This is a genomic window from Enterobacter sp. Ap-867, assembly GCF_011752855.1.
GTDB lineage: Bacteria > Pseudomonadota > Gammaproteobacteria > Enterobacterales > Enterobacteriaceae > Cedecea.
In genome coordinates this window covers 1-115343 of sequence record NZ_VWWS01000001.1, presented here as the reverse complement: position 1 = coordinate 115343, position 115343 = coordinate 1, and the positions used below count along the sequence as shown (strand labels likewise).

Sequence of the window (115343 nt, the reverse complement as noted above, 5' to 3'; positions counted from 1 at the left end):
GGAAGCGCGACAGGTTGGTCTCCGGGTGCTGCATCACGGCTGCTTTGTAGGCGGCGGTGAGATCCCACGCCGAACAGCCCACGCCAATCGTCTTAAAAGCTTCACTGATGCCATACTCGGTGATCTGCGCGCTTTTACGCAGGAAGGCTATCTCCCACGGGCTTTTGACCATCCGTAGCTCATTAAAGATTGCCGTGGAGTCCACCAGCCGTAGATTCGGGATCACCTTATCCAGCGTCTGCTTGCCGCCGTTGCTCATCGCATTCAGCTCGATAGCGATGTTTTTATCCAGCACGCCCGCATCCGCCAATGTGGACTTGAGCAGCGTGAAAACGGCCTCCACCGGCGGGCCAATCGGCCGCTCTTTCACCACCCGCTGCGGGTTAAAAGGCTCATCGACATCCACCCAAACCGGGAAGGTCTTCAGCTCATAGTTCGCCAGATCAAACTTCAGGCCAGCCGCCTCAAACTCATTCATCACGATCAACGAAGGCAGCTTCTCATCCCGGAAAATGACCGCCAGCGCCGCGCCGGTGTGGCGGAAGGTGTACATAAAGAAACTGGCAAACCCGGTGACATGGCAAAAGTTGTCCGGGGTGGTCACCACCAGAGCCTCAATATTGTGCCGGGCCATGATCGCCCGGGCTTTGGTCGTGACCGCCTGGAGATGATCTGCTTTATTCATGGTGCTCGTTACCTCAGTCTTGTTTAACTTTTGCCGGAGTCGGATCGCCAGATGTTTTAGCAGATCACTCGGGATTTATATAGCGGGCTTGAAACCCGGACATGAAGTCGATTTTTAACCAAAGATATTTGGTGATATTTTAGCCATACAGTATATGTGCTACTGTATGCGTTATTAACACATACAAAAGCACAGTTCTTGAGGAGGAGCCATGCCTGCATCAGCAAGTATACGAGTGAAAAAAACCGTCACCGTCACACTGGAGCCAGATCTGATTCAGGAAGCCAAAGCGGCAGGAATCAACTTGTCACAAACGTTGCGTAAAGCGCTAAAAGCCGAAATCAAGGAGATTGAAGCCGCTCGCTGGAAGAAAGAAAACGAAGCCGCAATCGACTATCTGAACCAGCTCACGGAAGAAAACGGCCTTTTATCCGACACCTACAGGACGTTCTAATCATGCAATTCACCGTCTACAAAAATACGGGAAAGCCAACGGCTTACCCGTATTTATTGAATGTTCAGAGCAACATCATTGGGCGTAGAAACACCCGAGTCGTCATTCCTTTATTCCCTGCTGAAAACTATAAAGGGCCACGCACGGACAAACTCACCCCATCCATTCATCTGGCCGGTGAAGATTTTATTGTGATGACTCATGAACTCGCGAGCATCCCTGAACGGGTCCTGGGCGCAGAACACTGCAGCGCGGCTGAACATGAAAATACAATAAAAGCGGCGCTTAACTTCCTTTTCTATGGCATCGAGTAGCCTGCTCCTCTTTCGGAAACCGAATTCGTTTTAAAGCGAGGCCTGATTGATGATAACGCGCGACAAAACAAGCAGCGACTGGGTTGATATCAACCGCGATGAAGAGAGCGGTATAGAGAGCATTAACGCCCATTTCTCCGGCCACGCTTATGACGCGCACGATCATGATGAAGTGCTTGTCGGCGTTACGCAGCAGGGGCTCCAGCGCTTTAACTGCCACCGCACCACGCACACCAGCCATCCGGGAAGAGCCATTCTGATTGAACCCGGCGCGGTGCACGACGGCCACGCTCCCGAAGCCGAAGGCTTTACTTACGCGATGCTCTACCTGCCGCAAGCCTGGGTGGGCGATCACATGCAGCGCCGCGGGCTGGGCAACATCGCCACGCTGGAAGCCGCTTTCCATAACACCCTGGCGGACGACCCGCAGCTAAGCATTGCTATTCAGCAGGCGTTTTTTGCCGTTCACCATCGCGAAGGGCGACTCGCGTGCGACCAGACGCTCGACCACCTTATCGCCCTGCTTTCCCGTCACATCAGCCTCAGGCAGCCTTCCACCTCAAACGATGCGCTTCGGCAAATGCATGAAGTCCGGAATTATCTTCACGATCGTATGCATCTGGACATCGGCCTCGACGAACTCGCGTTGCACTCCGGCATCGACAGGTTCCGGCTCAACCGCCAGTTTAAGCAGGCATTTGGCCAGTCACCTCACGCTTACCTGGTGCGACTCCGCCTGCGCACCGCCCGTACGCTGCTGGCGCAGGGGAAAGAGCCAGCGCTGGTCGCCTCACAAACCGGATTTGCCGACCAAAGCCATATGGGACGCTGGTTCCAGCGTGCCTATCGCCTCTCCCCCGTCGCTTACCAGCGCCGCTGCACAAACGTTCTATACTGACCGCCCTGTTATCTTCGATGATGCTTTCTCAGAAAGATGAACGGAGAAGCAGGACAGATGTTTGATACCAAAATTGCCTTTATCGTACGCGACGATTTACCTGCCTGGCAGCGCCTGAACGTGGTGGCGTTTCTCGGCACCGGCGTGGCAGCCGCCTCCCCGGAAATCATGGGCGCGCCCTACATAGATGCGAAAGGCCGCGAATACGGCAATTTGTCCGGCCAGCCGATGCTGATTTTCGAATCCGATCTCGCAGGGCTGCAAACTGCTCACCACAAAGGCCTCGAGCGCGAGCTAACCCTGATCCCTTACGTACACGCCATGTTTTCCACCGGGCAAGACGAAGCCAACCGGGAAGTGTTCAAAGCGGAAGATGCCGACAGCATGAACCTGGTCGGCCTGGCAATGCGTGGCCCGAAGAAGGTGGTGGATAAGGTGATAAAGGGGATGAAGCTGCATAAGTAGCGTCGGGACTTTTGGCAGGTCAGTTTCTTCAGCGGAACCGACCTGTTTTTACGATCAATCACAGTGGGAGTGAATATCACCCTCTTCGGCCGCACCAGTGTTCAAGGCTGGATAGCGCGAAGGCCAAATCTCTTCTGGCTGTTTGCCCAACGCTTCGGCGATAAGCCGCTCGCCCTTCGGCCAGTGCCGGGTTAAGGCATTCGCCAGCGTCGATGACGCCAGCCCGGAATCTCTGGATAACGCCGCCAGCGACGTGCCTTTCTTCCTGATGCCAGCGATGATATCCGCCGGATGCCAGTCCTGTGCTTTCATACAACCTCCTTTCATGTTGACTATAAGTCACATCATAGCACATAAATTAACGTATGTGACTAATAGTCCGTGGACTCATAAGCATCAAAACAAGATGCTGATCACATGAAAACATCCAATTCAATCCAGGCCCTGCTGGGACAACGTGTTAAGCAACTGAGATTGCAAAAAGGTCTCTCTCAAGAAGCCCTTGCAGAAAGGTGCGGCTTGGATCGTACTTATGTCAGTGGAATTGAACGCGGCGTTAGAAACCCCACTCTGGAAGTGCTCCACATCATTGCCAATGGTTTAAACATCGATCTTGCCAGCCTGTTTGTATTTTCCGATCCTATCTAATCTTTAAATCTCAGATCTCATAACAGTAAAACAATTCACAAATGTGACTCATAGTCCGTGGTCTGATAAGCAACGAAGGATAATGCTTATCCGCATGGAAAATACTAAAAAAATTACAGTTCAATTTGGGCAACGGGTCAGAAAACTTCGCTTAGAGGCGGGGTTATCTCAGGAAGCCTTTGCAGATAAATGCGGCTTAGATCGTACTTATATCAGTGGAATCGAACGCGGAGTCAGGAATCCGACTTTGGAGGTGATTGCGGTGATTGCTGAAGGCTTAGATACTAGTTTATGGAATTTATTTAATTTATAAAACATGCATTATAAAAAATAAGAGTTGGTTCGATGAGTTAAAAAAGATATTTATAATAAACACAGAAACATATATACCTAGGCTTTATTAACATATCTTTCATAAATTTTCAATTTATTAAAACAATATAAACAACTACTGTATATGGTAGTTTTTTTAAATAAAAAAAGTGTATTCTATGATTATCTAATAATAAAAAACCCTTCACTTTGGGAGTTCTTACGGCATATTAATTATATCCTCCAAACATATAGCTATGTGTAAACCCATGTTTACTGTACAGCATAGTATTTCAGTTTTGGAGGTCATCGAAGTCAAACGGACAGTATAATACGTTTATCGTGAAGTCACTATATCGCCTTCCAGTTAAAAAAACTGAAGGGGGAAATATAATGGGATGGAATTAGCCAGTCTTAAAAAGATCAATGGTTTGAAGCACGAGTAAGAGAAAGCACTGACTGCCAGCGTGTAATTCAGCGCCAATGGCGATGTCAAAAGCGTTGAATCAGAACTTTTTCATCATTTTTATGCACAGAGCGCTGCTCTGTAGTCGATGCTTTCGGGCTTTCAATGTGATGGACAATGTTAACCGCGAAACACTGGCGATGAATATCGAACTGAATATCCCGACTCAACATGTCATACAGGTCCTAGACTAAGATTTCTCAAACCGCGGCTACTTATTTAATATACGGATAGACAACGGACCAGAATTGGTTTCGCAGGATCTGACACAATGGGAAGAAGTGCATAGTGTATTACAGGGATTTATTAAGTCAGGCAAGCTGATGCTATATCCCTTTATAGAACGTCTTAACCGAATGTACCGAACAGAAACCATAAATCTTTATCTATTGAGGGAACTGAAGAAGTCCATAAAATAATGGAGCGCTGACTGGTTAAATATAACAGCGAACCACCTAACCTAATGAACATCTTAATAATCTGAAGCTGAATGAGTACCGGCTGATAGCGAAAAACGGAAATATCACAAAATGTGTGGAGTTTAAACCAGTGCATTTACAAGAGGGCTATGCAGACAAAAACTGGACAGCAATGAATCAATTGCTTACAGGATACGATATTCACAAAAAACACCATCTCTATAATCTTCACTTATAGATAAAATCACATGCAAAGAGTAAAACATTATTTTTAATACACAAGTATTACGTGACCATTATAGAAATAATCAAAAAATATGATCATTTAAAAACCAATCGGTTACATTAACATAAACTTCATGAGGATAATATAAATGGAGCATCAGAAATTAGTTGAAAAACTGCTTCAGCAAGACGAAAACTTATGTTTAGAGTTCAAATCCTACTGGTATTGGACAAATGAAAAAAAATCTTTAATGCAGAAAGGATGGGATGAATTTTTAAAAGATTTTATTTCAATGTTCAATACCTATGATAAAAACGAGTCACCTCGACACTTTATTTTTGGATTTGATGAAAAAACAGGAGAAAAAAACAATTTCACCAAAAGTATTGATGGTAATGAGATAGGAGAACTACAGGATTTAGATGAATTAAAGTCAGATTTAACTTCTCGTTTAGAAAGTACATGTAGCTATTCATCAAATGACATTGATATTGCAGATTTTTTTGAATTTGATGTTATCAATATTGACGAAAAAAAAATATTGTTATTAACCTTACATCATGCTTCATTTTACCTCACTCTTAAAAGAGATCTATCAGGTGGAATGAAAGAGAATGCTATTCCTGTACGCATTATGAAGCAAAATTCGCCAAGTAACTCTATACTAGATGGCAATAGAATTAATGATTTGAAGGATGTTGTAGAAAAAAACAGTAAAAATATTCAAAAGAGAGAAAAACGGAGTATTAGAAAAATTGTCGAAGCATTCCAAACCAAACATTTCCCTTCAGCTAAAGTTTGCTTAATAAAAGAATCCAGAGCCAAATCTGGAATATATTATGAACTATTTGAAATAAATTCAGAATTTACCAAAAATCAAATATTTGTTTATATTACATCTTTTACCAGTCAGGAAAAAACAATTAACAATATTTGCTCTGATTACTCAACAACCTTACAAAATGCATCTAATATTTTCCTTTTGGCGGATAAAGAAAATAGAGTTGGTGGTACTATTGATCTAAATAGAATTGAGAAACTATTTAAAGATAAGATATCAAATAATAAAGACATCATAAAGGTTGAATATTTAGAAAACTTTTCAAGTAGAAAAATATACAAAGAAGAATTGTTGGAGGAGATTTTTTCTGTTGAAAAACCATCCTCTCATAATTCATACATTTCTCCAGACGTAAGAAAACCCAATGGAGAAAAAGTTCAGTCAAGTTTATTTTTTGATGATTGGATAAAAAATGATGAAAGTCCTATTTTAGTAATTAAAGGTACTGGTGGAGTTGGTAAAACAACTGTTGCCAGACAGTTCATTTATAAAATACAAAAAAAAAATGTGACTTCAAAGCCTGATGAAAATGACACAAAATATTTATTTATAAACTCACATGGAATTATCAATGAATTAATGTCATCAGGAAAAATAAGTGATTTATATGATTTTTATCAAGTATTAGCTGAAATATACAAAACAAAAAAAAGACTTAATAAGCATACATTTAGTCTCTCTGCTGACAATGGAAATTTGGTCATTGTCTTGGATGGTATTGATGAAGTTATTGCAAAGAAGGGTAGCGATTTCGATGTCATAAAGTTCATGGACTCTATTACCACTGAATATTTGGGCAGTGTTGGAAAAACAAAAATTATAATTACGTGTCGTGATAGTTTTTGGGGTGATGATTTAATCAAATCAAATAACATCAGTGAAATTGAAATTCTTCCATTTAATAAGGAACTAACTGAACAGTACTTTACAAGGATATTTAACGATAAGAACAAACAGAATAAAGCGATCAATATGGCTAGCGATTATGAAATTAATGGTAGCTACGTACCTTACATACTTGATATGATCAGAGAAATCATCATCTCCAATGAAGAAGGTTTAAATACAGCAAGTTTCGATAGCAAACTGTTGAAGTCAGATAAAAACAAGCATGATTTCTTAATTGGAAAAGTTTGTGAGCGTGAAATTAAAAAATTAGACAACACTAATATTGATGAGCAATTATACTTATTTATGAGCATGGCCCTACGCTATTCCGGGACATTAAATCAATCACAATTAAAAGAATTGTTATCTAAAAGCCACTCTCAAAAAAACCTAACCAAGTTTAATGCACACCCTTTATTAAAAGAACTGGATGATGTATTAAGCTTTAGATATGATTTTTTTGAAGAGTATTTTAAGGAATTGAAATTATGTATTTTTCTTGAGCTTGATGAGGTTAAACTATCAAACCTAGATAATTACTTGGTTGACATCCTTAAGGATTACATTAATTATGATAATGACTTTGTTGAAAACTTAAGAAAACGTATAAATAACACAGAAAAACTCAATGAAAATTTATTTCTTCTATTAATAGATCTAGTTAACATAAATAGAAACAAAGACTCCAACATTATTATTGATAATAAACAGTCAATAATCTCTTCCTTTTTCATTTTATTATTGTTAATTAATGAGCAAAGCAAAGAAAAAAGAACGGAGTTATTAAAGGAAATATTTACGAAAGATGACTGCATTGAGAATCTTTCTTTAATCAATTTACACAGTATCAACAAAAAAATAAATTTCGATTTTAAAAATTTAAAGTTCAATAATTGTCATTTTGAAAATTTCGAAAATTTTTTTGAATGTGACTTTGATGAAGAAACTCATTTCAGAAATAGTACTTTTTTACCTAAGTTAAGAAAAAACTCTCAGATATCATCAAGTCTTCTAGTGAATAACATTGATAAATCAACTTGCAAATACGATGGATTACAAAGTTATTTCGATGAAATAAAAGAAAAAGGTGTAAAGGAAAGTGATTTAAATGATAAATTTGTGAGAGATGTTGTACGTTTCTTTTGGAAAGGTATGGGTTTTAAAATCCTACCTAAACAAAGCGTACATAATAAATTCAAAAAAAACCATGCATTATTAGAAAAATTAGTATCTATATCTTTCTTAAAGGAAAAAAAAGTCACAACATCGAGAGAACGTAAAGAGCCGCATTACTATATTGCAGATGAGTTTGACGGAATCAGAAAAATAATGGAAGAGAATCAAACATGTATAGAGTTTGAAAGAGTCAAAAAAATCATGGGAAGTTAAATTAAAAATCATACTCACAAAATATTTTTAATTACTGCAATAATTAGAGGTGACCACTCTGGTGGTCACCAAATTAATCAATGAAATATATTTCATGATATCTTTATTACTCACGTAGCAACCTTGTTCCAAAAATAATCTCCTATAATTTATTTTTTAGTAAGCAATTTAATTAACAAGCCAAGCCACACTTTACCATTTAAGTAATTTGTGACATATAAAACTGATAGGTATGCCTATTATTTTATCTGCAAATTAATATTATCTATTTGACCATTCAGCCCCAACACTTGTTCCCGGATAGTTCACTGGGATTACCTATCGAGACATAGACATCTTTATGAGTATAACAACTTAGGAAGCAAAATTAGTGCAAGGGTGTCGAAATGACGTGATTTTGACAAAAATAAGAGCCATATGGCACCTTACAAAATCTACTAATGGTTAAATCACTGCCAGTTTTTATATATTACTGACACAGATGTTTCATGAATTACATTATTGTATAGAACTAACCTGTTTCAGACCTCCTCCACCAGAATTGCCCTTATTCAGAACCTGTAAGCCCGCAGTTACGCGGGCTTACAGGTTCTTTACTGCTTTTACGTGCAGGCTATTGCCAGACGTTAAATCATTCCCACTCAATCGTCGCCGGCGGCTTGCCGGAGATATCGTAAACCACGCGGGAGATGCCGTTCACTTCGTTGATGATGCGGTTGGACACGCGGCCGAGGAAGTCATACGGCAGGTGCGCCCAGTGCGCGGTCATGAAGTCGATGGTTTCTACCGCACGGAGGGAAACAACCCAGTCGTACTTGCGGCCATCGCCCATTACGCCCACGGAACGGACCGGCAGGAACACGGTGAACGCCTGGCTCACTTTGTTGTACAGGTCGGCTTTGTGCAGCTCTTCGATGAAGATAGCGTCGGCGCGGCGCAGCAGGTCGCAGTACTCTTTCTTCACTTCGCCCAGCACGCGAACGCCGAGGCCTGGGCCCGGGAACGGGTGGCGGTAAAGCATGTCGTACGGCAGTCCCAGCTCGAGACCGATCTTACGCACTTCGTCTTTGAACAGCTCGCGCAGTGGCTCAACCAGGCCCATCTTCATCTCTTTCGGCAGGCCGCCCACGTTGTGGTGAGATTTGATGACGTGTGCTTTGCCGGTCGCGGAGGCCGCAGACTCGATAACGTCAGGGTAAATGGTGCCCTGCGCCAGCCATTTAACGTCTTCCAGCTTCAGTGCTTCTTCGTCGAACACTTCCACGAACACGCGGCCGATTATCTTACGCTTGGCTTCCGGGTCGTTCTCGCCCGCCAGCGCGGTCAGGAAGCGGTTTTCGCCTTCAACGTGAACGATGTTCAGGCCGAAGTGGTCGCCGAACATGTCCATCACCTGCTGGGCTTCGTTCAGGCGCAGCAGGCCGTTGTCCACGAACACGCAGGTCAGGTTTTTGCCGATGGCACGGTGCAGCAGCATCGCGGTCACGGAGGAGTCAACGCCGCCGGACAGGCCGAGGATAACTTTGTCGTCACCCACCTGCTCGCGGATGCGAACGATAGCATCTTCGATGATTTTTGCCGGGGTCCACAGCGCTTCACAGCCGCAGATTTCCAGCACAAAACGCTCCAGCAGACGCTGGCCCTGACGGGTGTGGGTCACTTCCGGGTGGAACTGCACGCCGTAGAAGCGTTTTTCTTCGTTGGCCATAATGGCGAACGGACAGGTTTCGGTGCTGGCAACGGTCACGAAGTCAGACGGGATGGCGGTGACTTTGTCGCCGTGGCTCATCCAGACGTCCAGCAGCGGCTGGCCGGCTGCGCTCAGGGAGTCTTCGATGCCGCGAACCAGCGCACTGTCGGTTTTCACTTCAACCTGCGCGTAGCCGAATTCACGCTCGGTAGAGCTTTCAACGTGGCCGCCCAGCTGCATGGCCATGGTCTGCATGCCGTAGCAAACGCCGAACACCGGCACGCCGGCTTCGAACACGTACTCAGGCGCACGCGGGCTGTTTGCTTCGGTGGTGCTTTCCGGGCCGCCGGAAAGGATGATGCCGCTTGGGTTGAACTCACGAATTTGAGCTTCGGTAACATCCCAGGCCCACAGCTCGCAGTAAACGCCGAGCTCACGGACGCGGCGCGCCACTAGCTGAGTGTACTGAGAACCGAAGTCGAGGATCAGAATGCGATGTTTATGAATGTTTTCCGTCATTGACGTTAATTCCGAGGCAAGTGATACAAAACAAAAACACCCGGCATAAAGCCGGGTGCATAAAGATTAAGAACCCATACGGTAGTTCGGGGACTCTTTGGTGATCGTCACGTCGTGAACGTGGCTTTCCTGGATGCCCGCGCCGCTGATACGTACGAATTCTGCTTTGGTGCGCAGCAAGTCGATAGTACCACAGCCGGTCAGGCCCATGCAGGAACGCAGGCCACCCATCTGCTGATGAACGATCTCTTTCAGACGGCCTTTGTACGCTACGCGACCTTCGATACCTTCCGGCACCAGTTTGTCTGCAGCGTTGTCGGTCTGGAAGTAACGGTCAGAAGAGCCTTTGGACATCGCGCCCAGAGAACCCATGCCGCGGTAAGATTTGAACGCACGGCCCTGGTACAGTTCGATTTCGCCCGGAGATTCTTCGGTACCTGCCAGCATACCGCCAACCATGACAGCAGCTGCACCAGCGGCGATGGCTTTCGCGATGTCACCGGAGAAGCGGATACCGCCGTCAGCGATAACCGGAATACCGGTGCCTTCCAGCGCTTCAACCGCGTCAGCCACGGCGGTGATCTGCGGTACACCTACGCCGGTAACAATACGAGTGGTACAGATGGAGCCAGGACCGATCCCAACCTTCACCGCGCTGCAGCCAGCTTCGGCCAGGGCGCGAGCACCAGCGGCGGTTGCTACGTTACCGCCGATGATTTGCAGGTCAGGATATTTAGCACGGGTTTCACGAATACGTTGCAGAACGCCTTCGGAGTGGCCGTGAGAGGAGTCAATCAGCAGAATATCAACGCCAGCAGCGACCAGCGCGTCAACGCGCTCTTCGTTGCCTGCGCCTGCGCCAACCGCAGCCCCAACGCGCAGACGGCCCTGCTCATCTTTACAGGCGTTAGGTTTACGCTCTGCTTTCTGGAAGTCTTTTACGGTGATCATGCCGCGCAGGTGGAAGCCAGCGTCTACAACCAGCGCTTTCTCAACGCGTTTTTCGTGCATTTTAGACAGCACGACGTCGCGCGCTTCGCCCTCTTTCACGGTAACCAGACGCTCTTTCGGGGTCATGTACACGCTAACTGGCTGGGCCAGGTCGGTCACAAAGCGCACGTCACGACCGGTGATGATACCCACCAGCTCGTTGTCTTCGGTGACGACCGGGTAGCCGGCAAAGCCGTTACGCTCGGTTAATTCTTTCACTTCACGCAGGGTGGTGGTTGGCAGCACGGTTTGCGGGTCAGTAACCACGCCACTTTCGTGTTTCTTCACGCGCTTAACTTCTTCAGCCTGGCGCTCAATGGACATGTTTTTGTGAATGAAACCAAGGCCACCTTCCTGCGCCAGAGCGATAGCCAGACGCGCTTCCGTCACGGTATCCATCGCTGCGGACAGCATAGGGATATTCAGACGAATAGTTTTGGTCAGCTGAGTGCTGAGGTCGGCCGTGTTCGGCAGAACGGTGGAATGAGCGGGAACGAGGAGAACGTCGTCAAACGTCAGTGCTTCTTTAGCGATACGTAGCATGGCAATATCTCAACCTGGGGGTGAATGAGAACAGATAAAATATTGCCGCGGCATTATACAGAGCGTAAGCGATTGCATCCACACTTTTTTCGCAAAACTCCTTGCTAATAGCGAAACGGAAGGTACTATCGACCTAATAACCTGCTGATTTAGAATTTGATCCAGCTCACATGTCGACACAAAATTCCCCCTCAATTTTTACCGTTTCTCGCCTGAATCAGACGGTGCGTTTGCTGCTTGAGCAGGAAATGGGGCAGGTCTGGATCAGCGGTGAAATCTCTAACTTAAGCCAGCCTTCATCGGGCCACTGGTACTTCACGCTAAAGGACGATACCGCCCAGGTGCGCTGCGCGATGTTCCGCAACAGCAACCGCCGCGTGACCTTCCGCCCGCAGCACGGCCAGCAGGTGTTAGTGCGCGCTAACATCACGCTTTACGAACCGCGCGGCGACTACCAGATCATTGTCGAAAGCATGCAGCCCGCCGGTGAAGGGCTGTTGCAGCAGCAGTACGAGCAGTTGAAACAGAAGCTGAGCGCCGAAGGGCTTTTCGACCCGTTGCACAAGCAGCCCCTGCCCGCTCCGGCTCGCCAGGTCGGCGTGATTACCTCTAAAACTGGTGCGGCCCTGCATGACGTGCTGCATGTATTACAGCGCCGCGATCCGTCGCTGCCGGTCATCATCTACCCGACCGCCGTTCAGGGCGCAGACGCCCCGCTGCAGATTGTGCGCGCCATTGAGTTAGCCAACCTGCGCAACGAATGTGACGTGCTGATTGTCGGGCGCGGCGGCGGCTCGCTGGAAGACCTGTGGAGCTTTAACGATGAGCGGGTTGCACGGGCAATTTTCGCAAGCAAGATCCCCGTCGTTAGTGCCGTAGGGCATGAAACTGACGTCACGATCGCCGATTTTGTCGCTGATTTACGTGCGCCGACGCCGTCCGCCGCAGCAGAAATCGTCAGCCGTAATCAGACGGAGTTACTGCGCCAAATCCAGTCCCAGCAGCAGCGTATGGAAATGGCGATGGACTATTACCTCGCCCAGCGCTCACGGCGGTTTACCCAGCTACACCACCGCCTGCAGCAGCAGCATCCTCAGCTACGTTTAGCCCGCCAGCAAACCACGCTTGAGCGCCTGCGCCAGCGTCTGACCGTGGCAATGGACGGCAAAATGCGCCGGGCGAGTCAGCAGCAGCTGCGCCTTAGCCAGCGCCTGAACCAGCAGCAGCCTCAGCCCCGCATTCACCGCGCCCAGTCTCGCTTACAGCAGCTGGAATACCGCCTGTCGCAGTTAGTAAGCGCTCAGCTTAGCCAGACGAAACAACGCTTTGGCACCGCGCTCGCCCAGCTGGAAGCCGTCAGCCCGCTGGCGACGCTCGCGCGCGGCTACAGCGTGACCACCGCCGAAGACGGCAAAGTGCTGAAGAAAACCAAACAGGTGAAGTCTGGGGACACGCTAACCACGCGTCTGGATGACGGCTGGGTCGAAAGTCAGGTGACAGGCATTAAGCCGGTGAAAGCGCCGCGGAAACGTAAGCCCGCAGCGAAAGACAAATAAGCCACTCAGAGTGCGGCGGGCACAAACTCTACGCGCTTTTTAGAAATCAGCCCGTGGCCGTTCTGGCAGAAATAATCCACCGCCCCACACGCTTTCAGCACCTGCAGCGGCTTGTGACAGTCCGGGCAAAGCGCTTCCAGGCGGAAGTCCTTCCCGCAGGCATCGCAGTGCGCCCCATCGTCCGTTTGTTTCAGTTCGTTGTTACACGCCGGGCAATTCAGTTCCATGTGGTATCTCCATAAAGTAAAACGGGAGCTTAATGCTCCCGTCCGAATTACTTACTTTTCTTGATGTGCTTGATGAGACGCTTACGCTTACGCATCTGGTTCGGCGTCAGGGTGTTACGTTTCCCGGCGAACGGGTTCTCCCCTTCCTTGAACTGAATGCGGATTGGCGTCCCCATCACGTCCAGCGATTTGCGGAAGTAGTTCATCAGATAACGCTTGTAGGAATCCGGCAGATCTTTTACCTGGTTGCCGTGAATCACCACGATTGGCGGGTTATAGCCACCGGCGTGCGCGTATTTCAGCTTAACGCGACGGCCACGCACCAGCGGTGGCTGATGGTCTTCTGCCGCCATGTTCATGATGCGGGTCAGCAGCGCGGTGCTTACGCGACGCGTGGAGCTGTCGTAGGCTTCACGCACGGATTCGAACAGGTTACCTACGCCGCTGCCGTGCAAAGCGGAGATGAAGTGCACGCGGGCGAAGTCGATAAAGCCCAGACGGTAGTCCAGCGTCTCTTTCACCTGCTCGCGAACTTCGTTGCTCAGACCATCCCACTTGTTGACCACGATTACCAGTGAGCGCCCACTATTCAGGATGAAGCCCAGCAACGAGAGATCCTGATCGGAAATGCCTTCGCGGGCATCGATAACCAGCAGCACAACGTTCGCATCTTCGATCGCTTGCAGAGTTTTGATTACCGAGAATTTTTCTACCGTGTCAGTAATTTTCCCGCGCTTACGCACGCCCGCAGTATCAATCAGCACGAATTCACGCTCGTCACGCTCCATCGGGATATAGATGCTGTCGCGGGTGGTGCCCGGCATGTCATAAACGACAACGCGTTCTTCGCCGAGGATACGGTTAGTTAGCGTAGACTTACCTACGTTAGGACGGCCAACGATAGCGAGCTTGATAGGCAGATCCTGAGGATTGAAGGCTTCTTCCTCCTCTTCTTCCTCAAACTCTTCGTCATCGGACACAATGCCGTTTTTGGCGTTAAACGCGGCCCAGTAGGCTTCGTCTTCGTCCATCTCTGCCGGCTGTTCGCGCGGGTCGATATCGTCCATCCACGGCACCAGAACGTGTTCCAGCAGGCTGGTCACACCGCGGCCATGGGAAGCCGCAATCGGGTGGATTTCGCCGAGGCCCAGAGAGTAGAAGTCAATCACCGCCTGGTCCGGGTCAAGACCGTCGGTCTTGTTCGCTACCAGGAAAGTTGGCTTCTGGCGGGAGCGCAGGTGCTGAGCGATGGCTTCATCGGCAGGCATCAGGCCCGCACGTGCATCCACCATGAACAGCACAACATCCGCCTCTTCAATCGCCAGCAGCGACTGCTCGGCCATGCGCGTTTCCACACCGTCTTCCGTGCCATCGATACCGCCGGTATCAATACAGATAAACTCGCGGCCTTCGACTTCCGCACGACCGTACTTGCGATCGCGAGTCAGCCCCGGAAAATCCGCAACCAGCGCATCGCGGGTACGCGTTAAGCGGTTAAACAGGGTCGATTTACCGACGTTAGGGCGCCCAACAAGCGCGACCACAGGTACCATTATAAAAGCCTCATTACTCAAAATTTATTAATAAAACAGCGTCAATTTTCGGCTGTTTTTAAAAAGCCAAAACGGCTCCCGAACTACGGGAACCGTTTCAAACGTGACGATTATCCGACAAGTTTAGCGTTTGATGGCGTACAGCGTGCCGTCTTTTGCCTGGATAAGCAGTTTGTCGCTGGCAACCACTGGCGTCGTCTGGAAGCCGGAGCTGTCCACTTTCTGCTGGGCAACAAAGCGCCCATCATCGTTGTTGATCCAGTGCATGTAGCCTTCGCTGTCGCCAACGACCAGGTAGCCATTGTACAGCACTGGCGCGGTCAGGTTGCGGTGCAGCAGATCGCTTTGCGTCCACAGCGTTACGCCGCCGTCTACGTTCAGCGCAACAACGCGGTCATTCTGATCCACCAGGTAAATGCGGTTCCCGTCCACGATGAAGTCGTTCACCGAGCCCATCTCACGTTTCCACATGATCTGGCCGGAACGCAGATCCAGCGCCGTCAGGTTGCCGTTGTAAGCCAGAGCATAAACCACGCCATTCACGATAACCGGCGTAGTATCCACGTCGCTCAGGCGGTCAATTTCTGTCGCGCCAGTCGCCTGGGAGATACGCTGCTGCCAGATAAGCTGGCCCTGCTGCATCAGCACGGCGCTTACGCGGCCGTTATCTCCGCCGACAATAGCGGCACCAAAGGCGGTGGCCGGAGCCGATTCACCGCGCAGAGACAGCGCAGGCATATCGAGGTTAACGCTCCATTTTACCGCGCCGTCAGCTTCGTTCAGCGCCTGCAGCATACCGTTGCTGGTATGAATCAGCACCACGCCGTCGCTCACAACCGGGCGAGACAGCGCTTCGCCAGCCACTTTTGCCTGCCAGGCGATGCTGCCGTCGGAGGTGTTCAGGGCGAAGACTTTCGCTTTTTCGGTGCCAACATAAACGTGGCCGCCGTCAACGGTCAGGCCGCCGGACAGCAGAGCAGGAATATTGCTGGAGAAGAAGCCGGTTTTCTCAGAAAGATCGACCTTCCACTCTTCTTTGCCGTCATCCGCATTCAGCGCTTTCACGATACCGCGACGGTCAGCAGCATAAATGGTGCTGCCCTGCCACGCCGGATGCAGGTTAGAGTAGAAATCACCGATTCCATCACCCACGGAAGTGCTCCACGCTTTTGCCGGAGTGAACTGATTTTCCACCGTTGGCAGCGGGGACATTTTAACCACATCTTCTTCGCCGCTGAACAGGGAGCAGCCGCTGAGCAGCGTCAAGGAGAGCAGCCCAGGCACAAATAGTTTACGCAATTGCATCGGGTCCCTCTTAGCTGGACAAATTATTGATTTTCATCTGCATCATTTCACGCAGGGCCGGAGAAGCATTGGTCTGTGAACCTTTGCTCCACGCATCACGAGCGCCCTGCTTATCCCCTTTACTGAGCAGCGCTTCGCCGCGCAGGTCGGCAACCATCGCTACCCAGCCTTCGCCTTTTACGCTATCCAGGGTTTTCAGCGCGGCATCAGCCTGTTTCTGCTGAATCTGAATGCGAGCCAGACGCAGATTGATCAGCGCCTGCATGTTCGCATCTTTGGTGCTGCTAAGGCCGTTTTGCAGCTGCGTTGCCGCTTTATCCAGCTCGTTTTTATCCACGAACTGCTGCGCCAGCTCTAACGCCGCCAGCGCGCCGTAGGTGTTTTTGTTGTCAGCGGCAAATTTCTCGACCGCTTCCAGCGTTTGCGGCTGGTCTGCTTTCACCGCGCTGGTCACATTCTGGTAAGCCAGGGAGGCTTCACGCATGGAGTCGTCCTGGTGGCCGTTCCAGTAACGCCAGCCCACCAGAGCGCCGATACCCAGCACAACCCCGACTACCAGCGCTTTGCCGTTTTCCGCAAAGAAGCGTTTAACCGCTTCCATCTGATCGTTTTCGTTCTCGTAAACTTCCACGCAGTCCTTCTCCTTAACGAATAATCACCGGGTAATTAACCCAGTAACGCCTGCAGATGGGCGGCAACGTCGGCTTGCGCGACGTTTTGTTGCTCACCTGTGCGTAAATCCTTAACCACGACTTCGCCTTTAGCGACTTCATCTTCGCCCAGCACCAGTGCAACGCGAGCGCCCCACTTGTCGGCACGAACGAACTGCTTCTTGAAGTTACCGCCGCCGTAGTTAGTCATCAATTTCAGGGCCGGCACCTGGTCACGTAGCTTTTCAGCCAGCAGCATTGCCGCGCCCTGCGTTCCCTGACCTGAAGATATCAGGTACATATCGACAACGGATTCTGCTTTAAATTCAGGATTAATCGCCTGAACCAGTAAAACAAGGCGTTCGAGGCCCATGGCAAAGCCAACCGCTGGCGCCGCGCGCCCGCCAAGCTGCTCCACCAGACCATCGTAGCGGCCACCGGCACACACGGTACCCTGAGAGCCCAGGCTATTGGTCACCCACTCAAACACGGTGCGGTTGTAGTAATCCAGGCCGCGAACCAGACGCTGGTTAACGGTGTAAACAATGCCTGCCGCATCCAGGAACTGGCACAGACCGGCGAAATGCTCGCGGGACTCTTCATCCAGGTAATCGCCCAGCTGAGGCGCGTCGTTCAGCAGAGCCTGAACGTCCTGATTTTTGGAGTCCAGCACGCGCAGCGGGTTGCTGTACATGCGGCGTTTGCAGTCTTCGTCCAGCTTCTCTTTATGCTGTTCCAGGAAAGCAACCAGCGCATCACGGTAGTTAGCGCGCGCTTCCAGAGAACCGATGGAGTTCAGCTCCAGGCTGACGTGCTGGTCAATACCCAGCGCGCGCCACCAGCGAGCGGTCAGCATGATAAGCTCGGCGTCGATATCCGGACCGTTCAGGCCAAACACTTCCACACCCAGCTGATTAAACTGGCGGTAACGCCCTTTCTGAGGCCGTTCGTGGCGGAACATCGGCCCGATGTACCACAAACGCTGTTCCTGATTGTACAGAAGACCATGTTCGATACCGGCACGCACGCAGCCCGCGGTGCCCTCAGGACGCAGGGTCAGGCTGTCGCCGTTGCGATCCTCAAAGGTATACATCTCTTTTTCAACCACGTCGGTGACTTCACCGATAGCGCGTTTGAATAACGGGGTCTGCTCTACAATCGGCAAACGGATTTCGCTGTAACCGTAGCTCGCGAGCACCTGCTTAAGAATGCCTTCAATACGCTGCCAGATGGCGGTTTCGCCCGGCAGGTAATCGTTCATGCCGCGAATGGCTTGAATATTTTTTGCCACGTTTGTTCTCTGCTTTATATACAAAAAATGAACCCGAAATCAGGCCACTTACTCAGGTAAACGGCCGTGCGGGCTCAATCATACACGGGAAGCCCTGTGCTTCCCATGCTTCGCATTATTTTTCCAGCTGTTGGATATCAATACGCTGTTTTTCATCCAGCATGCTGGCTTTGGCACGAATACGCGCTTCAAGCTGCGCAATCATGTCGTCGTTGTCCATACGATCTCGCTGGCGGACGCCATCTTCGTAGAAACCACTTTTTTTATTGCCGCCGGTCACCCCAAGCGTGGAAACCAGCGCTTCACCCGGGCCATTCACCACGCAGCCGATAATGGAAACGTCCATCGGGGTGATAATGTCTTCCAGGCGCTGCTCCAGGGCGTTTACCGTCCCGATAACGTCAAACTCCTGACGTGAGCAAGTTGGACAGGCGATAAAGTTGATCCCACGGGAGCGAATGCGCAGCGACTTAAGGATGTCGAAGCCCACTTTGATCTCTTCCACCGGATCTGCCGCCAGGGAAATGCGCAGCGTGTCACCGATCCCTTCAGAGAGCAGCAGCCCGAGGCCGATAGCGGATTTGACAGAACCCGCTCGCGCGCCGCCCGCTTCGGTGATCCCGAGGTGCAGCGGCTGATCGATCTGTTTTGCCAGCAGGCGATAAGACTCAACGGCCAGGAATACGTCTGACGCTTTTACGCTCACCTTAAACTGATCGAAGTTGAGACGATCCAAATGATCGACGTGGCGCATGGCGGATTCGAGCAGCGCCTGAGGCGTCGGCTCGCCGTATTTTTCCTGCAGATCTTTTTCCAGAGAACCGGCATTCACGCCGATACGGATAGGAATGTTTTTATCGCGTGCGCAGTCAACCACCGAGCGAATACGCTCTTCGTTGCCGATGTTGCCGGGGTTAATACGCAGGCAATCAACGCCGTACTCTGCGACTTTAAGCGCAATACGGTAATCGAAGTGAATATCGGCGACCAGCGGGACACTGACCTGTTGCTTGATAAGCTTAAACGCCTCTGCGGCGTCCATTGTCGGCACGGATACACGAACGATGTCGGCACCCACGCGTTCTAATGCTTTGATTTGATTAACCGTGGCTTCCACATCGGTGGTGCGCGTATTGGTCATCGACTGAACGGCGATAGGGGCACCATCGCCGATTGGCACATTACCGACGTAGATCCGCTTGGATTTGCGACGTTGGATGGGTGCGGCATTATGCATGGTAAATCTCCACAATTACGCGTCTGAACTGGCGCTGATTATTCAGCACCGACAGTGAGACGTGCAACCTGGTTAGTTCTGATAAAGCGACTCAGGTCCACAGGTTTGCCCTGATATTGAACCTGTACTGCTGACGGTGCGCCAATTTTCAGTTTATAAGGCGCTTTACCCGCTAAATCGAGCTTCGCATCTTTGCGCTGCAGGCCGCTAAACAGCTTTTTGCCGCTGGCGTCAGTCACTTCCAGCCAGCAGTCAGCGGTGAAGTGCATAGACAGCCCTTGAGAGGCGTCTGCAGTCTGATTCACGCCAGCCTGATCGGTTGGCAGTTGGCCTGCGGTTGGGGCTGGCGTTGTCTGGGCGTTATCAACAGGTGCCTGGCTTGGCGCCACAACGGCAGATTGCTGAGCCGCATTTGCAGTAGCGTTTTGCTGAGCTGGCGCAGAAGAAGAAGCGGTGTTCTCTACTGGCGTAGGCAGTTCAACAGGTTGCGCAGGTGTTGATGTAGTAGATGTTGCATCGGCAGGCGTATCACTGCCGGTGTTCAGCGGCACAGACTGGCCGCCGCTGGTTGAAAGTTCGGTGGAAGATTGATCGGCCATGGTCGACAGCTCTTCCTGCTGCGCTTTGTGATTTTGCCACCACCATGCGCCGGTCAGGCCAATCACCACGAACAGAATCAGCCAGGTAAAGCTCATCAGCCAGCCGTCGCGCTTTTTACGACGCTTACCAAGAGAGAAGCTTTGCATCGGCTCAACTTTGGCTGCCTTAATCGGTGCCTGTTTCGCCATCATCGGCAACAGCTCTTCTTCAGGAATACGAACCAGTCGCGCATAAGAGCGGATATAGCCACGCAGGAAAGTAGACGCCAGCTCGGCAGGCGCCTTGTCGTCTTCGATATCCCTGACGGTGGAAACTTTCAGGCACAGGCGTTCGGCCACAGCCTGCTGGCTGAGCCCCATTTGCTCACGTGCATTACGTAAACGCTGGCCTGTGGTTTGTGCTGCATTTGATTCGTTAGTGGCTTCAGTATTCATTAGCTACAACTGCTGGTACTGTTCAAATTAAAGAATTTGGCACAAGTCCTGTACCGCAGCGTCTCCGCTACGTCAGATTGACTCGCACCGCGAAACAAATCTGATACCTGAAGGCTAGCCCTCAGTAAAAATTCCCGATTCCCGCCATGCTGTTAGCGCTAGCTGGCATTTTTACGGGCTACCGGACTCGCCGGTTAGTTAACCATAGTCAGCCTTTGGCTGGCTGTCCGTTAACTTTACGAAATGGGCACAACTAAACTGTTGTTGCGACGCTACATACTGCCTTAAAGCCGCCAGAAACGCACCGTAATTATTATGCTGAATGATGTATTAGGCCACGTTATTGACTGTTCATGCACTTTTGCCCGTTTTTTATACCGCGCCAGGCACCCTCGCCCAGCGCGGCAAATCGCCATCTACAATCAAACAGCTTTTACGGCAATAGGTTCGCCCTGCATACGTTTACGCATAGTGCGTTTGGTACGGTCGATCACTTCCCCCGCCAACTGACCACATGCCGCGTCGATATCGTCGCCGCGTGTCTTGCGAACAATGGTGGTGAAACCATAGCTCATCAGCACTTTAGAGAAACGATCGATACGGCTGTTGGAGCTGCGGCCGTATGGTGCGCCCGGGAACGGGTTCCATGGAATCAGGTTGATTTTGCATGGCGTATCTTTCAGGCATTCAGCCAGTTGATGCGCATGTTCGGTACCATCATTGACGTGATCCAGCAGAACGTATTCCACCGTGACGCGGCCCTGGTTGGCGTTGGATTTCTCCAGGTAACGACGAACGGCCGCCAGGAAGGTTTCGATGTTGTACTTCTTGTTGATCGGCATGATTTCATCGCGAATATCATCGGTCGGCGCGTGCAGCGAAATTGCCAGCGCGACATCAATCATATCCCCGAGCTTATCCAGTGCGGGTACCACACCAGAGGTAGAAAGCGTGACGCGGCGTTTGGACAGACCAAAGCCAAAGTCGTCGAGCATAATTTCCATTGCCGGAACAACGTTGTTCAGGTTCAGCAGCGGTTCGCCCATGCCCATCATCACCACGTTGGTGATAGGACGCACGCCGGTTTTCTTCTGCGCACCGATAATCTTCGCCGCGCGCCAGACCTGACCAATAATTTCAGACACGCGCAGGTTACGGTTAAAGCCCTGCTGCGCGGTTGAGCAGAATTTACATTCCAGCGCACAGCCAACCTGAGAAGAAACACACAGCGTGGCGCGGTCTTCCTCCGGGATATACACCGTTTCCACCAGCTGGTCGGCAATTTTGATTGCCCACTTGATGGTACCGTCGGCAGAACGTTGCTCTTCAGCAACTTCAGGTGCACGAATCTCGGCGATCTCTTTCAGCTTATTGCGCAGGACCTTGTTGATGTCCGTCATTTCGTCGAAATCATCACTGCAGTAGTGATACATCCACTTCATGACCTGATCTGCACGGAAAGGTTTTTCACCCAGCTCGGCGAAAAACTCGCGCAGCTGCTGGCGGTTGAGATCGAGCAGGTTAATTTTTTCGGCTTTATTGGAAACAACAACAGGTGTTGCTTCAGGCGTGTTCATTTCAGACATAATGTTTTCCGGCCTCGTTGTTACACGTTATGGCCCCTGGAGGGTTAGAAAAAGAAACGCCCCGGTGAGCAGGCTCTTCCGGGGGCGTTGCATTGTACAAATTCTATGGCATAGATGCCACGACTGAAAGCGAACAACTAAGATATTAAGTGTAAATTCGCTTACAGATTTAGAAATATCAACGTGTGCGTGGGCACACTTCGCCTTCGCCGAAGAAGTAGGCGATTTCACGGGCTGCGGATTCTACGGAGTCAGAACCGTGGGTGCCGTTTTCGGTGAAGCTGTCTGCGTAGTCTGCACGCAGAGTACCAGCCAGTGCGTTAGCCGGGTTAGTTGCGCCCAGCAGGTCACGGTGACGCTGCACTGCGTTTTCGCTTTCCAGCACGGAAACAACGATTGGGCCAGAAGTCATGAACTCCACCAGACCGTCGAAGAACGGCTTACCGTCGTGCTCGGCGTAGAAACCACGAGCCTGCTCAACGGTCAGGTGCAGCATTTTTGCGCCAACGATTTTAAACCCTGCAGATTCAAAACGAGCATAAATGTTACCAATAACGTTTTTTGCCACCGCGTTTGGTTTGATGATGGAAAAAGTACGTTCAATAGCCATGATTACCTCTGTAGATGTTCTGTGTGTCCGGGGAAACCCGGTTATGAAATTGGCGCAGATTATAAAGAGCAAGTTTGTCGTTGCCTATGGATGGAGATAACATTTTTTTAAAATAAGATTAGTTTTGGCAACACTATTGCTGCAGCGGGTGAAATTTCACGTTTTGCCGTCACTGCAGGATAAAGGTCGCGCTGGCAACCTGCCCGGACTCATCCATCACCACGACCTGATAGTCGCCCGGTTTATTGAGCATTAAGGCCAGCCCGTCGCCTTTGCTCTCTTCGCTTTCTCCGTTAATGAACCACCACCGCTGGCCCTGCCCGCCCTGGCTGGAAAGCCGTAGCGGGAGCTGCATCTGCCCCGGTAAGCGTTTCAAAATAGTGCCGTCACGCACGCCGAGCAGCAGCAGCGGCGTGGCACTCTCTGTCTGTAGCGGTGGGCAACTGGCTGAAACTGCTGGCAAACGAGCAACACGGCGCTCAGTCGGGGGTAGCCAGGGTTCAAGGGGCAATGGCCAGAGAGCAACTGCCTGTTGAATAGCCCCAGGGCAATCGGCTGCCACTCGCTTACCCTGCGCATCCACCCAAATAAGCTGACGCGTTCCCTGAGCGCCTTCTTGCCCCGGTGCCAGCAGCGTGGGCGGCTGAGCATCGTCCAGAAGCCATGTTGCCAGCCGTCGACGACAGTTCATATCCCCGGCTGGCAATGCCTGGCCGCCAGGCCAGCAGATCTCTGCGGCCGTAACGGAAGTGGGCCGGGGATCGGTCGGTAAATGGAGCTGCTGCACGCGCGAATTAGCCTGCAGCAAATTATTCACCTGATTAAGCAGCGGTACGGCACTCCCTAACCCAAACTGCCCCGCCACCGGCGTGCTATCAGGCCTGCCGGTCCAGATGCCAATCAGATAGCGCGAATTAATGCCTATGGCCCAGGCATCACGATACCCGTAACTGGTCCCGGTTTTCCACGCCAGAGGGACGACGGGAGGTAAAGAAGCATCCGGCTGAGGCTGGGCCTCCCCGGCAAGAATACGGCGAATCACCCACGCAGCTCCCGGCGACATCAGAGGGCGCTCTCGCAGGGCATCACTTTCCAAAACCCGCAACTGAGCGGCCTTGCCATGACGGGCAAACGCGCCGTAGGCTGCCACTATCTGGTCCAGCCTGGCGCCACCGCCCCCAAGAATAAGCGACAGGTTGGGCTCACTGCCCTGAGGAAAGCGAAGATTAAGCCCCACGTTGCCCATCTGCCCGGCAAAACGCTTCGGCCCGTAGGCCTCAAGCACCTGAACAGCAGGTAAATTCAGCGAACGCACCAGGGCATCGCTCATGCTTACCGGCCCGTGAAAACCGGTGTCGAAGTTCCCAGGGCGATAATCGCCGAACCGACGCGGAACGTCCTGCAACAACGACGCCGGATGAATCAGCCCGTCATCCATTGCCATGCCGTAAACAAAAGGCTTTAACACGGACCCCGGCGAGCGAATCGCGGTGATCATATCGACATGCCCAAATCGGCTGTCATCGTTAATATCCGCCGATCCCACCCACGCGCGAACCTGCATTGTAGTGTGATCAACCACCAGCATGGCCAGCGAGGAGCGAGGCGGCAGGCGTGATTTCCAGTTCAGCGCCAGCTCTTCCAGCTGGCGCTGTAAAGGAGCATTTATCGTGGTCGCAATCAACGTTGACTTGCTTTTCGATACCAGTGCCCGCGACAGCAGCGGAGCCAGCTGCGGCATCTGTCGCGGTGCCAGCCAAACAGGCTCCTGCAAAGCCTCATCAATCTGCTTTTGCGACCAGACGCTCTGTTCCGCCATACGGCGTAAAACCTTATCCCGCGCCTGTTGCGCTCGTTCAGGCCAGCGATCGGGCCGCAGGCGGCTGGGAGCCTGAGGCAGCACGGCAAGCAAGGCCGCTTCTGAATAACTTAGCTGCTCAGGCGCTTTTCCAAGATACGCCCAGCTTGCCGCGCCGATCCCCTGTAGTGTGCCGCCAAAGGGGGCACGATTAAGGTAGAGCGTCAGGATCTCCGTTTTGGAAAGATGCCACTCAAGCTGAAAGGCCCGCCAGACCTGACGTATTTTGCCGCCGAGTGTACGAGGATGGGGATCCAATAAGCGGGCAACCTGCATTGTCAGCGTACTGCCACCAGAGATCACTTCCCCATTGCGCAGATCCTGCCAGGCCGCGCGCAAAATAGAGAGCGGATTGACGCCAGGATGATCCCAAAACCAGCGATCCTCATAGCCGATTAGCGCTTCCAGGTAGCGGGGAGAAACCTGATTCAGTGCGACGGGATAACGCCAGATCCCTTCGGCATCAGCAAAACGCCAAAGCGGCGTGCCGTCTGCCGCCACCACCACTCGGGCCGGATTGACCTCTTGCAGCGGCAACGGCCAAAGCTTATCCCCCAGCCAGATAAAAGTGGCAACCAGCAGCGGGACTATCAGCCAGAGATAGCCCCGCCGCCAGCGTAGCCTTGATCCGTTAAGCACCGACGTTCTGCTTACGGCACAACGGTCAACGTGCCGGTACTGCTACCGGTTGCCCGCCACTGCGGAACGTACATGGATTCCACCTGCGGTACGGGCACGGTGTAGCTTCCCGGCGTAACGGCTCGGGCCAGGTAAATAAGCGTCGCATGCTGGCCTTCATTAAGCGGCAATGCGGCCACAAAGCGGTCATCCCTGAACTCCATATGCTGAATGTCCTGCTGCTGCATTTGGTTCAGCAGAGTCTGTACTTCACTCGCGCTGTCCCCCAGGCTGGCGCTGCTGTTAGCCAAATTCTGGTTTTCCAGCTCCAGCCCGGCCGGCAGTAAATCGACGACCAGCGCATCAGGCACGTTCTTGTCTGCCCAAACGTCCAGCCAGACCATAACCAGCTCACCGCTTTTCAGTGAAGAAAGCCGCCGGGTGTTGCCTTTCGCATCAAGGAAGTGGCGTTCAATATGCAGCACATTGCTGTAGGGAGCCGGTGCCTGCTGCGGATATCCCGCGCTGTCGAGGCGCAAATAGAGGCTGCTCATCCCGGTGTTGGTCACCTGCAGATCAGAAAGCAGCTGCGCGCTCAGATTGCGCGTTACCGACTGACTGGATGCCAGTGGCTGTGCACCTAGCGATGTTTGCGCCTGCCAGTCGCCTTTCACGTTTTGCAGACCGTGACCGGCAATAAACAACGCATTGGTTTCCTGAGTGGATAACCAACGCTGGCTCCAGGCCAAATCAGACAGCTCAAGCAGTAGCTGGTTTTGAGCGTCGGGTAGCAGCTTATTCTCTTCCAGCAGGCTCAGCATCATCGCTTTATCCCGCAGTTCGCTGCCGTAATCCGCCATCCAGATCTGTTTATCACTGCGCTGAGTTTTCAGCCCCAAAGCAATCGCTTGTTGGCTGCGAGGTTCATCCCCCATGAGCTTCAGGGCCACGCCCAACTGCACGAGAGGCAGCCCGGCACGAGTCTGCTCGCGGCGCTGCCAAAGCTCGCGCAATGCCCCAAGGGGCGCTTTTTGCTGGCGAGCCAGCACCAGCCCGGCATAGGTCTGTACCGCAAAGCGGCTGGCCGGAGCGTCGTCACTGTAGCGTAAGGCAATCAAACCCGGATCCTGCAGATAGCGCAGCAGGCGCTGATTGGCCTTGCTGAGTGCATCCGCATTGACGCTGTAACCCTGTTCGCCAGCTCGCACCAGGAAGTCGGTCACGTAGGCCGTCAGCCAGTATTCTTCCGGCCCTGCTTTATCCCACAGCCCAAAAGCGCCATTGTCATTTTGCATCTCAAGCAGGCGGGCAATCCCTACATCAATGGCGTTCCGGCGCTGCTGGTCGGTAATACCTTTGATACCCAGCGCATTAAGTTCAGCTTCATTGGTGTACAGAGACGGGAACAGACCGCTGGTCGTTTGCTCAAGGCAGCCATACGGATAGGCTTTTAGCTCACGAATGTAACGCGCCAGGTTCAGTGGCGGACGCCCACTCAGCAGCAGCTGCCCTTCCAGGGTAGATTCAGCAATGCCGGACAGATGCTTAGGCGGAAGCGTCCATGTCTCTCCCGGTTTAACCACGGCACCGCTGTTCACCGTCTGCGCAGGGAATGCAGGACGAACGGCGATTTTCCACTGTTTCATTGGGTCAGCCAGCGTTTCACCCGGCAGTGCGAGGCCGTTAATCACGGCTTTGATTTCACCGTCACCGAAACCTTCCAGCGCACGTACGGGAATGAACAGCGTGCCGCGAGCACCAGGCGCCAGCTTCACGTCCATCGTCGACGCGCCATTGAGCGCTAACAGCCCCTGAGCGCTGAGTACCACGCTAAGCTGCTGGGGCCTGTCCGTCAGGTTAGTAAGATCCAGCGCGAGGCGGCTGGTATCGCCACTCGCCATAAACCTCGGCGCGGCCAGTTCGCTCACCAGCGGCGCGGCAACCGTGACTTTTTCTTCGCTATTACCAAAGCGATCGTCGGTCCAGGCCTGCGCCATAACCCGCAACTCGCCGTTGAAATCACCAATCGGCAGCGTCACCGTTCCTTCGCCGTTTTCATCCAGCGCAACCGGTTGGGCTTGCTGAGCGATGATAGTGACATGATTCACCGGCTTTTTACCGCCGCGACTAAGCTCATCGCCTTCATCGCCGTCACCGCCGAAGCGCAAAGCAGCCAGTCGCCCTTCGCCTTCAATCACCTGACCGTAAATGTCATAGATATCTGCCCCATAGCGCTTGCGTCCAAAGAAGGCGTCCCACGGATCCGGCGTTTTGTAATCGGTGATATTCAGCACACCGCTGTCCACGGCGGACAGCAGCACGTTAATCTGCTTCGGCACTTCGCCATTTTTCACGCTGGCCTTCACCTTCACGGTCAGGTTTTGGTTAGGCCGCATTTTGGCTGGATTTTGCAACGTCAGATCGAGACGGCGGCTCTCGTCTCCTAGCGGCAGATGAAGGATCCCGACCGCGCGCTTAGGCGTGGCGGAACGCGCCTTGTCTCCGGGGCGAATAACAACGGTGCTTAAGTAAAGATCGTGCCGCTGCCAGCGCTTATCCACCGGAATGGCAAGATCCATGCCGCCTGCCGGAACATCAATTTCTTTCCACCACAGTGGGCCGTCACTGGATTCCACCAGCGCATAGCCTTTACCTGCGGCAGGCGCGGCAATATGCAGATTGATGGTATCGCCAGCTTTGTAAGACGGTTTATCTATTTTTAGCGTTACCCTGTCCGGGCGCACTGCACCGGTGCCATCGCTGTTATCCTGCCAGCTGTAACCTGCCCAGAAACGCAGGCTACTGACAAGGTTGCTCTCAGGATCTCGAACTTCCAGGCGGTACGAGCCCCACTCTACCGGGAAGGCAACTTTGCCGGTTTCTCCGGCAGCCAGCGTCAACTTCTGCTCGGCTTCCACCAGATCTTTTTGATCGTACTGAGACCGCCAGCCTTCACTTTCTTCCCAGCTCCAGTAGTAGTCCCGGCGCTCACGAATCAGGCGCACGTCCAGATCGCTTACCGCCAGCTTTTCCCCCTGCGCATCGGCATACACAATGTCGAAACCTGCGCTGCTGTCTTCATCGACGATGGGCTGAGTGTGGGTAGTGTCGGTCCGGTAGTCATAAACCTCTTTGCTGGAAAATTGAGGGCGGATCCCAGGCATTGCCTGAGCTGGCCAGATAGCCTGCTCAACGCGGCGTGTCACCGGGCGACCGCCGGACTCCAGCAGGCTAGCCTGCAAAATAAGGCGCAGAGGAGAATGCGCGTCCCCCCACTGGCTTTCCGCGCTGACGGTCGTGTGCCCTTGTTCATCCAGCGTTAGCTCAACGGCATCCAGGCTACGGGAAAGGTTTTGCTCATTGATATCGCCGAACTGGAACCCAGGCAGCTTTGCAACGGCATCACGTAAAGGGCGCAGGAATAGCTGCCCCTGAAGGCTGTTACCCGCGGCTGGCGCACCGTAGAGATAGCGCCCGGTAACGTCGAAATTGACGGTATCTTCAGGCGCTATCGGCGCTATCGGCGCGCTCTGCGCCGTGAGATTCAGCGCCATACGCTCCGGCATGAAGTCTTCAACTTTAAATGTCCAGATACGCGGCTGGTTATCCCCGGTGTTGACCCGCATTTGCCAGTTACCGGTTGCCGCGCTTTCGCTCAGAGGCCAGGTAAATTGATAAAGTCCGTTGGCAGACTGCCACACTTCGGTGCGGGTAACCTGGCCGTCCGGTTTTACGACCTCAAGCTTCACCGGCTGCGGCGGGAGCGGTTTGCCATCCCCATCCCTGAGCAGGGCATTCACGATGACAGACTCTCCGGGGCGATAGAGATCTCTTGGGCCAAACATGAAGAACTGTTTGCTGTAGCCTTGCTCACCGGCAATATCAAACTCCGCCAGATCCAGAGCCGGGCGGCTGAGATCGAGCAGCGTGGTTTGCTCCCCATTGCGCGCCAGCAGCAGCGTGCCTTTGTTCAGCTTCTCAAGCGTGGCATGCCCGTCACTATCACTTTTCGTTTGCCCTACCGTTTGGCCTTTTTCGTTCAACAGCGCAATCTCCACACCCGACTGCGCGGCACCGTTCTCCAGGCTTTGAGTAAAGACGTCAATTCTGTCGTGGTAGCGATGCACCGAAACACCAACATCACTCAGCGTGAACAGGGTTGCAGCATTGCTGTAGGCGTAATGCCCGGCCTGGCTCATGATAGCGAGATAGACGCCGGGCTGCTGGAGAGGTTTGATATCACCCAGCGGCAGCATTAGCTTCTCACGGGTATTTCGCGCAGGATTTAGGTCAAAACGCCCGGTGTAAACCAAGTCAGCCAGATTCAGCAGATTGTCAGATTCCCAGTTTGAAACCGAGTTACGGTACTGCCACTGGCTGACAAACGCGCTTAGGGAGCTGTCTTTAATGCGATAAAAGTTAACGTCAACGTTATCGACGTTAAGCGCCATCACCGGCAACCCCGCAATCACTTTAGTCGGCAGCAAGGAGCCCCGGCTGGCAAAGCCAACGCTCGGCTGAATATCACGCGTGGCAATTTGCTTTTCAAAGCCATCTTCGAACGTCGCTTTATTGAGCGCGAGCAGCCCGCTGTCTACGGTCACAATCAGCGTGCGTTTGGGCTCCAGATGCCGCAGACGAAGTTCTTTTAGGTCGCTGGAAAGCTCCCAGGCACCGTCCACTTTGCCGCTGGTTTTATCCACGAGATGGGCAACTTTATTGAAGTCCTGATTGGGGTCGAGCGGAATCGAGAAGGTCAGCACTAACGTACTGGCACCGTCCAGCTGAACTTCAGAGGCATCGAGCAGCTTCAGCGGCTTCCCCGCAGACTGCTGAGCCAGTTTTTCCAGTTGAGCTGCATCCGGTTTAGTTTCAGCCTTACTGTTTTGTTCCGCAGCTGCAGAGGCGGTGGGCTGAACGGTTTGCTGATTGTTTTTATCGTCACAGCCGGAAAGCGCAAGCAGGCCGCAAACCAGTACGGCAAGGCTCGTCAAACGTAGTGCATTCATTCTTTCATCCCTGGCCAATAAGGGCCGCCAAACATTACGTAGAGCAAGTATTATGCGGATTAGCCAGAAAAGCGAAAGTCGGAATACTCTGCCTTGCGCGAAGCCTCGCAGGCGGCAGTAAATTTGCGGGTGTATTCATTAAGTTTTACGAAGTATCTCGCGGTGTCGGGCAAGGCCGCTTGCCGGGTTATAGAAAAACACCGACAATCCATTTTTCTTTGATGAACCGGAGGCTCATTGTGTCCACCTCTTTCTTCGTCGCGAGCGACTGGCTCGCAGAACATATTAACGATGACGATATCCAGATTTTAGATGCCCGTATGGCTCCAGCAGGCCAGGAAGCACTTCGCGATATGCCTGCGGAGTACCGTGCCGGGCATCTGCCAGGTGCGGCCTATTTCGACATTGAAGCACTCTCCGATCACACAAGCCCTCTTCCTCATATGATGCCACGTGCAGAAGCGTTTGCCGTTGCTATGCGCGAGCTTGGCGTTAGCAGTGACAAGCATTTGGTGGTTTACGACGAAGGTAACCTGTTCTCCGCGCCTCGTGCCTGGTGGATGCTGCGCACCTTCGGCGTCGAGAGAGTGTCCATTCTGGCCGGTGGGCTGGCGGAGTGGCAGCGTGAAGCATTGCCGCTGGAACAAGGGGACGTGGATCTACCGGAAGGTGAGTTCGACGTTAACTTCGACCCACTGGTTATCAAACGCCTGACGGACGTGCTGCTGGTCAGTCACGAAGGCACTGCACAGATTGTGGATGCCCGCCCTGCTCCGCGTTTCAACGCGCTGGCCGATGAGCCACGCCCGGGCCTGAAACGCGGCCATATTCCAGGGGCGCTTAACGTGCCGTGGGTGGACCTGGTAGAAAACGGTCAACTGAAGACTACGGACAAACTGAGCGAGATCTTCGAACGCCAGGGCGTGAGCTTTGAGCGGCCAATTATTGCCAGCTGTGGTTCAGGCGTTACCGCCGCCGTTGTGGTGCTGGCGCTGACCACGCTGGGCGTGAACGGCGTGTCGCTTTACGATGGTTCGTGGAGTGAATGGGGTGCTCGCCCAGACCTGCCCGTTGAGCCTGCACAATAAATACAAAAAGGGAGGCACTGCGCCTCCCTTAGAATATGTATAACCGGCCGTTAAATAATGCGGTTTTGCTTGAAGTCGCGCAGGAAGCTGCCCCAGCGGCGTTCATAGAACGGCGTGATGTGGGCAATCATAAAGTGGCTGATACCCTTCTCGCCTTCAACAACCTGGCAGATATCAACCGGCTCATCGCCCGGCAACGTATCGGTGGCTACGCTTCCGGCCTGACGAATAATCGCCTCGATGTCGCCGTCGGCCTCAATGCCAATCAGCAGGTTTGGCTCTTCGTCCGTCTGTTCTTTAATGGAGCAGATAAACGCACGTTTGACCGTTTTCAGGTTTTTAAACAACGTGGTCAGAGAGTCAACCATCTGCGCTGGCGGTTCAGCAACTTCGGAAAGCAGCAATGAAGTACCGCCCTCCAGCACTTCCTGCTGGCTCAGTGGATCGCTTTCCGCGCTGACCAGATGGCTGATTTCATTTGGCGTAAATTCTTTGCCTGTCGGCAGTTTGGCGTTGAGGAACAGCGCTTCACCCAGCGTCATTTCAAATAAAGTGCGCACGGGCATTACCACAAACGCCTGCTCGTGACTGACCGCTTCCTGCAAAGCTTCCAGAGAGGTGAAGAAAGGGATCACCGAAGTGCCGTCTTCTTTTTCCCAGTGCTGCAGTTCAACCGCGCTATCGGCGTCAATCGCTTCACCTTCTGCCGCATTGCCCGGCACCCAAACGGTGGATTCCAGCAGGGTGCGGAAAAATGCCGGGCGATGCGCCGGCTCGGTTGCCGCCTGCTCAAGCAGGGTTTCTAATTCGTTCTTTATTTCTGACATTGTGATTCCGGGATAAAGCTTAAGGGGTTTACCCTCACCCTAACCCTCTCCCTGGAAGGAAGAGGGAACAGTTCTGAGTCTCTTTCCTGAAAGAGAGAGAAGAACCACTCAAAGTGTCTCCCCTTCCAGAGAGACTGTCGGTGTTAACTTCCCCCGAACTTTTTTCTCCCTCTCCCCTATGGGGAGAGGGCCGGGGTGAGGGGCAATATTACTTAGCTAACAGCAGATTGGCGATCGCACGCACGCCAAGACCGGTCGCACCAGCAGACCACTGCTCAACGGCACCTTTACGGTAAGTCGCAGAACAGTCAACGTGCAGCCAGCCTTCGTGGTAGTTTTCCACAAAGTGAGACAGGAAACCTGCCGCCGTGCTCGCTCCCGCAGGGTAAGAGGCGTTCGCGGTATTGTTCAGTTCGGCGAAGTTAGACGGCAGCTGGCTGCGGTGGAATTCAGCCAGCGGCAGGCGCCAGAACGGCTCGTTTTCTTCCGCCGCGCTTGCCAGCAGGCGGGCAGCCAGCTTGTCATCAAAGCTGAACAGCGCATGGTAGTCGTTACCCAGGGCCGTTTTTGCTGCCCCGGTCAGGGTCGCGCAGTCGATGATCAGCTCTGGTTTCTGTGCTGCGGCGTCAATCAGGCCATCAGCCAGCACCAGTCGCCCTTCGGCATCGGTGTTCATCACTTCAACGGTTTTGCCGTTGCGGTAGGTGATGATGTCACCCAGCTTCATGGCGTTGCCGCTGATCATGTTATCCGCACAGCAAAGGAACAGCTTAACGCGCTTGTTCAGGCCACGAGTGATGGCCAGAGCCAGTGCGCCAGTGATAGTCGCGGCGCCACCCATATCGGATTTCATGGAATCCATAAACGCGGTCTGCTTGATGCTGTAGCCGCCGGAGTCAAAGGTAATGCCCTTCCCGACCAGGCTCGCATAAACCGGTGCATCCGGATTGCCGGTTGGGTTGTAGTCCAGCGCCAGCAGCACAGGGGCACGGTCTGAGCCACGGCCAACGGTGTGGATACCGGCATAGTTCTGCTCACGCAGGTCTTCACCCTTGGTGATGCGGTAAGAAACGTGGTCGCAGGCGACATCGCACAGCAGATCTACCGCGCGGGAAGCAAGCTGCTCAGGGCCAAGCTCTTCGGCCGGGGTGTTGATGGTATGGCGAACCCAGTCGATCACTTTCAGGCGGTTATCCAGCTCTTTCTGCTCGGTTTCGCTCAGCACCGCCCAGTCAATTTTGCGGGTGCCTTTTGGGGCACGATAGCCCTGCCAGAAAGCCCAGCTTTTCTCAACGTCCCAGCCTTCACCAGCCAGTTGGACGTGCTTCAGCCCCTGGCCGTCAATTTTACGCGCCGCGCGCTGGATCAGACCGAGATCGTCTTTGCCGGTCAGGTGTAGGGTAATGCCGTCATTGTTAATGCTATACGTCGCCTTTTCGCCCCAGCGTGCGTCCGCTGGCTGCGTGGAAAGGGTGATTTTCATGGCTTCAGTCATTTTCCAATCCTTCATTATTCAGCACAGGCAAAATGCAAAAACGGGCCGCCCAAGGCAGCCCGTGTATCATTCAGCTTCATCTAACCAGACAAGTAAAATCGCTTCCAGTACTTTCTCGTTAGAAGCGTTCGGATCGTCATCAAACTCTTCCAGCTCGCAGATCCACTGGTGCATATCGGTGAAACGCACCGTCTTAGGATCGAGATCCGGGCGGCTGTCGTACAGCGCCTCGCCGATTTCGCGGCTGTCGGTCCACTTCAGTCCCATGGCGGCTCCCGTTAGTGTTCGCGTGCGTGGTTAATGGTGTAACGCGGCATCTCAACCACCAGATCTTCGTCGCTGACGCGAGCCTGGCAGCTCAGACGGCTTTCCGGCTCCAGACCCCATGCTTTATCCAGCATGTCGTCTTCGTCTTCGGTGCTTTCCGCGAGGGAATCAAAACCTTCACGCACTACGCAGTGGCAGGTGGTGCAGGCGCAGGACTTCTCACAGGCGTGTTCAATCTCAATGCCGTTGCGCAGCGCAACGTCGAGAATGGTTTCACCTTGCTTCGCTTCCAGAACTGCGCCATCCGGACACAGGTCCTGATGAGGCAGAAAAACAATCTTTGGCATATTAAACCTCGTCCACAGAATGGCCGGTCAGCGCTTTACGGATCGATTGATCCATACGACGAGCGGCGAATTCCTGGGTTTGCTTGTCTACGTTTTTGATTTCATTTTGAATAGCGTCGGCATCTTCGCCTGCGGCAGCAGCGCTTAACGCGGCCATCGCGGCATCAATCTCGGCACGCTCTGCGGCGCTTAGCAGCGCGGCATCCGCCGTCAACGCGCTGGTCAAACTTTCCAGCACGCGGGCAGCTTCGACTTTTTGCTCGGCCAGCATGCGTGCCTGCACGTCATGCTCGGCGTAACTCATGGAATCCTGAATCATACTGGCAATTTCACCATCGCTCAGGCCATAAGAAGGTTTCACCTGGATTGAAGATTCAACGCCGGTGGATTTTTCCATCGCCGTCACGCTCAGCAGGCCATCGGCATCGACCTGGAAGGTGACGCGAATGTGGGCTCCGCCCGCGGACATTGCCGGGATGCCGCGCAGCGTAAAGCGCGCCAGAGAACGACAGTCCTGAACGAGTTCACGCTCGCCCTGCAGCACGTGGATAGCCATCGCTGTCTGGCCGTCTTTGAAGGTGGTGAATTCCTGCGCGCGGGCCACCGGGATGGTGGTGTTACGCGGGATAACCTTCTCGACCAGGCCGCCCATCGTTTCCAGGCCAAGGGACAACGGAATCACATCCAGCAGCAGCATTTCACTGTCCGGCTTGTTGCCCACCAGAATATCGGCCTGAATGGCCGCGCCGATGGCAACAACTTTATCCGGGTCGATAGAGGTTAACGGCATGCGGCCAAAGAACTCGCCTACGCGCTCACGCACCAACGGTACGCGGGTTGAGCCGCCGACCATCACCACTTCCAGTACATCTTCTGCTTCCACGCCCGCGTCTTTCAACGCGCGACGGCAGGACAGCAACGTCCGTTTAACCAGAGAAGAGATAAGCTCGTTGAACTGCTCGCGGGTGACCTCGCCCTGCCAGCCAGCCACTTCTACACTAGCGGTGGCGGCATCGCTAAGCGCGATTTTGGCGGCGATGGCGGCGTCCAGAAGCTGGCGCTGCACGCGGTCGTCGCTACGGTCGGCAATCCCGGCCTGCTCACGCAGCCAGTCGGCCAGAAGATGGTCGAAGTCATCGCCGCCCAGCGCGGAATCACCGCCAGTAGCCAGCACTTCAAAAACACCGCGGCTCAGGCGCAGGATGGAGATGTCAAACGTCCCACCGCCCAGATCGTAAACGGCAATAACGCCTTCTTTACCGGAATCCAGGCCGTAGGCTATCGCCGCGGCGGTAGGTTCGTTCAGCAAACGAAGAACGTGCAGCCCGGCAAGGCGAGCAGCGTCTTTGGTGCCCTGGCGCTGCGCATCGTCAAAATAGGCTGGCACCGTGATCACCACGCCATCCAGTTCCCCTTCCAGGGTTTCACTGGCTCGCGCGGAGAGCGATTTCAGAATGTCGGCAGAGATGCGTACCGGGTTCAGCAGGCCAGCAGGCGTTTCAATCATCGGCAGGCCGTTTTCACTGGCCTGCAGGCGATACGGAAGATGAGGATAACGCGTCTGGATGTCCGCCAGAGAGCGGCCCATCATACGTTTTACCGAGCTAATGGTATTCGCGGGCTCCTGCGCGGCAAGCGCGCGAGCGTCAAAACCAACGATATGCTCTTGCTGCTGATAATGCACCACGGAAGGCAGCAGGTGGCGGCCTTCATGGTCGGCAAGGGTTTCGGCCTGGCCGCTGCGAACGGTAGCCACCAGCGAGTTGGTGGTGCCAAGGTCGATGCCCGCAGCCAGCCTGCGCTGGTGCGGCGCTGCCATCATGCCAGGCTCACTAATTTGTAATAAGGCCATGTATCGCTTCCAAAAATCGGGCCTGAGTTCAGGCGTTAAAAGTCGAGCAGCTTTTCTTCTAGTTGTTCAATTTGGCTCTGCAATTTATCGAGGAAACGCAGCTTGCGCACAGTGTCCGCCGCCTGTTCCCACTGCTGGTCATCCAGCTGCTGCACCATCTGCGCGCTGCGGTTTTTCACCATTGTTTTTACGCGCGAGGCAAAGCTTTCAAGCTTGTCGCTGTCTTTCGCCTGCTCGATATCGTCCAGCTCTTCACGCAGCTCCAGCTGTTCCATCAGGAACGCGGTGTCGCGCACGGTGTGCTGTTCATTCGCGAGGTCGAAACCATTCAGGGACAGGATGTATTCGGCGCGGGCAAGCGGGTGACGCAGCGTCTGCCAGGCCTGGTTGATAGTGGCGGACTGGCTCACGGCCAGAAGCTGTTCTGCCTGAGGGCGGCTGGCGTATTTGTCCGGGTGGAACTGACGCTGCAGCTCCTGGTAACGGCTGGCCAGTTGCTCGGTGTTCAGGGTGTAGCCTGGCGTCAGCCCAAACAGGGTAAAATAATCCATAACAGACTCGGGTTCAGGTCAGGTAAGTGCTGTGTGGTAAAGCAAAATCCCCACGGGCCAGAGCCAGTGGGGAATTGCGCGGGATCAGACGTGGAAGCTTTCGCCGCAGCCACACTCATCCTTCACGTTTGGGTTAGTGAACTTAAACCCTTCGTTAAGGCCTTCTTTGACGAAGTCGAGCTCGGTCCCGTTTAAGAATTGCAGGCTTTTACCATCGACAACCACCTTCACGCCTTTGTCCTCGAACACGGTGTCATCCGCCATCGGTGCATCAACAAATTCGAGAACATAAGCCATCCCAGAGCAGCCTGATGTGCGCACACCCAGACGCAAACCAAACCCTTTACCGCGGTTGGTCAGGAAGGCACTTACACGGGCAGCGGCGCTGTCGCTAAGGGTAATCGACATACAACAACCTCAATAAAAATTTTAACTCGTCATACTTCGAGCCGCTGCCGGGCAGCAAGCTCGAATGCGTTAGAGTTATTTTGTTTCACGTTTGCTTTTGTAATCCGCGATAGCCGCTTTGATAGCGTCTTCAGCCAGGATTGAGCAGTGAATTTTCACCGGCGGCAGTTCGAGTTCGTCTGCGATGTCGGTGTTTTTGATCGCCTGCGCTTCGTCCAGGGACTTGCCCTTCACCCACTCGGTCACCAGCGAGCTGGACGCAATCGCCGAACCGCAGCCGTAGGTTTTGAAACGCGCGTCTTCAATGATACCGTCATTGTTGACTTTGATCTGCAACTTCATCACGTCGCCACAGGCCGGTGCACCCACCATGCCAGAACCTACGCTGTCGTCGCTGTTGTCAAAAGAGCCAACGTTGCGTGGGTTTTCGTAGTGATCAATTACTTTTTCGCTGTAAGCCATTTTTACTTCTCCAGAATCTGAAATCGACGTCCTGACGAACGATCAGTGATGAGCCCATTCGATGGAATTAAGATCCACGCCCTGTTTGAACATTTCCCACAGCGGAGAAAGGTCGCGCAGACGGCCAATGGATTTACGTACCAGCTCGATGGTGTAATCGATCTCTTCTTCAGTGGTGAAACGACCCAGAGAGAAACGGATAGAGCTGTGTGCCAGTTCATCGCTCATCCCCAGCGCACGCAGCACGTAGGATGGCTCGAGGCTAGCGGAAGTACAGGCTGAGCCCGAAGAGACCGCGAGGTCTTTCAGCGCCATGATCAGCGACTCGCCTTCAACGTAGTTAAAGCTGACGTTGAGGATGTTTGGCGCGCCATGCTCCATATCACCGTTCAGGTAAACTTCTTCCATATCTTTCACGCCGTTCCACAGACGGTTACGCAGCGTGCGCAGACGGGCCATTTCGGTCTCCATCTCTTCTTTTGCGATACGGTAAGCTTCACCCATGCCGACGATCTGATGCACAGGCAGCGTACCGGAACGCATGCCGCGCTCGTGACCCCCGCCGTGAACCTGCGCTTCGATACGGATACGCGGTTTGCGACGCACGTACAGCGCACCGATCCCTTTCGGCCCGTAAATTTTGTGGCCGGAGAAGGACATCAGGTCAACTTTCAGCTGGCTCAGATCGATAGGCAGTTTGCCCACGCTCTGGGTAGCATCAACGTGGAAGATAATGCCACGGGAACGGCACATTTCGCCGATAGCCGCGATATCCTGCACCACGCCGATTTCGTTGTTAACGTGCATGATGGACACCAGAATAGTGTCTTCACGCATAGCGGCTTCCAGCTGCTTCAGGTCAACGATACCGTTGCTCTGCGGCGCCAGATAAGTCACTTCAAACCCTTCACGCTCAAGCTGGCGACAGGTGTCCAGCACGGCTTTGTGTTCGGTTTTGGCGGTGATGATGTGCTTGCCTTTCTTCTGATAGAAGTTAGCCGCACCTTTGATAGCCAGGTTGTCTGACTCGGTTGCGCCGGAGGTGAAGACGATTTCACGCGGGTCTGCGCCAACCAGTTCAGCGATTTGGTTACGGGCAATATCAACGGCTTCTTCAGCCTGCCAGCCAAAACGGTGGGAACGAGAGGCCGGGTTACCGAAGGTGCCGTCCATCGTTAAAAACTGCATCATCTTCTCAGCAACACGCGGGTCTACCGGCGTGGTTGCGGAGTAGTCGAGGTAAATCGGTAATTTCATTGCTCTTAAGCTCCGTACATCACTTCAATGCGAAGAATCAGGCTTAAAATATGTTGCCGTTATAGACAGGGAGCACCGCTCCCTCAACCTGATTCTAAAATTCTTGTTCTTCTGCTTATGCGCGCAGTTTGACGTCAATAGCGTCTTGAGAACGGGTGCTGCGATGATTTTCACTATGTTGACGATCGGACACGTCCAGCACTTCCTGGTTGTTAACCAGTTCACCCAGGGTGATGTTATTCAGGAAGCCGGTCAGGCGATCGCTCAGGTCGCGCCACAGCGCGTGAGTCAGGCACTTATCGCCGCCCTGGCAGCCGCCTTTACCCTGGCAACGGGTGGCGTCTACGGACTCATCAACGGCGCTGATCACTTCGCCTACGGCGATGCTGCTCGCGTCTTTACCTAACAGATAACCACCGCCAGGACCGCGCACGCTGGCCACCAGGCCATTTTTACGCAGGCGGGAGAACAGCTGCTCCAGGTAGGAGAGTGAAATACCCTGACGTTCAGAAATATCAGCCAACGGAACCGGGCCCGATTCAGAGTTCAGCGCAACGTCAAGCATCGCGGTTACGGCGTAGCGCCCTTTTGATGTCAGTCTCATGTCTTACTTAACCTCAAATAGCCCCTCGAGCCGGGGGTTTTTAAAAGTGTGATTGTCACATAGCAGGACGCAAGTCTGACATTCCTGAGTAAAATGGTCAACTATTTAACCTACCATTTTACTCAAGTATTATTGGCCCGATTTTTTTGGATTTTCCAGCGACGCCAGCATGCCGCGCAGGATGTTTAATTCCTGACTTTCCGGGCGTGCACGGGTAAACAGACGGCGCAGTCGGCTCATCACCTGGCCCGGATGGGTTGGGCGAATGAAACCGCTTTCCTGCAGCGCTTTTTCGAGATGCACATAGAAACGCTCTAAGTCATCCACCAGCGGATAAGGGGCGTCTTCCTCTTCTTTAGCCGCTTCCGGCTGCTCTTGCGTGGCGAGCCAGGCAATGCGCACTTCATAGGCGAGGATCTGAACCGCCATCGCGAGGTTAAGGGAGCTGTATTCCGGGTTCGCCTGAATGGCAACGTGATAATGGCATTTTTGCAGCTCTTCGTTGGTCAGGCCCACGCGTTCGCGGCCAAAGACGATTGCCACCGGCGCATGCTGCGCTTCGCTGATGCTTTTTAAACCGCATTCGCGCGGGTCCAGCATCGGCCACGGCAGAGTGCGGGAGCGCGCGCTGGTGCCGACCACCAGGCTGCATCCTGCCAGCGCTTCATCAAGCGTATCGACGATCTGAGCATCGCCAATAACATCACTGGCGCCAGCAGCCAGGGCGATGGCCTGGGAGTCCGGTTTGACCAGCGGATTGACCAGCCACAGGTTAGTTAAGCCCATGGTTTTCATAGCACGAGCCACGGAGCCCATGTTGCCGGTATGCGAGGTTTCGACCAGCACGATTCGTACGTTTTGCAGCATTGTCATTCATAGCCTGGGAAGAATATCGCAATATCTTATCATAACCCTGGGACATATTCCGAACGCTCTGCTATACTCCGCCGCGATTTCCGTTCTTTAACATCCAGCGAGAGAGACCGATGCAACATCCAATGTTGACCATCGCCGTGCGTGCTGCGCGCAAGGCGGGTAATGTAATTGCCAAACACTACGAAACACCAGACTCCGTAGAAAGCAGTCAGAAAGGCAGCAATGACTTTGTGACTAACGTCGATAAAGCTGCAGAAGCGATTATTATCGACACAATCCGCAAATCTTACCCGCAGCACACCATCATCACCGAAGAAAGCGGTGAACATGCAGGCGAAGATCAGGACGTGCAATGGGTTATCGATCCGCTGGATGGCACCACCAACTTCATCAAACGTCTGCCACATTTCTCCGTTTCTATCGCTGTTCGTATCAAAGGCCGCACTGAAGTTGCCGTTGTTTACGATCCAATGCGTAACGAACTGTTCACCGCGACCCGTGGCCAGGGCGCCCAGCTTAACGGCTACCGCCTGCGCGGCAGCAACGCACGCGACCTGGACGGCACCGTTCTGGCGACCGGCTTCCCGTTCAAAGTGAAGCAGCACGCGACTCCTTACATCAACATCGTTGGCAAACTGTTCACCCAGTGTGCAGACTTCCGCCGCACCGGTTCCGCTGCGCTGGACCTGGCCTACGTTGCCGCTGGCCGCGTGGACGGTTTCTTCGAGATTGGCCTGAAGCCATGGGATTTCGCCGCAGGTGAACTGCTGGCTCGTGAATCCGGCAGCATCGTGTGTGATTTCACCGGCGGCCATAACTACCTGACGACCGGGAACATCGTCGCCGGTAACCCGCGCGTTGTGAAAGCCATGCTGGCTACCATGCGTGAAGAACTGAGCGAAGCGCTGAAGCGCTAAGCTTTTTTGCCTGATCTTCAATAAAGAAGAGGCAAAAACAAAAATCCCCTCAGCTTTACGGCGAGGGGATTTTTTATGCCCGCATTTAGCTACCCGTTCAGAAAGGCCGAATACCTCGCGCCATCGGCTGGGCGCTCAGCCACATAATCAGCGCGGCCACGACCAGGACAATTCCTCCCGCCAGCGCGAGCGTTGACCAGCCCACCTGCCGCCACAGCACCGGGGCCCGGTTCCCGCTTAAGCGAACCGCCAGCGCACGGAAGCTGTGCACCAGCAGCGCCAGACCGGAAATGGTGATCGAGGTACCTGCCGCCATCGCCAGCGCAGACAGCACGCCCCAGCTAAAGACCCCGATCACCTTGCTGAACAGCAGCACCATAATCGCGCCAGAACAGGGGCGCATGCCCATTGACAGGACAATCATCAGTCTGGCCCGCCAGTCGCTGCTCGCCGCCAGTTGTTTTTCGTCCGGGACGTGCTGATGCCCGCAGCCGCAGTTGGCGTCATGCACATGATGCGGTGTAAACGAGGTAAATTTGGGTTTGCGGCGTAACTGAACCTGTAAACGCCGCAGCGCCCGCCAGCTCAGCAAAAGGCCCAGGAACCCGACAAGCAGATAGCTGCCCTTCTCCAGCCAGAAGCTGCTGAGATGAAGCTGCCGGGAAGGCAAAGCGAGAACGCCCAGCACCACGACCACCAGCGCAATAGCCACCAGCCCCTGCAATAAAGACGCGGCAAAGGTCAAACCGAGGCTGCTTTTAATTTTTGAGGGATGGGTCGCAAGCCAGGTGCTGATGACGATTTTGCCGTGCCCCGGCCCCAGCGCATGGAGCACGCCGTAGACAAAACTGAAAGAGAGCAGCGATAAGCCTGCGCGAGCGGGGTTGTCCGCCACCTGACGCAGCAGCCCGCTTAATTCCTGATTGATTGAACGCTGCCAGACGGCCGAACTAAGCAAGATTTGCGGCCAGTAAAGCCACAAGGCATAAAGCCCGGCGGTGGCAAGCAGCATAAACAGCGCCAGCGGCCACAGATGGCCCCAGCGGCGGACGGGAGAAGAAGCGGTGATTATTGACATGCCAGCGTCACCTCCTGAGCAAACTGTTTCCCTAAGTCCATGTCCTCCGGCGGGGCGTCAGCTTTATCCAGCGACTGCGCGAACAGCAGCGTCTCTTCGCTGGGCTTTGGCGTGTGCACGGCAACTTTACAGCTTGAGGCCAAATCCTGTGGCAGATGCACGTCCCTATCGTGCTCATAACTCATGTCGACAAAATAAGTCGGGTCGAAGATCGAGAAACGGTATGTCTGCCCTTTGAGCGGCTGCGGATGCGCCAGCGGCAGAACAAACGTCAGCACCGCCTGATGATTGCTACGGCTCAGGCCATATTCCGGCGGCAAATTGCCAAACTTCACCTTCTCTTTGTTATGCCAGAACTCGGTAAAGTAGTGCTGGCCCAGCACATTAGCCATCACTTCCGCCGCCAGCTTCTTCCACACCGGCGACCCCGGCTTGGCGTCGCCGGCGTCATACAACAGATCTGCTGAAGTAATGTCGTCCATCGTCCACTGCATTTTTAGCCCCGTCAGCTGCCCCTGATCAACCACAGGCGTGGTGACGATAGAGATAAAACTGTGGGGATGCGCCTGCACGCTTGTCGCCGAAAACCCTGCCAGCAGCAAGGCTACTCCTTTCAGGCTGATTCTTTTGTCGCTCATGCTTCCCTCAAGATTTAAATTCTGTGAGCCAGCCGTAATTCCGTGATGAAAAACTAAAAAGGGCAATATATTGGCCGAAACCTTTAGCTATTCTTAACTTCTGACACCACATTGGGACAGCCAGATGATGACTTTACTGACGCCGCCGCCCTCTGTGCTATCCAGTTCGCAGCGCCGCTGCCACCTGCTTCTGATGCTCTATCTCCCGGAGCAGATCGTCACGCCGGAGGTCATTGCCAGCCTTAACGGCGTGGATCAGAGGCAAACCCTGCAAGATATAGCCGACACGGGCCATGAGATCCAGAGTTATCACCGTCTCTCCCTGACGCAGCAGCAGGACGGCAGCTACCGGATTGAAGGCACAGTCCTTGACCGCCGCCTCTGTCTGCTGCACTGGCTGCGACGCTCGCTGCGCCTTTGCCCGCAGTTTGTGCAAAACCACTTTAGTCCGGCACTAAAGTCCCAGCTAAAGCATCTGGGGCTTATCAAGGCGCTGTATGACGAAACTAATTTACGTGCGCTGGTGAATCTGTGTGGTCGCCGTTTAAAAAGGCAGTACGACAGCCGGGACAGCCAGTTCCTGACGCTGTTTTTGCAGTATTGTCTGCATCAGCATCACTCCGGCAATGCGCCAGTCCTGACGCAGCAGCAGCGCGAGTGGAGCCAGATGCGGCCTGAATTTGTTGTCGCCCAGGAAATAGCCCGCCACTGGAAGCGCCGCGTCATGCAGCCCGCAGACGTTGATGAACAGCATTTCCTGGCCCTGCTGTTTCAACTGCTCAGAATTCCCGATCCGATTAATGACGAACATGAACAGGATGCCCGGTTACACAATGAAATCGCACGGATGATCGAACGTTTCCGCCGTCAGGCCGGGCTTTCTTTTAGCGATGAACAAGGGCTGAGCGATCAGCTTTATATTCACCTCGCCCAGGCGCTGAACCGCTGCCACTTTAATATCGGCATCGACCACAGCCTGCCCGAAGAGATCACGCGTCTTTATCCGAGGCTAATGCGAACCTCGCGAGAAGTGCTTGCGGATTTTGAACAGCATTATGGGATTCAGTTTTCCGATGCGGAAAGGGGCCTGGTCGCAGTGATCTTTGGTGCCTGGCTGATGCAGGAAAGTGACATTCAGGAAAAACAGGTGTTGCTGCTGACGGCCGACGATCGCGAGCTGGAACAGAAAATTGAGCAGCAGCTGCGCGAGCTGACCCTGCTGCCGCTCAACATTAAATATCTGGCGGTGCAGCAGTTTCAAAGCCAGGGCGCCCCGCGTGAAGTGGTGCTGGTTATTACGCCCTACGCGACCTCGCTGCCGCTGTTTTCTCCCCCGCTCATTCACGCCACGCTGCCGCTGGGTGAACACCAGCAGCAGCGCATCAAAGCACTGTTAGAGGCTTAGCTTTCCGCAACCGGGCTGACTGCGGCGACTTTGGGCCGCAGGAACAGCGCCGGGGCCGCCACCAGCGCCATGATCCAGAACATCCCGCCCTGCAAATGCTGATAGAGGAAGCCCGAGAAAATCGTCATCACGGCGATACCGCCGCCCATCGCCACGGCGGAGTAAACGGCCTGCAGGCGGATCACCTCCCCGCCTTTGCGGGCAGAGATATAGCGCATCGCCGCCAGGTGGCAAACCGTGAAGCTGCCGCAGTGCAGGATTTGCGCCACAATCAGCCACGGCAGTTCGGTGGTGCTTGCCATCAGGCTCCAGCGAATAATGCCGGTCACGGTGGACAGCAGCAGCAAATCTCTGGCGCTCCAGCGGCGGAACAGTTTGTTGCTGAGGGCAAAGATAACGATTTCCGCCACCACGCCCAGCGACCATAAATAGCCCACAACGGAAGCGGAATAGCCTGCCCCCTGCCAGTAAATCGCGCTAAAACCGTAGTAGGCCGCATGCGCGCCCTGCAGCAGAGAAACACAGGCCAGAAAACGCCAGGCGCTGATAATCAGCCCTTTCCAGGCGGGCCAGCCAGCTGAAGCCTGATGCCGGGTTTCGCCCTGAGGCATAATGGAAGGCCGCAGCATCATGCCAATCAGCATCGACGCCGCGCCAAGGGTCAGCAGGACCAGAATAGCCTGAGAGCTGAACTCGCTCACCAGCTTGCCGGTAATGGCCGAGCCGATGACAAACGCCAGCGATCCCCAGAGCCGCACCCGGCCATAATCCAGCGGCATTTGCCGCTGCCAGGTCCCCGCCAGCGCATCGGTCAGCGGCACCAGCGGCGAGAAGAACAGGTTAAAGCCCACCATCGTCAGCAGCAGCCAGAGCGCGGTATGGCCCAACCAGAAACCAGCGGCAAAAACCAGTGTGGCAAGGGCTAACAGACGAAGGGCGAAAACAAGGCGGGAAGGATCGGTCACGCGGGGGGCTAATAATAAACTGCCGAGGAAACGGGCAATCAGCCCTGAGCCTAACAGCAATCCGATAGTTTCCGGGGGAAGCCCGACGCCTTTGAGCCAGACGCTCCAGAACGGTAAAAACACGCCATAGCTAAAGAAGTAGGTAAAGTAACTGAGCGCCAGCCAGCGCGTGGAATGCAAAACCATGATCCCTCCCGTTTTGGAGGCGATAGTGTCGGGGATAGCTGGCTGGCATGCAAGCAAACATTAACAGCGCAATAACACTCATCAAAACAATGGCTATTGCGCGTTAGCTCACCTCAATCTCCATCTCCAGATGCGTGATCTGGCCCGTCTCCAGCATGACTAAACCCGGCATCCCCGCCTGGTTGTGCGCGTTGACCGGATGCGTTTGCGGTTCAAGACAGATAAACGGCTGGTTCCCCATGCTGAATACCATCAAACAGGCCGCCGGGCTACGCAGACAAATGCTCATCTCCGAGTGGGTAATAACCGCCCTGCCACTCCAGCCGGAATACCCCACGTTAAGCCACTTGTTCTCCGGCGTTTTTGCACGGGAAAAATCTGCCTGCGGGGTGAACGTCCCTTCCCAGGCCAAAGGCAGGTGCTGCTCGCCTTCGGGCCAGTAGCCGCTGGCGGAAAACTGCACCTGGCTGGCTCCAGCGCAAAATAAGGATGCAAACCCAGCCCGTATATCATCGGCTTCTCGCCAGTGTGCTTCAGCTCAAGTCGGGTTAACAGCCTGTTGCCTGCCAGGCGGTAAGTCAGATTTGCCAGATAGTGAAAACAGCAGGGATACTGGCTGCACAGGCTCAAGGTGACAGACTCAGCTTCGTACTGCTCAACGTGCCAAAGCTTTTGCCAACCATCCCCATGCAGGAAAAAGTGCTCATCGACGAGGCTGTCTGGCAGCTGGATTCGCTCGCCGTGCAGATGGAAAGCGTTCCCGGCCACCCGATTAGCCAGCGGCAGCATTGGAAACAGCGCCGGGTTCGCCGGATGAAAAATCGGTTTCCCGTGCCTGAGAGATTCAAAGCTGAGAACTGAGGCCCCCTGCGGGGCAACAGTCAAACTAAGAAAATCATTTTGCAGGTGCAGAGTGTCCATTAGCGTAGCGCCTTTGCGGCCCGCGCGGGAGAAGCATTCACGCGGCCTTCAGCCAGCTGCTGCTCCAGCGCTTCGAGGCTCACGCCTTTGGTTTCCGGCACGAAGCGGCGCACGTAGATAAAGCCAGCGGCACAGATAACGCCGTACAGCAGGAAGCTGCCGGATGCGCCCAGGCCTGCATTCAGCAGAGGGAAAGTGTAAGTCAGCAGGAAGCAGGCGACCCACAGCGCTAATGTCCCCAGCGACATCGCCAGGCCGCGAACGCGGTTCGGGAAGATTTCCGCCAACAGCACCCAGGTTACCGGGGCCAGCGTCAGCGCATAGGTGGCGATGGCGGCCAGCACCAGAATCAGGACCGGCAGCCCCAGAATACCCAGGCCGTAGGCGGCACCAATCAGCGCATAGATAATTGTCAGCCCAGCGGCCCCAAACAGCATCAATTTGCGGCGGCCAATTTTGTCCACCAACGGCAGCGCGGCAAGGGTGAACACCAGGTTAATCAGGCCGGTCGCAACAATCGATTTCAACGTGCTGTTAATGTCGAACCCGGCGGAGGCAAAAATCTCCTGCGCATAGTTGAAGATAACGTTAATCCCGCACCACTGCTGGAACACCGCCAGCACCATACCAATCACGATGATCGGGCGAACCTTCGGTGCCCAAAGCGCGGACCAGGACACTTTTTGTGTGTCCTTGCTTAACGTTTCCTGAATATCTTTCAGCGTTGCATCGGCATAGGCTTTACTGCCGATGCGGCTCAGCATTTGGTGAGCGCGTTCGTTTTTCCCGGCGCGCACCAGCCAGCGAGGTGACTCAGGCACAAAAAACATCAGGATCAAAAAGACCACCGCCGGGAAGGCTTCAAAGCCAAACATCCAGCGCCAGCCCACCTGCCCGTTCCAGCTGGCGCTGATTTCCTGCATCGTTGCCTGGCTGGCAACCGGCTCGGCAATCATCAGGTTAATCAGCTGCGCCGCCAGCACCCCAACCACAATGGTGAGCTGGTTGACCGCCACAAAGCGCCCGCGCTGTGCCGCCGGGCTGATTTCTGCGATATACATCGGACTAAGCGCCGAAGCGAGGCCAATCCCCACTCCGCCGACAATGCGCCAGAGAACAAACATATCGAAGTGACTTGCCACTGCGGTGCCCCAGGCAGACGCGGTAAACATAATTGCGGCAAGAATAAGGGGGATTTTGCGGCCAAACTTGTCGGCACACCAGCCGGAGAGTATCGCCCCAAGAATACATCCCACCAGGGCAGAGCTCATTGCCCACCCGGAAACGGCCGGGTCGGTAATAGAAAAATAGGCTTCGTAGAACGGTTTTGCCCCGCCGATAACCACCCAGTCATAACCAAACAACAGCCCGCCACAGGCGGCCACCAGACAGATGGTCCAGACGTAACCCATGCGTAGTTGCGATTGCATACTTTCCATGGTCGATCCTCATCTTGTATTTGTAGGGTAAGGGAGCGGGCGCTCATCGTCGCCCGCCAGTTATTGTTAAAGTACGTCGGTGCTAAGGACCTGACGCAGCAGATGCGCCTTGTCATGGGCCGGGTTAAGGGTCAGCAGGGCTTCCACCCGCTGGTTGAAGGCGGCGATATCCCCCAGGCCGAGCCACCCAAGCGCCTCCACAAACAGGCAATGCTGCTGATGTTGTTTCCGCGGGTCGCCGTTGAGCGCAATCAGGTCCGGCAGGGAAACGGCGAAGAAATCGGCCTCAACCCCGTCGGCACGGTGCGCCTGCGCCCAGTCAACAAAGGCTTTGAATTGCTGATGGGCCGCCTCAAGCTCACCCAGCTGTTTGAGGGCCATAGCCTGATAGAAGAGGTAGTCCACGGGTTGGTCGTTGTAGTAGCGCCCGGCCGCCAGGGAACTCCCGCCCTTCAACGCCTGCTGGAAGTAAGATTTCGCCCGTTCGTGACGCTGCAGGAGCTGCGCACAGCACCCAAGCAGATACCAGATATCGTTGTCGGTTTGCCCGACCAGACGGCCTTCGCCGAGGTTTTCCGGGTAGCTCAGCGCCTGTTGCAGCAGCTCCTCCGCCTGGCCGTAATGGCCGGCAGACATACTGGCCAGGGCAAGCCGCTGTTGGCTGATAATGTACTGCCCCGTCACTTTGCCTTCGCCGCCTTCCCACGGGTGGAACTTGCGTTCAGCCAGCACCTTCGCGGCAGCTTCCTGCTTGCCATGCTGGTTCCACAGGCTCAGCAGCTCGGCAGTGAGATCGTCACGTTTTAGCGCAACGTCACGCTTCGCCTCCAGACGGGTAAGACGCTCCTCTGGTGCGCGGCCATTCAGCTTCAGCAGGAAGTCGAGTTCAAACAGGAAGCGCGCATTATCAGGTTCGAGATCAACGGCACGCTGCAGCAGCGTTTCAGCTCGCTGAACGTCCTGCTCTTTGTTCCAGGCATGAATCGCCAGCACGCGCTGCACGGAGGCAAACTCAGGCATCTGTTCAGCGCAGAATGCCCAGCAGGTTAGCGCCCCTGCATAGCGACGTTTGCTGTACCAGAAGCAGCCCAGCAGATACTGCGCAAAACCATCCTGCGGGAGGCGCATCAGCATTTGCACTTCATCCAGCGTGTTAGGGAAGCGAACCCGGGCGGTAAACTGCTCCCGAGCCTGCACGAGATAGTTTTGCTGGCGCTGTGGATCGGATTCCAGCGAGGCCTGCCACAGCAGCGGCATCGTTTCCTGGGCATTCAGCACGGTGAGCAGTTCACGCGCGGCATGTTCTGCCCCAAAGCTCATCAGCCAGCCGGCCAAAACGCTGGCGTTAGTGCCGCGCTGGCCGGTCACCTGCCGCAGCTTTTGCTTGTCACCTTCACTCTGGGTTATCGCCCAGCGGGCATAATGCAGGGCATAACTCAGCGGCCAGACGGCAAGCTGCTGCTCAATCCACGCCAGCGCCGTCGCTTTTTCTCCTTGCTGAGACAGCGCCAGCGCTTTCAGCCCCATTGCGAGGTTATTCGAGGCGTTGAACTGCAGGCTTTGGGATACCAGCGTTAAGGCGCGAGCCGTTTCCCCTTTGCGCATTGCCAGACGGGCCAGGGCATAAAATGCCGCATCCCGGCAGTTGCCGCTCCAGCTGGCCTTGTAGTAAGCATCGAAGGCGCCGTCGTAGTCGCCCAGGCGCTCTTTCGCCGAGCCGAGAAGCTGGCTGGCATCGCCATTTTGCGGGTTTTTGTTCAGGCTGTGGGCGCGCTGCAGCGCCGCGTCGGCGTGCTCTTTGGCTTTTTGCCAGTTGCCCCGGTTGAATTCGAGCGTGCCCAGGGCGAGGTTACAGCGGGAATCGAGCGGATCAATGTCCAGCGCTCGCCGGTAATAGTCGAAGGCTGACCGGCTGGCGTGCAGATACTGCTCCAGATGCTGGCCAATGAAATAAAGCTCGTCGCAGTTAGCGATCTGTTCAGGCTTAGCCGGGGCCTGCGCCGCCTGCGGCAGAGGCAGCTCTTCCGCGATGTGTTCCAGGTAGCTGAGCACCACTTCGCCTTGCGCGTTGAGTAAGCTCAGCGTCAGCCGCTGCGGCCAGTCATCCGTCAGTTGATGCAGCCAGGCTTCCGCCGGTTTCAGGCTGAGCGGCGTTTGCCACAGGACTACGCCGTCGCTTTCAAGACGCAGCGTCACCGCTTCCAGCGGGGAAATGGCGTAGACGCCGAGTTCCAGCCTGCCCTGCTCACGCTCAAGCTTGATGGCCGCATCGGTGCTGGCGTTTTGCAGCGTCCCCAGCTTGCTGTAAGGCAGGAAGTTTTGCACAAACACTTTTTCTTCAAACGGCGCCAGCCAGGTAAAGTCCGGTTGGTTGTCGGTGAACACGCCGGTCATCAGCTCGATGTACGGGCCGTTGGTGTCGGTCAGATTGCGATCCCAGGCCAGGCCAAAGTCGCAGTTGCCCCAGGTCCACTGCTTTTTGCCCGGCGATACATGGTGATCGGCAATGTGCAGCAGACCGCCCTGTTCGCCGTGGTGGTAGGCCCCAACAAAATCGTAATTCGACTTATCGGCCATGTAAGAGGTTGGCACCGGGATGTTTTTGTAGCGCGAGATATCCACGCCCGCTGAGTAATCCACTTTGTAGTAGGTGCCGTGGGCAATCGGGAAGGCGGAAACGTCGCGTTTGCCGTGGTCAAACACCGCGGTCACGTCTGGCGGGAATACGCTCTGATGGTCGTCACCGCCCTTCACCGCCGGATTAGCCCACCACAGGAAGTGGCGCGGCGTGGCGTTGCCGTTAAAGACTTTGCCGGTAATTTCAATCAGCGCTTTTTCCGGGTAAAGCGTAAACCCGGTCATCACCTGCAGGCCGCGCATCGGCTCCACTTCCCCCAGCCAGACGGTTTGCGCCCCACTTTCGTGCTGCTGGAAGGTCACGTCTACCGGCAGAAAAGTGGTCGGGCGGTGGTGCTGAGGCCAGTTGAATTCGATCCCACCGGAGATCCACGGCCCAATCAGGCCCACCAGCGCGGGTTTGACCACTTCGTTGTAGTACACGAAATCGCGCCCCATCACTTTGTCCCAGGCTCGGTGAATACGCCCGCCCAGCTCCGGCAGCAGCATGACGCGAATGAAATCGTTCTCCAGCCAAACCGCCTGATACTCACGCATTTCACGTTTACCGGTCAGGGTGTCTATGACGCCATAGGGGTAAACCGCACCGGAAGATCCCTGATAGACACGATTTTCCAGGAACATCGGGTTGGGATCCTCTGCTCCGGTGGTCCAGGTAGGGAGTGAGATCGTTTCCTGCCAGACTTTAACGGCTCCGTACATAGCAACTCTCCAGTAAACAAATAACAGTGAATGGGGGATTGCCAGCAGTCTGGAGCAGCTGATTATGATTTAATCGCTCAATGCTCACGCAATACAGTTAATGAGGTTTAGTAAACATGCAGCAGTCAGGTTTCAATAATCAGCGGGTACGTCAGCTCAACCGACAAACGCTGATGACGCTGGTATGGCGACACAAGCAGCTGAGTAAATCGCAGTTTGCCCGCTACACCGGGCTGTCCATTCCGGCCGTCAGCAACATCCTTGAGGAACTGGTCGATGAGGGCAAACTTAGCCATTCCAGCGAAAACCTCAGCAGCCGGGGGCTGAACAGCGGCAGCTACCAGATCCCGCCGGAGGGGAATTACATCCTCTGCATGAACGTCACCCCCACCAGCATCGAGAGCCAGCTGTGCAACGCCCAGCTTTCGCCTATAGCCGACTTTGAGCGCCGCGCTATTGTGGCCCCTTCTCCCCAGATGCTGCTGTCGGCCATCGAAGCAATCTGGCAGCAACAGCGAAAAAGCTGGCCGAAAAAAACGATCAATCTCGCGCTGGGCATACATGGACAGGTAGATCCGGTGACCGGCGTGTCACAAACCATGCCGCAGGCTCCCTGGCGGGAGGCAGTGGAAATTAAATACCTGCTGGAAGAGAAGCTGAACATCGAAGTCAGGCTGGATAACGACTGCGTGATGCTGGCCCTGGCAGAAAAGTGGCAAAACAACGGCAACCGGGAAGATTTCTGCGTGCTTAACGTGGATTACGGCATCGGCTCTTCGTTTGTGATCAACGGGCAAATCTATCGCGGCAATCTGTACGGCAGCGGGCAAATTGGCCACACCATAGTTAACCCGGACGGCATGGCCTGCGACTGCGGGCGCTATGGCTGCCTGGAAACCGTGGCTTCGCTCAGTGCGCTGAAAAAACAGGCCCGCATCTGGCTCAAAACGCACCCTGAGGCACAGCAGCACGATCCGGAAAAGCTCACTTCCCGGCAGCTGGTTCAGGCGCTGCATGCCGGGGATGAAAGGGTCGCCCGCTGGGTAGAAGATTCGGCCAATGCGATTGGGCTTAGCCTGTATAACTTCCTTAATATTCTCAACATTAACCAGATCTGGTTCTATGGCCGCAGCTGCGAGTTTGGCGAAAACTGGCTGAGCGCCATTAAACAGCGCATTGGTTTTAATCCGTTCGACCACGGTGATGGCCTGAAGAGTCACGCCACGCAAATAAACTTCGGGCAGCTCACCCGCGCTCAGCAGGTGATGGGGATTGGTTATTTATATGCCGAGACTGCGCTGATGGAATAACGAGATGGCGTCGGGCGTCATTAATAAAAACATTCATTAACACAAACAACGCGGTAGAGGCGCAGCGGCAATGGCAGGCTCGGAAGTTGTGTATTAACTTTAAATTGAGTCCACTACAGGCGAGCCCGCTATGAACACACTCCGCTATTTCGATTTTGGTCAATCTCGTGCCCTGATCCTGCTTATTGCCCGTATTGCGTTGATTCTGCTGTTCATTATTTTCGGCTTGCCGAAGCTCAGCGGATTCAGCGGCACCGTGGCGTATATGGAGCATCTTGGCACCCCACTCCCGACGCTAGCCGCCGCGATTGCGGTGTTTATGGAAGTTGTTGCCGCTATCCTGGTGATCATCGGGTTCTTTACCCGCCCGCTGGCCATTTTGTTTGTGTTTTATACCCTCGGCACGGCGCTCATCGGTCACCATTACTGGAATATGACCGGGGATGCAGTGATGCCTAATATGATTAACTTTTATAAAAACATCAGCATAGCTGGTGGTTTCCTGCTGCTTGCGGTCACCGGCCCTGGCGCGATTTCCGTCGATAAGCGCTAAATTTCTGCCTCACTTAAAGGCCGCTAATGCGGCCTTTTTCATTTGTTTCCCGCTCATTTTGCTTGATACGCTTCAGCTCACAATTTCGTAACATTTTTTTGCTGGCTTGCACCCTCTTTGCTGCCAAAAACGTCCCCTTAACGGCAAATTGTTTATTAATTGTTTCTTATATGTTTCATTTCTGGCTATTAATTAACACCACCATGTCCGTCCAGTTTAAAAAAACATCATATATTTAACTATTTTTTAACTAAATTAGATCTAAAAAAAAACAATAATGGGCGTGCATCACATTTAGAAAAACTGCGATTCATTCCCTCTTCCCTTCGTTGCTAGTCTCCTCTCCGTGACATGCCTCAGTCCCTAATAAAAAAGGTACACCTATGAAATTCAAACTCGCATTACTCAGTGCAACCCTGATTTCTGCATGCATGTTGTCCGGTACGGCCGTTGCGGCGGATAAGTATGAAATCGCAGTGGTGGCGAAAGTCACCGGGATCCCATGGTTTAACCGGATGGAAACCGGCGTCAACGAAGCGGCAAAAAAACTCAACGTTAACGCTTACCAGACCGGGGCCTCAACGCCCGATCCGGCTCAGCAGGTGAAGGTGATTGAGGATCTGATCGCCAAGAAAGTGAACGCCATTATTGTGGTGCCTAACGATGCCAAAGTACTGGAGCCAGTACTGAAAAAAGCGCGCGATCAGGGCATCGTGGTGCTGACGCATGAATCCCCTGACCAGCAGATCGGCCAGTGGGATATCGAAACCATCGACAGCGAAAAATATGCTCAGGCCAACATGGACGAGCTGGCGAAAGACATGGGTGGCAAAGGCGGCTATGCGATTTACGTCGGGTCGCTGACCGTGCCGCTGCACAACGCCTGGGCGGATTCCGCCATTAAATATCAGAAAGAAAAATACCCGGATATGTTCGAAGTGACTTCGCGCCTGCCGGTGGCGGAGAGCATCGACAAATCCTATTCCACCACGCTCGATCTGATGAAAACGTATCCGCAGATGAAAGGCGTGATCGGCTTTGGCTCCCTCGGCCCAATCGGCGCGGGCCAGGCGGTACAGAAGAAACGTGCGAAGGACAAACTGGCGGTTGTCGGCATTGCCATGCCGGGCCAGGCGGCACCTTACCTGATGCGCGGCGACATTAAAAAAGCGCTGCTGTGGGATCCTAAAGATGCCGGTTACGCACTGGTTACCGTGGCCGATCAGCTGCTGCAGGGCAAAGCCGTGACCAAAGACCTGACCATTGACGGTCTGGGCAAGGCCGATGTCGACATGGATAAGAAAGTGATCCGTTTTAACAAGATCCTCGAAGTCACCAAAGATAACGCTCAGTCACTCGGTTTCTAAGGCACTCCGCCAACACCAGGGAAACCGGAATGCCGGTCAGCCGACCGGCATTCTCCAACAAGATTATTTTGTGGCGCCCACGTCGGGCGCCGGCAGGGGCATTACCCATGACCGACACATCCGCATTTATCACTCTTGAGAATATCAGCAAGCAATTCCCGGGCGTGCGGGCGCTGGATAACGTCAATCTGACGCTCAGAAAAGGCGAAGTTCATTGCCTGGCCGGGCAAAACGGCTGCGGTAAAAGCACGATCATCAAAGTGATTTCCGGCGTCTATCATCCGGAAAAAGGGGCGCAGATTGCCCTCGACGGCAAACTGTTTCACAGCCTGACGCCCACGCTTTCCGCGCATTACGGCATCCAGGTGATCTACCAGGATCTGTCGCTGTTCCCCAATTTCAGCGTGGCCGAGAATATCGCCGTGCACCGCTATCAGCCCGGCGGCAGCCTGTGGGTTAACCGCAGCGTGATGAAAGCCCAGGCGCTGGCGGCCATGCAGCGCATTGGCGTCACGCTCGACCCGGACAAAAAAGTCGAAAAACTCTCGATAGCCGATCGCCAACTGGTGGCGATTTGCCGCGCCATTGCCGCTGACGCCCGGTTGGTTATTATGGACGAACCCACTGCGTCGCTTACCCGCCAGGAGGTTAACGGCCTGCTGCGGGTGGTGAATGAACTCAAAGCGGACGGGATTTGCGTGGTGTTTGTCAGCCACCGTCTGGACGAAGTGATGGAAGTCGCCGACCGCATTAGCGTGATGCGCGACGGGAAGCTGGTCGGCACCTGGCAGGCCAGCGAGCTGGACAGCAACGAGCTTGCGTTCCTGATGACCGGGCAACGCTTCCACTACAGCCCGCTGCCGGAAAAACCTCCGGTAGAAAAACAGCCGATGCTGGAGCTGCGCGGCCTCAGCCGCAAGGGCAAATACCACAACATCAATCTGTCGCTGCGCAGCGGCGAGATTGTTTCCATCGTCGGCCTGCTCGGGTCGGGCCGCACCGAACTGTGCATGAGTCTGTTCGGCATGACGCAGCCGCAAAGCGGTGAAATGCTGATCGACGGCGTGCCGGTGACGTTTCGCAATAACCACGATGCGATCAAACACGGCATCGGCTACGTGTCAGAAGATCGCCTGACTCAAGGCCTGATCATGGAGCAGTCGATCTACGACAACACGATTGTCACGGTCTTCGACAGGCTTCATACCCGCAGCGGCCTGCTCGATCATGAAAAAGCCCGTCATCTGGTGGCCGATCTTATTCGTGAGCTAAACATCAAAGTCTCCGATGCCGGGCTGCCGGTAAAAACCCTTTCGGGCGGCAACGCCCAAAGGATTGCCATCGCCAAATGGGTAGCGACTAACCCACAAATATTGATTCTCGACTCGCCCACGGTGGGCGTGGATATCGCCAATAAAGAAGGTATTTACCAAATCGCCCGTTCCCTGGCGGAACAGGGGCTGGCGGTACTGATGATTTGCGATGAAATCCCTGAGGCGTATTACAACAGCCACCGCGTGCTGGTGATGCGCCGGGGCGAGCTGGTCGCAGAGTTTAATCCTCATCGCAGTAGCGAGCAGGACATTGCTGAGGTGGTCAATGAATAACCCTCGTTTTTCCCGCCTGGCCGGGCAACATGAGTTCTGGCTGGGTCTTCTGGTGGTGGCTCTGGCCGTTGGCCTGAGTATCAGCACCGATGAGTTTTTGTCCCTCGGTAACCTGACGGATGTCGCCACCAGCTACGCCATTCTCGGTATTCTGGCCTGCGGGCTGTTTGTGGTGCTGATTTCCGGAGGGATTGATATTTCGTTCCCGGCGATGACCGCTATTGCCCAGTACGTGATGGCAAGCTGGGTCATTGCCCACGGCGGTAATTTTGCGCTGGCGCTGGTGATTTCCATTGCCGTGGGGCTGCTGCTCGGGCTTATCAACGGCTTCCTGGTTTACTGGCTGCGGGTCCCGGCGATCATCATCACCATTGCCACCCTCAACGTTTACTACGGCCTGCTGGTTTACCTCACCAAAGGCACCTGGTTGTACGGCTTCCCGGACTGGTTTATGAACGGCATTAACTGGTTCTCTTTCACCGCCAAAGACGGTTACCAGTACGGGTTAACCCTGCCGCTGCTGTGCCTGGCCGCAGTGATTATCTTTACCGCCGTGCTGATGAACTACACGCGCCTTGGCCGCCAGATTTATGCCATGGGCGGCAACCGCGAGGCGGCGTCCCGGCTGGGGATGAACCTGCTTAAGCTGCACTTCTACGTCTACGGCTATATGGGGATTCTGGCCGGTATTGCCGCCGTCGTTCAGGCGCAGATCACCCAGTCCGTTGCCCCAAACTCGCTGCTGGGCTTTGAGCTAACGGTCCTGGCGGCGGTCGTGCTCGGCGGGACAAGCATGAGCGGCGGGCGCGGGACGCTCACCGGCACCCTGCTCGGGGTTATCCTGCTGGCATTCTTACAAAACGGTCTGACGCTGCTGAGCGTGTCCTCTTACTGGCACGCCGTGTTCAGCGGCGTGATTATCCTGGTCAGCATCAGCGCCACGGCCTGGAATGAAAAACGCAAACTCGCAAGGGAGCTTTGAGATGAAAACCTTCGCCAGATTTTTACCCGGTGACGCCATCATCCGGCTGCAGTGCGTGATTATTGTGGTGGTTGCCGTGGCGTTTTCGCTGCTGCTGGGCGGGCGCTTCTTTAGCCTCGCCAACTTCCAGTCCATCGGCTCTCAGTTGCCTATTCTTGGCATGCTGGCGCTGGGTATGGGAATGACAATGCTGACCGGCGGGATCAACCTGTCGATTATTGCCGGGGCGAACGCCTGTTCGCTGGTGATGGCGGCCATTATCGTCAGCCACCCGGATAACCCGCTGTTCTTTGCGCTGGCGCTGCTGGCGGGTATTGCCGTGGCGGTGGCTATCGGCACGCTAAACGGCGCGCTGGTCGCCTGGGTCGGCGTTTCGCCTATTCTGGCTACGCTCGGCACCATGACGCTGATTTCCGGCCTCAATATTTTGCTGTCTAACGGTACGGTGATTTCCGGCTTCCCGGCGGCAATTCAGTACCTGGGTAACGCCACGCTGCTCGGCATTCCGGTCGCGCTGCTGCTGTTCCTGCTGGTTGCCGTCCTACTCTGGGTATTGCTGGAGCACACCACGCTGGGACGCAGCCTTTATCTGGTCGGCTCCAACGAACAGGCCACGCGCTTCAGCGGCGTTAACACCGTGCGGGTGCAGATATCGGTGTACGTGATTTCCGCGCTGCTCGGCTGGGTGGCCGCCATTCTGATGATGGCCAAGTTCAACTCCGCCAAAGCCGGGTACGGTGAGTCTTATCTGCTGGTCACCATCCTTGCTTCTGTGCTGGGCGGCATAAACCCGGACGGCGGCTTTGGCCGCATTATCGGCCTGGTGCTGGCGCTCATTGTGCTGCAAATGCTGGAAAGCGGCTTTAATTTGCTGGGGATCAGCAGCTATTTGACTATGGCGCTCTGGGGCGCGGTGCTGATCCTCTTTATCGCATTACAGAATCGTAAAGCCTGAGTTCAGGAGAATCATTATGGCGAGTTACTTCATTGGGGTGGATGTAGGGACGGGAAGCGCCCGAGCGGGCGTCTTTGACCTGAATGGCAGAATGGTTGGCGAGGCAAGTCGGGCGATTGAGATTTACCGCCCACAGGCGGACTTCGTTGAGCAATCCTCGGACAATATCTGGCAGGCGGTTTGCAACGCGGTGCGGGATGCGGTTAACCAGGCCGACATTAATCCGATTCAGGTAAAAGGGCTGGGATTCGACGCCACCTGTTCCCTGGTGGTACTGGATAAAGAAGGTAAGCCGCTGACCATCAGCCCTTCAGGGCGCAGCGAACAGAACATCATTGTGTGGATGGATCACCGCGCCATTACCCAGGCCGACAGAATTAATGCCCTGCACCACCGCGTGCTGGACTACGTGGGCGGGATTATTTCCCCGGAAATGCAAACGCCAAAATTGCTCTGGCTTAAACAGCACATGCCGAATACCTGGTCTAATGCCGGTTACTATTTTGACCTCCCGGACTTCCTGACCTGGCGCGCCACCGGGGATGATACCCGCTCGCTCTGCTCCACCGTCTGCAAATGGACCTACATGGGCCACGAAGACAAATGGGACAGCAGCTACTTCCGCCAGATTGGGCTGGAAGATCTTCTGGAGCACGATGCGGAAAAAATTGGCCGCTATGTAAAAACCATGGGGGAGCCACTGGGCCACGGCCTGACGCAGCGCGCCGCAAGCGAGATGGGGCTGATTGCCGGCACCGCCGTCAGCGTCTCGATTATTGACGCCCATGCCGGCACGCTCGGTACGCTCGGCGCCTGCGGCGTTTCGGGCGAAGTGGCAGACTTTGACCGCCGCGTGGCGCTCATCGGCGGCACCTCTACCGGGCATATGGCCATTTCAAAAGAAGCTCGTTTTATTAATGGCGTTTGGGGGCCTTACTACTCCGCCGTGCTGCCGGGCTACTGGCTCAACGAAGGCGGCCAGTCGGCCACCGGAGCGCTTATCGACCATATTATTCAGTCTCATCCGTGCTATGAGACGCTGCTTGCCCAGGCGAAGACTCAGGGGCAAACCATTTACGAACTGCTGAACGCTCTGCTGCGTAAAATGGCCGGGGAGCCGGAAAACATCGCCTTCTTAACGAAGGATATGCACATCCTGCCCTACTTCCACGGCAACCGTTCGCCGCGCGCCAACCCGACGCTAACCGGCGTTATCAGCGGGCTGAAGCTTTCCCGCACGCCGGAAGATATGGCGCTGCAGTACCTGGCGACGATTCAGGCTATCGCACTCGGTACCCGCCATATTATCGAAACCATGAACCACAGCGGCTACACCATCGACACCATCATGGCGAGCGGTGGCGGCACTAAAAACCCTATCTTCGTTCAGGAGCACGCCAACGCCACCGGCTGCGCGATGTTGTTGCCGGAAGAGAGCGAGGCGATGCTGCTGGGCAGCGCGATGATGGGCACGGTGGCGGCGGGCGTGTTTGATTCCTTCCCGGAAGCGATGTCGGTCATGAGCCGCATTGGCAAAACGGTCACACCGCAGACCAACCGCATCAAGCAGTACTACGACCGCAAATACAAAGTGTTCCATGAGATGTATCTCGACCACATGAAATACCGCCAGCTGATGCAGGAGGAAGCATGAGTCATTCATGGCAGCAGGCCGTCAGCGCGTGGGCAACCTGCAGCCGCGAGCTTGCCGCGCTGGAACAGCATTTAAGCGAGCCGCAGTGGCTCGCCTTGCTGGCCGAACTGAGAAACTGTAAAGGTAAGATTGTGGTCACCGGCGTCGGTACTTCGGGCATCGCCGCGAGGAAAATTGCCCATATGCTGGCCTGCGTCGAACACCCGGCTATTTACCTCAGCGCGACGGATGCGGCGCATGGTGATCTAGGGTTCCTCCGTGTGGACGATCTGATGATCATGCTTTCCCGGGGCGGGAATTCCGACGAGCTGACGCGGCTGCTGCCGGGCCTGGCGGCCAGAAACGTCCCGCTCATTAGCGTCACTGAAAACCCGGATTCAGCCATCGCCCAGGCAGCAAGGCTGGTGATTTCTACCGGCGTGAAGCAGGAAATGGATCCTCTGAATATGCTGGCGACCACGTCGATAATTCTGGCGCTGGCGATTTTTGATGCCGCCTGCGCCTGCCTGATGAGCGAGAGCGGGTATTCGAAGGAGACGCTGCTCGCCGTTCATCCCGGCGGGGATGTCGGGCTGACGCTAAGCCAGAAGCAATAAAAAAAGGCTCCCGATTGGGAGCCTTCCAACTTTTCAGCTTAACGATTATGCGTAAACCGGGAAGCGGGCACAGATATCCAGCACTTTACCTTTGACGCGCTCGATAACCGCTTCGTCATTGATGTTGTCCAGAACGTCACACATCCAGCCAGCCAGCTCTTTCACTTCCGCTTCTTTAAAGCCGCGGCGAGTAACAGCCGGAGAACCGATACGGATACCGGAGGTCACAAACGGGCTCTTCGGATCGTTTGGTACGCTGTTTTTGTTCACGGTGATGTTGGCGCGTCCCAGGGCAGCGTCAGCTTCTTTACCGGTCAGGTTTTTATTAACCAGATCCAGCAGGAACAGGTGGTTTTCAGTCCCGCCGGAAACCACTTTGTAGCCACGGTTCAGGAACACTTCCACCATCGCTTTGGCATTTTTCGCAACCTGCTGCTGGTAAACCTTGAACTCAGGCTCCATCGCTTCTTTCAGCGCCACAGCCTTGGCCGCGATAACGTGCATCAGCGGGCCGCCCTGCGCGCTTGGGAATACAGCAGAGTTCAGTTTCTTGTAGAGATCTTCGTCGCCGCCCTTCGCCAGGATCAGGCCACCGCGTGGACCCGCCAGGGTTTTGTGGGTGGTGGTGGTGACAACGTGCGCGTGTGGCACCGGGTTCGGGTAAACGTCTGCGGCAATCAGGCCCGCAACGTGCGCCATGTCAACGAACAGGTAAGCGCCGATGCTGTCTGCGATTTCGCGCATCTTAGCCCAGTCAACCACGCCGGAGTAGGCAGAGAAGCCGCCGATGATCATCTTCGGCTTGTGCTCTTTAGCCTGCTTCGCCATGTCTTCGTAGTCAATTTTACCTGACTCATCAATACCGTAAGGAATGATGTTGTACAGCTTGCCGGAGAAGTTAACCGGGGAGCCGTGAGTCAGGTGGCCGCCCTGCGCCAGGTTCATGCCCAGCACGGTATCGCCCGGCTGCAGCAGCGCGGTGTATACCGCAAAGTTAGCCTGGGAACCGGAGTGTGGCTGCACGTTCGCATAGTCTGCGCCAAACAGCTCTTTTGCACGGTCGATAGCCAGCTGCTCGACGATGTCCACGTACTCGCAACCGCCGTAGTAGCGCTTGCCTGGGTAACCTTCAGCATATTTGTTTGTCAGCTGAGAACCCTGAGCCTGCATCACGCGCGGGCTGGTGTAGTTTTCGGAGGCGATCAGTTCAATGTGCTCTTCCTGACGTACTTTCTCTTGCTCCATGGCCTGCCACAGTTCGGCATCATAATCGGCAATGTTCATTTCACGCTTTAACATTCGCATCTCCTGACTCAGCTAACGGTAAAAATTTTACTGCAATGAGGGGGCCCATTTGGGCGACGGGCAACAGTGTAAACCGAAACCCTTTCGGGTGATAGGGCTTGACAGAGGTTTTTACGCAAACGATTACCCAGGCATGAAATAAGGCTTCAACGCAATAAACCCTGCATCTCTTTGCCGGATATTTCTTCATCAATACTATGCGTATTTTTCACGTTCTGTGAGCTCAGTCGTTAACAACGATAACCCATTTACAACATAAGGCCATTTCTATAAGATGCATTTAAAATGCAATTTATACACTACGCTGTTTATGGAGACCGCCATGCTAGACGCACAAACCATCGCCGTTGTTAAGTCGACCATCCCTCTGCTGGCCGCGACCGGGCCTAAACTTACCGCCCACTTTTATGAGCGCATGTTCAGCCACAACCCTGAGCTGAAAGAGATCTTTAACATGAGCAACCAGCGCAACGGTGACCAGCGTGAAGCGCTGTTCAACGCCATTTGCGCCTATGCTTCCAACATCGAAAATCTGGCCGCCCTGCTGCCCGCGGTAGAGAAAATCGCCCAGAAACACACTACCTTCCAGATTAAACCGGAGCAGTACAACATTGTGGGCGGCCATCTGCTGGCGACGTTAGACGAGCTGTTCAGCCCGGGGCAGGAAGTGCTGGACGCATGGGGAAAAGCCTACGGCGTTCTGGCGCAGGTCTTTATTAACCGTGAATCAGAAATTTACCAGGATAACGCCGCTAAGCAGGGTGGCTGGGAAGGCACGCGTCCCTTCACTATCGTAGAGAAAAAAGAGCAAAGCTCACTGATCACCAGCTTCGAACTTGCCCCGTTAGACGGCGGCCCGGTGGCAGATTATCAGCCGGGGCAATACCTCGGCGTCTGGCTGAAACCTGTTGGTTTCCCGCATCAGGAAATTCGTCAGTACTCTTTGACCCGCCAGCCGAACGGGAAAAGTTATCGCATTGCCGTGAAGCGTGAAGAGAAAGGTATGGTCTCAAACTGGCTGCACAATCATGCTCAGGCGGGGGATCGGGTGCATCTGGCTTCACCGGCAGGCGACTTCTTTATGGACGTAAAATCGAACACGCCGGTAACGCTGATTTCCGCAGGCGTCGGCCAGACGCCGATGCTCTCGATGCTGGACACGCTGGCGAACGGCGGCCATCAGGCACAGGTCAACTGGCTGCACGCCGCCGAGCACGGGGATGTGCATGCGTTTAGCGAAGAAGTGGCAGGGCTTGGCGCTCAGTTGCCGAAATTTGAAAGCCACGTCTGGTACCGTGAACCCTCCGCAGAGGATCGTGCTCAGGCGCGCTTTGACCGTGAAGGACTGATGAATCTGCTGGAAATCGAAGGGAAGTTAAGCGATCCGGCGATGCAGTTCTATCTCTGCGGCCCGATCAACTTTATGCGTTTTGCGGCGGAACAGCTGGTGAAGATTGGCGTGAATAAAGACAGCATTCACTATGAGTGCTTTGGCCCGCACAAGGTGATGTAGTTTAGTACGGATGCCCCTCACCCCGGCCTCTCCCCAAAGGGGCGAGGCCGGGGTGAGGGGAAAAATCTAAATCAAATCGCCGCGTCGTCTTCTTCGCCGGTACGAATACGCACCACGCGCGCCACATCAAACACGAAAATCTTACCGTCACCGATCTTGCCGGTCTGGGCCGTACGGATAATGGTGTCCACGCAGGTATCAACGATATCGTCGGTCACCACAATTTCAATTTTTACTTTCGGCAGAAAGTCCACCATGTATTCGGCACCGCGGTACAGCTCGGTATGCCCTTTCTGACGGCCAAAACCTTTGACTTCCGTCACCGTCATGCCGGTAATGCCCACTTCAGCCAGCGCTTCGCGCACATCATCCAGTTTGAAAGGTTTAATAATCGCATCAATTTTTTTCATGGTATTACCGGTGTCCCCGCGCGGCGTTTTGTACTGTTAGTAATCGGTTGCTCACACTACCACAGCCTACTCTTTAAAGTCATTGGCCTCGAGTTCATGCCTGGCCAGTAATTTATAGAATTCAGTTCGGTTACGCCCCGCCATGCGTGCGGCATGGGTGACATTTCCTTTGGTAATTTGCAGCAGCTTACGCAGATAGTTTAGTTCGAACTGGTTACGGGCTTCGACAAATGTCGGCAAGGCGGTGTTTTCGCCTTCCAGCGCCTGCTCCACCAGCGCTTCGCCAATCACCGGGGCTGAGGTCAGCGCCACGCACTGCTCAATCACGTTCACTAGCTGACGTACGTTGCCCGGCCAGCTTGCGGTCATCAACCGCTTCATGGCGTCGGTGGAGAAACTCCGAACGAAAGGTTTATGCCTGTCGGCGGACTGGCGTAACAAATGATTCGCCAGCAGCGGAATATCTTCGGCACGTTCATGCAACGCAGGAATTTTCAGGTTCACAACGTTGAGGCGGTAGAAGAGGTCTTCACGAAACTCCCCGCGCTCCATGGCTTTCGGCAAGTCCCGGTGCGTGGCGGAGATAATCCGCACGTCGATGTCCAGATCGCGGTTGCTGCCCAGCGGGCGAACTTTTCGCTCCTGCAAAACGCGCAGCAGCTTAACCTGCAGCGGGATAGGCATATCGCCGATCTCATCCAGAAATAGCGTTCCACCTTCTGCCGCCTGGAACAGGCCTTCGCGGCTGCTCACCGCCCCGGTAAAGGCTCCGCGAGCGTGGCCGAACAGCTCTGACTCAAGCAACTGTTCAGGCAGCGCGCCACAGTTAATCGCAATAAACGCTTTTTTGCTGCGCGGGCTGGCGTTGTGTATCGCCTGGGCCAGAATCTCTTTCCCGGTGCCGCTTTGGCCGTTAATCAACACGCTGACGTCCGACTGCGCCACCATGCGTGCCTGCTCGAGTAAACGCTGCATAATCGGGCTGCGGGTCACAATGGTGTCGCGCCACATGTCATCGCCAGCGATGACGGTATGCTCAAGCGCGTTGTCGATGGCCTGATAAAGTGCGTCTCTGTCCACCGGTTTGGTGAGGAAGCTGAATACACCCTGCTGGGTCGCCGCCACCGCGTCAGGAATAGAACCGTGCGCAGTCAGGATGATCACCGGCATCCCCGGCTGGCCTTTTTGGATCTCCGCGAACAGCGCCATGCCGTCCATTTCGTCCATCCTGAGATCGCTTATCACCAGGTCGATTTTTTCCCGTGCCAGGACTTTCAGCCCCTCAGCCCCGCTTTCAGCCGTGGTGACCGTATAGCCCTCGCTCGACAGGCGCATTCCCAGCAGCTTTAACAGGCCGGGATCATCATCCACTAATAGTAAGCGCGCGGGTTTCCTTTGCGTCATGGTTTTGCCTCCGGCTGCGATTTGTTTGAAGCGCCGCTATCGTCGTCGTCATTGTCATCCGTGCTGTGCGTGCCGGGCACCAGATTGCTTCCCGGCTTGCGGCTGGAAAGCTGACGCTCAATGTCGGTCAGATTTTCCAGCTTGCGCGTAGTGAGATCGAGCTGGCTGCGAAGGCGCTGCTGCTGCTCTCGCAGCGTATCCAGCTCGCCGTCGGTTGACTGCTGCAGCTTGCTGTAGCGCGTGCGCTCATCCGAGAGTTTAAGCTGAGACTGTTGCCCGTCGCGCCAAATCTCAAACAGAGAACGTACCTGCACAGGCACTTCGCTGGTCATGGTCTCGAGCTGGGTCATGTAGCGGCGGCGCTCGGTCGGGGTAATTTTAGCCGTAGACAGCAAAATGCCGCGCTTAAACGTGTCCTGCCAGGTTTCCGCTGGCCACTGGCGGGCTTCCGCGCGGGCTTCTGCCGGTGACAGGCGCTGGGCGCAATCCATACCGCGAAGCCAGTAAAGCGGGTTACTGCTGACGTCATGCCCCGTGAGATCCCATATTTCGGTGCAGTCCGTGGACAGGTAATCAGGGATTTGTTGTTCTGGAATATGCGGTTTGTGGGCCTCATCCAGGCTGCTGGACACCCTTGCGGGGGCGCAGCCTGTCAACAGCGTCGCGCCAACCAGCGCCCCAGATACCCAGCAAATCAGGCGAGTCAAAGACCCGCGGCGCGGTTCACGCAATAAAAGTACTTTCATCGTTTTAATCATTCTCAGGGAAAACCGGTAATTCGATACGGAAGCACACTTCCGCGCTGTTAGCGTTGATCAGGCTAAGTTTTCCGTGCATACGTCGAATGCAATCCCTGGCGATACTTAACCCCAGCCCACTTCCCTTTACGGAGCCCTTCCGCTGGTGGCTACCCTGGAAGAAAGGCTCAAAAATCATCTCTTGTTCCGTGGCCGGAATCGGCTCGCCGGTATTCGCGACCTCAATGTACAGTATCGTGCCCACCTGCAAACTCCGGAGATAAATGGTACCGGATTCACTGCCATAGTGCACCGCATTGGAGTAGAGATTATCCAGTACGCTCATCAGCAGCGTCGCCTCTGCGAGGCAGGCTTTTGGGCTCAATTGAATGTCGGTATGCATCATTTTAGCCCTCGCCGGCAGACTGTGGGCAGAGATAACCATCTCCACAATCGGGGCCAGTTCGACCCTTTCCAGCGTTACCGTTCCGTCCGCCAGCTTGCGGTTATAGTCCAGCAGTTGTTCAATCAGCTTTTGCAGGTGGCGGCTGCTGTTGTCCAGGATAGCGACGACCTCTTTTTGGTCGGCATTGAGCGGCCCGGCAACCTGGTCAGCAAGCAGTTCAGTCCCCTCTCTCATACTGGCGAGCGGCGTTTTTAATTCATGGGAAAGATGGCGGAGGAACTCGTGGCGCTGGGATTCAAGCCAGGACAGGCGTTCGCTTAACCAGACAATGCGCTGCCCAACGGAACGCAGCTCACGCGGCCCTTTAAAGACCTCGCTGTTGCCCAGCGAACGCCCTTCCCCCAGCCGGTTAATCATCCGTTCGATGCCTTTAACCGGGCCGATAATCATGCGGGTGAAGATGATGACCAGCCCCAGGCTGAGCAGAAACAGCACCAAGGCCTGCCAGCCGAAGAACTGGCCTCGCTCAGCAATTTCCTGCTGCAGCTGCTGTCCACGAGAGAACACCACCGCCCGCGTGGCCTGCACCATCTCTGCATTGGTTGAGGCGAATTGTTCCAGTTGGTTTGCCGCAGGCGCTTCCGGCCCGCTGTTTTTACATTTGAGTTCAGCCAGATCGCTCAAAGACTGGCTGAGCGATTGGTAGAGTTTCGGATCGGGTAATACGGAGGCGTGGGCTTCAAGCATTTGAGCATAGCGCTGACGCTGCCCCTGATACAGCTGGGCAAGACGTGAGTCATCGAGCACGCAATATTGACGGTAGCTCCGCTCCATTTCCAGCGCGACATTAGTCATCGCTTCACTGCGGCGGGCATCGGTCAACGTGGTGCGGTTGGTCAACGCGGCCTGAGCGCTCAGGGCGTTAAGGCTTTGCCACGCCTGCCACGCAAGCACCAGCAGCGGTACGAGCACCAATAAAAAGGCCATCATGACAAGCTGGCGCAAAGATCGAGGGAAAAAATGCCACTGGTTCAATAGCTTCATCTCACATTACCTGTATGACACGATGCTAGCCGCGATTGCGCGTGGTGGAAAGGTGCGATTCCCGGAAACAACAAAGGCAGGGTCAAAAACCCTGCCTTTGTTTAGGAATTAGGCGGCGCCTTACTCAACGTTTCGCCCGGAGCATGATAAGCCGAAAGGCATTTATCAAAAATCGGACGGCAGGCACCTTTTTGTGCGTCATTCGGCGGTTTATGTAGTCTGTCTGAAAAGACGCTGACATAAGAGATTGAATGAGCCACTGAGCGTTATTAAGCAGATATCATGCCAACTTTACAAGTTTAAATTTAACTCATTGTTTTAAATATAATTACGAAGGGATGCAGGAGGATATATTGTGCGTATTTTTTGTTCTCTATGTCGCCATTTCACAACACTCTTTAACCCAGTCAATTACATCATTAAAAATCAATGAGTTAAATGTCTCTTTTTAGCGACACTTTAAAAGTGAAGGTGTCGGGGTTTAGTGACAAAAAAAGCCCCTCGCCCTGGCCCTCTCCCCAAAGGGGAGAGGGAACTGGATCGGAGCCTGCCTGCTGTTTTCCCACCCTCTAAAAGCCAGGGGACTGGATCGGAGCCTGCCTGCTGTTTTCCCCCTCTCCCTTTAGGGAGAGGGTCGGGGTGAGGGTAATCAGCCCAGTTGCTTACGTGCGTTGCGGAAAATACGCATCCACGGGCTGTCTTCGCCCCACTCTGCCGGGTGCCAGGAATTACTCACGGTACGGAACACACGCTCAGGGTGCGGCATCATGATGGTCACGCGCCCGCTTTCGTTGCTCACCGCGGTGATGCCGTTCGGCGAACCGTTCGGGTTAGCCGGGTAGGTCTCGGTCACGTTCGCGAAGTTATCCACGAAGCGCAGCGCCACCAGCCCTTTGCTTTCAAGCGCGGCGAGATGAGCGGCATCACGCACTTCCACACGACCTTCGCCGTGAGAAACCGCGATAGGCATATGGGAACCGGCCATGCCCTGCAGCAGCAGCGACGGGCTGGAGGTCACCTCAACCAGGCTGAAGCGCGCTTCAAAGCGATCGGACTGGTTACGCACGAAGCGCGGCCACAAATCACTGCCTGGGATCAGCTCACGCAGGTTAGACATCATCTGGCAGCCATTACAAACGCCAAGCGCCAACGTTTCCGGGCGATGGAAGAAGGTTTCAAACTCATCGCGCACGCGAGCGTTGAACAGGATGGACTTCGCCCAACCTTCACCCGCGCCCAGCACGTCACCATAAGAGAAGCCGCCGCACGCCACCAGCGTATGGAAGCTTTCCAGCCCGGTACGGCCCGCCAGCAGGTCGCTCATATGCACGTCGATGGCGTCAAAGCCCGCACGGTGGAAGGCGGCCGCCATCTCAACGTGGGAGTTAACGCCCTGCTCACGCAGGATGGCCACTTTAGGACGAGCGCCCGTCGCGATAAACGGCGCAGCAATATCTTCTTTGATATCGAAGCTCAGCTTCACGTTCAGGCCAGGATCGTTATCGTTCGCCTTGGCGTTGTGCTCTTCATCCGCGCAGTCTGGATTGTCACGCAGACGCTGCATCTGCCAGGTGGTTTCTGCCCACCACATACGCAGCGTGGTGCGGCTTTCGCTGAACACAGCGTGCCCGTCAGCGCTAATAGTGAAGCGGTCGCCTTCGACAGCTTTACCGAGGTAATGCACGCAGTCAGCCAGGCCATGCTTAGCCAGCAGCGCCTCAACGGCTGCGCGCTCCTCAGCGCGAACCTGGATCACGCCGCCCAGCTCTTCGTTAAACAATGCAGCAAGGCGATCGTTACCGAGACCGGCGATATCAACCTCAACGCCGCAGTGGCCGGTAAAGGCCATTTCCGCCAGCGTCACCAGCAGCCCACCGTCGGAACGGTCGTGCCAGGCCAGCAGTTTGCGATCCGCCACCAGTGTCTGCATTGCGTCCCAGAAACCTTTCAGTTGCTCAACGCTACGAACGTCCGCAGGCTTATCGCCCAGTTGACGGTAAACCTGGGACAGCGCGGTCGCGCCCAGCGCGTTATGGCCTTTGCCTAAATCGATCAGCAGCAGGGAGTTGTCTTCGGTGCTCAGCTGTGGCGTCACGGTGCCGCGCACGTCTTCCACGCGGGCAAACGCGGTGATCACCAGCGACAACGGAGAGGTCATCTCGCGCTGCTCGTTACCTTCCTGCCAGCGGGTTTTCATCGACATGGAGTCTTTACCCACCGGGATGGTGATCCCGAGAGCCGGGCAAAGTTCTTCGCCAACGGCCTTCACCGCTTCATACAGGCCGGCATCTTCGCCAGGGTGACCGGCTGCGGCCATCCAGTTTGCGGAGAGTTTAATGCGCTTCAGGGAGCCAATTTGGGTCGCGGCGATGTTCGTTAAGGCTTCGCCCACGGCCAGACGACCGGATGCCGCGAAGTCCAGCAGGGCCACCGGCGCACGTTCACCGATAGACATCGCTTCGCCGTAGTAGCTGTCCAGGCTGGCGGTAGTCACCGCGCAGTTGGCGACTGGGATCTGCCACGGGCCAACCATCTGATCGCGGGACACCATGCCGGTTACCGTGCGGTCACCGATGGTCACGAGGAAGGTTTTTTCAGCCACGGTCGGCAAATGCAGAACGCGTTTCACCGCATCGGCAATAGAAATTTCGCTGCTGTTGAAGGCATCGCCTTTGGCTTTCAGCGTCTCAACGTTACGCTCCATCTTCGGCGTTTTGCCCAGCAGCACGTCCAGCGGCATGTCGATAGGCTGGTTATCAAAGTGGCTGTCGTTGAGCGTCAGGTGCTGTTCGGTGGTGGCTTCACCAATCACCGCATACGGCGCGCGCTCGCGGCGGCAAAGTTCATCAAACAGCGGCAACTGCTCTGGCGCAACGGCCAGCACATAGCGCTCCTGAGATTCGTTACACCAGACTTCGAGCGGACTCATGCCCGGTTCGTCGTTAAGAATATCGCGCAGCTCGAAGCGGCCACCGCGTCCGCCATCGCTGACCAGCTCAGGCATGGCGTTAGACAGGCCACCCGCGCCAACATCGTGGATAAACAGGATTGGGTTGTCGTCGCCCATCTGCCAGCAGCGGTCGATCACTTCCTGACAGCGGCGCTCCATTTCAGGGTTGTCGCGCTGCACGGAAGCAAAATCTAAATCCGCATCGGACTGGCCGGAAGCCATTGACGAAGCCGCCCCGCCGCCCAGGCCGATGTTCATTGCCGGGCCGCCCAGCACAATCAGCTTCGCGCCAGGGGTGATTTCGCCCTTCTGGACGTGGTCGGCGCGGATGTTGCCGATCCCGCCCGCAAGCATGATAGGTTTGTGGTAACCGCGCAGCTCCACGCCGTTGTGGCTGTTCACCTGCTCTTCATAGGTACGGAAGTAGCCGGTCAGCGCCGGACGGCCAAATTCGTTGTTAAACGCAGCCCCACCCAGAGGGCCTTCGGTCATGATATCCAGCGCGGTAACGATGCGGTCTGGCTTGCCGAAATCCTGCTCCCACGGCTGTTCAAAGCCCGGAATACGCAGGTTAGACACGGAGAAGCCCACCAGGCCTGCTTTTGGCTTCGCGCCACGCCCGGTCGCGCCTTCGTCGCGGATTTCACCGCCTGAGCCAGTTGCCGCGCCCGGCCACGGAGAGATAGCGGTCGGGTGGTTGTGAGTTTCAACCTTCATCAGGATATGCGCGTCTTCCTGGTGGAAGTCATAGCGCCCTGCTTCACGGTCGGCGAAGAAGCGGCCGACGGCGGAACCTTCCATCACCGCCGCGTTGTCTTTATAGGCAGACAGCACGTAATCCGGCGTTTTCTCGAAGGTGTTTTTGATCATTTTGAACAGCGACTTCGGCTGCTTCTGCCCGTCAATAATCCAGTCGGCGTTAAAGATCTTATGGCGGCAGTGCTCGGAGTTCGCCTGAGCAAACATATACAGTTCAATGTCGTTCGGGTTGCGGCCAAGCTTGTTGAACGCATCCTGCAGGTAGTCGATTTCGTCTTCCGCCAGCGCGAGGCCAAGGCGAATGTTCGCTTCCACCAGCGCATCGCGCCCTTTCCCGAGCAGATCAACGCTCTGCACCGGGGCCGGCTGCTGCTGGGTAAACAGCTGCTGTGCATCGTTCAGAGAGGTAAACACGCTCTCCATCATGCGGTCGTGCAGCAGAGCGGCAACGTCCTGCAACTGCTCAGCGGTCAGCGTGCTGCCGGTAACATACCAGGCCACACCGCGCTCAAGGCGTTTAATCTGCGGCAGGTCACAGTTGTGGGCGATATCGGTAGCTTTTGAAGACCAGGGGGAGATGGTGCCGGGGCGCGGAGTCACCAACAGCAGGGTGCCTTCCGGCGCATGCTCTGCGAGGGTTGGACCATATTTCAACAGCCGCTGCAGGCGGGCAAGCTCGTCAGCGTTCAGCGGCGCCTCAAGGTCGGCAAAATGAACATACTCGGCATAAATATCGCTTACCGGGAGGTCAGCATCGTTGAAACGGGCCAGGAGTTTGTTAATACGAAATGCCGAAAGAGCAGGCGAACCACGCAGAATTTCCATCATTAAAGATCTCTCGTCTTCAGGGCGAAGGGGGGAAAACGGGCGTCATTATAGAGAATCCTCCGCCGCGACGAAACCGTTTGCGTAGAAATAACAGCAGAAGTTTTTATTGCACGAAAAGTAAACGATATATTCTTAAAAGTTGCTTACTGGCGTTTTCTTACGCAAAATGCGCCTCATTCACTCACGGGGTTCAGACAAATCATGGTTATTGTTGGCTAAGGCTCATCCTGCTGCAGAATGTTATCTATTTGAAAAGAATAAAGATTAATTATCTGCTTATCGGTATCGTCACCTTGTTGCTGGCAGTGGCTTTATGGCCCTCCATTCCAGGTTTCAATCAGGCCGAAAACCGTATCGCCGCGATCAAAGCGCGGGGGGTTTTGCGCGTCAGTACCATTTCATCGCCGCTGACCTGGACGATAATTAACGGCAAGGCAACGGGCCTCGATTACGAACTCGCAAAACAGTTTGCAGACTACCTGGGCGTGAAGCTGTTAGTGGTCGTGCGGCCAAACATTAACGCGCTGTTTGATGACCTGGACAACGACAACGCCGACCTGCTCGCCGCCGGCCTGGTGTATAACTCTCGCCGCAGCAGCGACTACCAGGCAGGGCCGACCTATTATTCCGTGTCACAGCAGATGGTCTACCGCGTGGGTAGCCCGCGCCCCAAATCTCTCGGCGGCGTCAAGCCATCGCAGCTGGTGCTTTCTTCGGGCCAGGCGGTGGTGAGCGATCTCCAAAAGCTAAAAGACGCTCAGTACCCCGACCTGAGCTGGAGCATTGACGCCAAACAAACCAGCAACCAGCTCTTGCAGCAGGTGATTGACGGCAATATCGCGTTTACCATCTCAGACTCCATCGCCATCAGTCTTTTCCAGCGCGTGCATCCTCAACTGGCCGTTGCCCTGGACGTCACGGATGAACAACCGGTCACCTGGTTCTCTAAACGCGATGGCGACGACAGCATGAGCGCCGCGCTGCTCGATTTCTATAATAAGATCAGCAGCGACGGCACGCTGGCAAGGGTTGAGGAGAAATACCTGGGCCATATTGGCGATTTTGATTACGTCGATACCCGAACCTTCCTGAACGCGGTGGATGCCGTTTTGCCGGAACTCCAGCCGCTGTTTGAAAAGTACTCCGACGACATTGACTGGCCGCTGCTGGCTGCCATTTCCTATCAGGAATCCCACTGGGATACTCACGCGACTTCGCCGACGGGCGTGCGCGGGTTAATGATGCTGACAAAAAATACGGCCCAAAGTCTCGGCATCACCGACAGGCTGGATGCCGAACAGAGCATCAGCGGCGGCAGCCGGTATCTGAAAGATATGATGAGCAAGGTCCCGGCCACGGTACCGGAGTACGAGCGTATCTGGTTCGCGCTGGCGGCCTATAACATGGGCTATGCGCACATGCTGGATGCCCGTCAGCTAACGGCCAAACAGAAAGGCAACCCGGACAGCTGGGCCGACGTGAAAACACGCCTGCCGTTGCTGAGCCTGAAGCCTTATTACAGCAAAACAACCTATGGATATGCTCGTGGACACGAGGCTTACGCGTATGTAGAAAACATCCGCAAGTATCAGCTAAGTCTGGAAGGGTATTTGCAGGAGAAACAGAAGAAGGCGATCCAGGCTGATAAATTTGCCGAGGCTTACCCTGCGGTTGCCCCGGTGGAGCTGACTAGTCCGTCTTACGGGCCTTTTCCTTTAGGGCCTTTTTCTCCAGGCGACGAGCACGAAAAAAATCGCTCAGCATGGCTGAGCACTCTGTCGCGAGCACCCCTTCACTGACCTGCACCTGATGGTTCATGCCGGGGTGGCCGAGCACGTCCATCAGCGAGCCTATCGCCCCGGTTTTAGCGTCACGCGCCCCAAACACTAAATGGCCAATGCGGCTATGCACCATCGCCCCCGCGCACATGACGCAAGGTTCGAGCGTGACATAGAGCGTGGTATCCAGCAGACGGTAATTTTGCAGTACCAGACCGCCCTGACGCAGCGCCATGATCTCCGCGTGAGCCGTAGGATCGTGGCGACCTATAGGGCGATTCCAGCCTTCACCTATGACCTGATTATTGTGTACCAGCACCGCACCGACGGGCACTTCGCCTTCATCCCAGGCTCGTTGAGCGAGGGTCAGGGCGTGGCGCATCCAGTGTTCATGGGTAAATTCTGTGTCTGACACAATGCTCTCCGCGGCAAAAGTGGGCGGCGCATTATACACACCGCTTAACGGATTCAAAACGCCTCACTCAAGCTGCTGCAGTTCCCCCTGAGGCGTGACGCGCCAGCGGTGCTCGCAGAAATAGAGTAAGGGATTATCCTGATGGCTGTCGCTGTAGCCGCTGTAAAGCCGCAGCGGCGCGCCAAGATGCTGCTCCAGCTGAACCACTTTCTCATGGCCCAGACAGCGCAGGGTCAATATCCAGCCGCCGTGAGCCCGTGCAATCTGGCTGGCAATCACTTTGACCTCCGGCAGCCACGGCGTATCAAAATAGACTTTTTCTACCAGCGGCTGCGGTGAACCGGTAATCAACCAGACGTCGGCATCCGGGCTGTGCAGATAATCCGTGAGGCGCTGCTGGACGACGGGAAATGCCCTCACCTTCTGCCGGAACCAGGCGACAAACTCGCTTTGTAGCCGCTGAAGCCGGGCCTCGCTGCGCCCAAACGTGATGCCCCATAACAGCAGGCTCATCGGCTGGCGGGCCGCGCTGCCTTTGATCAGCATCATGCCGCCAATCAGCGGCAGCAACATAATAACCAACGGCACGTTCAGCGGCAGGCGGCGCAGGAGATAAAACAGGAAGCTGCCGAACATGTCCTGCTGATGCAGGGTGCCATCCAGGTCAAAAAAGACGACGCGGCGCGGGTGATGGGTTGTCAATTCAGGCTCCTTTTGGACTCGCGTTCACGAAACAACGCCAGCTAAAGCCTAACAGATAGCCCCGCGATTTTCCGCGTGCCTTACTGGCTGGCAGGTTGAACACAACAGAATATTTAATTCGGCAACATTGCTCTATAATGGAATTTATAATTCGCTCAGATGCTTACCAGAGCAAGTCGTTATCAGAAGTGCCGCCCCGGAGGTGAAATGAACTGTTTACTGCGCATTCGAAGCCGTTACGCCATGCTGGCCCAGAGTGACCGCAAGCTGGCCGACTTTTTGCTCGCTGAGCCCGATCGCGCACGCCACCTCAGTTCACAGCAGCTGGCGGAAGAAGCCGGTGTCAGCCAGTCCAGCGTCGTAAAATTCGCGCAGAAACTGGGGTTCAAAGGCTTCCCGGCAATGAAACTGGCGATCAGCGAAGCGCTGGCGAGCGGTCAAAATCCTAACTCTGTCCCGGTTCATAACCAAATTTTAGGTGACGATCCGCTGAGGCTTGTTGGGGAAAAATTGATTAAAGAGAATATCGCGGCGATGCACGCCACGCTGGATATTAATGCGGAAGATAAATTGCTGGCGAGCGTTTCGCTGCTGCGCAATGCGCGGCGCGTGCTGCTCGTGGGAATAGGCGCCTCTGGCCTGGTGGCGAAGAATTTCTCGTGGAAGTTGATGAAGATTGGTATTCACGCTGTCGCCGAGCAGGATATGCATGCCCTGCTGGCAACCGTGCAGGCGATGACGCCGGAAGACGTGCTGCTCGCTATTTCATACTCGGGCGAGCGCCGTGAGATCAATCTGGCCGCCGATGAAGCGCTGAACACCGGCGCGAAAATCCTCGCGATTACCGGCTTCACGCCTAACGCCCTGCAGCAGCGCGCCAGCCTGTGCCTGTATACCATCGCGGAAGAACAGGCCACGCGCAGCGCCGCAATTTCCTCAACCAGCGCCCAGATGATGTTGACCGATCTACTGTTTATGGCCCTGGTTCAACAGGACCTGGAAAACGCGCCGGAGCGGATCCGCCAGAGTGAGGCGCTGGTGAAAAAGCTGGTTTAGGTTTTCGCATTTGCCGGAAATTTTTTATACAGCGTAGAGACGCCGACATCGTAAATAATCGCCACCTGCTGCCTTGTTTCTCCGGCAGCAATTAGCCTCCCGGCCTGCGCCCATTGCGTTGCCGAGAGTTTAGGCCGACGCCCGCCAATTCGCCCTTCAGCTCTGGCCGCCGCCAGTCCAGCCCGGGTTCTTTCGACGATAAGCTCACGTTCCATCTCGGCCAAAGCGCCCATCACGTGAAAGAAAAATCGCCCCATCGGCGTGGAGGTATCGATGCTGTCCGTCAGGCTACGGAAGTTAATCCCGCGCGAACGCAGTTCCTCAATCAGCGAAACAAGGTGACGCATGCTGCGCCCAAGCCGGTCCAGCTTCCAGACGACCAACGTGTCGCCTTCGCTCAGCGTTCTGAGCACTTTTTTTAACCCCGGCCTGTCCGCCGTTTTACCGCTGATTTTATCCTCAAAAATCAGCTCACATCCTGCACACTCCAGCGCATTTTTCTGCAGCGCAGTATTTTGGTCATTTGTTGACACCCTGACATAGCCTACCAGCATGACGTTTTGCCTCACAAAAGGCTGAGAGCATGCCACGGCGCGGCAGGATGTGCATTTTCTTAAAGGTTGGTTTGGGGGAGGCGGCGAAACGGGGAGTAGGGACGGGAGCGAGCCAGATACCTGATGCGAATGACTTCAGGCGAGATTTAAAATCAACCGGCTATCAGTTCTTGCCGGGTGGGTTATTAATACAGTGGGGTGCAAGTGGTCCCGATCTAAACACTGGCACCGCAACAATAAATTATTCTGTGCCATTTTCCCAACGACCATTTTTCATCGGTTTTGGGTATCGCCAATCATCCTTACCAACAGTAATTCAATCTATCATTGTCAATGATCTAATTAATAATAATAACGGGTTTCAAGCTCGCTGCCTTCAGTATGATGGCACAGGATTGGTTAATGGACAGAGTGCATTTAATTGGTTTGCAGTAGGCATTTAATCTCCATAAATATATAATTCATTAATGATATAAGGTGTGTTTTTTATCGGCACAACAAATCATTGTGCCGAATAATAGTTTACACGACTGTCCTCTGAGGCCATTCAATGTCAGGCGCGGTGGAGGTATCTATCGCTTTCACCGCTTTTATATATTCCATCCATGCAATAAGTTTTTCTTTGTCAGTATCGTTGATAATACCGAGAGTGAGTTCAGTTCGCCAGTCAGCAGTGATATTGCTTGCATCACTTAGCAGGGTTCGCCGTTTTAGTTCTGCATCAGAAATATCGTCTTTTTTCTTTGCTTCAATGTCCGTCACCCATTTTTCGCCATCCCATTTATCATAGGCTGTTGCAGGGGCGATTGTCGTTGTGTCCGATGGGTAGTCACCTGGCGTTGAAATAGTGATTCTCTCACCAGTTAGCTTGCTATAAACTGTGTCTCCTCTATGGTCCGTAATATATACCCAATCCGTTAGCTCTACGTTTCGACAAATGGTGAAACCATCTTTGCTTTCACCAGGTTCATCGGTACATGAGCTTGCAGGAATACCTACACCAACTGGCAGAAACTCAACTGAAGTGGAAGTATACTCGCGTGTCTCTCCATCGTAGTTAAACACCGTTATATCACCGGCTACTGTAGCAATATAATCATTATTTAATTTCGCCTTCGCCATTATGCAGCCCTCACGATGTAGTTAAATGCGATATTGCGAGGACGGGCTGAAACATAAGCCCACCATTCGTAACGTTGAGAATTTGTCGTATTACTTATCCAGGTTTTTCCTTTTATTTTTTCCCATTGTACTGTAGTCATTGTATCGCCGAAACCATAGGCGGGTGACCCGATGGAGCTTATATCCCCCGTGTCATTGTCATCAAAGCCTGAAATAATAGTGCCCTCCTGAAATGACAACAGCCCGCGGTTGCCATCAATCCCTCTCCCATCATCCCAACCACGAATAAACTCCCCACGTAAATCAGGCAATACAAGCGCGGGATATACCTGTGCAAGTTTTGGATATTGAGCCGCTGAAAACGCTGCGCCATTGCATTTCAACCATCCTGCCGGTGCTACAGACAACGCCCACGGAACAGGCACACCAACCGGCAAAGCCGATCCTTCCCCCAAACCAAGGTTTGCGAGAGCCGTAGAAACCGCCCCGGCACCGTCGGCCTTAATATCCGCAAACGGATTCTGGCGGCTGAGATATTGGTTACCAAAACCTGAAGTAAGCTTCGCCAGGAAGGCAGCGATATCACCGTCGTCCAGCACGTCCTGCCCGCTTTTATCGCTCACGAACTGGGCCAGCGCAGCGGCAATAAATGACGTCTGGCGCAGCGCTTTGTTCACCTGAGCGCTGCTGGCTTTACCGCTGGCAAAGCCGCTTAACAGCGCGGGCAAATTTTCCCATTCATTTTGCGGCGTGACGTTGGCGTCAGGCCTGGTTGCAAAAGGTTTAAACTGATTTGTAGCCATTAAAGTTTCCTCTCCCATGCGCCGTCGTCAAAACCGGCGATATAGTGATTGTTGATATCAAACCCAAAGAATTTGCCGCCCTGCGACGGCGCTTCTACCGAAGGCGTCTGAATGTCTCCGGCCCAAACGCCGGCGGCTTTCACCGTCAGGTAGCCCTGTTTGATGGCCGCGAGAAGCTCGAGGGACACGTCAGCAATGTCCGTTTCCGGCAGCACCCAGACAGAAATGGTCATGTCCTGGTTGTCGACGATTTGCATTCGCAGCCCTGCGCCTGCCGTGGCGGCGTCCAGAATCGCGGGCAGCGTGTCGTTCTGCCCGTCCCAGTTGTTCATCGCGATTTTTGCCTTGAGGATGATGCGGTAGGTTTCATCGCTCAGTGAGGTGTAGCCTGCATCGGGATCGTAAGGTCCCTGCCACACGCCCTGGTCATAACCCAGCCCGTCGGTGTCCCAGCTAAAATAGACGCCGGAAATAGGCTGACTAACGATGCGGCTTCGCCCAATCCACTGCCCCAGCGCATCAAGCTGAACCCCAACCGCAGTGTCGATATCAAACGCATCGATCAGGCTTTCGGTGGTCATTGCGGTCTCAGTGAAAGGACGGGTACTCAGATCCACGTGGGCAAAAAACAGGGGCTTGCTGGCGTGGTAGCTGGTGATGCGCCCGGTATATTTACTCATGAGCTCACCGTGATATTGATGTTGTCCACGCTGCAGGAGGCAGCTTCGCTGTAGCCGATATTGACGTTAGCCGCCGCGACCGCAGAGGTAGATTTACCGATCAGCAAGTCGGTGATGTCGTAATAACGCGCTTTCCCGCCGCTGACTACGCCCAGGTTGGCCGGTGAGTAAATGCGGCTCAGCAGCACGCTGTCACCAATCCCCAGCCCGTTGATATAGTCGGCAATCGCCTGCTTCATCTGCTCGCCGATTTGCGACGTATAGCCAGTGAACACTTTCAGCACGATGTCGACGTAAATCGGCACATTGCCGGACCGAGAGAAAGCAATGCTGTGGGGATTGCCGTAGAGATCGGGCACCACAATGGACGTCGAGCCAAAGGTGGCGACGCCCTGGCCTTTTTTGCCCCTGATCGTCTGAGCAATTTCAGTCACATCCCCGCCGTCCACAATCGCAGCGATGGTATGCGGAGGCAGGCCATTGGCGTTGATAGCACCGGTATCATTTTCGTAGAGCTTATGTCGGGTAACGCCTGCAATGTTGGCAATAGCCCCCTCGACCGCCTCGAACGGCGTGAGCGCAGGCAAGGCAACGCTCTGCGACTGCCGGATGCGTAATTCGGCATCGGTTTCCGCAGCAACACCTGGCGTAGCGGCCTGAGGGTTCGTGACCGCAGTCCAGCCGCGCGTTGGGGTGCCCATAATGGTAATAGACCCCGCAGGGGCTACCATTACGCCGCTGCTGGCACAGGTTGCGGTGGCGATGACTGAGCCATCGACGCCTATCGACACCACCTCAGGCAAAAACCACGTCACGCGGCTGTCATCCCTGACGGAACCGTGGGTGATGGTCGTACCGGGAATGCCCGTCAACAGCAGATCGACCGTCGAGAAAGTCGCTGCCCGCCTGACAATACCGTTGATCTTAACGTTGCTAGATAACGCCCGCCCCATTGCCGTCACAGGCGAAAAGCTGTTGTAAGAAGCAATCGCCGCATTGTTAGCGTCATGAATGGCCAGCGCCACCAGCGAGATGAGCTGCCCGTCTTTGCTGTCCGGCTCCAGGTACGCATCGGTGCCGTAGATTTGCCTGAACGCATCCATCAAAGTCCCTAACAGGCTTTGATAATCAGGCGCGGTTATCCCCTGGGCCGTTACCGTTGCCGATAACCCCAGCGTTTCAGAATTGAGGGCCATTTATGCCTCGCTGTTTAAAGTGGTAGAACCGTAAACGGTGTCGATGGTGGCGTTGAAGGTTACGGTGCGTTTTTCAGTGCGCGCAGCGGTGACATCCAGCACGGACTTAACGCCCATGGTCTGGCTGACGCGGTCAATCAGCATTAATACCCAGGTGTCATCCTGCTGTTTGCCAAGAACGGACTGGCGGTAAGGTGTGCCGGTCCGGTTATCCAGAAACCACTCACCCTGCCACAGCTTGAGCCGGGTACTCACCGCCTGAGCCACGCACTCCGGCGAGTTTTCCAGGAAGGTGTTTTCTCCCTGACCAAAGGTGTAATCTCCGTCGCTGCTCTCTCTGCGGTATTTCATACCGGACCTCCCGTGTTCGCACCGCCGGACTGCACGCCGCCGTGGCGGTGCTTCGTCAGGCTTATCCCGCTGGCAGTAACATCTCCGCTCACGGTCACGTTGCCTTTGATATTGACCTCACCGGTCAGGTCAATGCTGGCCGCCGTCGCGGTAAGTTTTCCCGGCGTAGCGAGCGTGATGCTGTGGCTGCTGGGATCCAGCTCAACAAAGGCTTTGCCGTCTTCGCTGCGTAGCTGAACCGCCGAAGTGCTGATGCCGCTGATTTTTTTCGCCTGTGACTGAGGGCCTGGCAGCACGAAGGCATCCGACAACGAGTGCTGACGGGCATCGACCGGCTCCTGAATGCCTCCGCTTTGCCACCAAAAGTCGATGGCGCGATCGGCGAAAATAACCAGGCATTCGTCTCCCGCTTTAAGCGGAAACGTCAGCGAGCACCCTCCGCCATGCGGGAAAACAACCGGCACATCCACCAGCAGCGGATAGGCGACTGAAGCAATTGTGCCATCGCGGCTCGCCTTCGCGCCCCGGATAGCCGGTGCCACTTCACAGGTCACTGATAGCGGATCAAAAGACTGAATGATGCCGGGTAACGCGACCCGAAGATCGTTGCTTAATGCGGCCCGGCTGGCCGCAAGCGTATCGGCCAGCTCACCGCTGAGAGCCGAAGTCGTCAGAGCCATGATTCCTCCAGGGATAAAAAAACCCGCAAAGGCGGGTCTGGCTTTTATTTATTAGAGGCGGAATGTTTTTTCCACGCCTCTTCCACATCATTAACTTGCTGGCCTGCCGGGAAGCACATCATGGTCATATACCATTGATCCCCACGGGTATCCCCGTTGTAGGTAATGCCATAAATGTCGTACACGCCGTCCGGCGAGGGGCGAATATAGTCATCCTTAGCAAGCAGCTCAGGCTTATAGAGCGTGTTTTGATCTAACTGCACCTGACCGTGGAGCAGGATTGTGGGATTAATCAGGCATTTCAGGGTTACGCCAGCATTGGTTGATGTTTGCGGCCGTCCAATCAGGCCACTCTGGCTGTTAAGACTCACCGGCGGGTGTGCTTTTTCAGTCGCGTTGAAATAGTCCAGTCTGTCATTCGACAACTTCCAGGTGGCCTTGCACAGCTTTCCGATTTGATCGAGATAACTGCTGACCTTGCCGTGGAAGGTATACCCTCTGGGAAACTTTGTTTCGGGAAAAGGCGGCAACCTGCCGGGCAGAATGCCAAAAGGTTTCAGTGCGCCAGCTGCAAGTTGATACATGTCATATACCGTGTAGCCTTTAGCAAGCGTGGCGCTAAGCACGGCAGACATTAGCGCCTCATGGCCATCAATGGCCTGAATTAAAATCCAGTCATCAGGGGTATCCTCTCGCCCCGTCATCCAGATGCGAATGTCGCCGCTGAAGATCACCCCAAAGTTCATGCCGTCTCGCGGCCCCCACTCGGCAGGCTCGACAATCCTGACTTTTCCCACTTCACTGCGGCTTACCACCGGTTCTAATCCGTTGTAGCCCGCAATCAGCCGGATTTTGCTGTACTCCTTTTGTGCAATACGATTCAGGCTATCCGGCGAGAGGTTGTAGATTTTTACCTCGGCCGTTTTGGCTGAACTGCCGGCATGCCAGTCGATTTTAAACGTCACTTTAAAATCAGAAAGTGCAATACCGCTGCCGTCTTGCCTGAGAAGCTGAAGCTCAAAGTGGCGGGACCAGTTATCACTCATCTCCCCCCTCCTTAATCTGCCGTCACAAAGTAAAGGTGACTGCCGTTTCCAAGGTTAGTTTTACTTGGGTAGTCCTGAGTTTCATCATCACAGCCAACCCAGAGCCCTCCGCCAAAACCAAGCCAGGCGTACGGAGCCAACAAATCGGCGCCGCTCACCAGCGGGATCCCATTCACGATGGGCCGATCATCGATATCGAGAATATCCAGGATCCAGCCAGCGGCATCCCGATAAAGCAGCCGCATGCGCAGGGTCAGCCCGGCTAGTTGGATCGTAAAGATTTGGTTATCCGCGCTGAGGGGAATTTCTGCAATTGACATTCTCTCTCCTCATTTTGATTTCGGCTGAAGCGGCGTGATTTTTGCCGATCCCATCGGGGAGGTAACCACTTTCTCGCCTTTGTTACCGACGGAAGCCGTCGTTACCCCTTCATCCATCGCCGTTTTAGGCGGCGCAGGGCGTGCTTCCGTGGCCGTCAGCAATACTTCGGTCAACACCAGTTTGCAGCCAAGAATGTTTTCCGATTTGACGCCGGTCGTCACCGTCAACGTTTTGATCAGCATATTGTCGTAGGAGCGGCGGCGGGTGATGACCCTAAAGGGTTCTGCTTTGGTCTGTAGATCAAGCAGTTGTTGGTAAATTTGCGCCGGACTGGAGCCTGTGTTTAGCCAGGAACCGAACGCGGTCGTATTGACAAAATCAACCAGTGAACCACCGGCTTTAAAGAAGCAATCAATCGTTAACTCACCGGGCTCTGCCCAGGCATGGTCGCTGATATTCGGGCCAAACTCGACGGGATGAGAAGCAATTTTCAGCGTGTCCGTGTGGAGTTCGTTGACCACCACATCCGGCACCAGAAAACCGGAGAAGCTCGTGCGTGGCTGAAAGTAAGCACCAAAAATATCCATTAGCTCATCCTCCTGTCATACTGCTGCGCCAGCTGAGAATGAACATTGAACAAGCGCTGAGATGTCTCGGTCGCCGCCAGACGAGGTTCAGAGACGCCATTCACGACGATATGGGTATTACTGTTAATCGTGGGTGAATGCGTAGTGCTGTTGTTCGCCGTGGAGAAATCTCCTGAAGTCGCCAGGCGTTCATTGTTGGCCCCCCACGCCGGAAGCAACATTGAGACAGGATCGGGTTGACTGAGATTATTGACAGCATTGGATAACTTTCCGCCAGAGCCCTTTTCTTCATCTCCAGCAAGCCAGCCCTGGAATGTGTGCCATCCCTTAGAGAGCTTCTCTTTAATAATGCCTGCTGCGCCATCCGCAATTTTGGTCGCCGGCGTCTGGAACAGACCGTTTGCTACCAATGACTTTCCGATATTGGCTGCTTCTGCCCAGTTCCCCTCTTTTAGCGCATTGATCAGACTCCCAATCAGCCTTAGCGTGGCGCCTAACTGATTAAAGTTGTCCAGAAGCCCCTTAAAGATGGTGCTGATAGACCACTTGCTAAAATCGATGCCCAACAGGCTGCCAATATCAACAATAAGATCTTTGATGGTTTTCGCGAGGCTACCGATCGTGTCCGCAGCCGTTTCAATAACCGGTCCCCACTCTCCCCAGTCAATAAAGCTCTCTTCCCCAGCTTTCCATTTCTGGTAGTCGTTATAAAGCAGGCCAATGGCCGCAGCCAGCGAGAGGATAATCCCGACAGGGGAAGCGAGAAATGCGCTGTTCAGAACCAGCCAGGCCGCGGTAAGCCCCGCTAAACCACCGATTAGCCCCTGAGAACCTTCGTCAAGGCGATCCCACCAGGCCATCACGTCGGTAACCCAGTCGATGGTGCCGCTCAGTGCATCAACGAAAATGTCAGCAAACTGTTCAACGACGGCGCCAATTTTGTCCAACACGCGTTCAATTTGTGGCGCTTTAACCAGCATTTTTTCGGCCAGTCTCTCAACGGGCTCAGCCAATTTTTCGGCCAGATCGCCACCTGATTTTGCTACTAACAAATCAAACACGGAGTCCGCTTTACGCCAGGACTGCATAAATTTTTCGGACTGGTCGGCGCTTTGCTCTGCGCTTCCGCCTATGCGGAGGGACAAGTCCTGATACTCTTCGGCAAACTGGCCTAATCCGCGCTGCATCGCATGCAGCGTGTCGTCATCAATCCCCAGATTCAATGCATAGAAATCGGCGCTGTCTCTGTTCACTGTGCCCAAAGAACGGGCAACCTGCGTGAAAATATCGGCGTTATCCCGCTTTAAGCCAGCGTCATCATGCGTTTTTACGCCGAGACTTTTCAACAGGCTCTCGTGCAGCGAGTCACCGTTCACATACTCACTGACGCTTTTAATCGACTTTTGCAGCGCACCAATGTCCGCCCCTGACTGACTGGCACCGTATTGCAGTGCCTTGTAAGCCTCTAAATCGGCGTTCAGAGATTGAGCTGCCTGTGCATCCTTCTCGATGCCAGACAGCCGCTTTTCAAACCAGGATCCCGCTTTAGTTAGCGGAGACAGCACCTGATTACTGAAGTTTTCGAAACTTTTAGCCAGTTTTTCAAAATCAACTTTTGCCGCCTCTTCTTTTCCCTTTTTCAGCGTTTTATCCAGTTCCCCAAAAGCGGCGTTGATTCGCGAGCTAAGGTCTTCTTGATAAAAAAAATCTGGGATCGGGACGTAAGGAACAAGCTGTGTGCTAGCGCTCATTTTCCTCTCTCCAGCGTGTGATACAGGCCTTATTCTCGGCCTGCATCTCAAGGTAATCATTCATCAGCGCAATGTCGTTGAGATCCACCGCGCCGCTTTTCAGATCCAGCCAGCTGAGGCCGAAGACCTCCGCCGGGCGAAGAATGTAATCTTCCCCACCCGGCAACGTCTCCAGCCTCAGGCCGCTGGCGGGGCCGGGTTTTCGCTCCCGGGGAGTTCTTGCAAAAAATTTCCCAGCGAGTCGGCCACCACCCGGGCCACCAGCTGCAGCAGCGTCATCAGGTCGATATCGTCAAAAGACAATGCGCCCTGACTAAAGACCGGCACCCAGCCCTTCATGTGTTCGCGCGTCACGACCGAGAGGCACGGATACAGAATGGTGTTGCAATCTTCCTCGCTGAGGTCGGCAAGGGTGCGGGCAATTTTTGGCAGCACGGTTTCGAGGGCGTTTCCGCCCTCCTTACCCTGCAAGCTGCGAAAATCACCCACAACGCCTGCCAGAACCGGCAGCAGCTTCCGAGCAACGCTAAGCTGCTCGAAAACGCCGAGCTTGCGAATGCGGTAGTTCACCGCTTTCAGGGTAATTTCCATGGCTTAGAACTCCCCAAGCAGCTGATCGATTTTGCCGCAGTCAAACTTCCAGTCCATGGTGCCCGCCTCTTTGCCATTGGCATTGGCCGGTAGCTGTGAAAATGCCACGTCACGAGCGGTGACCAAATCGCCGGAGGAAGTGTTGCGCACGACAATGGTGTTCTTACCCCACAATGCCGAGGAGAGCGTTTGGGCGTTGTAAGCCAGCATCAGCTTTTTGTTCACCGGGGAGGTTTTCATCAAGGTCACGGTGATCGAACCGTTTTTAGCCGGAGAGAGGTTATGCATCACCTCACCGTCTATGCCGACGGTCATCGTGTTTTTTGTGCCAGCCATTTCCACTTTGATCCCGGCATCACCGTTCGCACTGCCCGCGCCCAAATCAATCACGCCGGTTGGCCCCACAAGAGAAGCCGTCACATCCATAAAAGAATAAGTACCCATTTAAATCTCCTTAACGAACAACATTGATTTCGACGTCAGCGAAGTGCACGGCACCCGCCAGTTTGCAGGCCACCTGAATCACTGGCGCCTTACGCGCCTCGCGGTCTGACTGCGCCTGAGTCGCTACAGCTGGGGCGTAAACGTAGTAGCCTTTGGTCAGCGTGTCGCCGGAGGCCAGTTGGCCAATATCGGCGCCATTCCAGACACCCGGTGCGACCAGGCCATTGGTGACCGCCTGCGCCATGGAGTGCTCAACGTTGCTCAGCAGACGGGTAACACCGGCATCGGTTTGCGGGATTTTGGTGGTGCTGGTGTAAAGCAGGTTATAGAGGTTGGTCTGCACATAGTTTTGCAGCCAGTCCAGGCCGTGGCGCTCATCGATGAAGCTGCCGTTGCTCATTACGCCTTCCTGAATAATGGCGGTGTCGTTGTTGTAATTCACAAAGACGTTGGCGTTTTTCGCGGAAAGAGCATTGATTTGCGTTTGGGTCAGCGTTTCTGCGGTAATCCCTGGTTCCTGCTTGAATTTCAGGGTAATGGTGGTGTTATTGCCGTTGAAGTTAACGGTAAACGCGCGGCCAAACAGGGAGGCTGCCGCAAACGGCGTGACGCTGGAGTACTGACCAAAAGTGCGGGCGAACTTAGCCGCTTTCAGCTTGCTGAAGACATCGGTGCTGTCGTTAGCATCCAACACTTTAGCGCTGGCGGAAGTATGACCAAAGATACGGGAAACGCCGTCGCCTTCAATAACCGCCGCCACGGCCAGCACGCCTTCATCGGTAAGGGTATCGTCGGCAATTACCAGACCATACCAGTCGGTCGAGTGCGCACTCAGCGCGGAGACGCATTCGGCGATGGTTTCTCCGGCTTTGCCCTCGCCGCCTTCTTTAACCCAGCGCCCGATATACAGGTCAGCAGGCTGCGGGGACTGCTGGTAGTAGAGGCTGGCGGCTTTGTATTCCGGCGCTTCCAGACCAAAATCGGCGGCTACGCCGCTCAGGCTGGAATAAGCACGCATACGCTCTTTGGCATCAATAACGTTGCTCGCGCCTACGACCAGCAGCGCACCATAGTTACGGGACTGCGCCGCACGCGGCGCCATATTCACTGTCACGCTGACAATGTTAGATACAGGTAAACCCTGTGACATAGCTTACTCTCCAATGATTTTTACTGCGGATGAAAGGATGGAACGAATACCGTAGCGCCGGGCAATACTGCGCTTGAGCGCCACGGTGAGGGTGTAGCGGCGTAGCCACTGGTTATTGATAAATTCAGGGTCCGGCGTAATGTCGCCGCACTGCAAAAACGTCAGGCCCAGTCGGTTAAGCTCGGCGTTGTTTTGCGGCACGTTCAGGCCATCACGAAAAAGCGCGGCAATGGCCTGAGCGCCGGGGCCATAAAAGCCACAGGTCACGTCCACGGACTCGGTGCTCTGAAGTACGCTTTGATCGCTGTCCTGTGAGTGGAAGAAAGACGCTTCCGCCTGCTTCACGTTGGTAAAAAAGTCACACCAGGTAATGCCGGCCTCAGGCGTGGCAGGTGGCGGGTCGCTCCACTTCGCCATCACCATTTCCGGCGGCAGGCCTGATACGCCGACAATCCAGCCGGTAAGATCGACATCAAGTGCATCGTCGTAGTGTGGCGATGCCCCCATCGGCGTCAGAAAGCCCGGACGCGTGGTGTCATTCATTGATTTCTCCAAAGAAAAACCGCCCGAAGGCGGTTCAGATAAGGCTTACAGCCCTTTGGCCTGCAGACGAGCCACGTGATCGACGTACAGCTTGACCGGGTCGCTGTTGCTGGCCACCACGCCGGCAAGCTGGTTGATGGCATCGACGTGATCCATCGAATAGTCGGAGCCAATCACCTTGCCCAGATGGCTGCTGTAACGGCCAACCAGGCCATCGTTCTGGAAACGTTCGTTGGTGAACAGGATGGAAAACGCCAGCATGGCGACGTGCAGCGGATCCAGGTTGTTCGCGCCCTGATTCAGCGGGTTGTAGTCGATAATCCCGCTCCACGAGTAGTAGTAGACGCCGTTATCCAGCTCTTTGCCCTGGCCGCCCCACTGCGCAGGCAGTCCCTGCGGATACTTCTTGTTAAAGGCGGCAACGCCTTCGCTGGTCAACGCATCCAGAGCATCCACGCCGGATTGAGGCAGACGAGGTGCCCCCGCCAGGGCGGAAAGCAGCTGGCCGAAAGCCGACAGGGCAGCATTGGCGATAGACTCTGGCAGGCGGCCAGGCTTCAGCGCCAGACGAACAAGGTCTGCCACTTCGGAGCCATGGTTAACGCCGTTCACGGAGGTTACCGAGGCAATAAGTTCAGGGTGGGTCGCCGCAGCGTAACGACAGGCCAAAGGCCCCTGACTGTGGCCAATCAGGTTAACTTTTGCCGCACCCGTTTCGGCCAGGACTTTACGGATAAATTCCAGCAGCTGCTCGCCGCGCATTTCATTGCTGTTCAATGCGGAAATCGTGGCGATGTAGACCTTCGCCCCGGCTTTCTCCAGCGCCTCTTTGATGCCGTAGAAATAGGGGTAGATCCCGCCAATTTTGTCGAAACCGAACAGACCGTGGACCAGAACAATCGGGTACTTCAGGGATGTAGACATAGGAATGACCTCTTTGACGTAGGAATAAAAAAGCCTCGAAAATTCGAGGCTTAGTTCAGGCACTGATTGCGGATGTACTCCTGCAGCCCCGCCAGCTGCTTGTTGCTCGTTTCTATTCGCTCCCGGAGACGGAAATAATCCCGTTGAGCGGCGTCAGTAAGTCCGGGGGCGGCTCCATCATCCAGCCTGGCGGTGGCGGTGGTGCCAGGCACTGCTTTGCAGGTGGCGCTGACGCGCAGCCGCTGAGTACCAGCAGCCACATCACGCTGCAGGTTTTCAATGGTGAGCCGGGCATGGGTTAACTCCTCGCTATAGTGAGCATCCAGCTCGGCTACCGCCTGCTGGCGCCGGACAAGGTTTTGCAGCTCATTTTTTTGCTGAGCCAGCTGCTCCAGTGCTAACTCTGCCCTTTGTTTTTGCACGGCATAGCGTTGGTGAAACCACCAGCTGCTGGCAACGAGCAGCGTAAAGGCCGCCAGCACAAGTGAGGTCAGCGGCTTCATTCTTCCGGCTCCGGCCAGGTACAAAGCTGGTACTCCACCTCGCGGCGATTGATAAGCCCCTGCCACTGCTTCCCACCCGCCCAGATCCATTTTTTCAGCCCAGCGCAGGCCTGTTTGTACTCGCCAGCGTTTAACATCCTGAGCACGGAAGAGCGCAGAAAAGCGGCTGTGCCAACGTTGTAGGTAAAGCTAATCAAAGCTGCTCGTTGGTACTCACTAACCGGGACGGTGACGGCCCTTGAGACCGCCTGAGCCGCTGGGCCGAGATCCTGGTCAAGCCAGCGCCTGCACTCAGACAGGGTGTATGTTTTGTCGGGAATAATGTCTTTACCGGTATGGCCGTAACAGACGGTCAGCACCCCGGCGACGTCGTAATATGGCGTGTAGCTCACGCCTTCCAGCTCGGGCAGGAGCGTGCCTGCAATCGTCAGCGCACCCGCCCCTGACAATCCGAGTAATGTTTTTCTGAGTCCGGGAGAAAGAGCCACTAGTTACCTGCCTTTTTCAGTACCTCGCTGACTGCCCTGATAATCTCAATCTGCTCGGCTCGGTTTAAAGTTTGCAAGTCATCCACCAGCGTCTGGAGGATGCGGGTGCGCTTTTGATCTTCGAGATGCTGTCGGTGGGCATCCAGCCTGCCGCCCAGCCACGAAGCCAGTGAAATCAGTACGCTAAGCAGTCCGAATATCATGTAGACCATATCCTGTGTCGTGATACCCAGACCGGCGGCAAGCGCCGCCAGCCACGCAAAAGACTGCGTGACCAGATTTGCGGGTTGGTCGTGCATGGAAGAACCTTCGGTTGAGGGGTCGAACTGCCGTTGGGATAAAGAAGCGGTATGGCGTTAAATCAGCGGAACAGGTTTTCCGCGTCGGGTTTGCTTCCCGGTCGCTGCCGGTAAGCCGGATTCGCTGCGAGGCGTGGCCTGATAAATACTCTTTTGCCTGGCGTCTAACTTCTGGCGCAGTCGTTGATAATGCTCTGCCTGCTGAATGATTTGCAGACCATAGATGTTAATCACCTCCAGAGCCTTGTCGGGGCGAGACCTGGGTTTACGAACCAGCGAGAGAATAAGCCGTGCCTCAGGTTTCGCTCTTACCCCGACTAACAGCGGGTTGGCAGCTTTCCAGACGGCCTGTTTAGCTTCGCGGCGCTGGCGGCGACGTGCCTGTGCGTCCATACAACCTCCTGTCAATCAACTTTGGTGATATCTCTCTGATATCCCAAAGCTTCTTGCTTTGGTGTATGTGCCCTTTTTCAGGGCCTGATGTTAAGGAGCGTTCACTTGCCTTGTGAGTCGGTGCGTCCTGCCGATGAATTGATATTGAACCAATAGTACAATAACGTCAAGAACCAAAAGTACGAATTATTTAAAAAAAGATCGAATTGATAATTAGTTATTGATTTATAAGATTATTTTTAGATGGGTTAGCATTCGAGCTGCGGCAAGGCGGCAAGGGATCCAGCCTCAGGAGCACACTTGGGTAAGTGACTGAGGCTGGAGCTTGAGGATGAGCTATCTCAGGCGTGGCGGCGAATTGAATGGCTGTACATCACTCGGCCAATAATTTTGAGGTGCTGTTCGTTCTCTTCGCTAATGCGCCAGTCAGCATATTTGGGGTTGTCCGATCGCACCAGCAGGCAGTCATGGGTCATCTGCAGGCGCTTCACCAGCAATTGTCCCTTATAGAGGAACACGTAGATGCCATCGCCATCGAAGTAGTCTTTGCCAATATCCACAAAGATATAGTCACCCAGTTCAATGGTGCCGGACATGCTGTCACCGGTGACAGTGATGACTTTTATCGTTGAAGCCGGCCGGTGGCCGAACAGCTCCAGCGCTTCCTGACTGTCGTAAACGATGTGGTTGATAGTTTCGGTGACTTCGCTGGAGACCAGTCGCCCCGGCCCCGCGCTGGCCTCAATGTCCAGCACGTCGATGCGAAAGCCCTGCTCTTCGCGCGGCTGGAAAGGATAAATGGCCGCCTCTTCATGGCTGGCCGCATTCTCGCGCCCTTCGCTTTGATAGCCCGTTTCACTGCCGTGCTGAAGCCAGAGCGCGTCGGCCCGAAGAAACGTTGCCAGCTCGTACATTTTATCCTGCCGGGGGATGGCTTCGGCGTTAAGCCACTTACTGACGGCCTTGGAGGAAACGCCCAGCGCGCGCGCTATCGCCATACCGCGCCCGAACTCATCGAGGTTTGCTTCGCTGCAGGCCTGCGCCAGCCTGCGGGAAAAAGCTTCGCGCAGTTGTTCTCTCTGTACCATAAGTACGATCCCACCGTGTTTTTCATGACCAATAGTTCAATGATAACACGTACTGAAAGTACACAAAGCACAAAACTTAAAGGCGCAGTATCATTGGGGATGATCTGCTTTTGTGGTAAAGTGCGCGCCATCGAAACGTCCCTGCTTTATCCATTATCTTTAATCAAACTTAATACTGGTTAAATATACAGGATTTTGCAATGTTTTGAGCGCGAAATGTGAATATATCTTTGAGTCCGGTGGGGCTGGTAACAGGTTGAAATGGCGTTATTAATTACGAAGAAGTGCATCAACTGCGATATGTGCGAGCCGGAATGCCCGAATCAGGCCATCTCCATGGGCGATGCTATCTACCAGATCGATACCGATCGTTGCACGGAATGCGTGGGCCATTACGAAACCCCGACCTGCCAGAAAGTTTGCCCGATCCCCAGCACGATAATTCACGACCCGGCGCACATTGAGAATGAAGAGCAGCTGTGGGATAAGTTCGTGCTGCTCCACCATGCGGATAAACTTTAGCTTTCGATGATCACCGTCGCGCAGGCGTAATGGCGCTCATCCGCCAGGGTAACGTGAACTGAACGCACGCCCATTTTTTCAGCCAGCCGCTCCGCCTCTTCCCAAAACCGCAGTTGAGGTTTGCCCAGCGCGTCGTTAAACACTTCAAACTGGTTGAACGCCAGCCCGTTGCGAATTCCGGTACCAAAAGCTTTCGCGGCCGCTTCTTTCACCGCAAAACGCTTCGCCAGAAAACGCACCGGCTGCTGATGCGCCTGGTACAAGACCCATTCATTTTGGCTCAGTACGCGCTTTGCCAGTCGGTCGCCTGAACGGGAAATGACGCTCTCAATGCGCGCAATTTCCACTATGTCCGTGCCGAGGCCGAGAATGGCCATTAGCGACGCGCTTCCTGCATCAGGCGTTTCATTTCAGCCACGGCTTCTTTAAGCCCGCTCATTACCGCTCGCCCGATAATCGCGTGACCGATGTTCAGCTCATGCATTTCAGGGATCCGCGCAATGGCCTGAACATTGTGATACGTCAGCCCGTGACCAGCATTCACCTTCAGCCCTTTAGCGGCGGCATAGCTCGCGGCTTCAGCAATGCGAGCCAGCTCTTTGGCCTGGGTCGCTTCGTTTTCAGCGTCCGCATAGCAGCCGGTGTGGATTTCAATGTAAGGCGCGCCCACGGCCACCGCCGCGTCAATCTGCGCGTGGTCGGCATCAATAAACAGAGAAACCAGAATACCGGCGTCAGCCAGGCGCTGGCAGGCATCGCGCATTTTATCCAGCTGACCGGCAACATCCAGGCCGCCTTCGGTGGTTACTTCCTGGCGCTTTTCCGGCACCAGGCAGCAGAAATGCGGTTTCGTCTGGCAGGCAATAGCGATCATCTCTTCGGTGACGGCCATTTCCAGGTTCATGCGGGTATCGAGGGTTTCACGCAGAACGCGAACGTCACGGTCGGTGATGTGGCGGCGATCTTCGCGCAGGTGAACGGTAATGCCATCGGCACCCGCCTGCTCCGCGATAAACGCGGCCTGAACCGGATCCGGGTATGCCGTACCGCGCGCGTTACGCAGGGTAGCGATGTGATCGATGTTGACGCCTAACAGTAATTCAGCCATGACAATCCTCAGAGTTCGCAGACAGATGCCGGGCAGTGTACACCTGCCGGGGAAAGCCTGGCTACGGTCTGTGATTACTGTGAGCTATCAGATGGCTCAGGTGGCGTTTTTTTAGGCACAAACTGGCGGAACAGTTCGCGACTTTTGAGAGGCTTCCCTTGTAGATACGGCTTGAGCGCCATACGCGTGAAACGCTTGGCGGCACGGAGCGTGTCGGCATCAGGAAATTCGCGTTCGGCTAGCGCCCTGAGCTGGCGGCCGGTAAAGCTGCTGTGGCCGATCACCACGCTGGCAATAAAACCTTTCTCTTCACGGTAGGTGTAAGTCATGGTGTCATCGACGCCTGCCCCGCTGCCGGCGCAGTGCAGAAAATCCACGCCGTAGCCAAGGTGCCCCAGCAGCGCCAGCTCAAAACGACGCAGCGCAGGCTCCGGTGTGCCCGTAGCGCCAGCTAAGGCCTGAATGCAGTGGAGATAATCGAAGAACAGTTCGGAGAAGCGGGTTTCCTGCTCGAGGACGCGAGCCACCAGTTCATTGACGTACAGGCCGCTGTACAGCGTGATACCACTTAAGGGAAGGGCCAGAGAAACCGCTTCGGCGCTGCGTAGCGTTTTGACTTCGCCACGGCCGCCCCAGCGAACCAGCAGAGGGGTAAAAGGCTGCAGAGCGCCTTTCAGATTTGAGCGTTTAGAGCGCGCGCCTTTGGCAATCAGACGAACGCGCCCGGACTCTTCGGAAAACAGGTCGAGCAAAAGGCTGGTTTCGCTCCAGGGGCGACTATGCAGGACAAAAGCCCGTTGCCAGCCTTCCATAAGTTTTAGCTCAGGTCGTCGGTATAACCGAGACTGCGCAGCGCACGCTCGTCATCGGCCCAGCCGGATTTCACCTTCACCCAAAGTTCGAGGTGAACTTTGGCTTCGAACATCTCTTCCATGTCTTTACGGGCTTCGATACCGATGGTTTTAATTTTGGCCCCTTTGTTGCCAATCACCATCTTCTTCTGCCCTTCGCGCTCAACGAGGATCAGCCCGTTGATGTCGTAGCCACCGCGTTCGTTGGTCACGAACTGCTCGATTTCTACGGTCACAGAATACGGCAGCTCGGCGCCCAGGAAACGCATCAACTTTTCGCGAATGATCTCAGACGCCATAAAGCGCTGGGAGCGGTCGGTGATGTACTCTTCCGGGAAGTGATGGATAGCTTCCGGCAGGTGCTTACGGACGATTTCCGCGATGGTATCAACGTTCATCCCGGTTTCAGCCGAAATAGGCACAATATCGAGGAAGTTCATCTGGCTGCCGAGGAACTGCAGGTGAGGCAGCAGAACGGTTTTATCCTGAACGTTGTCAACTTTGTTGACGGCCAGGATTACCGGCGCACGGCTGTCGCGCAGCTTGTTCAGCACCATTTCATCATCCGGCGTCCAGCGGGTACCTTCAACCACGAAGATGACCAGCTCAACGTCACCGATGGAGCTGCTTGCCGCGCGGTTCATCAGGCGGTTAATGGCGCGTTTTTCTTCCATGTGCAGCCCCGGGGTATCGACGTAAATCGCCTGATATGGCCCTTCGGTATGGATGCCCATGATGCGGTGGCGCGTGGTTTGCGCCTTACGCGAGGTAATGGAAACTTTTTGCCCAAGCAGCTGATTCAGCAGCGTGGATTTGCCGACGTTCGGGCGACCAACAATGGCCGCGAAGCCGCAATACGTTTTTTCTTCGCTCATTCCAGCTCCAGCTTTTTCAGCGCCTGCTCAGCCGCAGCCTGTTCCGCTTTACGGCGGCTTGAGCCCGTCCCTACGACAGGCTCAGGCAGGCCACTCACCTGACAGTGAATGGTAAATTCTTGATCGTGCGCTTCACCACGCACCTGCACCACCAGATACGACGGCAGCGGCAGATGGCGACCCTGCAGGTACTCCTGCAGACGCGTTTTCGGATCTTTTTGCTTGTCGCCTGGACTGATTTCGTCGAGACGGGTCTGATACCACGAGAGAATGAGACGCTCAACGTTCTGAATATCGCTGTCGAGGAAGACGCCACCGATCAACGCTTCCACGGTATCAGCAAGAATCGACTCGCGACGGAAACCGCCACTTTTCAGTTCACCCGGCCCAAGACGCAGACACTCACCCAGTTCGAACTCGCGGGCGATTTCCGCTAGAGTATTGCCGCGCACAAGCGTCGCGCGCATGCGGCTCATGTCGCCTTCATCTACGCGAGGAAAACGATGATACAGCGCATTCGCGATGACATAACTGAGAATGGAGTCACCCAAAAACTCAAGACGCTCGTTGTGTTTGCTGCTGGCACTCCGGTGGGTTAATGCCTGTTGCAACAGATCCTGATGTTGAAAAGTGTAGCCCAGCTTACGCTGCAGCCTATTTATTACGATGGGATTCATGCGATACCAAAATTAATGAATGCGTCAACTATTCAGCACACGGAACAGACCTGAAAAAAGGAAACCAACGCTGTTTCGTGTGCCGTGGCTCCCTTTCGGGAGCCAATCTTTAAAGGCGGGAATATTCTATACACAACGACAGGGGATGTCGTTAGTTTGTGGGATTAATTGTTTAATGAATGCCGCCAATTCGGCTTAAACGAACGCCCGTTGGCCATTCGCCTTCTTGTTTCTCGAAACTCATCCAAATTGCTGTCGCTTTACCGACCAGATTTTGCTCTGGCACAAAGCCCCAATAGCGGCTGTCTGCGCTATTGTCGCGGTTATCACCCATCATGAAATAGTGACCCGGCGGAACAATCCATGTCGCAAGCGGCAAGCCTGACTGCTGGTAGTACATCCCTACCTGATCCTGAGCGATAGGCACCGTCAGAATGTTATGGGTGACGCTACCCAGCGTTTCTTTACGCTCGCTCAGGCGGACACCGTCTTCACGGGTCTGATCTTTCGGCAACTGGAAGAAGCCGGAAGTGGCTTCACTGCCGTTGCGGCGGGCAAACGTCTGCACAAAATCACTGGCTTCCACGTTGGAATACGTGATTGGCAGTGCGTTGTCGCAGGCCTGGCCGGAACTGCAATTAGGCTGCACGGTGACTTCTTTCGACTGCGGGTCGTAGCTTACCCGGTCGCCCGGCAGCCCAACAACGCGCTTAATATAATCCAGGCGCGGATCTTCAGGGTATTTAAATACCGCAATATCGCCGCGTTTAGGGTGCCCGGTTTCAATTAAGGTTTTCTGATAAATAGGATCTTTAATGCCGTAGGCAAACTTCTCTACCAGAATAAAATCACCGATTAACAGCGTTGGCATCATCGAACCGGATGGGATCTGGAAAGGCTCATAAATAAATGAGCGCACCACCAGCACAATCGCCAGCACCGGAAACACCGACGCACCGGTTTCCAGCCAGCCTGGTTTAGGGCCGACTTTTTTCAGCGTCTTTTTGTCCAGTGCGTCACCGGTGGCAGCCTGCGCTGCCGCCTGTTTTTCACGACGTTTTGGTGCAAAGATAAACTTGTCCAGACACCACAAAATGCCCGTCACCAGCGTGGCTACCACGAGGATCAAAGCAAACATATTCGCCATGCCAACTCCTTAGATTATTTGCTGTCTTTGCCAACGTGCAGAATGGCCAGGAACGCTTCCTGAGGCAGTTCGACGTTGCCGACCTGCTTCATGCGTTTCTTACCGTCTTTCTGTTTCTGCAGCAGCTTTTTCTTACGACTGACGTCGCCGCCGTAGCACTTAGCCAGAACGTTTTTACGCAGCTGTTTCACCGTCGAACGCGCAATAATGTGGTTGCCGATGGCTGCCTGAATCGCGATGTCGAACTGTTGGCGAGGGATCAGATCCTTCATTTTTTCCACCAGCTCACGACCACGGTAAGGCGCGTTGTCGTTGTGTGTGATAAGCGCCAGCGCATCAACGCGATCGCCATTTATCAGTACATCAACGCGCACCATGTTGGAAGCCTGGAAACGTTTGAAATTGTAATCCAGCGACGCATAGCCACGAGAAGTGGACTTCAGGCGATCGAAGAAGTCGAGCACCACTTCCGCCATTGGGATTTCATAGGTCAGCGCAACCTGGTTGCCGTGATAAACCATGTTGGTTTGCACGCCGCGTTTTTCGATACAAAGCGTGATCACGTTGCCGAGGAACTCCTGCGGCAGCAGCATGTGACATTCCGCAATCGGCTCGCGCAGCTCTTCAATGTTGTTGAGCGGCGGCAGCTTAGACGGGCTATCAACGTAGACAATCTCTTTGCTGGTCGTTTGCACTTCGTAAACTACGGTTGGCGCGGTGGTGATCAGGTCGAGATCGTATTCACGCTCCAGACGCTCCTGAATGATCTCCATGTGCAGCAGGCCCAGGAAGCCACAGCGGAAGCCGAAGCCCAGCGCCGTTGAGCTTTCTGGCTCGTAGAACAGAGAGGCATCGTTCAGGCTGAGCTTGCCGAGTGCATCGCGGAAGTTTTCGTAGTCGTCGGAGCTGACCGGGAACAGGCCGGCATAAACCTGCGGCTTCACTTTTTTGAAGCCTGGCAGCGCTTTGTCCGCCGGGTTACGGGACAGGGTCAGAGTATCGCCTACCGGGGCACCCAGGATGTCTTTGATGGCACAAACCAGCCAGCCTACTTCACCGCATTTTAGTTCGGTACGGTCGATCTGCTTAGGCGTAAAGATGCCCAGACGATCGGCGTTGTACACCTGGCCGGTGCTCATGACTTTGACTTTGTCGCCTTTACGCAGCGTGCCATTTTTCACGCGGATCAGGGAGACAACGCCCAGGTAGTTATCGAACCAGGAGTCGATGATCAGCGCCTGTAGCGGTGCATCTGGATCGCCTTCCGGTGCGGGGATATCGCGCACCAGGCGTTCTAATACATCAGGTACGCCAACGCCGGTTTTCGCCGAGCAGCGAACCGCATCGGTGGCGTCGATGCCCACGATGTCTTCAATTTCTTCCGCCACGCGCTCAGGATCGGCCGCCGGCAGGTCAATTTTGTTCAGAACCGGAACCACTTCCAGGTCCATTTCCATCGCCGTGTAGCAGTTCGCCAGGGTTTGAGCCTCAACGCCCTGCCCGGCATCCACCACCAGCAGCGCCCCTTCACAGGCCGCAAGCGAGCGGGACACTTCATAAGAGAAGTCAACGTGCCCAGGGGTATCGATGAAGTTCAACTGGTAAGTTTCACCGTCGCTGGCTTTGTAGTCGAGGGTGACGCTCTGTGCTTTGATGGTAATACCACGTTCGCGTTCCAGGTCCATTGAGTCAAGAACCTGCGCGGCCATTTCACGGTCGGACAAGCCGCCGCAAATCTGGATGATACGGTCAGACAGCGTCGATTTACCGTGGTCGATGTGGGCAATAATAGAAAAGTTACGTATATTCTTCATAGTTAGAGGTTTTATGCCTTACAAATGGCCTGTGAGCTCGGCGCTTCGCGCTGTACGGAGCAGGATGTCAGAGACTGTCTTCTGCCTGAAACGCCGCATTCTACACTACAACCAGAAAGTGAGGAAACTGCTCATCCTGCAAGCTTAGGTAAGCCATAAGCAGGATGTGCAAAGAGATGTCATTTGAAGGGAATTTATTGATTTTCAGCCGGCGGCGCGGACGTATCGACGCGCACTGCATCCGGGCTAAGCGCAACGCTTAGAATCACCGGCTGCCAGCTCTCACGACGGCTGAAATGCTGGGAAAAACCGCGAGCAAGCAGGAAGCCCCCTACGCCACCAAGCAAAGCTCCGCACATAGCGGCCAGGTTGGTACCAAACAGCGTCTGGAAAAGACCTGAACACAAAAATAGTCCGACCAACGGCGACATGTACACCAGCAGCGCGGACCCTAACAGGCTACCTTCCGCAATGCCCAGCTCCACTTTTTGCCCGGCAACCAGCGGCTGTTCGCTTGGCACAGACAGCAGATGGCTGGTTTGTGGCCCCAATTTGTTTAGGACACGAGTCCCACATCCGGAGCGCGAAGCGCAGCTGCTGCAAGAGGCTTTAACATCACAGTGCAGCAATGCTTCACCATTTTGCCAGGAGACGACCGTCGCCCATTCTTTAATCATTGCGTCGCTCCGTTAAACTTCACGCTATCGCCAATGCGTTTCGCCGTTTGTGGAGGCAACTCACCTACAACGGTAATTTCGGTTTTATCACGAATTTCAGTGCTAATAGTCCGGCGACCGGTCCGCACAAGCTGTTCGCCATTACTTGCCTGAGACGGGGCCTGGCTGATGTTCACCGAGAAACTAAATAACCCGTCAGAATAAAGTCGGGATTCGATAGGCACGCCCACGGTTGGCAGTGGCCGGCGGCTGCTCGACACTTCGCTAAAGCCTTGCGGCAGCCATGTCGGTGCCCATGTAAAACTGGCCTTTTCCGCACCCGGTACGGACAGCAGAGGTGGCAACGTCGCTTTTGCTAAATTCTGCAGAAGCCCGCTCGCCTGATTTTCAACAGAGAATGACACAACACGGAACTGTTCGAGCGTTTCGCCATCGCGATCCAGTAAATCAACGCGAAGCGGCAGCTTGGTTTCGGTATCGAGCCAAACAATGTAGTTATAGCGAGTGCCGTCCCGAGCAACGACGCGAATAACTTCGCATAATCTGTCGGCAATACGCGTACGCCCGACAGAAATAAAGTCGTAGTACGGCGTCAGGCGCTTAAAGTCGGTATAAACGATGGAAGGCAGAGAATCGACGATGTAGTCCCCGGTGAGCGTGAATGGCTCGAGCCCAGGCTCAAAATAGCTGATTTCATTGCCGCGCTGAACGACTTCGCGGCGCGGGCCGTCCATTTGCAGGAACTGCGCAAGCGGGCGATTATCAAGACGTGCATGGCGATAACTAAGGGACTCAATCCCTTGTTTGCTGATATTGATAAACGCCAGCTCATAATTGAGTGACTGACTAGCCTGGTTCATCTGCTGCAACAACGCCCCGGACGAAACAGTGTCCGCCGAGGCGCTGGAGGTGAACAACAGGCTGCCTGCCACGAGAGACAGGGCACACCAAAGTTGCTTCATTACTGCGATTGCGTTCCTAAAGTTTGGTTTCCTGGCACTTGCACAGCGGCCTGCTGGGTTTGCGCCTGTTCAAACTGGAGCTGCTCGGAGTGTAAACGACGCTGCAATTCGTAATCCTGCAGCATAGCGTTAATACGACGACGCTGTTCCTGTACTTGCTGACTGCTGTTGCTGGCGGTCGTGTCAGACGGTACGCCCAGACTTACCGGACTGGCTTTTCCCATCATCGGCAAAGTGTTAAAGACCGGCGTTTCCGGCTGTGCGGTGCTGTCAGACTGGCCATTATAGTGCTGCACACCCACGATAACCGCAAGCGATACGCACGCGGCAACGCCCATTTGGGTAAGCTGGCTTGCCCACGGACGCACCTTATGCCAGAACGGCATTTTCTGCCACTGCTGAGGCTGCGGCTGAGATTCGGTAATGAGCGGCGCGACGTTACGCACAGGCTCATTTGCGATAGCCGCCATCACGTTGGCAGAAATATCAAAGTGGAGCACTTCGCTGGTATCTCCGCGCATTGTGTCGCGGATAAGGTGGTAACTCTCCCAGCTTTGCTGCAATTCACTGTCGTTTGACAGGCGATTGAGCAACTCGCTGTCGAGAGATTCGCCATCCATTAAAGCGGAAAGTTGTTCTTTCTGCATGCCTAAATACCCTTCCAGTAATCCGCTATCGTCAACGCCTGATAAGCGGTTGAACTTTATTATCAATAGCTTCCCTTGCGCGGAAAATACGAGAACGCACAGTACCTACCGGGCAATCCATGATGTCGGCTATCTCTTCATAGCTCAGGCCATCCAACTCCCGCAACGTAATTGCCATGCGTAAATCTTCCGGGAGCGACTCAATAGTACGGAAAACTATTTGTCTCAGTTCTTCAGACAACATTAAGTTCTCAGGGTTCGAAATTTCTTTCAATGCGCTGCCACTTTCGTAGTTTTCAGCGTCAATAGCGTCCACATCACTTGATGGCGGACGCCGCCCCTGAGCAACCAGATAATTTTTAGCCGTGTTGACCGCGATGCGGTACAACCACGTATAAAACGCACTATCGCCACGGAATGAATCCAGCGCGCGATAAGCTTTAATAAAAGATTCCTGCACCACATCGGGTACATCTCCCGAAGGTACATAGCGGGAAACCAGGCTCGCAACCTTATGCTGGTAGCGTATCACCAGTAGGTTAAATGATTTCTGATCTCCCTTTTGGACCCGTTCGACGAGGACCTGATCCGTTAACTGCTCGCTCATCCGAGGTAATGTCTCCCCAAACCCAATTTCCACGCGTAATCGAAATGCCACTCGAACCCTGCATTTTTGAGCAAGCTTTGAGTTTGAGTGCCCGAGGCCAGCAAAGTTCCGTTACGCCTTTGTTTTTCTGTCATGTTTAGCGGATTGCATCTTTTCATTATAAATTCCGCTTCGCAAAACGGTAACGCCGATTCTTCTGAATCAATGCTCAAAAAGTTAGCGAGAAGAGTATCTCATGAATCAGGGTATTTCATCATCTAATCTGCCATTTATCCTTCCGTAGTGAGATTTATTTACGCAGTTTGCTCGAGCCCTCCCAATGACTTTACCGATGACTCTGTTTAGTCTGCACAACGCTAAAACAAAAAAAGCGTGTTCAGCGTCCCACCCGGTGCTATGCTCGGGCCACTATTGTTTAGTAAATTAAACACTATGAACAAAAATAGCGATCTGATCTGTGACGTATTAATTGTCGGTAGCGGTGCTGCTGGCCTTTCTCTCGCGCTGCGTCTGGCTCAAACCAGCAAGGTCATTGTGCTAAGCAAAGGCCCAGTTAACGAAGGCTCAACTTTTTATGCACAGGGGGGAATTGCCGCCGTTTTCGATGAAACCGACAGCATAGCTTCCCATATTGACGATACGCTGATAGCCGGGGCAGGAATTTGCGATCGTGAGGCCGTAGAATTTGTGGCAAGCAATGCAAAGCACTGCGTCCAGTGGCTGATTGATCAGGGCGTCATGTTCGATACCCACACGCTGGCGAATGGTGAAGAGAGCTACCATTTGACGCGTGAAGGCGGCCACAGCCATCGCCGAATTCTTCATTCGGCGGATGCCACCGGGAAGGAAGTTGAAACCACGCTAGTCGGCAAAGCCCTCAATCACCCCAATATCCGGGTGATCGAGCGCAGCAACGCCGTAGACCTAATTATTTCGGACAAAATTGGCCTGCCGGGCACAAGGCGCGTCGTCGGTGCCTGGGTCTGGAACCGGAACCTTGAAAAGGTCGAAACCTGCCGTGCGAAATCTGTCGTTTTAGCCACCGGTGGCGCTTCAAAAGTCTACCAGTACACGACAAACCCGGATATCGCCTCCGGTGACGGTATCGCTATGGCATGGCGTGCAGGCTGCCGGGTCGCCAATCTTGAATTCAACCAGTTTCACCCTACGGCGCTGTTCCATCCTCAGGCCCGAAACTTCCTGCTTACCGAAGCATTGCGCGGCGAAGGTGCATACCTGAAGCGTCCGGATGGTTCACGCTTCATGCCGGAGTTTGATGAACGTGCCGAGCTTGCGCCACGTGATATCGTCGCCAGGGCTATCGATCACGAAATGAAACGCCTGGGCGCAGACTGCATGTATCTGGATATCAGCCATAAGCCAGAGGCGTTTGTTCGCCAGCACTTCCCCACTATTTATGAGAAGCTGCTTGGGCTAGGCATTGATTTAACCAAAGATCCGGTTCCCGTAGTCCCTGCCGCGCATTATACCTGCGGCGGCGTGATGATAGATGAACACGGGCGCACCGACGTGGACGGGCTGTATGCCATTGGCGAAGTGACGTATACCGGCCTGCACGGCGCTAACCGAATGGCCTCAAACTCTCTGCTCGAATGCCTGGTTTATGGCTGGTCTGCCGCAGAAGATATTCTGAAGCGACTGCCGTATGCGCGCGAAAGTAAAAATCTGCCCGACTGGGATGACAGCCGTGTGGATAATCCAGACGAACAGGTTGTTATCCAGCATAACTGGCATGAGCTGCGGCTCTTTATGTGGGACTACGTTGGGATCGTCCGCACCACTCGTCGGCTGGAGCGGGCGCTGCGAAGAATTACCATGCTGCAGCAAGAGATTGATGAGTACTATGCCAACTTCCGCGTTTCAAACAATTTGCTTGAGCTGAGAAACCTGGTGCAGGTTGCCGAACTCATTGTGCGCTGCGCCATGCAGCGTAAAGAGAGCCGGGGCCTGCACTACACGCTCGATTATCCGGATCAGCTCGCTGAATCCGGCCCAAGCGTGCTTTCCCCGCTCTACATAAACAGGTAGAAGTCCTGGGTCAGGCTGCAATAGCCTTCAGAGTAGGTTTGGTCTGGCCCACGGATCACCAGGCGGTCGTTGTAGTATTCTCCGCCCGTAGGAGAAAGCGCGAGCATCACCCGATGCGGCAGGCGAGTTTCATTGTCGGCCACATCGGTACGGTAACGAACGTGCCAACCCTGTGATTTCGCCAGCTCGCTGAATGCCGTCCCGGCAGTTTCCGGCATAATCACGCAGAAGAAACCGTCTTCGGTGATCAGTTGTTCAGCGCTGCTGAGCAAGGCCTGGTGATCCAGCGTCGTGGTATAACGTGCCTGAGCTCGTTCTGGTGATGCGCAGTTACTGCCCTGCTCAAAGAAAGGCGGATTACTGACAATTAAGGAGTAGCGCTGAGTAGCCTGCTGCGCCCACTCGCGGATGTCCGCGCAGTGAACGTGAATACGCGAAGCCCAGCGGCAGCCTTTGGCGTTTTCTGCCGCCTGTCCTGCAGCAACCGGATCCAGCTCCACGGCTTCAATCGTGACGTCATCAGCGGTTCTCTGGGCGAGCATCAACGCCAGCAAACCGCTGCCGGTGCCAATATCCAGGACGCTTTTTACATTAACTACCGGCACCCATGCACCGAGCAGCGTCCCATCTGTTCCCACCTTCATGGCGCAGCGATCGTGCGCCACAAAGAACTGTTTGAAGGTGAAACCATCCCGACGTAATACCGCTTTTTGATCCGACATCTTATCTACCTTGCAAAGAAACCGCCGTAGCATAAGTGAAACGGACATCTACGGAAAGACACAAACAGATGAAGATCGCGGTCATTATGTCTATAATCGGCGTCCCAAACAGAGGTAGACCATGACTGTAAGCACTTTTTCCGAACTCGAACTTGATGAAAGCCTTTTGGACGCGCTCCAGGAGAAAGGCTTTACTCGCCCGACTGCCATCCAGGCTGCGGCCATTCCTCCTGCACTTGAAGGACGCGACGTGCTGGGTTCAGCACCGACGGGTACCGGTAAAACCGCAGCTTACCTGCTGCCAGCGCTACAGCATCTGGTCGACTTTCCTCGTAAGAAATCTGGCCCGCCGCGTATTCTGATCGTCACGCCAACCCGTGAACTCGCTATGCAGGTCGCCGACCACGCGCGTGAACTGGCAAAACATACCCATCTGGATATCGCCACCATCACCGGCGGCGTAGCGTATATGAACCACGCTGAAGTTTTCAGCGAGAATCAGGATATTGTCGTCGCTACCACCGGCCGACTGCTGCAATACATAAAGGAAGAGAACTTCGACTGCCGCGCGGTTGAAACGCTGATCCTCGATGAAGCAGATCGCATGCTGGACATGGGCTTCGCGCAAGATATTGAAACCATTGCCGCGGAAACCCGCTGGCGCAAGCAAACCATGCTGTTCTCCGCTACCCTGGAAGGCAACGCGGTTAAAGATTTTGCTGAACGCCTGCTGGAAGATCCGGTTGAAGTTTCCGCCACGCCATCCACGCGTGAGCGCAAGAAGATCCATCAGTGGTACTATCGCGCCGATGACGTTGAGCACAAAACGAAGTTACTCGTTCATTTGCTGAACCAGCCGGATACCACCCGCTCTATCGTCTTTGTGCGTAAGCGCGAGCGTCTGCATGAGCTGGTTGCCTGGCTGCGTGAAGCGGGCATCAACACCTGCTATCTCGAAGGCGAAATGGTACAGGCCAAGCGTAACGAGGCCATCAAGCGCCTGACCGATGGTCGCGTAAACGTTCTGGTTGCGACCGACGTTGCTGCCCGTGGGATCGATATCCCTGACGTTAGCCACGTATTCAACTTTGACCTGCCACGTACCGCGGATATCTATCTGCACCGTATTGGTCGTACCGGTCGCGCAGGCATGAAAGGAACCGCGATTTCGCTGGTTGAGGCGCACGATCATCTGCTGCTGGGTAAAATTACCCGCTACATGAAAGAGCCTCTGAAATCCCGCGTTATCGACGAGCTGCGCCCAACGACGCGTGCGCCAAGCGAAAAGCTGACCGGTAAGCCATCCAAGAAAGTGCTGGCTAAGCGCGAAGAGAAGAAGAAAGAGAAAGACAAAGAGAAGCCGCGCGTTAAAGTGCGCCATCGCGATCAGAAAAACATCGGTAAGCGCCGTAAACCAACGGCAGCTAACACGACAGAGTCGCCAAAAGTCGACGAATAACATGAACGCCGGGATAATCCCGGCGTTTTTTATTGCCCGGGTTCTGCGTTTTCCTGCAAACAATCATTCTTTACGGCATTCCTGCCCTGTCGTATACGGCGAAGATAGTGACATCGAAGAAATGAGCGTAGTGCTGGCAGCCCCAGGAAATTTAGGGAACCTGTACCGGGTGCTGATGCGGGTTTACTATGCATTCTATTAACGTGAAAGAGCGCCAGAAGGCGCTCTTTATTCTCAACGGCAGGAACTGAATTACAGGCTTTCAGTGAAAGTACGGGTAATCACGTCGCGCTGCTGTTCCGGAGTCAGGGAGTTAAAGCGCACCGCGTAGCCGGAAACACGGATGGTCAGCTGCGGATATTTTTCCGGATGCTTAACCGCATCTTCCAGCGTTTCACGACGCAGAACGTTAACGTTCAGGTGCTGCCCACCTTCAACGCGAACTTCCGGTTTCACTTCCATTGGAATTTCACGGTATTCAAACTGGCCCAGTTTACTGACTGCAACCACTTCATCTTCCGCAAAACCTGCTTTCGCGCACACGCAGCGAGCTTCTCCTTTTTCACTGTCGAGCAGCCAGAAAGAGTTCAGAAGTTCGTCGTTTGCCGCTTTTGTAATTTGGATACCAGTAATCATTTTATTTCTCCCTCAGGGTAATGTGCTGATTCTTTGGGCCAGCGCTCTGGCTCATTGGTAAAACCTTTGTTGCTTTGTTGTTCTTATATCAGTCCACCAGGCGTGATTCTTTGACTTAAATCAATTAAATCCACACACTAAAAATGGCTTTAGCTGGTTTTATTTGTTTTACATCAACTTAGACGGTCAGCGCCATGCTAAAACTTTTGTAAATTTTCAACTTTATTTATCACTGTAGCTCATTGATGCCACGCACTATTTTGCTCAGAAGGAAGAAGCAGTTAAGCTATCGGACAATACAGATTCGCGGGAGAGCGAGATGACTACCCACCTCACCTGGCACGACGTGCTGGCAGAAGAGAAACAGCAGCCCTACTTTATCAATACGCTCAGCGCCGTCGCGGCAGAGCGCGCAGCGGGCGTGACCGTTTACCCTCCGCAAAAGGATGTTTTCAACGCTTTTCGCTTTACCGAGCTGGGCGATGTCAAAGTCGTGATTCTGGGGCAGGATCCTTATCATGGACCAGGCCAGGCGCACGGACTATCTTTCTCCGTCCGTCCAGGAATCGCTCCCCCGCCTTCGCTGGTCAATATGTATAAAGAGCTTGAGGCTTCTGTCCCAGTCTTTACCCGCCCTACGCACGGCTACCTTGAAAGCTGGGCTCGGCAGGGCGTGTTGCTGCTCAATACGGTACTTACCGTCGAAGCGAGTAAAGCGCATTCCCACGCCAATTTTGGTTGGGAGACGTTTACCGACAAGGTTATCGCCCTCATTAATGAACACCGTGAAGGGGTGGTGTTCCTGCTGTGGGGTGCTCATGCCCAACGCAAAGGCAGCATTATCGATCGCCAGCGCCACCATGTCCTGACCGCACCGCACCCTTCTCCGCTTTCTGCGCATCGTGGTTTTCTGGGCTGCGGGCATTTTGTGAAGGCGAATGAGTATCTGGCCGGGCGCGGAGAACAGCCCATCGATTGGGTGCCGCAGCTGCCACAGGACAATGGCTAAAATCGGGGCGAAAAAAAACCAGCAATTACGCTGGTTTTTTATAGCTGGAGAAGGCCTTAGGCCTTGTTCTGGCGCCACCATTCGCCCAGCAGCACGCCAGTCGCTACCGATACGTTGAGGCTTTCAACATTACCTGTACCTTCAATGGCTACGCTCATATCTGCGTTTTCAAAAGTCGTGTCGGAAACGCCATCGCGCTCCTGGCCCAGCACCAGCACCATTTTCTTAGGCAGCTCAGCTTTATACAGCGGGGTGCCCTGGTGGCTTGAGGTTGTCACGATGGTGTAGCCCGCTTTACGGAAAGCTTCCAGCCCATCGCCAAACGTCTCGCCGCTGATCGCCACCACGTGCTCGGCCCCGCCTTCTGCGGTACGAATCGCCGCACCGGATTCCAGCAGAGAAGCATCCTGAATCAGCAAACCTTTAACGCCGAAGTGTGCGCAGCTGCGCATGATCCCGCCCAGGTTATGTGGGTTGCCCACATCCTCCAGTGCCAGCACGCAGTCTTCTTCCCCGGCTTTGTTCAGCCAGGTCTGCACGCTGATGCCGCTGCGTTTTTTAATAATGAAGCAAACGCCGCCGTGGTGTTCGGTGCCTGAGGCTTTTGTCAGCTCAGCGTCATCCACCACGTGATAAGCCTTGCGATTTGCCGCCATCCAGCGCAGCGCTTCTTTAAAACGAGGCGTAACGCTCTGGATAAACCAGGCGCGCACGATGCTTTCCGGGCGACTCTGGAACAGCGCCTGACAAGCATTCTCACCGTACACTCGGGCTTCTTCGGCGCGCTGGCGACGAATCACTTCCGGATCAACGATATGTTTAGTTGTACCTTCATTGTCTGATGCCGACAGCGAAGAGTCTACCGGGGCACGGGAAACCGTACGCCATGGCGAGACCGCTTCACCGCGATCGCCTCTGTCACTACGTTCATTACGATCGCGCCCGCCGCGAGGTTTATCATCGTGACGAGACTGACGGCGGCCGCCGCCTTCACCACGTGACGCACCGGCAGGACGCCCACCGCCTTTCCCGGTACGCGGGTTTTGGCTGCGCTGTTCGCTTTCGTCGTCACTGCGGACATACATCACTTTGACCTTGCCGCTTTTACCTTTAAATTCGTCGTTCATTGTTCCTCCACCTGGCTGAGCGCGAAGCGCGCAGATTACCTGATGTGCCATGGGTTAGCCATTAACTTTGCTTAAAAGCTAAAAACTATTGTACTCATCGAATAAATCACTTTGTTGGCCTCCCCATCTTCGCCGATAATATGTAACATATTTGAAACATCCGTGGTGCATGGCACCGATTTCAATCATTCTCTTTGAGGTTAGTTATGAATACCGTTTGTGCCGACTGCCAGGCCATTAACCGCATTCCTGACGACCGTATCGATGACGGTGCAAAATGCGGTCGCTGCGGCCATGAACTGTTTGACGGTGAAGTCGTTAACGCCACGACGGCGACGCTGGATAAACTCCTGAAAGATGAGCTGCCGGTTGTGGTTGATTTTTGGGCGCCGTGGTGCGGCCCGTGCGTGAACTTCGCCCCTATTTTTGAAGATGTTGCCGAAGAACGCAGCGGTAAAGTTCGCTTTGTGAAGGTGAACACCGAAGCGGAGCAGGAACTGAGCGCACGTTTTCGCATCAGAAGCATCCCGACCATTATGATTTTCAAAAATGGCCAGGTCGTCGATATGCTGAATGGCGCCATGCCTAAAGCCCCGTTTGATAGCTGGCTGGACGAAAATATCTGATTATAAGGGGGCATTTTTTAGGCCTCCTTTCTCTATCTACGGTAGAATGGTGTTTTTAGCCAGACATCCTTCATTAATGACCGAAAACGCCGTTCTTCGCCTTCGTGCAGCCCGCCTTGCTCGCGCAACTCGTCCCTTTCTCGCCCGTGGTAATCGCGTTCGTCGCTGCCAGCGCTGCCTGCTGCCGTTGAAAAATTGCCTGTGTGAGACGCTTAAGCCACAACATGCCCACAGTCGCTTTTGCCTGGTAATGTTTGACACCGAACCGATGAAGCCGAGTAACACCGGGCGACTTATTGCCGATATTTTGCCGGAAACAGAGGCATTTCAATGGTCGCGCACGGAGCCGCCTCAGGCGCTGCTGGATCTTGTCGCTAACCCGGATTACCAGCCAATGGTAGTTTTCCCCGCCTCTTATGCCGATGCAAGTCGCGAGGTACTGACCACGCCACCAACCATCGGTAAGCCACCGCTATTTATCATGCTTGATGGCACGTGGACTGAAGCACGTAAAATGTTCCGTAAAAGCCCTTATCTCGATGCGCTGCCGATAATTTCCGTAGATTTAAGTATTACCTCAGCTTATCGCCTGCGCGAGGCCCATGCGGACGGCCAGTATTGCACCGCGGAAGTCGCCGCAGCCCTGCTAGAACTGGCGGGAGATGTAGTAGCGTCCAAAGGATTAACCCAGCATTTCACTCTTTTCCGCGAGCGCTATCTGGCGGGGAAACCCCATCATCAGGGCAGCGTCACAGCAGAAGTGGAAGAAAACGTTTAGACTCTCCTGAACATCACTCAGGGGAGAGCGTCGTGAGTCAACGAGGCCTGGAAGCGCTGCTGCGTCCAAAATCCATTGCCGTTATCGGCGCTTCGGCAAAAGCCGACCGCGCCGGTTATTTAATGATGCGCAACTTGCTTGCTGGCGGCTTCAATGGCCCGGTAATGCCGGTGACGCCGACTCACAAAGCCGTGTGCGGAGTGCTTGCCTGGCCGGATATTGCCAGCCTGCCGCTGGCTCCTGACCTCGCTATTGTTTGTACGCATTCCCGGCGAAATCTTACGCTACTGGAAGCCCTGGGTAATAAAGGCTGCAAGGCCTGCATTATTTTATCTGCCCCACCTGAGCAATTACCCGAATTGCTGGCCTGTGCCGCTCGCTGGCAAATTCGCCTGCTTGGCCCGAACAGCCTTGGCCTACTGGCTCCGTGGCAAGGGTTAAACGCCAGCTTCTCCCCTGTTCCGATTCAAAAGGGCAAACTGGCGTTTATTTCTCAGTCTGCCGCAGTGTCCAACACCATTCTGGACTGGGCACAGCAGCGCGAGATGGGCTTTTCCTGGTTTATTGCGCTTGGCGATAGCCTGGATATCGACGTGGATGAACTGCTTGATTATCTGGCCAGGGATACGAAAACCAGCGCCATCCTGCTGTATCTTGAACATCTGAGCGATGCCCGCCGCTTTGTTTCCGCCGCAAGAAGCGCCTCACGTAACAAGCCGATTCTGGTCATCAAAAGCGGGCGCAGCAGCAAAGCACAAACGCTACTGAAAACCCATCCGGGCCTGGATGCCGCCTGGGACGCGGCGATACAACGAGCAGGTTTACTTCGGGTCCAGGATACGCATGAGCTCTTTTCCGCCGTAGAAACCCTTAGCCACATGCGACCTCTGCGCGGTGAGCGACTGATGATTGTCAGCAACGGCGCGGCACCTGCGGCGCTGGCCCTTGATGAGCTTTGGATACGTAATGGCAAACTAGCGACGTTAAGTGAAGAAACTCTGCAGGCTCTTGCGGGCGTGCTTCCTCCTGGCGTTGAGGCAGGAAACCCGATAGATCTAAGGGATGACGCGACGCCTGGCCGGTACCTGCTGGCCATAGAGAAATTGCTGGATAGCCATGATTTTGATGCCTTAATGGTTATCCATTCCCCCAGTGCCGCCGCCCCAGGAACCGCAAGCGCTCTTGCCCTGATCGATCTTCTGCAGCGGCATCCTCGTGGCAAATATCTCACCATTGTCACCAACTGGTGCGGAGAGTATTCCTCCCAGGAAGCCAGACGCCTGTTTAGCGATGCCGGTATTCCGACGTACAGAACGCCAGAGGGTGCGGTCACGGCGTTTATGCACATGGTCGAGTATCGCCGTAACCAGAAGCAATTGCGCGAAACGCCGGCCCTGCCGGCTAACCTGACGGCAAACACCAGCGACGCCCACCATCTGATTCAGCGGGCCTTGCATCAGGGAGCCACGACGCTGGATACCCATGAAGTCAGGCCGGTGCTTGAAGCTTATGGCTTAACGACCCTGTCGACATGGATTGCTGGAGACAGTGCAGAAGCGGTGCATATCGCAGAGCAAATTGGTTATCCCGTCGCATTAAAGCTTCGTTCTCCGGATATTCCCCACAAGTCGGAAGTTCAGGGCGTTATGCTCTATTTGAGAACGGCCAGTGAAGTACAACAGGCCGCCGAAGCCATCATCGACCGTGTAAAAATGGCCTGGCCCCAGGCTCGTATTCACGGCCTGCTGGTGCAAAGCATGGCAAACCGCGCAGGCGCGCAGGAACTAAGAGTCGTCGTTGAGCACGATCCGGTATTTGGTCCATTGATCATGCTGGGCGAAGGCGGCGTAGAGTGGCGACCTGAAAGGCAGGCGGCGGTAGCCCTCCCCCCGCTAAACATGAATCTGGCCCGATACCTTGTCATTCAGGCGATCAAAAGCGGCAAGATCCGTAGCCGGAGCGCATTACGCCCGCTGGATATCGCCGGGATCAGCGAAGTTCTGGTGCAAGTTTCTAACCTGATAGTTGATTGCCCCGAGATTGTCAGACTCGATATTCACCCTCTACTGGCATCCGGCAGTGAATTCACCCTGCTCGACGTCACTCTGGAATTGGCCGAATTTACGGGGGATGCGGATGCCAGGCTGGCCGTGCGTCCTTATCCTCATCAGCTTGAAGAGCTGGTGCAGCTTAAGAACGGTGACCGCTGCCTGTTCCGGCCGATCCTGCCCGAGGACGAACCTCAGCTGCAGCGTTTTATTGCTCAGGTAACAAAAGAGGATCTCTACTATCGCTATTTCAGCGAGATCAATGAATTTACCCACGAAGATTTAGCCAATATGACGCAGATCGACTACGATCGAGAAATGGCGTTCGTTGCAGTCAGAAGAATAAAAGACAACGATGAGATCCTCGGCGTCACACGCGCCATTTCAGACCCTGACAACGTTGATGCCGAGTTCGCCGTGCTGGTTCGCTCCGACTTAAAAGGCCTCGGACTCGGCCGACGCTTACTGACTAAGCTCATCGATTACACCAGAGAGCATGGCCTTCAGCGACTGAATGGCATAACGATGCCGAACAACCAGGGCATGATTACCCTGGCCCGCAAACTGGGTTTCAGCGTCGATATTCAGCTGGAAGACGGTATTGTAAGTCTGACGCTTCCATTGAGCAAAAGCGCAGATTCGTGAGTAAGGTACTGGAAAACATACTCACTTTGCGCAGTAGTAGTGGTATTATCAGCAAGTTCTGACGTCTGGATTTTGCAGAAGGCCATCCAATGAAGAGAGAAGATAAGCACTGTGATGTTGTCTAAATTTAAGCGTAATAAACATCAACAACACCTTGCCCAGTTACCGAAGCTTTCTCAATCAGTTGATGATGTAGAAACCCTGTTCTCCCCTGCGGATTTCCGCGAAACGCTGTTGAAAAAAATCGCCAGCGCAACGCAGCGTATTTGTATTATTGCGTTGTATCTTGAACAGGATGACGGCGGCAAAGGAATTCTGTCCGCGCTTTATCAAGCCAAACAGCAGCGGCCAGATTTAGATGTTTCCGTGCTGGTTGACTGGCACCGTGCCCAGCGCGGACGTATTGGTGTTGCCGCGTCCAACACCAATGCGGACTGGTATCACCGCATGGCCGAGCAGTTCCCCGACGTGAATGTTCCTGTCTATGGCGTTCCCGTCAATACTCGCGAAGCCCTTGGCGTGCTGCATTTCAAAGGCTTTATTATTGATGACAGCGTCATCTATAGCGGCGCCAGCCTCAACGATGTTTACCTGCATCAGCACGATAAATATCGCTATGACCGCTATCAAATCATTCGCAATCGCGCCCTGGCAGATATCATGCATGGCTGGGTTAACCAGAATTTGATAAATGGCCGGGCGGTTCATCGCTTAGATGTCGCTGAGCGCGTAAAAAGCCCAGAAATCAAAAACGATATCCGTCTCTTCCGCCAGGAATTGCGTGACGCTAGCTTTATCTTCCACGGTGATGCAGATAACGATCAGCTCTCGGTTACGCCGCTGGTCGGTCTGGGAAAATCAAGCCTGCTGAATAAAACCATCTTCCATCTTATGCCTTGCGCAGAGCAGAAGCTGACTATCTGCACGCCATACTTCAACCTGCCAGCTGTCCTGGTCCGCAATATCATACAGCTGCTGCGGGACGGTAAACAGGTTGAGATTATCGTTGGCGATAAGACAGCGAATGATTTTTATATTCCGGAAGATCAGTCGTTCAAGATTATTGGCGCGCTACCTTATCTCTATGAAATTAATCTGCGCCGCTTCCTGAGCCGCCTGCAATATTATGTGAATACCGGGCAGTTGATTGTGCGTTTGTGGAAAGATGGGGATAACAGTTACCACCTGAAAGGCATGTGGGTGGACAACGAGTGGATGCTGCTGACCGGGAATAACCTTAATCCGCGCGCGTGGCGCCTGGATCTGGAAAATGCTCTGCTGATTCACGATCCCAAAAGAGAGCTTGAAGACATTCGCACCAAGGAGCTGGAGCTTATCCGCACCCATACGACGGCTGTTAAGCATTATCGCGATCTCCAAAGCATCGCCGAATATCCGGTGAAAGTTCGCAAGCTGATTCGCCGCCTGCGCCGTATCCGTATCGACCGACTAATAAGCCGTATTCTCTAAACGTTTAAGCCCTGCACTGCAGGGCTTTTTCTTTCTAGAGCTTGATCCCTTTGCCTTTACGGTGAAGCAACAGAGAAACAGCAAATGCCAGCGCCCCCATCGCAGAGACATACCAGAAGAAGGTCGTTTCGCTGCCCATCGATTTCAGCGATAAGGCGACATATTCTGCCGAGCCACCAAACAAGGCATTTGCAACTGCATAAGACAGACCTACACCTAGCGCACGGACTTCCGGCGGGAACATTTCTGCCTTAAGGATGCCGCTGATTGAAGTGTAAAAACTGACAATTAGCATCGCCGCCATCACCAGAGCAAAGGCCGCATAAGGTGAGCTAACATTCTGCAGTGCCGTCAAAATAGGCACAGTCAGCACCGCAGCCAGTCCGCCAAAGCAAAGCATAGAACTTCGACGACCAATTTTATCCGACAGCGCACCGAAAAACGGCTGAAGTACCATGAAGACAAACAGCGCACAGGTCATCAACGCGCTGGCCGTGTTCGCATGCATCCCCGCAGTATTCACCAGATATTTCTGCATATAGGTGGTGAAGGTATAGAAAGCCAGGGAGCCGCCGGCGGTGAAACCAAGCACCATAATGAAGGCTTTTTTATTTTTCCACAGCCCGGAAAGCGTACCGGCATCCTTGTGCGCGCGGCTTGCTTTATCCGATGTTTCATCCAGAGAACGGCGAAGATAGAGAGCAACTATCGCCAGTACGGCTCCAATCGCGAAGGGAATTCTCCATCCCCAACTACGCAAATCTTCATCACTTAGCACTTGCTGGAGAACAACCACAACAAGCAACGCGGCCAGCTGCCCGCCAATGAGCGTCACGTACTGGAATGAGGCATAGAACCCTTTACGACCTTCGACCGCCACCTCACTCATGTAAGTTGCGCTGGTGCCGTACTCCCCTCCAACAGATAACCCCTGGAACAGGCGTGCTAAAAGCAATAATGCAGGGGCCCATGTGCCAATGGTGGCGTATCCTGGCAGGCAGGCAATGACCAGCGATCCAAAACACATCATACACACTGAGATAAGCATGGAGTTTTTACGTCCATGCTTATCGGCAATATACCCGAATAACCAGCCTCCAATGGGTCGCATCAAAAAACCTGCGGCAAAGACACCGGCGGTTTGCAGAAGCTGAGTCGTGGTGTTTCCCGTTGGGAAAAAGATATGAGCAAAATAGAGCGAACAGAACGAGTAAACATAAAAATCAAACCACTCAACCAGATTCCCTGATGAAGCACCCACAATGGCCCAGACGCGACGACGGGTATCAGCCGCCGACGGCACAATATTTGATTCACTTGTTGTTTCAATCATTTTATTTTCTTCTCCTGTCTTCCTGAATGGGTCTAATAACCCAGGATCCAGTTAAGCAGGAGAAAGAAATTTTGTGAGGTGAAGTATCTTGTTGCGGAGTTGTTACATTAACTTTTGTGAGCGGACGGATATTTTTGCGAAAAAGTATGCTTTAAAAAGCAAAAAACCCCGGCCTTTCGGTCGGGGTTAATGCTGATTTGATGCCTGGCCGCTCCCTACAATACGCGTATCATCCTGATACTCGCCCCTCCGGGGCCGCCGCACGCGGCGTTCAAACGTGTTCCCGACACGTTTGTCGCATGCCCATGCTCGTGCATGGGTATGGCCTGATACCACATAAACAAAAAACCCCAGCCATCAGGCTGAGGTTTTCTGTTTTATTTGATGCCTGGCAGTTCCCTACTCTCGCATGGGGAGACCCCACACTACCATCGGCGCTACGGCGTTTCACTTCTGAGTTCGGCATGGGGTCAGGTGGGACCACCGCGCTACGGCCGCCAGGCAAA

Annotated in this window: 109 protein-coding genes, 1 rRNA gene and 1 pseudogene (1 of these 111 running past the window's edge); 31 read left to right on the top strand and 80 right to left on the bottom strand. The window is 54.4% G+C overall.

Annotated features, from left to right (window positions below; translation table 11 throughout):
• Positions 1-685 carry the 5' portion of a M24 family metallopeptidase gene (locus tag F3J26_RS00550; RefSeq protein WP_166990503.1) on the bottom strand. Its footprint begins 521 nt before the window's first position, so only the first 685 of its 1206 coding nucleotides appear in the window; the start codon lies at positions 683-685; its stop codon lies beyond the left edge, outside the window.
• A 211-nt stretch (positions 686-896) separates the two neighbouring features.
• Here F3J26_RS00550 and F3J26_RS00545 point away from each other — a divergent pair, with 211 nt between their 5' ends.
• The 4 genes from F3J26_RS00545 to F3J26_RS00530 are packed head-to-tail and all read left to right on the top strand — an operon-like array spanning position 897 to position 2816.
• Positions 897-1139, top strand: a complete 243-nt coding sequence (locus F3J26_RS00545) for a type II toxin-antitoxin system CcdA family antitoxin (RefSeq protein ID WP_034809527.1) — start codon at positions 897-899, stop codon at positions 1137-1139.
• A gap of 2 nt (positions 1140-1141) precedes the next feature.
• A complete protein-coding gene (locus tag F3J26_RS00540) occupies positions 1142-1453 on the top strand; it encodes a CcdB family protein (protein ID WP_008459397.1) in 312 nt (103 codons plus the stop codon).
• A gap of 49 nt (positions 1454-1502) precedes the next feature.
• On the top strand, positions 1503-2351 hold the full coding sequence (locus tag F3J26_RS00535; RefSeq protein WP_166990501.1) for an AraC family transcriptional regulator: 849 nt from the start codon (positions 1503-1505) through the stop codon (positions 2349-2351).
• A 57-nt stretch (positions 2352-2408) separates the two neighbouring features.
• Positions 2409-2816, top strand: coding sequence for a DUF2000 family protein (locus F3J26_RS00530; RefSeq protein ID WP_166990499.1), 408 nt, complete (start codon positions 2409-2411; stop codon positions 2814-2816).
• A gap of 54 nt (positions 2817-2870) precedes the next feature.
• On the opposite strand, the gene F3J26_RS00525 is transcribed toward F3J26_RS00530, so the two are convergent.
• On the bottom strand, positions 2871-3128 hold the full coding sequence (locus tag F3J26_RS00525; protein ID WP_166990496.1) for a helix-turn-helix domain-containing protein: 258 nt from the start codon (positions 3126-3128) through the stop codon (positions 2871-2873).
• Between the two features lie 105 nt (positions 3129-3233).
• On the opposite strand from F3J26_RS00525, the gene F3J26_RS00520 reads away from it, so the two are divergent.
• The 3 genes from F3J26_RS00520 to F3J26_RS00510 all read left to right on the top strand — a co-directional run bounded on the left by F3J26_RS00520 (position 3234) and on the right by F3J26_RS00510 (position 8005).
• Positions 3234-3464, top strand: coding sequence for a helix-turn-helix domain-containing protein (locus F3J26_RS00520; RefSeq protein ID WP_166990493.1), 231 nt, complete (start codon positions 3234-3236; stop codon positions 3462-3464).
• A 94-nt stretch (positions 3465-3558) separates the two neighbouring features.
• Positions 3559-3777, top strand: coding sequence for a helix-turn-helix domain-containing protein (locus tag F3J26_RS00515; protein ID WP_166990490.1), 219 nt, complete (start codon positions 3559-3561; stop codon positions 3775-3777).
• A gap of 1258 nt (positions 3778-5035) precedes the next feature.
• Complete coding sequence (locus F3J26_RS00510) at positions 5036-8005, top strand: NACHT domain-containing protein (RefSeq protein ID WP_166990487.1); 2970 nt, start codon at positions 5036-5038, stop codon at positions 8003-8005.
• Between the two features lie 631 nt (positions 8006-8636).
• Here F3J26_RS00510 and guaA read toward each other — a convergent pair.
• Positions 8637-10214 carry a glutamine-hydrolyzing GMP synthase gene (gene guaA / locus F3J26_RS00505; protein WP_008459400.1) on the bottom strand — a complete coding sequence of 526 codons (1578 nt, stop codon included), beginning with the start codon at positions 10212-10214 and terminating at the stop codon, positions 8637-8639.
• Between the two features lie 66 nt (positions 10215-10280).
• Positions 10281-11747 (bottom strand): IMP dehydrogenase, encoded by a 1467-nt coding sequence (guaB, locus tag F3J26_RS00500; protein WP_008459401.1) that lies wholly within the window; start codon positions 11745-11747, stop codon positions 10281-10283.
• A gap of 170 nt (positions 11748-11917) precedes the next feature.
• Here guaB and xseA point away from each other — a divergent pair, with 170 nt between their 5' ends.
• Positions 11918-13303, top strand: coding sequence for an exodeoxyribonuclease VII large subunit (xseA, locus tag F3J26_RS00495; RefSeq protein ID WP_166990485.1), 1386 nt, complete (start codon positions 11918-11920; stop codon positions 13301-13303).
• 5 nt (positions 13304-13308) lie between these two features.
• Here xseA and F3J26_RS00490 read toward each other — a convergent pair whose 3' ends face one another.
• The 11 genes from F3J26_RS00490 to F3J26_RS00440 form a co-directional block, all read right to left on the bottom strand.
• Positions 13309-13530 carry a YfgJ family double zinc ribbon protein gene (locus F3J26_RS00490; protein ID WP_166990482.1) on the bottom strand — a complete coding sequence of 74 codons (222 nt, stop codon included), beginning with the start codon at positions 13528-13530 and terminating at the stop codon, positions 13309-13311.
• 47 nt (positions 13531-13577) lie between these two features.
• On the bottom strand, positions 13578-15083 hold the full coding sequence (der, locus tag F3J26_RS00485) for a ribosome biogenesis GTPase Der (protein WP_008459404.1): 1506 nt from the start codon (positions 15081-15083) through the stop codon (positions 13578-13580).
• A gap of 123 nt (positions 15084-15206) precedes the next feature.
• On the bottom strand, positions 15207-16388 hold the full coding sequence (gene bamB, locus F3J26_RS00480) for an outer membrane protein assembly factor BamB (RefSeq protein ID WP_008459405.1): 1182 nt from the start codon (positions 16386-16388) through the stop codon (positions 15207-15209).
• 10 nt (positions 16389-16398) lie between these two features.
• Positions 16399-17019, bottom strand: a complete 621-nt coding sequence (locus tag F3J26_RS00475) for a YfgM family protein (RefSeq protein WP_008459406.1) — start codon at positions 17017-17019, stop codon at positions 16399-16401.
• A gap of 35 nt (positions 17020-17054) precedes the next feature.
• Positions 17055-18329, bottom strand: coding sequence for a histidine--tRNA ligase (hisS, locus tag F3J26_RS00470; RefSeq protein WP_166990479.1), 1275 nt, complete (start codon positions 18327-18329; stop codon positions 17055-17057).
• A 115-nt stretch (positions 18330-18444) separates the two neighbouring features.
• A complete protein-coding gene (gene ispG, locus F3J26_RS00465; RefSeq protein ID WP_008459408.1) occupies positions 18445-19566 on the bottom strand; it encodes a flavodoxin-dependent (E)-4-hydroxy-3-methylbut-2-enyl-diphosphate synthase in 1122 nt (373 codons plus the stop codon).
• 38 nt (positions 19567-19604) lie between these two features.
• Complete coding sequence (gene rodZ, locus F3J26_RS00460) at positions 19605-20600, bottom strand: cytoskeleton protein RodZ (RefSeq protein WP_166990476.1); 996 nt, start codon at positions 20598-20600, stop codon at positions 19605-19607.
• A gap of 422 nt (positions 20601-21022) precedes the next feature.
• The gene (rlmN, locus tag F3J26_RS00455) at positions 21023-22186 is read right to left on the bottom strand and encodes a dual-specificity RNA methyltransferase RlmN (RefSeq protein ID WP_008459410.1); all 1164 of its coding nucleotides are present in this window, start codon (positions 22184-22186) and stop codon (positions 21023-21025) included.
• Between the two features lie 178 nt (positions 22187-22364).
• Positions 22365-22796: a nucleoside-diphosphate kinase gene (ndk, locus tag F3J26_RS00450; protein WP_039296136.1), complete on the bottom strand. Its 432-nt coding sequence runs from the start codon at positions 22794-22796 to the stop codon at positions 22365-22367.
• A gap of 169 nt (positions 22797-22965) precedes the next feature.
• On the bottom strand, positions 22966-25293 hold the full coding sequence (gene pbpC, locus F3J26_RS00445) for a peptidoglycan glycosyltransferase PbpC (protein WP_166990473.1): 2328 nt from the start codon (positions 25291-25293) through the stop codon (positions 22966-22968).
• 11 nt (positions 25294-25304) lie between these two features.
• Positions 25305-30281, bottom strand: a complete 4977-nt coding sequence (locus F3J26_RS00440) for an alpha-2-macroglobulin family protein (protein ID WP_166990470.1) — start codon at positions 30279-30281, stop codon at positions 25305-25307.
• 239 nt (positions 30282-30520) lie between these two features.
• On the opposite strand from F3J26_RS00440, the gene sseA reads away from it, so the two are divergent.
• On the top strand, positions 30521-31369 hold the full coding sequence (gene sseA / locus F3J26_RS00435; protein ID WP_166990467.1) for a 3-mercaptopyruvate sulfurtransferase: 849 nt from the start codon (positions 30521-30523) through the stop codon (positions 31367-31369).
• A 50-nt stretch (positions 31370-31419) separates the two neighbouring features.
• Here the strand turns inward: sseA and sseB are convergent, their stop codons facing one another.
• From sseB to trmJ, 11 genes are all read right to left on the bottom strand, one after another.
• Positions 31420-32196 carry an enhanced serine sensitivity protein SseB gene (gene sseB, locus F3J26_RS00430; RefSeq protein ID WP_166990464.1) on the bottom strand — a complete coding sequence of 259 codons (777 nt, stop codon included), beginning with the start codon at positions 32194-32196 and terminating at the stop codon, positions 31420-31422.
• 208 nt (positions 32197-32404) lie between these two features.
• Complete coding sequence (gene pepB, locus F3J26_RS00425) at positions 32405-33691, bottom strand: aminopeptidase PepB (protein WP_008459420.1); 1287 nt, start codon at positions 33689-33691, stop codon at positions 32405-32407.
• Between the two features lie 66 nt (positions 33692-33757).
• Positions 33758-33958: a Fe-S cluster assembly protein IscX gene (iscX, locus tag F3J26_RS00420; protein WP_016537752.1), complete on the bottom strand. Its 201-nt coding sequence runs from the start codon at positions 33956-33958 to the stop codon at positions 33758-33760.
• Positions 33959-33969: 11 nt separating this feature from the next.
• A complete protein-coding gene (gene fdx, locus F3J26_RS00415) occupies positions 33970-34305 on the bottom strand; it encodes an ISC system 2Fe-2S type ferredoxin (protein ID WP_008459424.1) in 336 nt (111 codons plus the stop codon).
• A gap of 1 nt (position 34306) precedes the next feature.
• On the bottom strand, positions 34307-36157 hold the full coding sequence (hscA, locus tag F3J26_RS00410) for a Fe-S protein assembly chaperone HscA (RefSeq protein ID WP_166990461.1): 1851 nt from the start codon (positions 36155-36157) through the stop codon (positions 34307-34309).
• Between the two features lie 35 nt (positions 36158-36192).
• The gene (gene hscB / locus F3J26_RS00405) at positions 36193-36708 is read right to left on the bottom strand and encodes a co-chaperone HscB (RefSeq protein WP_039296154.1); all 516 of its coding nucleotides are present in this window, start codon (positions 36706-36708) and stop codon (positions 36193-36195) included.
• An 84-nt stretch (positions 36709-36792) separates the two neighbouring features.
• On the bottom strand, positions 36793-37116 hold the full coding sequence (gene iscA / locus F3J26_RS00400) for an iron-sulfur cluster assembly protein IscA (protein WP_008459427.1): 324 nt from the start codon (positions 37114-37116) through the stop codon (positions 36793-36795).
• 75 nt (positions 37117-37191) lie between these two features.
• Positions 37192-37578 carry a Fe-S cluster assembly scaffold IscU gene (gene iscU / locus F3J26_RS00395; protein WP_008459428.1) on the bottom strand — a complete coding sequence of 129 codons (387 nt, stop codon included), beginning with the start codon at positions 37576-37578 and terminating at the stop codon, positions 37192-37194.
• A 42-nt stretch (positions 37579-37620) separates the two neighbouring features.
• Positions 37621-38835, bottom strand: coding sequence for a cysteine desulfurase (gene iscS / locus F3J26_RS00390; protein WP_166990458.1), 1215 nt, complete (start codon positions 38833-38835; stop codon positions 37621-37623).
• A 115-nt stretch (positions 38836-38950) separates the two neighbouring features.
• On the bottom strand, positions 38951-39439 hold the full coding sequence (gene iscR, locus F3J26_RS00385; RefSeq protein WP_008459430.1) for a Fe-S cluster assembly transcriptional regulator IscR: 489 nt from the start codon (positions 39437-39439) through the stop codon (positions 38951-38953).
• A gap of 129 nt (positions 39440-39568) precedes the next feature.
• The gene (trmJ, locus tag F3J26_RS00380; protein WP_008459431.1) at positions 39569-40306 is read right to left on the bottom strand and encodes a tRNA (cytosine(32)/uridine(32)-2'-O)-methyltransferase TrmJ; all 738 of its coding nucleotides are present in this window, start codon (positions 40304-40306) and stop codon (positions 39569-39571) included.
• A 119-nt stretch (positions 40307-40425) separates the two neighbouring features.
• Between trmJ and suhB the strand changes: the two genes are divergently transcribed.
• Complete coding sequence (gene suhB / locus F3J26_RS00375) at positions 40426-41232, top strand: inositol-1-monophosphatase (RefSeq protein ID WP_085938908.1); 807 nt, start codon at positions 40426-40428, stop codon at positions 41230-41232.
• A gap of 97 nt (positions 41233-41329) precedes the next feature.
• Here the strand turns inward: suhB and F3J26_RS00370 are convergent, their stop codons facing one another.
• Positions 41330-42310: a nickel/cobalt transporter gene (locus F3J26_RS00370; protein ID WP_166990453.1), complete on the bottom strand. Its 981-nt coding sequence runs from the start codon at positions 42308-42310 to the stop codon at positions 41330-41332.
• A complete protein-coding gene (locus F3J26_RS00365) occupies positions 42301-42948 on the bottom strand; it encodes a DUF1007 family protein (protein WP_166990450.1) in 648 nt (215 codons plus the stop codon). Before F3J26_RS00365 ends, F3J26_RS00370 begins: the two co-directional genes overlap by 10 nt.
• A gap of 124 nt (positions 42949-43072) precedes the next feature.
• Between F3J26_RS00365 and csiE the strand changes: the two genes are divergently transcribed.
• Positions 43073-44353 (top strand): stationary phase inducible protein CsiE, encoded by a 1281-nt coding sequence (gene csiE / locus F3J26_RS00360; RefSeq protein ID WP_008459437.1) that lies wholly within the window; start codon positions 43073-43075, stop codon positions 44351-44353.
• Here csiE and F3J26_RS00355 read toward each other — a convergent pair.
• The 5 genes and pseudogenes from F3J26_RS00355 to F3J26_RS00340 form a co-directional block, all read right to left on the bottom strand.
• Positions 44350-45504, bottom strand: a complete 1155-nt coding sequence (locus F3J26_RS00355; RefSeq protein ID WP_166990447.1) for a 3-phenylpropionate MFS transporter — start codon at positions 45502-45504, stop codon at positions 44350-44352. The two genes, csiE and F3J26_RS00355, sit on opposite strands and share 4 nt — an antisense overlap.
• 103 nt (positions 45505-45607) lie before the next feature.
• Positions 45608-45967: an aldose epimerase family protein gene (locus tag F3J26_RS22750; RefSeq protein ID WP_353621173.1), complete on the bottom strand. Its 360-nt coding sequence runs from the start codon at positions 45965-45967 to the stop codon at positions 45608-45610.
• A 68-nt stretch (positions 45968-46035) separates the two neighbouring features.
• Positions 46036-46425 (bottom strand): annotated as a pseudogene (locus tag F3J26_RS22745) (aldose epimerase family protein); the annotation flags it as partial.
• Positions 46425-47864: a sugar porter family MFS transporter gene (locus F3J26_RS00345; protein ID WP_166990444.1), complete on the bottom strand. Its 1440-nt coding sequence runs from the start codon at positions 47862-47864 to the stop codon at positions 46425-46427. The gene F3J26_RS00345 and the pseudogene F3J26_RS22745, both read right to left, overlap by 1 nt.
• Positions 47865-47930: 66 nt before the next feature.
• On the bottom strand, positions 47931-51203 hold the full coding sequence (locus F3J26_RS00340; RefSeq protein ID WP_166990441.1) for a DUF5107 domain-containing protein: 3273 nt from the start codon (positions 51201-51203) through the stop codon (positions 47931-47933).
• 116 nt (positions 51204-51319) lie between these two features.
• On the opposite strand from F3J26_RS00340, the gene F3J26_RS00335 reads away from it, so the two are divergent.
• The 8 genes from F3J26_RS00335 to F3J26_RS00300 all read left to right on the top strand — a co-directional run bounded on the left by F3J26_RS00335 (position 51320) and on the right by F3J26_RS00300 (position 60227).
• Positions 51320-52513, top strand: a complete 1194-nt coding sequence (locus F3J26_RS00335; protein WP_166990439.1) for an ROK family protein — start codon at positions 51320-51322, stop codon at positions 52511-52513.
• A gap of 130 nt (positions 52514-52643) precedes the next feature.
• Entirely contained in the window at positions 52644-53066 is a 423-nt protein-coding gene (locus F3J26_RS00330; protein WP_008459445.1) for a DoxX family protein, read from the top strand.
• 383 nt (positions 53067-53449) lie between these two features.
• Entirely contained in the window at positions 53450-54433 is a 984-nt protein-coding gene (locus tag F3J26_RS00325; RefSeq protein ID WP_008459446.1) for an autoinducer 2 ABC transporter substrate-binding protein, read from the top strand.
• 107 nt (positions 54434-54540) lie between these two features.
• Positions 54541-56040, top strand: coding sequence for an ATP-binding cassette domain-containing protein (locus F3J26_RS00320; RefSeq protein ID WP_166990436.1), 1500 nt, complete (start codon positions 54541-54543; stop codon positions 56038-56040).
• Complete coding sequence (locus F3J26_RS00315; protein WP_039305740.1) at positions 56033-57022, top strand: ABC transporter permease; 990 nt, start codon at positions 56033-56035, stop codon at positions 57020-57022. The genes F3J26_RS00320 and F3J26_RS00315 overlap by 8 nt, the downstream gene beginning before the upstream one ends.
• 1 nt (position 57023) lies before the next feature.
• On the top strand, positions 57024-57977 hold the full coding sequence (locus F3J26_RS00310) for an ABC transporter permease (RefSeq protein ID WP_166990433.1): 954 nt from the start codon (positions 57024-57026) through the stop codon (positions 57975-57977).
• A gap of 16 nt (positions 57978-57993) precedes the next feature.
• The gene (locus F3J26_RS00305; protein ID WP_008459450.1) at positions 57994-59631 is read left to right on the top strand and encodes an FGGY-family carbohydrate kinase; all 1638 of its coding nucleotides are present in this window, start codon (positions 57994-57996) and stop codon (positions 59629-59631) included.
• Positions 59628-60227, top strand: coding sequence for an SIS domain-containing protein (locus F3J26_RS00300; protein ID WP_166990430.1), 600 nt, complete (start codon positions 59628-59630; stop codon positions 60225-60227). The genes F3J26_RS00305 and F3J26_RS00300 overlap by 4 nt, the downstream gene beginning before the upstream one ends.
• A gap of 45 nt (positions 60228-60272) precedes the next feature.
• Here the strand turns inward: F3J26_RS00300 and glyA are convergent, their stop codons facing one another.
• Positions 60273-61526: a serine hydroxymethyltransferase gene (gene glyA, locus F3J26_RS00295; protein ID WP_008459452.1), complete on the bottom strand. Its 1254-nt coding sequence runs from the start codon at positions 61524-61526 to the stop codon at positions 60273-60275.
• Between the two features lie 328 nt (positions 61527-61854).
• Here glyA and hmpA point away from each other — a divergent pair, with 328 nt between their 5' ends.
• Positions 61855-63045, top strand: a complete 1191-nt coding sequence (gene hmpA, locus F3J26_RS00290; protein ID WP_166990428.1) for an NO-inducible flavohemoprotein — start codon at positions 61855-61857, stop codon at positions 63043-63045.
• A 71-nt stretch (positions 63046-63116) separates the two neighbouring features.
• Here hmpA and glnB read toward each other — a convergent pair whose 3' ends face one another.
• The 5 genes from glnB to purL all read right to left on the bottom strand — a co-directional run bounded on the left by glnB (position 63117) and on the right by purL (position 71583).
• Positions 63117-63455 carry a nitrogen regulatory protein P-II gene (glnB, locus tag F3J26_RS00285; protein ID WP_002438074.1) on the bottom strand — a complete coding sequence of 113 codons (339 nt, stop codon included), beginning with the start codon at positions 63453-63455 and terminating at the stop codon, positions 63117-63119.
• Between the two features lie 66 nt (positions 63456-63521).
• Complete coding sequence (glrR, locus tag F3J26_RS00280) at positions 63522-64859, bottom strand: two-component system response regulator GlrR (protein ID WP_008459460.1); 1338 nt, start codon at positions 64857-64859, stop codon at positions 63522-63524.
• Positions 64856-65605: a two-component system QseEF-associated lipoprotein QseG gene (gene qseG / locus F3J26_RS00275; protein ID WP_237717588.1), complete on the bottom strand. Its 750-nt coding sequence runs from the start codon at positions 65603-65605 to the stop codon at positions 64856-64858. Before qseG ends, glrR begins: the two co-directional genes overlap by 4 nt.
• 4 nt (positions 65606-65609) lie before the next feature.
• Positions 65610-67046, bottom strand: a complete 1437-nt coding sequence (locus F3J26_RS00270) for a sensor histidine kinase (protein ID WP_166990426.1) — start codon at positions 67044-67046, stop codon at positions 65610-65612.
• 649 nt (positions 67047-67695) lie between these two features.
• Entirely contained in the window at positions 67696-71583 is a 3888-nt protein-coding gene (purL, locus tag F3J26_RS00265; RefSeq protein ID WP_166990425.1) for a phosphoribosylformylglycinamidine synthase, read from the bottom strand.
• Positions 71584-71831: 248 nt separating this feature from the next.
• On the opposite strand from purL, the gene mltF reads away from it, so the two are divergent.
• The gene (gene mltF / locus F3J26_RS00260) at positions 71832-73382 is read left to right on the top strand and encodes a membrane-bound lytic murein transglycosylase MltF (RefSeq protein WP_166990423.1); all 1551 of its coding nucleotides are present in this window, start codon (positions 71832-71834) and stop codon (positions 73380-73382) included.
• Here the strand turns inward: mltF and tadA are convergent.
• Entirely contained in the window at positions 73273-73743 is a 471-nt protein-coding gene (gene tadA / locus F3J26_RS00255; protein WP_286175196.1) for a tRNA adenosine(34) deaminase TadA, read from the bottom strand. The genes mltF and tadA overlap by 110 nt on opposite strands.
• Positions 73744-73839: 96 nt before the next feature.
• The gene (gene yfhb / locus F3J26_RS00250) at positions 73840-74478 is read right to left on the bottom strand and encodes a phosphatidylglycerophosphatase C (RefSeq protein ID WP_166990421.1); all 639 of its coding nucleotides are present in this window, start codon (positions 74476-74478) and stop codon (positions 73840-73842) included.
• Between the two features lie 207 nt (positions 74479-74685).
• On the opposite strand from yfhb, the gene F3J26_RS00245 reads away from it, so the two are divergent.
• Positions 74686-75534 (top strand): MurR/RpiR family transcriptional regulator, encoded by an 849-nt coding sequence (locus tag F3J26_RS00245; RefSeq protein ID WP_166990418.1) that lies wholly within the window; start codon positions 74686-74688, stop codon positions 75532-75534.
• Here the strand turns inward: F3J26_RS00245 and F3J26_RS00240 are convergent.
• Positions 75531-76088, bottom strand: a complete 558-nt coding sequence (locus tag F3J26_RS00240) for a recombinase family protein (RefSeq protein WP_166990415.1) — start codon at positions 76086-76088, stop codon at positions 75531-75533. The genes F3J26_RS00245 and F3J26_RS00240 overlap by 4 nt on opposite strands.
• A 47-nt stretch (positions 76089-76135) precedes the next feature.
• On the opposite strand from F3J26_RS00240, the gene F3J26_RS22565 reads away from it, so the two are divergent.
• Positions 76136-76531, top strand: a complete 396-nt coding sequence (locus F3J26_RS22565; RefSeq protein ID WP_205246332.1) for a gp53-like domain-containing protein — start codon at positions 76136-76138, stop codon at positions 76529-76531.
• A gap of 79 nt (positions 76532-76610) precedes the next feature.
• Here F3J26_RS22565 and F3J26_RS00230 read toward each other — a convergent pair whose 3' ends face one another.
• The 21 genes from F3J26_RS00230 to F3J26_RS00130 all read right to left on the bottom strand — a co-directional run bounded on the left by F3J26_RS00230 (position 76611) and on the right by F3J26_RS00130 (position 91048).
• Complete coding sequence (locus tag F3J26_RS00230) at positions 76611-77210, bottom strand: tail fiber assembly protein (protein ID WP_166990412.1); 600 nt, start codon at positions 77208-77210, stop codon at positions 76611-76613.
• Positions 77210-78013, bottom strand: coding sequence for a tail fiber protein (locus F3J26_RS00225; protein WP_166990410.1), 804 nt, complete (start codon positions 78011-78013; stop codon positions 77210-77212). Before F3J26_RS00225 ends, F3J26_RS00230 begins: the two co-directional genes overlap by 1 nt.
• Positions 78013-78693 carry a DUF2612 domain-containing protein gene (locus tag F3J26_RS00220; RefSeq protein WP_166990408.1) on the bottom strand — a complete coding sequence of 227 codons (681 nt, stop codon included), beginning with the start codon at positions 78691-78693 and terminating at the stop codon, positions 78013-78015. Before F3J26_RS00220 ends, F3J26_RS00225 begins: the two co-directional genes overlap by 1 nt.
• Entirely contained in the window at positions 78690-79889 is a 1200-nt protein-coding gene (locus F3J26_RS00215) for a baseplate J/gp47 family protein (protein ID WP_166990406.1), read from the bottom strand. The genes F3J26_RS00220 and F3J26_RS00215 overlap by 4 nt, the downstream gene beginning before the upstream one ends.
• Positions 79890-80240, bottom strand: coding sequence for a contractile injection system sheath initiator (locus F3J26_RS00210; RefSeq protein WP_166990404.1), 351 nt, complete (start codon positions 80238-80240; stop codon positions 79890-79892).
• The gene (locus F3J26_RS00205) at positions 80237-80920 is read right to left on the bottom strand and encodes a Gp138 family membrane-puncturing spike protein (RefSeq protein ID WP_166990401.1); all 684 of its coding nucleotides are present in this window, start codon (positions 80918-80920) and stop codon (positions 80237-80239) included. Before F3J26_RS00205 ends, F3J26_RS00210 begins: the two co-directional genes overlap by 4 nt.
• Positions 80921-80964: 44 nt before the next feature.
• Positions 80965-81966: a hypothetical protein gene (locus tag F3J26_RS00200; RefSeq protein WP_166990399.1), complete on the bottom strand. Its 1002-nt coding sequence runs from the start codon at positions 81964-81966 to the stop codon at positions 80965-80967.
• Between the two features lie 11 nt (positions 81967-81977).
• Positions 81978-82286 (bottom strand): phage baseplate plug family protein, encoded by a 309-nt coding sequence (locus tag F3J26_RS00195; RefSeq protein ID WP_166990396.1) that lies wholly within the window; start codon positions 82284-82286, stop codon positions 81978-81980.
• Positions 82287-82295: 9 nt separating this feature from the next.
• Positions 82296-82874, bottom strand: coding sequence for a phage baseplate protein (locus tag F3J26_RS00190; RefSeq protein ID WP_166990394.1), 579 nt, complete (start codon positions 82872-82874; stop codon positions 82296-82298).
• Entirely contained in the window at positions 82874-84625 is a 1752-nt protein-coding gene (locus tag F3J26_RS00185) for a phage tail tape measure protein (RefSeq protein ID WP_166990391.1), read from the bottom strand. Before F3J26_RS00185 ends, F3J26_RS00190 begins: the two co-directional genes overlap by 1 nt.
• Positions 84615-84791: a DUF6889 family protein gene (locus tag F3J26_RS00180; protein ID WP_071530505.1), complete on the bottom strand. Its 177-nt coding sequence runs from the start codon at positions 84789-84791 to the stop codon at positions 84615-84617. The genes F3J26_RS00185 and F3J26_RS00180 overlap by 11 nt, the downstream gene beginning before the upstream one ends.
• 11 nt (positions 84792-84802) lie before the next feature.
• Positions 84803-85216 (bottom strand): phage tail assembly chaperone, encoded by a 414-nt coding sequence (locus F3J26_RS00175; RefSeq protein WP_166990389.1) that lies wholly within the window; start codon positions 85214-85216, stop codon positions 84803-84805.
• Between the two features lie 3 nt (positions 85217-85219).
• Positions 85220-85660, bottom strand: coding sequence for a phage structural protein (locus F3J26_RS00170; RefSeq protein ID WP_085541535.1), 441 nt, complete (start codon positions 85658-85660; stop codon positions 85220-85222).
• Between the two features lie 10 nt (positions 85661-85670).
• Entirely contained in the window at positions 85671-86810 is a 1140-nt protein-coding gene (locus F3J26_RS00165) for a DUF3383 domain-containing protein (protein WP_166990387.1), read from the bottom strand.
• A 3-nt stretch (positions 86811-86813) separates the two neighbouring features.
• Positions 86814-87353: a phage neck terminator protein gene (locus F3J26_RS00160; RefSeq protein WP_166990384.1), complete on the bottom strand. Its 540-nt coding sequence runs from the start codon at positions 87351-87353 to the stop codon at positions 86814-86816.
• 45 nt (positions 87354-87398) lie between these two features.
• A complete protein-coding gene (locus tag F3J26_RS00155) occupies positions 87399-88277 on the bottom strand; it encodes an esterase/lipase family protein (protein ID WP_008459483.1) in 879 nt (292 codons plus the stop codon).
• 50 nt (positions 88278-88327) lie between these two features.
• Positions 88328-88780 carry a lysis system i-spanin subunit Rz gene (locus F3J26_RS00150; RefSeq protein ID WP_166990382.1) on the bottom strand — a complete coding sequence of 151 codons (453 nt, stop codon included), beginning with the start codon at positions 88778-88780 and terminating at the stop codon, positions 88328-88330.
• Positions 88777-89268, bottom strand: coding sequence for a lysozyme (locus F3J26_RS00145; protein ID WP_034809540.1), 492 nt, complete (start codon positions 89266-89268; stop codon positions 88777-88779). Before F3J26_RS00145 ends, F3J26_RS00150 begins: the two co-directional genes overlap by 4 nt.
• Positions 89268-89567, bottom strand: a complete 300-nt coding sequence (locus tag F3J26_RS00140; RefSeq protein WP_045783586.1) for a hypothetical protein — start codon at positions 89565-89567, stop codon at positions 89268-89270. Before F3J26_RS00140 ends, F3J26_RS00145 begins: the two co-directional genes overlap by 1 nt.
• A gap of 57 nt (positions 89568-89624) precedes the next feature.
• Positions 89625-89960 carry an antitermination protein N gene (locus F3J26_RS00135; protein ID WP_166990379.1) on the bottom strand — a complete coding sequence of 112 codons (336 nt, stop codon included), beginning with the start codon at positions 89958-89960 and terminating at the stop codon, positions 89625-89627.
• 341 nt (positions 89961-90301) lie between these two features.
• Complete coding sequence (locus tag F3J26_RS00130) at positions 90302-91048, bottom strand: LexA family transcriptional regulator (RefSeq protein ID WP_008459494.1); 747 nt, start codon at positions 91046-91048, stop codon at positions 90302-90304.
• 261 nt (positions 91049-91309) lie between these two features.
• On the opposite strand from F3J26_RS00130, the gene F3J26_RS00125 reads away from it, so the two are divergent.
• Positions 91310-91570, top strand: coding sequence for a YfhL family 4Fe-4S dicluster ferredoxin (locus tag F3J26_RS00125; RefSeq protein WP_008459497.1), 261 nt, complete (start codon positions 91310-91312; stop codon positions 91568-91570).
• On the opposite strand, the gene acpS is transcribed toward F3J26_RS00125, so the two are convergent.
• The 12 genes from acpS to rseD all read right to left on the bottom strand — a co-directional run bounded on the left by acpS (position 91567) and on the right by rseD (position 101069).
• The gene (acpS, locus tag F3J26_RS00120; protein WP_008459499.1) at positions 91567-91947 is read right to left on the bottom strand and encodes a holo-ACP synthase; all 381 of its coding nucleotides are present in this window, start codon (positions 91945-91947) and stop codon (positions 91567-91569) included. The two genes, F3J26_RS00125 and acpS, sit on opposite strands and share 4 nt — an antisense overlap.
• The gene (gene pdxJ / locus F3J26_RS00115) at positions 91947-92678 is read right to left on the bottom strand and encodes a pyridoxine 5'-phosphate synthase (protein ID WP_008459500.1); all 732 of its coding nucleotides are present in this window, start codon (positions 92676-92678) and stop codon (positions 91947-91949) included. The genes acpS and pdxJ overlap by 1 nt, the downstream gene beginning before the upstream one ends.
• Before the next feature lie 74 nt (positions 92679-92752).
• Positions 92753-93490, bottom strand: a complete 738-nt coding sequence (gene recO / locus F3J26_RS00110; protein WP_166871553.1) for a DNA repair protein RecO — start codon at positions 93488-93490, stop codon at positions 92753-92755.
• 5 nt (positions 93491-93495) lie between these two features.
• Positions 93496-94404 (bottom strand): GTPase Era, encoded by a 909-nt coding sequence (gene era / locus F3J26_RS00105; protein WP_008459503.1) that lies wholly within the window; start codon positions 94402-94404, stop codon positions 93496-93498.
• The gene (gene rnc, locus F3J26_RS00100; RefSeq protein WP_008459505.1) at positions 94401-95081 is read right to left on the bottom strand and encodes a ribonuclease III; all 681 of its coding nucleotides are present in this window, start codon (positions 95079-95081) and stop codon (positions 94401-94403) included. The genes era and rnc overlap by 4 nt, the downstream gene beginning before the upstream one ends.
• Before the next feature lie 172 nt (positions 95082-95253).
• Positions 95254-96228: a signal peptidase I gene (gene lepB / locus F3J26_RS00095; protein ID WP_039286770.1), complete on the bottom strand. Its 975-nt coding sequence runs from the start codon at positions 96226-96228 to the stop codon at positions 95254-95256.
• Between the two features lie 14 nt (positions 96229-96242).
• A complete protein-coding gene (gene lepA, locus F3J26_RS00090) occupies positions 96243-98042 on the bottom strand; it encodes a translation elongation factor 4 (protein WP_008459509.1) in 1800 nt (599 codons plus the stop codon).
• 194 nt (positions 98043-98236) lie between these two features.
• On the bottom strand, positions 98237-98719 hold the full coding sequence (gene rseC / locus F3J26_RS00085) for a SoxR-reducing system protein RseC (protein WP_008459510.1): 483 nt from the start codon (positions 98717-98719) through the stop codon (positions 98237-98239).
• Positions 98716-99681 (bottom strand): sigma-E factor regulatory protein RseB, encoded by a 966-nt coding sequence (gene rseB / locus F3J26_RS00080; RefSeq protein WP_008459512.1) that lies wholly within the window; start codon positions 99679-99681, stop codon positions 98716-98718. The genes rseC and rseB overlap by 4 nt, the downstream gene beginning before the upstream one ends.
• A complete protein-coding gene (gene rseA / locus F3J26_RS00075; RefSeq protein ID WP_008459515.1) occupies positions 99681-100328 on the bottom strand; it encodes an anti-sigma-E factor RseA in 648 nt (215 codons plus the stop codon). The genes rseB and rseA overlap by 1 nt, the downstream gene beginning before the upstream one ends.
• 31 nt (positions 100329-100359) lie before the next feature.
• A complete protein-coding gene (gene rpoE / locus F3J26_RS00070; RefSeq protein ID WP_008459517.1) occupies positions 100360-100935 on the bottom strand; it encodes an RNA polymerase sigma factor RpoE in 576 nt (191 codons plus the stop codon).
• Complete coding sequence (rseD, locus tag F3J26_RS22740; RefSeq protein ID WP_166990376.1) at positions 100932-101069, bottom strand: rpoE leader peptide RseD; 138 nt, start codon at positions 101067-101069, stop codon at positions 100932-100934. The genes rpoE and rseD overlap by 4 nt, the downstream gene beginning before the upstream one ends.
• A gap of 298 nt (positions 101070-101367) precedes the next feature.
• On the opposite strand from rseD, the gene nadB reads away from it, so the two are divergent.
• On the top strand, positions 101368-102984 hold the full coding sequence (gene nadB, locus F3J26_RS00060; RefSeq protein ID WP_166990373.1) for an L-aspartate oxidase: 1617 nt from the start codon (positions 101368-101370) through the stop codon (positions 102982-102984).
• Here nadB and trmN read toward each other — a convergent pair.
• Positions 102969-103706, bottom strand: coding sequence for a tRNA(1)(Val) (adenine(37)-N(6))-methyltransferase TrmN (gene trmN / locus F3J26_RS00055; RefSeq protein WP_166990370.1), 738 nt, complete (start codon positions 103704-103706; stop codon positions 102969-102971). The genes nadB and trmN overlap by 16 nt on opposite strands.
• 121 nt (positions 103707-103827) lie before the next feature.
• On the opposite strand from trmN, the gene srmB reads away from it, so the two are divergent.
• Complete coding sequence (gene srmB / locus F3J26_RS00050; protein WP_166990368.1) at positions 103828-105165, top strand: ATP-dependent RNA helicase SrmB; 1338 nt, start codon at positions 103828-103830, stop codon at positions 105163-105165.
• Positions 105166-105417: 252 nt separating this feature from the next.
• On the opposite strand, the gene grcA is transcribed toward srmB, so the two are convergent.
• Entirely contained in the window at positions 105418-105801 is a 384-nt protein-coding gene (grcA, locus tag F3J26_RS00045) for an autonomous glycyl radical cofactor GrcA (RefSeq protein WP_008459527.1), read from the bottom strand.
• A gap of 319 nt (positions 105802-106120) precedes the next feature.
• On the opposite strand from grcA, the gene ung reads away from it, so the two are divergent.
• A complete protein-coding gene (gene ung / locus F3J26_RS00040) occupies positions 106121-106810 on the top strand; it encodes a uracil-DNA glycosylase (RefSeq protein WP_166990365.1) in 690 nt (229 codons plus the stop codon).
• Between the two features lie 56 nt (positions 106811-106866).
• Here the strand turns inward: ung and F3J26_RS00035 are convergent, their stop codons facing one another.
• Positions 106867-107937, bottom strand: coding sequence for a tRNA/rRNA methyltransferase (locus tag F3J26_RS00035; protein ID WP_166990362.1), 1071 nt, complete (start codon positions 107935-107937; stop codon positions 106867-106869).
• A 206-nt stretch (positions 107938-108143) separates the two neighbouring features.
• Between F3J26_RS00035 and trxC the strand changes: the two genes are divergently transcribed.
• The 4 genes from trxC to pssA all read left to right on the top strand — a co-directional run bounded on the left by trxC (position 108144) and on the right by pssA (position 113504).
• Entirely contained in the window at positions 108144-108563 is a 420-nt protein-coding gene (gene trxC, locus F3J26_RS00030; RefSeq protein ID WP_038479759.1) for a thioredoxin TrxC, read from the top strand.
• 76 nt (positions 108564-108639) lie between these two features.
• Positions 108640-109341, top strand: a complete 702-nt coding sequence (locus F3J26_RS00025; protein WP_166990360.1) for a tRNA-uridine aminocarboxypropyltransferase — start codon at positions 108640-108642, stop codon at positions 109339-109341.
• Positions 109342-109373: 32 nt separating this feature from the next.
• Positions 109374-112034: a bifunctional acetate--CoA ligase family protein/GNAT family N-acetyltransferase gene (locus F3J26_RS00020; protein ID WP_166990357.1), complete on the top strand. Its 2661-nt coding sequence runs from the start codon at positions 109374-109376 to the stop codon at positions 112032-112034.
• A gap of 114 nt (positions 112035-112148) precedes the next feature.
• A complete protein-coding gene (gene pssA, locus F3J26_RS00015) occupies positions 112149-113504 on the top strand; it encodes a CDP-diacylglycerol--serine O-phosphatidyltransferase (RefSeq protein ID WP_166992864.1) in 1356 nt (451 codons plus the stop codon).
• A gap of 34 nt (positions 113505-113538) precedes the next feature.
• Here pssA and F3J26_RS00010 read toward each other — a convergent pair whose 3' ends face one another.
• Positions 113539-114837 (bottom strand): MFS transporter, encoded by a 1299-nt coding sequence (locus F3J26_RS00010; RefSeq protein ID WP_166990354.1) that lies wholly within the window; start codon positions 114835-114837, stop codon positions 113539-113541.
• Positions 114838-115223: 386 nt separating this feature from the next.
• Positions 115224-115339, bottom strand: a 5S ribosomal RNA gene (gene rrf / locus F3J26_RS00005).
• Between the last annotated feature and the right edge of the window lie 4 nt (positions 115340-115343).

Excerpts from the sequence above, each read along its gene's own strand:
- F3J26_RS00545 (WP_034809527.1), top strand. The coding sequence starts at position 897 with ATGCCTGCATCAGCAAGTATACGAGTGAAAAAAACCGTCACCGTCACA.
- F3J26_RS00540 (WP_008459397.1), top strand. The coding sequence starts at position 1,142 with ATGCAATTCACCGTCTACAAAAATACGGGAAAGCCAACGGCTTACCCG.
- F3J26_RS00535 (WP_166990501.1), top strand. The coding sequence starts at position 1,503 with ATGATAACGCGCGACAAAACAAGCAGCGACTGGGTTGATATCAACCGC.
- F3J26_RS00530 (WP_166990499.1), top strand. The coding sequence starts at position 2,409 with ATGTTTGATACCAAAATTGCCTTTATCGTACGCGACGATTTACCTGCC.
- F3J26_RS00525 (WP_166990496.1), bottom strand. The coding sequence starts at position 3,128 with ATGAAAGCACAGGACTGGCATCCGGCGGATATCATCGCTGGCATCAGG.
- F3J26_RS00520 (WP_166990493.1), top strand. The coding sequence starts at position 3,234 with ATGAAAACATCCAATTCAATCCAGGCCCTGCTGGGACAACGTGTTAAG.
- F3J26_RS00515 (WP_166990490.1), top strand. The coding sequence starts at position 3,559 with ATGGAAAATACTAAAAAAATTACAGTTCAATTTGGGCAACGGGTCAGA.
- F3J26_RS00510 (WP_166990487.1), top strand. The coding sequence starts at position 5,036 with ATGGAGCATCAGAAATTAGTTGAAAAACTGCTTCAGCAAGACGAAAAC.
- guaA (WP_008459400.1), bottom strand. The coding sequence starts at position 10,214 with ATGACGGAAAACATTCATAAACATCGCATTCTGATCCTCGACTTCGGT.
- guaB (WP_008459401.1), bottom strand. The coding sequence starts at position 11,747 with ATGCTACGTATCGCTAAAGAAGCACTGACGTTTGACGACGTTCTCCTC.
- xseA (WP_166990485.1), top strand. The coding sequence starts at position 11,918 with ATGTCGACACAAAATTCCCCCTCAATTTTTACCGTTTCTCGCCTGAAT.
- F3J26_RS00490 (WP_166990482.1), bottom strand. The coding sequence starts at position 13,530 with ATGGAACTGAATTGCCCGGCGTGTAACAACGAACTGAAACAAACGGAC.
- der (WP_008459404.1), bottom strand. The coding sequence starts at position 15,083 with ATGGTACCTGTGGTCGCGCTTGTTGGGCGCCCTAACGTCGGTAAATCG.
- bamB (WP_008459405.1), bottom strand. The coding sequence starts at position 16,388 with ATGCAATTGCGTAAACTATTTGTGCCTGGGCTGCTCTCCTTGACGCTG.
- ispG (WP_008459408.1), bottom strand. The coding sequence starts at position 19,566 with ATGCATAATGCCGCACCCATCCAACGTCGCAAATCCAAGCGGATCTAC.
- rodZ (WP_166990476.1), bottom strand. The coding sequence starts at position 20,600 with ATGAATACTGAAGCCACTAACGAATCAAATGCAGCACAAACCACAGGC.
- rlmN (WP_008459410.1), bottom strand. The coding sequence starts at position 22,186 with ATGTCTGAAATGAACACGCCTGAAGCAACACCTGTTGTTGTTTCCAAT.
- ndk (WP_039296136.1), bottom strand. The coding sequence starts at position 22,796 with ATGGCTATTGAACGTACTTTTTCCATCATCAAACCAAACGCGGTGGCA.
- F3J26_RS00440 (WP_166990470.1), bottom strand. The coding sequence starts at position 30,281 with ATGAATGCACTACGTTTGACGAGCCTTGCCGTACTGGTTTGCGGCCTG.
- sseB (WP_166990464.1), bottom strand. The coding sequence starts at position 32,196 with ATGTCAGAAATAAAGAACGAATTAGAAACCCTGCTTGAGCAGGCGGCA.
- pepB (WP_008459420.1), bottom strand. The coding sequence starts at position 33,691 with ATGACTGAAGCCATGAAAATCACCCTTTCCACGCAGCCAGCGGACGCA.
- iscX (WP_016537752.1), bottom strand. The coding sequence starts at position 33,958 with ATGGGACTGAAGTGGACCGACAGCCGCGAAATCGGCGAGGCGCTGTAC.
- fdx (WP_008459424.1), bottom strand. The coding sequence starts at position 34,305 with ATGCCAAAGATTGTTTTTCTGCCTCATCAGGACCTGTGTCCGGATGGC.
- hscA (WP_166990461.1), bottom strand. The coding sequence starts at position 36,157 with ATGGCCTTATTACAAATTAGTGAGCCTGGCATGATGGCAGCGCCGCAC.
- hscB (WP_039296154.1), bottom strand. The coding sequence starts at position 36,708 with ATGGATTATTTTACCCTGTTTGGGCTGACGCCAGGCTACACCCTGAAC.
- iscA (WP_008459427.1), bottom strand. The coding sequence starts at position 37,116 with ATGTCGATTACCCTTAGCGACAGCGCCGCTGCCCGTGTAAGTGCCTTC.
- iscU (WP_008459428.1), bottom strand. The coding sequence starts at position 37,578 with ATGGCTTACAGCGAAAAAGTAATTGATCACTACGAAAACCCACGCAAC.
- iscS (WP_166990458.1), bottom strand. The coding sequence starts at position 38,835 with ATGAAATTACCGATTTACCTCGACTACTCCGCAACCACGCCGGTAGAC.
- iscR (WP_008459430.1), bottom strand. The coding sequence starts at position 39,439 with ATGAGACTGACATCAAAAGGGCGCTACGCCGTAACCGCGATGCTTGAC.
- trmJ (WP_008459431.1), bottom strand. The coding sequence starts at position 40,306 with ATGCTGCAAAACGTACGAATCGTGCTGGTCGAAACCTCGCATACCGGC.
- suhB (WP_085938908.1), top strand. The coding sequence starts at position 40,426 with ATGCAACATCCAATGTTGACCATCGCCGTGCGTGCTGCGCGCAAGGCG.
- F3J26_RS00370 (WP_166990453.1), bottom strand. The coding sequence starts at position 42,310 with ATGTCAATAATCACCGCTTCTTCTCCCGTCCGCCGCTGGGGCCATCTG.
- F3J26_RS00365 (WP_166990450.1), bottom strand. The coding sequence starts at position 42,948 with ATGAGCGACAAAAGAATCAGCCTGAAAGGAGTAGCCTTGCTGCTGGCA.
- csiE (WP_008459437.1), top strand. The coding sequence starts at position 43,073 with ATGATGACTTTACTGACGCCGCCGCCCTCTGTGCTATCCAGTTCGCAG.
- F3J26_RS00355 (WP_166990447.1), bottom strand. The coding sequence starts at position 45,504 with ATGGTTTTGCATTCCACGCGCTGGCTGGCGCTCAGTTACTTTACCTAC.
- F3J26_RS00345 (WP_166990444.1), bottom strand. The coding sequence starts at position 47,864 with ATGGAAAGTATGCAATCGCAACTACGCATGGGTTACGTCTGGACCATC.
- F3J26_RS00340 (WP_166990441.1), bottom strand. The coding sequence starts at position 51,203 with ATGTACGGAGCCGTTAAAGTCTGGCAGGAAACGATCTCACTCCCTACC.
- F3J26_RS00335 (WP_166990439.1), top strand. The coding sequence starts at position 51,320 with ATGCAGCAGTCAGGTTTCAATAATCAGCGGGTACGTCAGCTCAACCGA.
- F3J26_RS00330 (WP_008459445.1), top strand. The coding sequence starts at position 52,644 with ATGAACACACTCCGCTATTTCGATTTTGGTCAATCTCGTGCCCTGATC.
- F3J26_RS00325 (WP_008459446.1), top strand. The coding sequence starts at position 53,450 with ATGAAATTCAAACTCGCATTACTCAGTGCAACCCTGATTTCTGCATGC.
- F3J26_RS00320 (WP_166990436.1), top strand. The coding sequence starts at position 54,541 with ATGACCGACACATCCGCATTTATCACTCTTGAGAATATCAGCAAGCAA.
- F3J26_RS00315 (WP_039305740.1), top strand. The coding sequence starts at position 56,033 with ATGAATAACCCTCGTTTTTCCCGCCTGGCCGGGCAACATGAGTTCTGG.
- F3J26_RS00310 (WP_166990433.1), top strand. The coding sequence starts at position 57,024 with ATGAAAACCTTCGCCAGATTTTTACCCGGTGACGCCATCATCCGGCTG.
- F3J26_RS00305 (WP_008459450.1), top strand. The coding sequence starts at position 57,994 with ATGGCGAGTTACTTCATTGGGGTGGATGTAGGGACGGGAAGCGCCCGA.
- F3J26_RS00300 (WP_166990430.1), top strand. The coding sequence starts at position 59,628 with ATGAGTCATTCATGGCAGCAGGCCGTCAGCGCGTGGGCAACCTGCAGC.
- glyA (WP_008459452.1), bottom strand. The coding sequence starts at position 61,526 with ATGTTAAAGCGTGAAATGAACATTGCCGATTATGATGCCGAACTGTGG.
- hmpA (WP_166990428.1), top strand. The coding sequence starts at position 61,855 with ATGCTAGACGCACAAACCATCGCCGTTGTTAAGTCGACCATCCCTCTG.
- glnB (WP_002438074.1), bottom strand. The coding sequence starts at position 63,455 with ATGAAAAAAATTGATGCGATTATTAAACCTTTCAAACTGGATGATGTG.
- glrR (WP_008459460.1), bottom strand. The coding sequence starts at position 64,859 with ATGACGCAAAGGAAACCCGCGCGCTTACTATTAGTGGATGATGATCCC.
- qseG (WP_237717588.1), bottom strand. The coding sequence starts at position 65,605 with ATGAAAGTACTTTTATTGCGTGAACCGCGCCGCGGGTCTTTGACTCGC.
- F3J26_RS00270 (WP_166990426.1), bottom strand. The coding sequence starts at position 67,046 with ATGAAGCTATTGAACCAGTGGCATTTTTTCCCTCGATCTTTGCGCCAG.
- purL (WP_166990425.1), bottom strand. The coding sequence starts at position 71,583 with ATGATGGAAATTCTGCGTGGTTCGCCTGCTCTTTCGGCATTTCGTATT.
- tadA (WP_286175196.1), bottom strand. The coding sequence starts at position 73,743 with ATGCGCCACGCCCTGACCCTCGCTCAACGAGCCTGGGATGAAGGCGAA.
- F3J26_RS00245 (WP_166990418.1), top strand. The coding sequence starts at position 74,686 with ATGAACTGTTTACTGCGCATTCGAAGCCGTTACGCCATGCTGGCCCAG.
- F3J26_RS00240 (WP_166990415.1), bottom strand. The coding sequence starts at position 76,088 with ATGCTGGTAGGCTATGTCAGGGTGTCAACAAATGACCAAAATACTGCG.
- F3J26_RS22565 (WP_205246332.1), top strand. The coding sequence starts at position 76,136 with ATGTGCATTTTCTTAAAGGTTGGTTTGGGGGAGGCGGCGAAACGGGGA.
- F3J26_RS00230 (WP_166990412.1), bottom strand. The coding sequence starts at position 77,210 with ATGGCGAAGGCGAAATTAAATAATGATTATATTGCTACAGTAGCCGGT.
- F3J26_RS00225 (WP_166990410.1), bottom strand. The coding sequence starts at position 78,013 with ATGGCTACAAATCAGTTTAAACCTTTTGCAACCAGGCCTGACGCCAAC.
- F3J26_RS00220 (WP_166990408.1), bottom strand. The coding sequence starts at position 78,693 with ATGAGTAAATATACCGGGCGCATCACCAGCTACCACGCCAGCAAGCCC.
- F3J26_RS00215 (WP_166990406.1), bottom strand. The coding sequence starts at position 79,889 with ATGGCCCTCAATTCTGAAACGCTGGGGTTATCGGCAACGGTAACGGCC.
- F3J26_RS00210 (WP_166990404.1), bottom strand. The coding sequence starts at position 80,240 with ATGAAATACCGCAGAGAGAGCAGCGACGGAGATTACACCTTTGGTCAG.
- F3J26_RS00205 (WP_166990401.1), bottom strand. The coding sequence starts at position 80,920 with ATGGCTCTGACGACTTCGGCTCTCAGCGGTGAGCTGGCCGATACGCTT.
- F3J26_RS00200 (WP_166990399.1), bottom strand. The coding sequence starts at position 81,966 with ATGAGTGATAACTGGTCCCGCCACTTTGAGCTTCAGCTTCTCAGGCAA.
- F3J26_RS00195 (WP_166990396.1), bottom strand. The coding sequence starts at position 82,286 with ATGTCAATTGCAGAAATTCCCCTCAGCGCGGATAACCAAATCTTTACG.
- F3J26_RS00190 (WP_166990394.1), bottom strand. The coding sequence starts at position 82,874 with ATGGATATTTTTGGTGCTTACTTTCAGCCACGCACGAGCTTCTCCGGT.
- F3J26_RS00185 (WP_166990391.1), bottom strand. The coding sequence starts at position 84,625 with ATGAGCGCTAGCACACAGCTTGTTCCTTACGTCCCGATCCCAGATTTT.
- F3J26_RS00175 (WP_166990389.1), bottom strand. The coding sequence starts at position 85,216 with ATGGAAATTACCCTGAAAGCGGTGAACTACCGCATTCGCAAGCTCGGC.
- F3J26_RS00170 (WP_085541535.1), bottom strand. The coding sequence starts at position 85,660 with ATGGGTACTTATTCTTTTATGGATGTGACGGCTTCTCTTGTGGGGCCA.
- F3J26_RS00165 (WP_166990387.1), bottom strand. The coding sequence starts at position 86,810 with ATGTCACAGGGTTTACCTGTATCTAACATTGTCAGCGTGACAGTGAAT.
- F3J26_RS00160 (WP_166990384.1), bottom strand. The coding sequence starts at position 87,353 with ATGAATGACACCACGCGTCCGGGCTTTCTGACGCCGATGGGGGCATCG.
- F3J26_RS00155 (WP_008459483.1), bottom strand. The coding sequence starts at position 88,277 with ATGTCTACATCCCTGAAGTACCCGATTGTTCTGGTCCACGGTCTGTTC.
- F3J26_RS00150 (WP_166990382.1), bottom strand. The coding sequence starts at position 88,780 with ATGAAGCCGCTGACCTCACTTGTGCTGGCGGCCTTTACGCTGCTCGTT.
- F3J26_RS00140 (WP_045783586.1), bottom strand. The coding sequence starts at position 89,567 with ATGCACGACCAACCCGCAAATCTGGTCACGCAGTCTTTTGCGTGGCTG.
- F3J26_RS00135 (WP_166990379.1), bottom strand. The coding sequence starts at position 89,960 with ATGGACGCACAGGCACGTCGCCGCCAGCGCCGCGAAGCTAAACAGGCC.
- F3J26_RS00130 (WP_008459494.1), bottom strand. The coding sequence starts at position 91,048 with ATGGTACAGAGAGAACAACTGCGCGAAGCTTTTTCCCGCAGGCTGGCG.
- F3J26_RS00125 (WP_008459497.1), top strand. The coding sequence starts at position 91,310 with ATGGCGTTATTAATTACGAAGAAGTGCATCAACTGCGATATGTGCGAG.
- acpS (WP_008459499.1), bottom strand. The coding sequence starts at position 91,947 with ATGGCCATTCTCGGCCTCGGCACGGACATAGTGGAAATTGCGCGCATT.
- pdxJ (WP_008459500.1), bottom strand. The coding sequence starts at position 92,678 with ATGGCTGAATTACTGTTAGGCGTCAACATCGATCACATCGCTACCCTG.
- recO (WP_166871553.1), bottom strand. The coding sequence starts at position 93,490 with ATGGAAGGCTGGCAACGGGCTTTTGTCCTGCATAGTCGCCCCTGGAGC.
- era (WP_008459503.1), bottom strand. The coding sequence starts at position 94,404 with ATGAGCGAAGAAAAAACGTATTGCGGCTTCGCGGCCATTGTTGGTCGC.
- rnc (WP_008459505.1), bottom strand. The coding sequence starts at position 95,081 with ATGAATCCCATCGTAATAAATAGGCTGCAGCGTAAGCTGGGCTACACT.
- lepB (WP_039286770.1), bottom strand. The coding sequence starts at position 96,228 with ATGGCGAATATGTTTGCTTTGATCCTCGTGGTAGCCACGCTGGTGACG.
- lepA (WP_008459509.1), bottom strand. The coding sequence starts at position 98,042 with ATGAAGAATATACGTAACTTTTCTATTATTGCCCACATCGACCACGGT.
- rseC (WP_008459510.1), bottom strand. The coding sequence starts at position 98,719 with ATGATTAAAGAATGGGCGACGGTCGTCTCCTGGCAAAATGGTGAAGCA.
- rseB (WP_008459512.1), bottom strand. The coding sequence starts at position 99,681 with ATGAAGCAACTTTGGTGTGCCCTGTCTCTCGTGGCAGGCAGCCTGTTG.
- rseA (WP_008459515.1), bottom strand. The coding sequence starts at position 100,328 with ATGCAGAAAGAACAACTTTCCGCTTTAATGGATGGCGAATCTCTCGAC.
- rpoE (WP_008459517.1), bottom strand. The coding sequence starts at position 100,935 with ATGAGCGAGCAGTTAACGGATCAGGTCCTCGTCGAACGGGTCCAAAAG.
- rseD (WP_166990376.1), bottom strand. The coding sequence starts at position 101,069 with ATGACAGAAAAACAAAGGCGTAACGGAACTTTGCTGGCCTCGGGCACT.
- nadB (WP_166990373.1), top strand. The coding sequence starts at position 101,368 with ATGAACAAAAATAGCGATCTGATCTGTGACGTATTAATTGTCGGTAGC.
- trmN (WP_166990370.1), bottom strand. The coding sequence starts at position 103,706 with ATGTCGGATCAAAAAGCGGTATTACGTCGGGATGGTTTCACCTTCAAA.
- srmB (WP_166990368.1), top strand. The coding sequence starts at position 103,828 with ATGACTGTAAGCACTTTTTCCGAACTCGAACTTGATGAAAGCCTTTTG.
- grcA (WP_008459527.1), bottom strand. The coding sequence starts at position 105,801 with ATGATTACTGGTATCCAAATTACAAAAGCGGCAAACGACGAACTTCTG.
- ung (WP_166990365.1), top strand. The coding sequence starts at position 106,121 with ATGACTACCCACCTCACCTGGCACGACGTGCTGGCAGAAGAGAAACAG.
- F3J26_RS00035 (WP_166990362.1), bottom strand. The coding sequence starts at position 107,937 with ATGAACGACGAATTTAAAGGTAAAAGCGGCAAGGTCAAAGTGATGTAT.
- trxC (WP_038479759.1), top strand. The coding sequence starts at position 108,144 with ATGAATACCGTTTGTGCCGACTGCCAGGCCATTAACCGCATTCCTGAC.
- F3J26_RS00025 (WP_166990360.1), top strand. The coding sequence starts at position 108,640 with ATGACCGAAAACGCCGTTCTTCGCCTTCGTGCAGCCCGCCTTGCTCGC.
- pssA (WP_166992864.1), top strand. The coding sequence starts at position 112,149 with ATGTTGTCTAAATTTAAGCGTAATAAACATCAACAACACCTTGCCCAG.
- F3J26_RS00010 (WP_166990354.1), bottom strand. The coding sequence starts at position 114,837 with ATGATTGAAACAACAAGTGAATCAAATATTGTGCCGTCGGCGGCTGAT.